The organism is Nocardioides panacisoli (assembly GCF_039537325.1).
Taxonomy (GTDB): Bacteria; Actinomycetota; Actinomycetes; order Propionibacteriales; family Nocardioidaceae; genus Nocardioides; species Nocardioides panacisoli.
Map to the genome: position 1 here is coordinate 1 of NZ_BAABAH010000010.1, position 111,073 is coordinate 111,073.

The 111,073-nt window shown below is 72.0% G+C and carries 114 protein-coding genes and 1 tRNA gene (1 of these 115 cut by a window edge); 47 read left to right on the top strand and 68 right to left on the bottom strand.

The window, feature by feature from the left end:
- The 4 genes from ABD709_RS13735 to rimP all read right to left on the bottom strand — a co-directional run.
- A partial coding sequence (locus ABD709_RS13735) for a translation initiation factor IF-2 N-terminal domain-containing protein (protein WP_344776323.1) occupies positions 1–364 on the bottom strand: 364 nt, incomplete at its 3' end.
- 94 nt (positions 365–458) lie between these two features.
- Positions 459–815: a YlxR family protein gene (locus ABD709_RS13740; protein ID WP_344776325.1), complete on the bottom strand. Its 357-nt coding sequence runs from the start codon at positions 813–815 to the stop codon at positions 459–461.
- A gap of 12 nt (positions 816–827) precedes the next feature.
- Positions 828–1,844 (bottom strand): transcription termination factor NusA, encoded by a 1,017-nt coding sequence (gene nusA / locus ABD709_RS13745; protein ID WP_344776327.1) that lies wholly within the window; start codon positions 1,842–1,844, stop codon positions 828–830.
- A gap of 1 nt (position 1,845) precedes the next feature.
- Positions 1,846–2,331, bottom strand: coding sequence for a ribosome maturation factor RimP (rimP, locus tag ABD709_RS13750; protein ID WP_344776329.1), 486 nt, complete (start codon positions 2,329–2,331; stop codon positions 1,846–1,848).
- Positions 2,332–2,436: 105 nt separating this feature from the next.
- Between rimP and ABD709_RS13755 the strand changes: the two genes are divergently transcribed.
- Both ABD709_RS13755 and ABD709_RS13760 read left to right on the top strand, forming a co-directional pair.
- Positions 2,437–2,880, top strand: coding sequence for a hypothetical protein (locus tag ABD709_RS13755; RefSeq protein ID WP_344776331.1), 444 nt, complete (start codon positions 2,437–2,439; stop codon positions 2,878–2,880).
- Positions 2,877–3,305 (top strand): ferritin-like domain-containing protein, encoded by a 429-nt coding sequence (locus ABD709_RS13760; RefSeq protein ID WP_344776333.1) that lies wholly within the window; start codon positions 2,877–2,879, stop codon positions 3,303–3,305. The genes ABD709_RS13755 and ABD709_RS13760 overlap by 4 nt, the downstream gene beginning before the upstream one ends.
- 261 nt (positions 3,306–3,566) lie before the next feature.
- Here ABD709_RS13760 and ABD709_RS13765 read toward each other — a convergent pair whose 3' ends face one another.
- From ABD709_RS13765 to ABD709_RS13775, 3 genes are all read right to left on the bottom strand, one after another.
- A complete protein-coding gene (locus ABD709_RS13765; protein ID WP_344776335.1) occupies positions 3,567–5,333 on the bottom strand; it encodes a proline--tRNA ligase in 1,767 nt (588 codons plus the stop codon).
- 67 nt (positions 5,334–5,400) lie between these two features.
- Positions 5,401–5,769: a DoxX family protein gene (locus tag ABD709_RS13770; protein WP_344776337.1), complete on the bottom strand. Its 369-nt coding sequence runs from the start codon at positions 5,767–5,769 to the stop codon at positions 5,401–5,403.
- Positions 5,770–5,779: 10 nt separating this feature from the next.
- Positions 5,780–6,622, bottom strand: a complete 843-nt coding sequence (locus ABD709_RS13775) for a GNAT family N-acetyltransferase (RefSeq protein ID WP_344776339.1) — start codon at positions 6,620–6,622, stop codon at positions 5,780–5,782.
- A 217-nt stretch (positions 6,623–6,839) separates the two neighbouring features.
- On the opposite strand from ABD709_RS13775, the gene ABD709_RS13780 reads away from it, so the two are divergent.
- Together ABD709_RS13780 and ABD709_RS13785 are read left to right on the top strand one after the other, a co-directional pair.
- Complete coding sequence (locus ABD709_RS13780) at positions 6,840–7,736, top strand: glycoside hydrolase family 16 protein (RefSeq protein WP_344776340.1); 897 nt, start codon at positions 6,840–6,842, stop codon at positions 7,734–7,736.
- A gap of 73 nt (positions 7,737–7,809) precedes the next feature.
- The gene (locus tag ABD709_RS13785; protein ID WP_344776342.1) at positions 7,810–8,697 is read left to right on the top strand and encodes a glycoside hydrolase family 16 protein; all 888 of its coding nucleotides are present in this window, start codon (positions 7,810–7,812) and stop codon (positions 8,695–8,697) included.
- Positions 8,698–8,712: 15 nt separating this feature from the next.
- Here the strand turns inward: ABD709_RS13785 and ispG are convergent, their stop codons facing one another.
- The 5 genes from ispG to ABD709_RS13810 form a co-directional block, all read right to left on the bottom strand.
- Positions 8,713–9,864, bottom strand: coding sequence for a flavodoxin-dependent (E)-4-hydroxy-3-methylbut-2-enyl-diphosphate synthase (gene ispG / locus ABD709_RS13790; RefSeq protein WP_344776344.1), 1,152 nt, complete (start codon positions 9,862–9,864; stop codon positions 8,713–8,715).
- Positions 9,865–9,907: 43 nt separating this feature from the next.
- Positions 9,908–11,269 (bottom strand): M50 family metallopeptidase, encoded by a 1,362-nt coding sequence (locus tag ABD709_RS13795; RefSeq protein ID WP_344776346.1) that lies wholly within the window; start codon positions 11,267–11,269, stop codon positions 9,908–9,910.
- Complete coding sequence (dxr, locus tag ABD709_RS13800) at positions 11,266–12,363, bottom strand: 1-deoxy-D-xylulose-5-phosphate reductoisomerase (RefSeq protein WP_344776348.1); 1,098 nt, start codon at positions 12,361–12,363, stop codon at positions 11,266–11,268. Before dxr ends, ABD709_RS13795 begins: the two co-directional genes overlap by 4 nt.
- Positions 12,364–12,491: 128 nt before the next feature.
- Positions 12,492–13,472, bottom strand: coding sequence for a methylmalonyl Co-A mutase-associated GTPase MeaB (gene meaB / locus ABD709_RS13805; RefSeq protein WP_344776350.1), 981 nt, complete (start codon positions 13,470–13,472; stop codon positions 12,492–12,494).
- 10 nt (positions 13,473–13,482) lie between these two features.
- Entirely contained in the window at positions 13,483–14,679 is a 1,197-nt protein-coding gene (locus ABD709_RS13810; protein ID WP_344776352.1) for an acetyl-CoA C-acetyltransferase, read from the bottom strand.
- A gap of 127 nt (positions 14,680–14,806) precedes the next feature.
- Here ABD709_RS13810 and mce point away from each other — a divergent pair, with 127 nt between their 5' ends.
- Positions 14,807–15,259 carry a methylmalonyl-CoA epimerase gene (mce, locus tag ABD709_RS13815; protein WP_344776354.1) on the top strand — a complete coding sequence of 151 codons (453 nt, stop codon included), beginning with the start codon at positions 14,807–14,809 and terminating at the stop codon, positions 15,257–15,259.
- A 233-nt stretch (positions 15,260–15,492) separates the two neighbouring features.
- On the opposite strand, the gene ABD709_RS13820 is transcribed toward mce, so the two are convergent.
- Genes ABD709_RS13820 through ABD709_RS13835 form a run of 4 tightly spaced genes read right to left on the bottom strand, consistent with a single transcriptional unit; the run spans position 15,493 to position 18,526 of the window.
- Positions 15,493–16,287, bottom strand: a complete 795-nt coding sequence (locus ABD709_RS13820; protein ID WP_344776356.1) for a hypothetical protein — start codon at positions 16,285–16,287, stop codon at positions 15,493–15,495.
- Between the two features lie 40 nt (positions 16,288–16,327).
- Entirely contained in the window at positions 16,328–17,176 is an 849-nt protein-coding gene (locus tag ABD709_RS13825) for a 5-oxoprolinase subunit C family protein (protein ID WP_344776358.1), read from the bottom strand.
- Positions 17,173–17,790, bottom strand: a complete 618-nt coding sequence (gene pxpB, locus ABD709_RS13830) for a 5-oxoprolinase subunit PxpB (protein WP_344776360.1) — start codon at positions 17,788–17,790, stop codon at positions 17,173–17,175. The genes ABD709_RS13825 and pxpB overlap by 4 nt, the downstream gene beginning before the upstream one ends.
- Positions 17,791–17,797: 7 nt before the next feature.
- Positions 17,798–18,526 carry a LamB/YcsF family protein gene (locus ABD709_RS13835; protein ID WP_344776362.1) on the bottom strand — a complete coding sequence of 243 codons (729 nt, stop codon included), beginning with the start codon at positions 18,524–18,526 and terminating at the stop codon, positions 17,798–17,800.
- A gap of 108 nt (positions 18,527–18,634) precedes the next feature.
- On the opposite strand from ABD709_RS13835, the gene ccrA reads away from it, so the two are divergent.
- From ccrA to ABD709_RS13850, 3 genes are all read left to right on the top strand, one after another.
- Positions 18,635–19,975 (top strand): crotonyl-CoA carboxylase/reductase, encoded by a 1,341-nt coding sequence (gene ccrA / locus ABD709_RS13840; protein WP_344776364.1) that lies wholly within the window; start codon positions 18,635–18,637, stop codon positions 19,973–19,975.
- A gap of 82 nt (positions 19,976–20,057) precedes the next feature.
- Positions 20,058–21,257 carry a coiled-coil domain-containing protein gene (locus ABD709_RS13845; RefSeq protein ID WP_344776366.1) on the top strand — a complete coding sequence of 400 codons (1,200 nt, stop codon included), beginning with the start codon at positions 20,058–20,060 and terminating at the stop codon, positions 21,255–21,257.
- On the top strand, positions 21,254–22,441 hold the full coding sequence (locus ABD709_RS13850) for an AI-2E family transporter (protein ID WP_344776368.1): 1,188 nt from the start codon (positions 21,254–21,256) through the stop codon (positions 22,439–22,441). Before ABD709_RS13845 ends, ABD709_RS13850 begins: the two co-directional genes overlap by 4 nt.
- A gap of 9 nt (positions 22,442–22,450) precedes the next feature.
- On the opposite strand, the gene ABD709_RS13855 is transcribed toward ABD709_RS13850, so the two are convergent.
- Both ABD709_RS13855 and ABD709_RS13860 read right to left on the bottom strand, forming a co-directional pair.
- Positions 22,451–23,362 carry a hypothetical protein gene (locus tag ABD709_RS13855; RefSeq protein WP_344776370.1) on the bottom strand — a complete coding sequence of 304 codons (912 nt, stop codon included), beginning with the start codon at positions 23,360–23,362 and terminating at the stop codon, positions 22,451–22,453.
- A gap of 35 nt (positions 23,363–23,397) precedes the next feature.
- On the bottom strand, positions 23,398–24,369 hold the full coding sequence (locus ABD709_RS13860) for an EamA family transporter (RefSeq protein ID WP_344776372.1): 972 nt from the start codon (positions 24,367–24,369) through the stop codon (positions 23,398–23,400).
- A 38-nt stretch (positions 24,370–24,407) separates the two neighbouring features.
- Between ABD709_RS13860 and ABD709_RS13865 the strand changes: the two genes are divergently transcribed.
- Positions 24,408–24,947 carry a CGNR zinc finger domain-containing protein gene (locus ABD709_RS13865; RefSeq protein WP_344776374.1) on the top strand — a complete coding sequence of 180 codons (540 nt, stop codon included), beginning with the start codon at positions 24,408–24,410 and terminating at the stop codon, positions 24,945–24,947.
- 58 nt (positions 24,948–25,005) lie between these two features.
- Here the strand turns inward: ABD709_RS13865 and ABD709_RS13870 are convergent, their stop codons facing one another.
- Positions 25,006–25,404: a hypothetical protein gene (locus tag ABD709_RS13870; RefSeq protein WP_344776376.1), complete on the bottom strand. Its 399-nt coding sequence runs from the start codon at positions 25,402–25,404 to the stop codon at positions 25,006–25,008.
- 97 nt (positions 25,405–25,501) lie between these two features.
- Entirely contained in the window at positions 25,502–26,281 is a 780-nt protein-coding gene (locus tag ABD709_RS13875; protein WP_344776378.1) for an alpha/beta fold hydrolase, read from the bottom strand.
- Between the two features lie 100 nt (positions 26,282–26,381).
- Between ABD709_RS13875 and ABD709_RS13880 the strand changes: the two genes are divergently transcribed.
- The 3 genes from ABD709_RS13880 to ABD709_RS13890 all read left to right on the top strand — a co-directional run bounded on the left by ABD709_RS13880 (position 26,382) and on the right by ABD709_RS13890 (position 27,599).
- Positions 26,382–26,864 carry a sigma factor-like helix-turn-helix DNA-binding protein gene (locus tag ABD709_RS13880; protein WP_344776380.1) on the top strand — a complete coding sequence of 161 codons (483 nt, stop codon included), beginning with the start codon at positions 26,382–26,384 and terminating at the stop codon, positions 26,862–26,864.
- Positions 26,861–27,043: a hypothetical protein gene (locus ABD709_RS13885; protein WP_344776382.1), complete on the top strand. Its 183-nt coding sequence runs from the start codon at positions 26,861–26,863 to the stop codon at positions 27,041–27,043. The genes ABD709_RS13880 and ABD709_RS13885 overlap by 4 nt, the downstream gene beginning before the upstream one ends.
- Before the next feature lie 61 nt (positions 27,044–27,104).
- On the top strand, positions 27,105–27,599 hold the full coding sequence (locus ABD709_RS13890; RefSeq protein ID WP_344776384.1) for a hypothetical protein: 495 nt from the start codon (positions 27,105–27,107) through the stop codon (positions 27,597–27,599).
- A 73-nt stretch (positions 27,600–27,672) separates the two neighbouring features.
- Here ABD709_RS13890 and ABD709_RS13895 read toward each other — a convergent pair whose 3' ends face one another.
- Entirely contained in the window at positions 27,673–28,836 is a 1,164-nt protein-coding gene (locus tag ABD709_RS13895) for a 3-hydroxyacyl-CoA dehydrogenase NAD-binding domain-containing protein (protein ID WP_344776386.1), read from the bottom strand.
- A gap of 48 nt (positions 28,837–28,884) precedes the next feature.
- On the opposite strand from ABD709_RS13895, the gene nucS reads away from it, so the two are divergent.
- Positions 28,885–29,634: an endonuclease NucS gene (gene nucS / locus ABD709_RS13900; RefSeq protein WP_425575138.1), complete on the top strand. Its 750-nt coding sequence runs from the start codon at positions 28,885–28,887 to the stop codon at positions 29,632–29,634.
- A gap of 7 nt (positions 29,635–29,641) precedes the next feature.
- On the opposite strand, the gene ABD709_RS13905 is transcribed toward nucS, so the two are convergent.
- Positions 29,642–30,499 (bottom strand): helix-turn-helix transcriptional regulator, encoded by an 858-nt coding sequence (locus ABD709_RS13905; protein ID WP_344776390.1) that lies wholly within the window; start codon positions 30,497–30,499, stop codon positions 29,642–29,644.
- A 102-nt stretch (positions 30,500–30,601) separates the two neighbouring features.
- Between ABD709_RS13905 and ABD709_RS13910 the strand changes: the two genes are divergently transcribed.
- Entirely contained in the window at positions 30,602–32,023 is a 1,422-nt protein-coding gene (locus ABD709_RS13910; RefSeq protein ID WP_344776392.1) for an MFS transporter, read from the top strand.
- Here ABD709_RS13910 and ABD709_RS13915 read toward each other — a convergent pair.
- Positions 31,992–32,924, bottom strand: a complete 933-nt coding sequence (locus ABD709_RS13915) for an FAD-dependent oxidoreductase (RefSeq protein WP_344776394.1) — start codon at positions 32,922–32,924, stop codon at positions 31,992–31,994. The two genes, ABD709_RS13910 and ABD709_RS13915, sit on opposite strands and share 32 nt — an antisense overlap.
- A gap of 19 nt (positions 32,925–32,943) precedes the next feature.
- Here ABD709_RS13915 and ABD709_RS13920 point away from each other — a divergent pair, with 19 nt between their 5' ends.
- On the top strand, positions 32,944–33,303 hold the full coding sequence (locus ABD709_RS13920; protein WP_344776396.1) for an ArsC/Spx/MgsR family protein: 360 nt from the start codon (positions 32,944–32,946) through the stop codon (positions 33,301–33,303).
- Here the strand turns inward: ABD709_RS13920 and ABD709_RS13925 are convergent, their stop codons facing one another.
- Positions 33,304–35,328: a protein meaA gene (locus ABD709_RS13925; protein WP_344776397.1), complete on the bottom strand. Its 2,025-nt coding sequence runs from the start codon at positions 35,326–35,328 to the stop codon at positions 33,304–33,306.
- Between the two features lie 68 nt (positions 35,329–35,396).
- The gene (locus tag ABD709_RS13930) at positions 35,397–35,723 is read right to left on the bottom strand and encodes an STAS domain-containing protein (protein ID WP_344776399.1); all 327 of its coding nucleotides are present in this window, start codon (positions 35,721–35,723) and stop codon (positions 35,397–35,399) included.
- A 132-nt stretch (positions 35,724–35,855) separates the two neighbouring features.
- Between ABD709_RS13930 and ABD709_RS13935 the strand changes: the two genes are divergently transcribed.
- Positions 35,856–36,431, top strand: a complete 576-nt coding sequence (locus ABD709_RS13935) for a cob(I)yrinic acid a,c-diamide adenosyltransferase (RefSeq protein WP_344776401.1) — start codon at positions 35,856–35,858, stop codon at positions 36,429–36,431.
- On the opposite strand, the gene ABD709_RS13940 is transcribed toward ABD709_RS13935, so the two are convergent.
- The gene (locus tag ABD709_RS13940) at positions 36,428–37,768 is read right to left on the bottom strand and encodes an ammonium transporter (protein WP_344776403.1); all 1,341 of its coding nucleotides are present in this window, start codon (positions 37,766–37,768) and stop codon (positions 36,428–36,430) included. The two genes, ABD709_RS13935 and ABD709_RS13940, sit on opposite strands and share 4 nt — an antisense overlap.
- Positions 37,769–37,822: 54 nt before the next feature.
- Entirely contained in the window at positions 37,823–41,182 is a 3,360-nt protein-coding gene (locus ABD709_RS13945; RefSeq protein ID WP_344776405.1) for an ATP-binding protein, read from the bottom strand.
- 103 nt (positions 41,183–41,285) lie between these two features.
- Between ABD709_RS13945 and ABD709_RS13950 the strand changes: the two genes are divergently transcribed.
- The 3 genes from ABD709_RS13950 (at position 41,286) to ABD709_RS13960 (ending at position 46,651) form a co-directional block, all read left to right on the top strand.
- A complete protein-coding gene (locus ABD709_RS13950) occupies positions 41,286–42,722 on the top strand; it encodes an FAD-binding oxidoreductase (RefSeq protein WP_344776407.1) in 1,437 nt (478 codons plus the stop codon).
- Between the two features lie 113 nt (positions 42,723–42,835).
- Positions 42,836–46,054: a DEAD/DEAH box helicase gene (locus ABD709_RS13955; protein ID WP_344776409.1), complete on the top strand. Its 3,219-nt coding sequence runs from the start codon at positions 42,836–42,838 to the stop codon at positions 46,052–46,054.
- A 213-nt stretch (positions 46,055–46,267) separates the two neighbouring features.
- Positions 46,268–46,651 carry a VOC family protein gene (locus ABD709_RS13960; protein ID WP_344776411.1) on the top strand — a complete coding sequence of 128 codons (384 nt, stop codon included), beginning with the start codon at positions 46,268–46,270 and terminating at the stop codon, positions 46,649–46,651.
- Here the strand turns inward: ABD709_RS13960 and ABD709_RS13965 are convergent.
- From ABD709_RS13965 to ABD709_RS14050, 18 genes are all read right to left on the bottom strand, one after another.
- A complete protein-coding gene (locus tag ABD709_RS13965; protein ID WP_344776413.1) occupies positions 46,648–47,841 on the bottom strand; it encodes an MFS transporter in 1,194 nt (397 codons plus the stop codon). The genes ABD709_RS13960 and ABD709_RS13965 overlap by 4 nt on opposite strands.
- Positions 47,838–48,278, bottom strand: a complete 441-nt coding sequence (locus ABD709_RS13970) for a DUF2550 domain-containing protein (protein WP_344776415.1) — start codon at positions 48,276–48,278, stop codon at positions 47,838–47,840. Before ABD709_RS13970 ends, ABD709_RS13965 begins: the two co-directional genes overlap by 4 nt.
- A 13-nt stretch (positions 48,279–48,291) precedes the next feature.
- Positions 48,292–48,687, bottom strand: coding sequence for a F0F1 ATP synthase subunit epsilon (locus ABD709_RS13975; RefSeq protein ID WP_344776417.1), 396 nt, complete (start codon positions 48,685–48,687; stop codon positions 48,292–48,294).
- Complete coding sequence (gene atpD / locus ABD709_RS13980; RefSeq protein ID WP_344776419.1) at positions 48,687–50,141, bottom strand: F0F1 ATP synthase subunit beta; 1,455 nt, start codon at positions 50,139–50,141, stop codon at positions 48,687–48,689. The genes ABD709_RS13975 and atpD overlap by 1 nt, the downstream gene beginning before the upstream one ends.
- A gap of 25 nt (positions 50,142–50,166) precedes the next feature.
- The gene (locus ABD709_RS13985) at positions 50,167–51,090 is read right to left on the bottom strand and encodes a F0F1 ATP synthase subunit gamma (protein WP_344776421.1); all 924 of its coding nucleotides are present in this window, start codon (positions 51,088–51,090) and stop codon (positions 50,167–50,169) included.
- A 3-nt stretch (positions 51,091–51,093) separates the two neighbouring features.
- Complete coding sequence (atpA, locus tag ABD709_RS13990) at positions 51,094–52,734, bottom strand: F0F1 ATP synthase subunit alpha (protein ID WP_344776423.1); 1,641 nt, start codon at positions 52,732–52,734, stop codon at positions 51,094–51,096.
- Positions 52,735–52,778: 44 nt separating this feature from the next.
- The gene (locus ABD709_RS13995) at positions 52,779–53,579 is read right to left on the bottom strand and encodes a F0F1 ATP synthase subunit delta (protein WP_344776425.1); all 801 of its coding nucleotides are present in this window, start codon (positions 53,577–53,579) and stop codon (positions 52,779–52,781) included.
- Positions 53,579–54,121: a F0F1 ATP synthase subunit B gene (locus ABD709_RS14000; RefSeq protein ID WP_344776427.1), complete on the bottom strand. Its 543-nt coding sequence runs from the start codon at positions 54,119–54,121 to the stop codon at positions 53,579–53,581. The genes ABD709_RS13995 and ABD709_RS14000 overlap by 1 nt, the downstream gene beginning before the upstream one ends.
- A 25-nt stretch (positions 54,122–54,146) precedes the next feature.
- Entirely contained in the window at positions 54,147–54,410 is a 264-nt protein-coding gene (locus ABD709_RS14005; RefSeq protein ID WP_344776429.1) for a F0F1 ATP synthase subunit C, read from the bottom strand.
- Between the two features lie 82 nt (positions 54,411–54,492).
- Entirely contained in the window at positions 54,493–55,269 is a 777-nt protein-coding gene (gene atpB, locus ABD709_RS14010) for a F0F1 ATP synthase subunit A (protein ID WP_344776431.1), read from the bottom strand.
- Between the two features lie 8 nt (positions 55,270–55,277).
- Complete coding sequence (locus tag ABD709_RS14015; RefSeq protein ID WP_344776433.1) at positions 55,278–55,703, bottom strand: hypothetical protein; 426 nt, start codon at positions 55,701–55,703, stop codon at positions 55,278–55,280.
- Positions 55,704–55,709: 6 nt separating this feature from the next.
- Complete coding sequence (locus ABD709_RS14020) at positions 55,710–55,910, bottom strand: hypothetical protein (protein WP_344776435.1); 201 nt, start codon at positions 55,908–55,910, stop codon at positions 55,710–55,712.
- A 167-nt stretch (positions 55,911–56,077) separates the two neighbouring features.
- Positions 56,078–57,244 (bottom strand): glycosyltransferase family 4 protein, encoded by a 1,167-nt coding sequence (locus ABD709_RS14025; protein ID WP_344776437.1) that lies wholly within the window; start codon positions 57,242–57,244, stop codon positions 56,078–56,080.
- On the bottom strand, positions 57,237–57,992 hold the full coding sequence (locus ABD709_RS14030; RefSeq protein ID WP_344776439.1) for an L-threonylcarbamoyladenylate synthase: 756 nt from the start codon (positions 57,990–57,992) through the stop codon (positions 57,237–57,239). Before ABD709_RS14030 ends, ABD709_RS14025 begins: the two co-directional genes overlap by 8 nt.
- A gap of 31 nt (positions 57,993–58,023) precedes the next feature.
- Positions 58,024–58,890: a peptide chain release factor N(5)-glutamine methyltransferase gene (gene prmC, locus ABD709_RS14035; RefSeq protein WP_344776440.1), complete on the bottom strand. Its 867-nt coding sequence runs from the start codon at positions 58,888–58,890 to the stop codon at positions 58,024–58,026.
- Entirely contained in the window at positions 58,890–59,969 is a 1,080-nt protein-coding gene (gene prfA / locus ABD709_RS14040; RefSeq protein ID WP_344776442.1) for a peptide chain release factor 1, read from the bottom strand. The genes prmC and prfA overlap by 1 nt, the downstream gene beginning before the upstream one ends.
- 8 nt (positions 59,970–59,977) lie before the next feature.
- Complete coding sequence (gene rpmE, locus ABD709_RS14045; protein WP_344776444.1) at positions 59,978–60,190, bottom strand: 50S ribosomal protein L31; 213 nt, start codon at positions 60,188–60,190, stop codon at positions 59,978–59,980.
- A 134-nt stretch (positions 60,191–60,324) separates the two neighbouring features.
- Positions 60,325–60,873, bottom strand: a complete 549-nt coding sequence (locus ABD709_RS14050) for a TetR/AcrR family transcriptional regulator (protein ID WP_344776446.1) — start codon at positions 60,871–60,873, stop codon at positions 60,325–60,327.
- Positions 60,874–61,048: 175 nt separating this feature from the next.
- On the opposite strand from ABD709_RS14050, the gene ABD709_RS14055 reads away from it, so the two are divergent.
- Positions 61,049–62,515, top strand: a complete 1,467-nt coding sequence (locus ABD709_RS14055; protein WP_344776448.1) for an MFS transporter — start codon at positions 61,049–61,051, stop codon at positions 62,513–62,515.
- A gap of 87 nt (positions 62,516–62,602) precedes the next feature.
- Here ABD709_RS14055 and rho read toward each other — a convergent pair whose 3' ends face one another.
- From rho to ABD709_RS14075, 4 genes are all read right to left on the bottom strand, one after another.
- Positions 62,603–64,246, bottom strand: a complete 1,644-nt coding sequence (gene rho / locus ABD709_RS14060) for a transcription termination factor Rho (protein ID WP_344776630.1) — start codon at positions 64,244–64,246, stop codon at positions 62,603–62,605.
- A gap of 287 nt (positions 64,247–64,533) precedes the next feature.
- Positions 64,534–65,448 (bottom strand): homoserine kinase, encoded by a 915-nt coding sequence (gene thrB, locus ABD709_RS14065; protein WP_344776450.1) that lies wholly within the window; start codon positions 65,446–65,448, stop codon positions 64,534–64,536.
- Complete coding sequence (thrC, locus tag ABD709_RS14070; protein ID WP_344776451.1) at positions 65,445–66,545, bottom strand: threonine synthase; 1,101 nt, start codon at positions 66,543–66,545, stop codon at positions 65,445–65,447. Before thrC ends, thrB begins: the two co-directional genes overlap by 4 nt.
- Complete coding sequence (locus tag ABD709_RS14075) at positions 66,542–67,858, bottom strand: homoserine dehydrogenase (protein ID WP_344776453.1); 1,317 nt, start codon at positions 67,856–67,858, stop codon at positions 66,542–66,544. The genes thrC and ABD709_RS14075 overlap by 4 nt, the downstream gene beginning before the upstream one ends.
- Before the next feature lie 69 nt (positions 67,859–67,927).
- On the opposite strand from ABD709_RS14075, the gene gad reads away from it, so the two are divergent.
- Together gad and ABD709_RS14085 are read left to right on the top strand one after the other, a co-directional pair.
- Positions 67,928–69,289, top strand: coding sequence for a glutamate decarboxylase (gene gad / locus ABD709_RS14080; RefSeq protein WP_344776455.1), 1,362 nt, complete (start codon positions 67,928–67,930; stop codon positions 69,287–69,289).
- Position 69,290: 1 nt separating this feature from the next.
- A complete protein-coding gene (locus ABD709_RS14085) occupies positions 69,291–70,034 on the top strand; it encodes an exonuclease/endonuclease/phosphatase family protein (protein ID WP_344776457.1) in 744 nt (247 codons plus the stop codon).
- Between the two features lie 6 nt (positions 70,035–70,040).
- Here ABD709_RS14085 and lysA read toward each other — a convergent pair whose 3' ends face one another.
- Together lysA and argS are read right to left on the bottom strand one after the other, a co-directional pair.
- A complete protein-coding gene (gene lysA, locus ABD709_RS14090; protein WP_344776459.1) occupies positions 70,041–71,441 on the bottom strand; it encodes a diaminopimelate decarboxylase in 1,401 nt (466 codons plus the stop codon).
- 13 nt (positions 71,442–71,454) lie between these two features.
- Positions 71,455–73,110, bottom strand: a complete 1,656-nt coding sequence (gene argS / locus ABD709_RS14095) for an arginine--tRNA ligase (RefSeq protein ID WP_344776461.1) — start codon at positions 73,108–73,110, stop codon at positions 71,455–71,457.
- A 95-nt stretch (positions 73,111–73,205) separates the two neighbouring features.
- Between argS and ABD709_RS14100 the strand changes: the two genes are divergently transcribed.
- Positions 73,206–73,278 (top strand) — tRNA-Arg (locus tag ABD709_RS14100).
- Between the two features lie 57 nt (positions 73,279–73,335).
- Entirely contained in the window at positions 73,336–73,836 is a 501-nt protein-coding gene (locus ABD709_RS14105; RefSeq protein WP_344776463.1) for a DUF2231 domain-containing protein, read from the top strand.
- 27 nt (positions 73,837–73,863) lie between these two features.
- On the opposite strand, the gene ABD709_RS14110 is transcribed toward ABD709_RS14105, so the two are convergent.
- Positions 73,864–74,778, bottom strand: a complete 915-nt coding sequence (locus ABD709_RS14110; protein WP_344776465.1) for an LCP family protein — start codon at positions 74,776–74,778, stop codon at positions 73,864–73,866.
- Positions 74,775–75,440, bottom strand: a complete 666-nt coding sequence (locus ABD709_RS14115) for a hypothetical protein (RefSeq protein WP_344776467.1) — start codon at positions 75,438–75,440, stop codon at positions 74,775–74,777. The genes ABD709_RS14110 and ABD709_RS14115 overlap by 4 nt, the downstream gene beginning before the upstream one ends.
- A 182-nt stretch (positions 75,441–75,622) precedes the next feature.
- On the opposite strand from ABD709_RS14115, the gene ABD709_RS14120 reads away from it, so the two are divergent.
- The 4 genes from ABD709_RS14120 to ABD709_RS14135 are packed head-to-tail and all read left to right on the top strand — an operon-like array spanning position 75,623 to position 80,779.
- Positions 75,623–79,375, top strand: coding sequence for a multifunctional oxoglutarate decarboxylase/oxoglutarate dehydrogenase thiamine pyrophosphate-binding subunit/dihydrolipoyllysine-residue succinyltransferase subunit (locus ABD709_RS14120; protein WP_344776469.1), 3,753 nt, complete (start codon positions 75,623–75,625; stop codon positions 79,373–79,375).
- A gap of 10 nt (positions 79,376–79,385) precedes the next feature.
- Positions 79,386–79,562 (top strand): DUF6104 family protein, encoded by a 177-nt coding sequence (locus tag ABD709_RS14125; protein WP_344776471.1) that lies wholly within the window; start codon positions 79,386–79,388, stop codon positions 79,560–79,562.
- Between the two features lie 21 nt (positions 79,563–79,583).
- Entirely contained in the window at positions 79,584–80,171 is a 588-nt protein-coding gene (locus ABD709_RS14130) for a hypothetical protein (protein WP_344776473.1), read from the top strand.
- Positions 80,168–80,779, top strand: a complete 612-nt coding sequence (locus tag ABD709_RS14135) for an acetoacetate decarboxylase family protein (RefSeq protein ID WP_344776475.1) — start codon at positions 80,168–80,170, stop codon at positions 80,777–80,779. Before ABD709_RS14130 ends, ABD709_RS14135 begins: the two co-directional genes overlap by 4 nt.
- Here ABD709_RS14135 and ABD709_RS14140 read toward each other — a convergent pair.
- Genes ABD709_RS14140 through ABD709_RS14150 form a run of 3 tightly spaced genes read right to left on the bottom strand, consistent with a single transcriptional unit; the run spans position 80,776 to position 83,345 of the window.
- Complete coding sequence (locus ABD709_RS14140) at positions 80,776–81,030, bottom strand: hypothetical protein (RefSeq protein WP_344776477.1); 255 nt, start codon at positions 81,028–81,030, stop codon at positions 80,776–80,778. The two genes, ABD709_RS14135 and ABD709_RS14140, sit on opposite strands and share 4 nt — an antisense overlap.
- Positions 81,031–81,053: 23 nt before the next feature.
- Positions 81,054–82,172, bottom strand: a complete 1,119-nt coding sequence (locus tag ABD709_RS14145) for a fatty acid desaturase family protein (RefSeq protein ID WP_344776479.1) — start codon at positions 82,170–82,172, stop codon at positions 81,054–81,056.
- Between the two features lie 27 nt (positions 82,173–82,199).
- The gene (locus ABD709_RS14150; protein WP_344776481.1) at positions 82,200–83,345 is read right to left on the bottom strand and encodes a ferredoxin reductase; all 1,146 of its coding nucleotides are present in this window, start codon (positions 83,343–83,345) and stop codon (positions 82,200–82,202) included.
- A gap of 130 nt (positions 83,346–83,475) precedes the next feature.
- Between ABD709_RS14150 and ABD709_RS14155 the strand changes: the two genes are divergently transcribed.
- Entirely contained in the window at positions 83,476–84,099 is a 624-nt protein-coding gene (locus tag ABD709_RS14155) for a TetR family transcriptional regulator (RefSeq protein ID WP_344776483.1), read from the top strand.
- Complete coding sequence (locus ABD709_RS14160; RefSeq protein ID WP_344776485.1) at positions 84,096–85,151, top strand: alpha/beta fold hydrolase; 1,056 nt, start codon at positions 84,096–84,098, stop codon at positions 85,149–85,151. Before ABD709_RS14155 ends, ABD709_RS14160 begins: the two co-directional genes overlap by 4 nt.
- 49 nt (positions 85,152–85,200) lie before the next feature.
- Here ABD709_RS14160 and ABD709_RS14165 read toward each other — a convergent pair whose 3' ends face one another.
- From ABD709_RS14165 to ABD709_RS14180, 4 genes are all read right to left on the bottom strand, one after another.
- Positions 85,201–86,706: an MDR family MFS transporter gene (locus ABD709_RS14165; RefSeq protein ID WP_344776487.1), complete on the bottom strand. Its 1,506-nt coding sequence runs from the start codon at positions 86,704–86,706 to the stop codon at positions 85,201–85,203.
- Positions 86,707–86,913: 207 nt separating this feature from the next.
- Positions 86,914–87,882: a zinc-binding dehydrogenase gene (locus tag ABD709_RS14170; RefSeq protein ID WP_344776489.1), complete on the bottom strand. Its 969-nt coding sequence runs from the start codon at positions 87,880–87,882 to the stop codon at positions 86,914–86,916.
- Positions 87,883–87,914: 32 nt separating this feature from the next.
- A complete protein-coding gene (locus ABD709_RS14175) occupies positions 87,915–89,030 on the bottom strand; it encodes an NAD(P)-dependent malic enzyme (RefSeq protein ID WP_344776632.1) in 1,116 nt (371 codons plus the stop codon).
- A gap of 129 nt (positions 89,031–89,159) precedes the next feature.
- Positions 89,160–89,456, bottom strand: coding sequence for a S24 family peptidase (locus ABD709_RS14180; RefSeq protein WP_344776491.1), 297 nt, complete (start codon positions 89,454–89,456; stop codon positions 89,160–89,162).
- Positions 89,457–89,508: 52 nt separating this feature from the next.
- Here ABD709_RS14180 and sodN point away from each other — a divergent pair, with 52 nt between their 5' ends.
- From sodN to ABD709_RS14215, 7 genes are all read left to right on the top strand, one after another.
- Complete coding sequence (sodN, locus tag ABD709_RS14185; RefSeq protein WP_344776493.1) at positions 89,509–89,907, top strand: superoxide dismutase, Ni; 399 nt, start codon at positions 89,509–89,511, stop codon at positions 89,905–89,907.
- Between the two features lie 224 nt (positions 89,908–90,131).
- Positions 90,132–91,028 carry a hypothetical protein gene (locus ABD709_RS14190; protein WP_344776495.1) on the top strand — a complete coding sequence of 299 codons (897 nt, stop codon included), beginning with the start codon at positions 90,132–90,134 and terminating at the stop codon, positions 91,026–91,028.
- A gap of 204 nt (positions 91,029–91,232) precedes the next feature.
- The gene (locus ABD709_RS14195; protein WP_344776497.1) at positions 91,233–92,471 is read left to right on the top strand and encodes a hypothetical protein; all 1,239 of its coding nucleotides are present in this window, start codon (positions 91,233–91,235) and stop codon (positions 92,469–92,471) included.
- A 115-nt stretch (positions 92,472–92,586) separates the two neighbouring features.
- Positions 92,587–93,000, top strand: a complete 414-nt coding sequence (locus ABD709_RS14200; protein ID WP_344776499.1) for an ATP-binding protein — start codon at positions 92,587–92,589, stop codon at positions 92,998–93,000.
- Positions 93,001–93,053: 53 nt separating this feature from the next.
- Positions 93,054–93,809, top strand: a complete 756-nt coding sequence (locus tag ABD709_RS14205) for an RNA polymerase sigma factor SigF (RefSeq protein WP_344776501.1) — start codon at positions 93,054–93,056, stop codon at positions 93,807–93,809.
- Positions 93,806–94,192: a hypothetical protein gene (locus ABD709_RS14210; protein ID WP_344776503.1), complete on the top strand. Its 387-nt coding sequence runs from the start codon at positions 93,806–93,808 to the stop codon at positions 94,190–94,192. Before ABD709_RS14205 ends, ABD709_RS14210 begins: the two co-directional genes overlap by 4 nt.
- Positions 94,193–94,429: 237 nt before the next feature.
- Entirely contained in the window at positions 94,430–94,684 is a 255-nt protein-coding gene (locus ABD709_RS14215) for a WhiB family transcriptional regulator (RefSeq protein WP_344776505.1), read from the top strand.
- On the opposite strand, the gene ABD709_RS14220 is transcribed toward ABD709_RS14215, so the two are convergent.
- Complete coding sequence (locus ABD709_RS14220) at positions 94,685–96,160, bottom strand: sensor histidine kinase (protein ID WP_344776507.1); 1,476 nt, start codon at positions 96,158–96,160, stop codon at positions 94,685–94,687.
- 67 nt (positions 96,161–96,227) lie between these two features.
- On the opposite strand from ABD709_RS14220, the gene ABD709_RS14225 reads away from it, so the two are divergent.
- The 4 genes from ABD709_RS14225 to ABD709_RS21455 are packed head-to-tail and all read left to right on the top strand — an operon-like array spanning position 96,228 to position 99,296.
- Positions 96,228–97,085: a DUF2785 domain-containing protein gene (locus ABD709_RS14225; protein WP_344776509.1), complete on the top strand. Its 858-nt coding sequence runs from the start codon at positions 96,228–96,230 to the stop codon at positions 97,083–97,085.
- A 27-nt stretch (positions 97,086–97,112) separates the two neighbouring features.
- A complete protein-coding gene (locus tag ABD709_RS14230) occupies positions 97,113–98,789 on the top strand; it encodes an acetolactate synthase (protein WP_344776511.1) in 1,677 nt (558 codons plus the stop codon).
- On the top strand, positions 98,789–99,175 hold the full coding sequence (locus ABD709_RS14235) for a thioesterase family protein (protein WP_344776512.1): 387 nt from the start codon (positions 98,789–98,791) through the stop codon (positions 99,173–99,175). Before ABD709_RS14230 ends, ABD709_RS14235 begins: the two co-directional genes overlap by 1 nt.
- Positions 99,176–99,221: 46 nt before the next feature.
- On the top strand, positions 99,222–99,296 hold the full coding sequence (locus ABD709_RS21455) for a 50S ribosomal protein bL37 (RefSeq protein ID WP_369797015.1): 75 nt from the start codon (positions 99,222–99,224) through the stop codon (positions 99,294–99,296).
- 56 nt (positions 99,297–99,352) lie between these two features.
- Here ABD709_RS21455 and ABD709_RS14240 read toward each other — a convergent pair whose 3' ends face one another.
- A complete protein-coding gene (locus ABD709_RS14240) occupies positions 99,353–100,561 on the bottom strand; it encodes a CynX/NimT family MFS transporter (protein WP_344776514.1) in 1,209 nt (402 codons plus the stop codon).
- Positions 100,562–100,607: 46 nt separating this feature from the next.
- Between ABD709_RS14240 and ABD709_RS14245 the strand changes: the two genes are divergently transcribed.
- Positions 100,608–101,267 (top strand): FadR/GntR family transcriptional regulator, encoded by a 660-nt coding sequence (locus tag ABD709_RS14245; RefSeq protein ID WP_344776516.1) that lies wholly within the window; start codon positions 100,608–100,610, stop codon positions 101,265–101,267.
- Positions 101,268–101,274: 7 nt separating this feature from the next.
- Here ABD709_RS14245 and rsrA read toward each other — a convergent pair whose 3' ends face one another.
- The 4 genes from rsrA to ABD709_RS14265 all read right to left on the bottom strand — a co-directional run bounded on the left by rsrA (position 101,275) and on the right by ABD709_RS14265 (position 103,722).
- On the bottom strand, positions 101,275–101,553 hold the full coding sequence (rsrA, locus tag ABD709_RS14250) for a mycothiol system anti-sigma-R factor (RefSeq protein ID WP_344776518.1): 279 nt from the start codon (positions 101,551–101,553) through the stop codon (positions 101,275–101,277).
- Positions 101,553–102,188, bottom strand: a complete 636-nt coding sequence (locus ABD709_RS14255; RefSeq protein WP_344776520.1) for a sigma-70 family RNA polymerase sigma factor — start codon at positions 102,186–102,188, stop codon at positions 101,553–101,555. The genes rsrA and ABD709_RS14255 overlap by 1 nt, the downstream gene beginning before the upstream one ends.
- Positions 102,189–102,257: 69 nt before the next feature.
- A complete protein-coding gene (locus ABD709_RS14260) occupies positions 102,258–102,953 on the bottom strand; it encodes an alpha/beta hydrolase family protein (protein ID WP_344776522.1) in 696 nt (231 codons plus the stop codon).
- Entirely contained in the window at positions 102,946–103,722 is a 777-nt protein-coding gene (locus ABD709_RS14265) for an SOS response-associated peptidase (RefSeq protein WP_344776524.1), read from the bottom strand. The genes ABD709_RS14260 and ABD709_RS14265 overlap by 8 nt, the downstream gene beginning before the upstream one ends.
- A gap of 61 nt (positions 103,723–103,783) precedes the next feature.
- Between ABD709_RS14265 and ABD709_RS14270 the strand changes: the two genes are divergently transcribed.
- A complete protein-coding gene (locus ABD709_RS14270) occupies positions 103,784–104,314 on the top strand; it encodes a DoxX family membrane protein (protein ID WP_344776526.1) in 531 nt (176 codons plus the stop codon).
- Between the two features lie 140 nt (positions 104,315–104,454).
- Positions 104,455–105,636 carry an Ig-like domain-containing protein gene (locus ABD709_RS14275; protein WP_344776528.1) on the top strand — a complete coding sequence of 394 codons (1,182 nt, stop codon included), beginning with the start codon at positions 104,455–104,457 and terminating at the stop codon, positions 105,634–105,636.
- A 52-nt stretch (positions 105,637–105,688) separates the two neighbouring features.
- On the opposite strand, the gene ABD709_RS14280 is transcribed toward ABD709_RS14275, so the two are convergent.
- Entirely contained in the window at positions 105,689–107,509 is a 1,821-nt protein-coding gene (locus ABD709_RS14280; protein ID WP_344776530.1) for a CocE/NonD family hydrolase, read from the bottom strand.
- Between the two features lie 91 nt (positions 107,510–107,600).
- On the opposite strand from ABD709_RS14280, the gene aroA reads away from it, so the two are divergent.
- Together aroA and rsgA are read left to right on the top strand one after the other, a co-directional pair.
- Positions 107,601–108,890, top strand: coding sequence for a 3-phosphoshikimate 1-carboxyvinyltransferase (gene aroA / locus ABD709_RS14285; RefSeq protein WP_344776532.1), 1,290 nt, complete (start codon positions 107,601–107,603; stop codon positions 108,888–108,890).
- Positions 108,890–109,906: a ribosome small subunit-dependent GTPase A gene (rsgA, locus tag ABD709_RS14290; RefSeq protein WP_344776534.1), complete on the top strand. Its 1,017-nt coding sequence runs from the start codon at positions 108,890–108,892 to the stop codon at positions 109,904–109,906. The genes aroA and rsgA overlap by 1 nt, the downstream gene beginning before the upstream one ends.
- A 25-nt stretch (positions 109,907–109,931) precedes the next feature.
- Here rsgA and ABD709_RS14295 read toward each other — a convergent pair whose 3' ends face one another.
- Entirely contained in the window at positions 109,932–110,387 is a 456-nt protein-coding gene (locus ABD709_RS14295) for a DUF2231 domain-containing protein (RefSeq protein WP_344776536.1), read from the bottom strand.
- Positions 110,388–110,451: 64 nt separating this feature from the next.
- On the opposite strand from ABD709_RS14295, the gene ABD709_RS14300 reads away from it, so the two are divergent.
- Positions 110,452–111,073 carry the 5' portion of an inositol monophosphatase family protein gene (locus ABD709_RS14300; protein WP_344776538.1) on the top strand. 251 nt of this gene lie beyond the right edge of the window, so 622 of the gene's 873 nt are visible here — the first part of the coding sequence; its start codon is at positions 110,452–110,454; its stop codon lies off the right edge, out of view.

A 111,073-nucleotide genomic window follows, 5' to 3' on the forward strand; every position in this document is an offset into this window, starting at 1 on the left:
CGGCGGGGGCCTCGGCCTTGGCGGCAGCGGCGGCGGGTCGCGGGCCCGGCCGGGGGCCGGCCGGCGCGGCGGGCGCCGCCTCGGTCTCGGCGGGCGCGGCAGCAGCCGGCTCCTCCGCAGGGGCGGCCGCCTTCTTGGCGGGCGCCTTCTTGGCGGGAGCCTTGTCGGCAGGCGCGTCCTCAGCGGGCGCCATCTTCGCCTTCAGCTCGGCGCCGTACTTGTCCTCGAACTTCTTGACCGCGGGCGGCTCGATGCTCGAGGACGCAGTCTTCGCGAACTCTCCGATGTCGCCCAGCATCTTCAGGACGTCAGCGCTCTTGACGCCGTACTGCTTGGCGAGCTCTGAAACTCGGGTCTTGGCCACGTTTCTCCTTTTGGCCAAGACCCGGAAAGCGGGTCTAGACCGTTGGTGGGTGGAACAGGTCGAACTGGCTCATCGCGAGGTACTCATCGAGTGCTCATGAGCGGGTGCTCCAGTTTCTGTCGGTCTGATCGGTGGTGCGCGCCGCCGCGACGTAGTCCCCCACCGGTGCGCTGGAAGGTCCTGCCCCGACCCTGAGGGCCCGGGCGAAGGCCTTCCGCCGCACCGCGAGGTCGTAACACTCGGACGTGGGGTGCAGGTGCGCCCCGCGACCGGGTGCGGTGCCGTCGGGATCGGGTCGCACCACCGGCAGGCCGGTCGTGGCGTCCGAGCCGGCGGTCACCCGCAACAACTCGCGCTTGGAGGCCTGCTTCCGGCAACCGATGCAGGTCCGGACGGGCCCCTGAGGAGGGGAAACGTCCGATCGCGCAGCGATGTTCCTTCGGCGAGCCACCGAGGGACAACCTTACCCGGTCGGACCCGCAGACTCCGAACCGGCAGGACTCGAGGGCTGCGCGCCCTCCTCGTCGGAGTGGATGTCGATTCTCCAGCCGGTCAGCCGCGCCGCGAGCCGGGCGTTCTGGCCCTCCTTGCCGATGGCCAGCGAGAGCTGGAAGTCAGGCACGACGACCCGCGCGGACCGCGCCGCCTCGTCGACGACCGTGACCGAGGTGACCTGCGCCGGCGAGAGTGCGTGGGCGACCAGCCGGACGGGGTCGTCGGACCAGTCGACGATGTCGATCTTCTCGCCGCCGAGCTCGGACATCACGTTGCGGACCCGCTGCCCCATGGGACCGATGCAGGCGCCCTTGGCGTTGACGCCCTGGACCGTCGAGCGGACCGCGATCTTGGTCCGGTGGCCGGCCTCGCGGGCCAGCGCCGAGATCTCGACGGTGCCGTCGGCGATCTCGGGCACCTCGAGCGCGAAGAGCTTCTTGACCAGGTTGGGGTGCGAGCGCGAGAGGGTCACCTGCGGGCCGCGCATCCCCTTGCGCACCGAGACCACCAGGCACTTGATCCGGGTGCCGTGGCTGTAGTCCTCGCCGGGGACCCGCTCGCTCACCGGCAGCGACCCCTCGATCCGGCCCAGGTCGACGAGCACGTCGTCGGGGTTGCGGCCCTGCTGGATGACGCCGGAGATGATGTCGCCCTCCTTGCCGGAGAACTCGCCGAACTTGATCTCGTCCTCGGCGTCGCGGAGCCGCTGCAGCATGATCTGCTTCGCCGTCGTGGCCGCGATCCGGCCGAAGCCCTCGGGCGTGTCGTCGTACTCCCCGACCTTGTTGCCCTCGTCGTCGAGCTCGTCGGCGAGCACCGTCACGTGACCGGACTTGCGGTCCAGCTCGACGCGCGCGTGCTCCTGGGCGCCGGGGGTCTTGTGGTAGGCCGTGAGCAGCGCCTGCTCGATCGCCTCGACGAGGACGTCGAACTTGATCTCCTTCTCCCGCTCCAGCATGCGCAGGATGTTGAGGTCGATGTCCATGTCAGTCCTCGTCCTTCCGGTTGAACTCGATCTGCACGAGGGCCTTCTCCACGTCGGCGAACGGGACCGCGCGCTCCTGGCCGTCGACGTCGAGCGTCGCCTGCTCGTCGTCCGACGCGGTGACCCGCCCCGTGACCACGTCACCGCCGGAGAGGGTGACCTTCACCAGCCGCGACCGGTTGCGCCGCCAGTGGCGCGGCAGCGTCAGCGGCCGGTCGACGCCCCGTGAGGTGACCTCGAGCGTGTAGGGCTGCTCGCCCATCACGTCGGACTCGTCCAGCACCCCGTTCGCGGCGCGCGTCGCGGCGGCAACGTCGTCGAGGGTGACGCCGCCGTCCTTGTCGACGGCGACCCGCAGCACCCGGCGCTTCCCGGCCGGCGTGATCTCGACGGCCTCGATGTCCAGGCCCAGGTCTCCCAGGGGGCCGGTCAGCTCGTCCTCGACCCTGGTCGCGGTCGCCGTGCTGCTCGGACGGCTCGCACTCATCGGTGGGCGCCCCCTTGTCCTGTTGTGGTGATCCTGTTGTGGGTGGTGCTCGTCGGTCCACGATACCGGCCCGGCGCCCATCCTCCGCCTCGGTAAGGTCTGCGCGTGCCGCACCGCTCCCCCCTCTCCCGTCGAACCGTCGTGGTGGGCGGCCTGGGCGGGCTCCTGGTCGGCGGCGCGGTGTCCGCCTGCGGCTCGCAGAGCAGTGGCACGACGCCCGCGGCCGGCTCCGACACGGATCTCGTCGACGAGGTGGGACAGGCGATCGCGGACACGCTCGGCAGGATCAGGGCGGCGCGCGGCGCGGGGCTGCGCCCCGTGGTGCGCCCGTTCGCCCGGCTGCACGACGCGCACCTGAAGAAGCTGGGTTGGAGCGGGTCGGCGCGGCGGTCGGGAGCGCCGGCCACCCGCGACGACGTGCTGGCCGACGAGCGGCGGCTGCAGGCGCACCTGGCCCGCGCGGCCGGCGAGGCCGACAGCGGTGCCCTCGCCCAGGTGCTGGCCTCGATGGCCGCGGCGATCGCCCAGCAGGTCGCGGTGACGCCATGACCCGGTCCGGCAGCCCCCTCGACGCGCTGCAGACGACGCTCGCGGCCGAGCACGCCGCCGTCTTCGTGTACGGCGCACTCGGCGCGCAGACCTCCCAGTCGGCGACGCCGCAGCTGTTCGCCGACGTCACCGACGCCTACACGACCCACCAGCAGCGCCGCGACGCGCTGATCGCGATCATCGAGGACGCCGGCGGCGACCCCGTCGCAGCGCAGGCGGGCTACGAACTGCCCGAGGACCTGTCGACCCCGGCGGCCGTCACCGGGCGGGCGCTCCGCCTCGAGCAGGGCGCCGCGTCGACGTACGCCTTCCTGGTGGCGAGCACGACGGGCCGGGAGCGGTCCTGGGGGGTCGACGCCCTGGTCGACACGGCCGTGCGCGAGCTCCGCTTCGGTGGCCGACCGGAGACGTTGCCCGGCCTCTGACCGCCGCTCCGGGAAAAATGGCCAGCGGCCCGCGACCTCGACCTCCGGGGAACTCCCGAGACGTCCCCCGAAGAACGGGGTCGCGGACCGCTGATGACCGGGGACAATCGGCCGTCACGAATCGGAGAGTGTGGGGCTCGCCGTTTCGCGGTATGCACGATTCTGCAACACAAGCCGTCCGCGGGTCATCCCAGCGCCATCCTCAGAAAATTGCAGTGCAGGAACCTGCAACGTGACCGCCGCCTCGCGACGGCCGTCGGGTCACTCCCGCACCAGGGCCACCAGGCGCTCCACGGCGCCCTCGACAGGCACGTCGGCCCGCTCGCCGCTGCGGCGGTCCTTCACCTCGACCTGGCCGTCCGCGAGCCCCCGGCCGACGGTCACGATCGTGGGTACGCCGATCAGCTCGGCGTCCTTGAACTTCACGCCGGGGCTGACCTTCGGGCGGTCGTCGTAGAGCACGTCCAGGCCGGCGGCGGTCAGGTCCTGAGCGAGCTTCTCGGCCGCGTCGAAGACCGAGGCATCCTTGCCGGTCGCGACCAGGTGCACGTCGTACGGCGCCACCTGGCGCGGCCAGCACAGCCCGATCTCGTCGAGCGTCCCCTCCGCGATCGCGGCGACCGCGCGGGTGACGCCGACGCCGTAGGAGCCCATCGTGACCGTGACCAGCTTCCCGTTCTCGTCGAGGACCTGGAGGCCCAGCGCGTCGGCGTACTTGCGCCCGAGCTGGAAGACGTGGCCCATCTCGATGCCGCGGGCGGACTCGAACGTGCCGTCCTCGCAGCGCGGGCAGGGGTCGCCGTCGCGGACCTCCGCCGCCTCGATGGTGCCGTCGGGCGTGAAGTCCCGCCCCACCACCAGGTCGATGACGTGCGAGCCGGCGACGTTGGCGCCGGTCACCCAGCGAGTGCCCTCGACCACGCGCGGGTCGACGAGGTAGCGGATCCCCGACTCGCTCTCGCTGCCGAGCGCCGCCGGCCCGATGTAGCCCTTCACCAGCGCGGGGTGCTTCCGCAGCTCCTCGTCGTCCATCGGCTCGATGCCGATCGGCTCCATCTGGCCCTCGAGCCGCTTGATGTCGACCTCGCGGTCGCCGGGCAGCCCGATCGCCAGCGGCTCGCGGGTGCCGTCCGGGTGGGCGAGCACCACGAGCACGTTCTTGAGGGTGTCGCCGGCGGTCCACGGCCGGTCGTCGCGGGGGAACTTCTCGTTGAGGTGGTCGACCAGGGTGGCGATGGTCGGCGTTTCGGGGGTCTGCTCGGCGTGCGCGGCCGGCGCGTCGTCGTAGGACCGGGGCGCGGGCGGGCGCACCTCGACGGCCTCGACGTTGGCCGCGTAGTCGCAGTTCGTGCAGCGGACGTAGGTGTCCTCGCCGACGTCGGCCTTGGCGAGGAACTCCTCGGACGCGGAGCCGCCCATCGCGCCGGAGGTGGCCTTCACGATGACGTAGTCGAACCCGAGCCGGTCGAAGATCCGGACGTACGCCTCGCGGTGCCGGCGGTAGCTCTCGTCGAGGCCCGCGTCGGTGACGTCGAAGGAGTAGGAGTCCTTCATCACGAACTCGCGTCCGCGGAGCAGGCCGGCGCGCGGTCGCGCCTCGTCGCGGTACTTGTTCTGGATCTGGTAGATCGACAGCGGCAGGTCCTTGTAGGAGCCGTAGAGGTCCTTGACGAGGAGGGTGAACATCTCCTCGTGGGTGGGACCGAGCAGGTAGTCGCCGTCCTTGCGGTCCTTGAGGCGGAAGATGCCGTCGCCGTACTCCGACCAGCGGCCGGTGGTCTCGTAGGGCTCACGGGGCAGCAGCGCCGGGAAGGTGACCTCCTGGGCGCCGATCGCGTCCATCTCCTCGCGGATGATGCTCTCGATCCTGCGCAGCACCCGCAGCCCGAGCGGCAGCCAGGTGTAGATCCCGGGTGCCGCGCGCCGGATGTAGCCCGCCCGGACGAGGAGCCGGTGGCTCGGGACCTCGGCGTCGGCGGGGTCCTCCCGGAGGGTGCGCACGAACAGGGTCGACATCCGGGAGATCATGCGCACAGGGTAGGCGGCAGCCTCGGGGTGCCTGAAGCCGGTTTGCCCGTACGCCGACCCGCGCGGCTCAGCCGCGGCCGGCGCGCAGGGCGCCGCGGATCAGCGGTAGCTGGAGCGGCAGCCGGGCCAGGCTCGCCGCCTGGAGCGGTCGGTTGTCGCCCCGCAGCGCGTCGACGGCCATGTGCACGTTGCCGGGGAAGACGCCGACCAGCAGCGCGGCGCTCGCGAGCCCGGCCGCACGCCGGGACCGCGGCAGCACCAGGCCGGCCGCGCAGAGCAGCTCGGCGACGCCCGACCACACGATCACCTTGCGGTGGGCCGGCACCCACGCCGGCATCAGCGGCTCGAAGACGTCCGGCTTGACCAGGTGGACCGCGCCACTGGCGAGGAACGCTCCGACGACCACCTTCGCGTCGGTGGTGAGCGGTGCGGGCATCGGGCTCCTCCTAGAACATCACGGTGGCGAACCGGGCGGTCTCCCGGAAGCCGACCCGCTCGTAGGCGTTGCGGGCGGCCAGGTTCCAGTCGTTGACGTAGAGCGAGACCACCGGTGCGATCCGGGCGCGCACCAGGTTGACGACGGCGGCCATCCCGGCCGTCGCGAGGCCCTCGCCGCGCCGCGCCGGCGGGACCCAGACGCCCTGGATCTGCGCGGCGTCCGGGGTCGCGCACGCGACCTCGGCCTTGAAGACGAGCCCGCCGTCGTCGTACCGCGCGAACGACCAGGCGCGGCTGATCAGCTGGCTGACCCGGGCGCGGTAGAGGTCCGCGCCCCCGATCTCCGGGGAGACGCCGACCTCCTCGGTGTACATCGCCACGCACGCCGGGTAGAGCACGTCGAGGTCGTCCCGGACGCTGATCCGCACCCGGCGGTCCGGCTCGACGGAGGCGTCGTGGTCGATGACCATGTGCCGCTGGTCCCAGCGCGCGTCGCGCGGCTCGCCCCACGCCCCGCCGATCCGGTCCCAGAACGGTCGTACGGCGGACTGCGGCCCGACGATCGTCGACACGCTGCGCCGTCGCGCGAGGGCCCGGTCGGCGAACGCGACCGCGTCGTGCTCCGAGGCCTGGACCGGGACCAGGTTGGCCGCCACGTGGCAGGCCGAGACCAGCCGGCCGTCGTCGAACCGGCCCCACATCTCGCCGCCGAGCCACCGTGGCTCGAGGTTGGTCGTGTGGGCGCGATGGATCGCGAAGACGTTGACCACGGGGTCCTGGCGGGCGAGGGCGAGGAAGGCGTCGAGGTCGGTCGCCCCGAGCACGCGCACGCCGTCGCGGGTGGTCAGCACGGGGCGAGCCTAGGCCAACCCGGGCGGACGCTCGGCGCGGAGCGGGATAGTCATTCGGGACCAGCGTCGGGCACCGATCGACCCGAACCCGGCCCAGAGGGGTTCCCGTCGGGCATCGCGGTCGCTACTGTCCGTCGCACTCGCTCGCGGACCCGGTATGGGGCCAGGCCCGCTGGAGCGACAGGCCCCGCGGCCGCCTCTATCCAGGAGATTCGTCATGTCCGCTCCCGTTCGCCGTCCACGCCTGCTCGCCGCTGGAGTGCTGCTGGCCCTCGGCCTGCTGGCGCCGGTCCAGGCGGCCACCGGTCCCGGAGCGGACGCGGCGACGAGCGACGCCTGCGGCGCCGTCCTGACCAAGCCGGACGGCACCCCGTGGACCTGCTCGTTCGTTGACGACTTCGACGGCAGCGGGCTCGACCCCACGAAGTGGATCACGCAGCAGACCTCGCTCACCGGGTTCCGCAGCGGCCTGACCTGCTTCACCACCTCGGACAAGAACATCAAGGTGTTCAAGGGCGAGCTGTCGCTCACCGCCCGCATGGAGCGCGGCAAGTTCCTCTGCAAGAGCCCGACCGGGGACTTCACCACCACCTACACCGGCGGCATGATCGGCACCCGCACCAGGTTCTCCCAGGCCTACGGCAGGTTCGAGGTCCGCGCGAAGTACCCGAACGTCGCCACCGCCGGCGTGCACGGCGGCTTCTGGCTCTACCCGCTGACCAACACCTACGGCGCCTGGCCGGCCTCCGGCGAGATCGACGTCGCCGAGTGGTTCTCCAACGATCCCACCCTCGTGCTGCCCTCGTTGCACTACGACGGTCGCGACGCTTCCCTCGACTCGGGCTGGGGCTGCCGCGTGGCCGATCCCTGGAACTACCACACCTACACGCTGGACTGGGAGCCCACCGGGATCAGCGTCGCGATCGACGGGACCACCTGCTTCTCGCGCGTCGCCGATCCCGACAGCCCCCTCGTGTGGCCGCAGCCGTTCGACAAGCCCTTCAGCATGATCCTGAACATGGGTGTCGGGCCCACGAGTGGCTCCAACGCGGTGTCCTCGGCGACGCCACTGCCCGCGACGTACGTCGTCGACTACGCGAAGGCCTGGCGCTGACCGCCTGATGACAACCAGGTCAATTGACCGCTAGGGTCCGCCACGGTTCGCCCGCCCCGAGGAGACACCACCGATGCCGCGCATCGTCCCCGTATTTCGTCGCGCCCTAGCCGGCATCGCCGTGCTCGCGGTCGCGAGCCTCGTCCCGCCCGCGATCACCGACGCGCCGGCCGCCGCCACCCCTCGCAAGGCCGACGCCTGCGGGGCCGCCGTGCCGAAGAAGGGCGGCGCGCAGTGGACCTGCACGTTCGTGGACGACTTCAAGGGGACCGCGCTCGACAAGTCGAAGTGGACCGTCCAGCACACCGCGGACACCGGGTTCCGGACCGAGCGCACCTGCTACCAGGACGACCCGTCGAACGTGGAGGTGCGCGACGGGACGCTGGTCCTGACCGCGCGCAAGGGCCGCTGGGTCAACTGCCGGTTCCGGTCGCGCTGGATGAGCACCCGGTTCACCGGCGGCATGGTCGGGACCAGGGACACGTTCACCCAGGCCTACGGCCGCTTCGAGGTGCGCGCCCGGTTCCCCGACACCGACCGGGCCGGCCTGCACGGCGGCTTCTGGATGTACCCGCCCGACGAGACCTACGGCGACTGGCCGTCCTCGGGCGAGATCGACGTCGCGGAGTGGTGGTCCTACGAGCCCACGCTGGCGCTGCCGTCGCTGCACTTCGACACCGACGACCCCGACGTCGACTCCGGCTGGGAGTGCAGGGTGGACGACGCCTCGGTGTTCCACACCTACACGCTGGTGTGGGAACCGACCTCGATCCGGTTCCTCATCGACGGCTCGACCTGCTTCAGCCGATTGCCGACCCCGGACGCGCCGCTGGTGGCACCGCAGCCCTTCGACCGGCCTTTCGGCATGATCCTCAATATGGGCGTGGCGATGAACGGCCTGTCGTGGCGGACCCAGTTCCCCGCGTCCCTGGTCGTCGACTACGCCAAGGCCTGGCGCTGACCCCGGAGGGGGTCCTCAGCCGACGGTGACCTCGGCGGACCCGCCCTCGACGGGCTCCATCGACTCGGCGATCCGCATCGCCTCCTCGATCAGGGTCTCGACGATCTCCGACTCGGGCACGGTCTTGATGACCTCGCCCCGGACGAAGATCTGGCCCTTGCCGTTGCCGGAAGCGACACCGAGGTCGGCCTCGCGCGCCTCGCCGGGGCCGTTGACGACGCAGCCCATCACGGCGACGCGGAGCGGGACCTCCATGCCCTCGAGACCGGCGGTGACCCGCTCGGCGAGGGTGTAGACGTCGACCTGGGCGCGGCCGCAGCTGGGGCAGGAGACGATCTCGAGCTTGCGGGGGCGGAGGTTCAGCGACTGCAGGATCTGGATGCCGACCTTGACCTCCTCGACCGGGGGCGCGGAGAGGGAGACCCGGATGGTGTCGCCGATGCCCTTGCTCAGCAGCGCTCCGAACGCCGTCGCCGACTTGATCGTGCCCTGGAAGGCCGGCCCGGCCTCGGTGACTCCGAGGTGCAGCGGCCAGTCGCCCTGCTCGGCGAGCAGCTCGTAGGCACGCACCATCACGACGGGGTCGTTGTGCTTGACCGAGATCTTGAAGTCGTGGAAGTCGTGCTCCTCGAAGAGGCTCGCCTCCCAGACCGCGCTCTCGACGAGCGCCTCGGGGGTGGCCTTGCCGTACTTCTCGAGCAGCCGCTTGTCGAGGGAGCCGGCGTTGACGCCGATCCGGATCGACGTGCCGTGGTCCTTCGCCGCCCTGGCGATCTCTTTGACCTGGTCGTCGAACTTCTTGATGTTGCCCGGGTTGACCCGGACGGCGGCGCACCCCGCCTCGATCGCCGCGAAGACGTACTTCGGCTGGAAGTGGATGTCGGCGATGACGGGGATCTGGCTGTGCGTCGCGATCTCCGGGAGCGCCTCGGCGTCGTCGGCCGAGGGGCACGCGACCCGCACGATGTCGCAGCCGGCGGCGGTCAGCTCGGCGATCTGCTGCAGGGTGCTGTTGACGTCGGCCGTCAGCGTGGTCGTCATCGACTGCACGGAGATGGGGTGGTCGCTGCCGACCCCGACCTTGCCGACCTGGATCTGCCGGGTCTTGCGGCGTGGCGCCAGCACCGGCGCGGGCGCGGACGGCATGCCCAGGGAGATCGCGGTCATGCCCCGATCGTAGTTCCCGGGCACGACTCCGGGCGATTCGCTGCTAGGTGGTGAGGTGCACCGGCACGACGATGTCGCCGATGATCAGCACGACGCCCATGACGAGGAGCACGGCGGCGAACCCGTAGGCGATGGGAAGGAGCTTGGCGGCGTCGACGTAGCCCGGGTCCGGCCGACCCCGCACGCGGGCCAGCGCTCGGCGTACGGCCTCCCAGAGGGCGCTGGCGATGTGACCGCCGTCGAGCGGCAGCAGCGGCACGAAGTTGAACATGCCGATGAAGAAGTTGAACGACGCGATCAGCATCAGCAGGAAGACGACCTTCTCGGTGAGCGGGAAGCCCCGGTGGCTGACCGTCTCACCCGCGATCCGGCCGCCGCCGACGATGCTGACCGGGCTGTCCGCCGCGCGGTCCTTGACCCCGACGATCGCCTCGGCCACGCCCCACACCTTGACCGGCAGCGTCCCGAGCGCCTGGACCACCTGCTTGGTCATCGTGCCCATCTGCTCGACGGTGTAGAACGGCCCGCCCGTGGTGGTCACGACGTGGGTCTTGGGCGAGATCCCGAGGAACCCGACCTGGTGCAGGGTCGCATCGGTTCCCGACGTGGGCCGCGCCTCGACCGTGGTGCTGGTCCGGCCGGTGAGCTCCTTGCCGTCGCGCTCGTAGACGAGCACGGCCGTGCCGTCGTCGTTCGCCCGGATCGCGGCGCGCAGCTGCTCCCAGTCCTCGATCGGGGTGCCGTTGAAGCTGACGATCCGGTCGCCCGGCTTGAGCCCGGCCTCCGCCGCCGGGGAGGCGGGGTCGTCCTTGGTGCAGGCGCGCCCGTCCTCGGTGTAGGGGATGACGCACTCGGAGACCGTGGCGACGATCGGCGCTCCGGCCACCGGCTCCTCGGTCTTGGTGCCGTAGGTCGCGAAGACGCCCCAGAAGATGAAGAACGCGATCAGGATGTTCACCGACGGGCCGCCGGCCATCACGACGACCTTCTTCCACCACGGCATCCGGTAGAAGAGCCGGCCGGTGTCCTCCGGGCGCACCAGCTCCCACTCGGCCGCCCGGGCGTCGCTGATCAGCTGCGTGAACAGCCCGGTGTTCGACTTGCGCACCTTGAGGACCGGCGAGCCCTGCTCGTCGTACTCCAGGTCGTCGGGGTCGTACTGGTCCCCCGGCGGCAGCATCCCGACGATCTTGACGTAGCCGCCGAGCGGGATCGCCTTGACGCCGTACTCGGTCTCGCCGACGTGCTTGGACCACACGGTCGGGCCGAAGCCGATGAAGTACTGGGTGACCTTCCCGCCGAACCGCTTGGCGGGGATCATGTGGCCGAGCTCGTGCAGCCCGATCGAGGCCAGGATGCCGAGAAAGAACAGCACGAAGCCCAGGGCGTAGAGCAGGGCGGTCATGGGCGGTCCTCGGCGTCGATGATGCGGGCGGCGGCCTCCCGGGCCCAGGCGTCCGCGGCGAGGACGTCGGCGAGGGTCAGCTGCTCCCCCGAGGGTACGTCGTGGTCCCGCACGACGGAGGCGATCACGTCGGTGATGGCGACGAACGGCAGCCGCCCGGCGCGGAAGGCATCGACGCAGACCTCGTTGGCGGCGTTGTAGACGGCGGGCGCGGTGCCCCCGCGCGCTCCCGCCGTGCGCGCCAGCGCCACAGCGGGGAACGCCTCGTCGTCGAGCGGGGCGAACTCCCACGTCTCGGCGCGCGTCCAGTCGACCGGCGGCGCGGTGTCGGGCACCCGGTCCGGCCAGGCGAGGCCGAGGGCGATGGGGATCAGCATCGTCGGCGGGCTCGCCTGGACCAGCGTGGAGCCGTCGACGAACTCGACCATCGAGTGCACGACGCTCGTCGGGTGCACCACGACCTCGATCCGGTCGAACGGAATGTCGAAGAGCAGGTGCGCCTCGATCACCTCCAGGCCCTTGTTGACCAGGGTCGCGGAGTTGATCGTCACCACCGGGCCCATGTCCCAGGTCGGGTGGGCGAGCGCCTGGTCGGGGGTGACGCCGGCGAGATCCTCGCGGGTGCGGCCGCGGAACGGGCCGCCGCTCGCCGTGAGCACGAGTCGGCGTACCTCCTCGGGCGTGCCTCCGCGCAGGCACTGCGCGAGCGCGCTGTGCTCGGAGTCGACCGGGACGATCTGCCCGGGCTTGGCGCGCTCCTTGACCAGTGGGCCGCCGATGACCAGGGACTCCTTGTTGGCCAGCGCGAGGGTGGTGCCGGCGTCGAGCGCCGCGAGGGTCGGCCGTAGCCCGACGGCGCCCGTGATCCCGTTGAGCACCACGTCCGCCGGCCAGCCGGCCGCCTCGACGCTGGCCTCCTCGCCCAGGCCGTGGAACACCGGCCCGAACTCCGCCACCTGCTGCTCGAACAGCTCGGGGTTGCCCCCGCGCGCCGTCAGCCCCACCACCCGGAACCGGTCCGGGTTGGCCCGGACGATGTCCAGCGCCTGCGTCCCGATGGACCCGGTCGAGCCGAGGATGACGACGTCTCTCACAGCGGGATTGTCTCAGGTGGTCGAACCCTCAGTTCGAGCACGTCGAACCTTCACTTCGAGCCGCTCGAACTGACGGTTCGACGTGCTCCAAGTGAGGGTTCGACGTGCTCCAAGTGAGGGTTCGCGGATCAGGCGAGGAGGGCGTCGGCGGCGGTGTAGGGGTCGGACTCGCCCGCGACGACGGCGGCGGCGAGCTCGTCGAGCCGGTCGCCGGACCCGACCGATGCCCAGCGGGTACGGAGCGCGGTGAGCGCGATCGCCTCGATCTCCTCGCGGCTGCGGCGCACCCGGCGCCGCTCGAGCTCGCCGCTCTCCAGCAGGAACGCGTGGTGCTCCTCGAGCGCGTCGACGACCTCGGCGACGCCCTCGCCGGTCGATGCGGCCGTCTTCAGCACCGGGGGCTTCCAGGCGCCCTCCGCGCGCTCCGCGAGCCGGAGCATCGAGCGGAGGTCGCGGCGCACCTTGTCGGCGCCCTCGCGGTCGGCCTTGTTGACGACGTAGACGTCGCCGATCTCGAGGATGCCCGCCTTGGCGGCCTGGATGCCGTCGCCCATGCCCGGCGCGAGCAGCACGACCGTGGAGTCGGCCAGTCCCGCGACCTCGACCTCGCTCTGGCCGACGCCGACCGTCTCGACGAGCACCACGTCGTAGCCGGCCGCGTCGAGCACCCGCAGCGCCTGGGGAGCGGCCCAGGACAGGCCGCCGAGGTGACCGCGGGCGGCCATCGAGCGGATGAAGACGCCGGGATCGAGGACGTGGTCGGACATCCGGATCCGGTCGCCCAGCAGGGCGCCGCCCGAGAACGGGGACGACGGGTCGACGGCGAGCACGGCGACGCGCAGGTCGCGACGGCGGAGCTCTCCCACCAGCGCGTTCGTCGATGTCGACTTGCCGACGCCCGGAGCGCCGGTGAGTCCGACGATTCGTGCGCGGCCCGCATACGGGGTCAGCGCCGCCATCACGTCGCGCAGCACCGGCGACTCGTCCTCGACGAGCGAGACCAGCCGGCCGACGGAGCGGGCGTCGCCGTCCCGGGCCCTCGCCACCAAGTCAGGAACGGCCGCCGCGGTGATCCCGCGGCGGCCGCCCTGGTGCGTCCTATCGGTCACTCAGCGCGATTCAGGACTTCGGCACGCGCACGACGAGCGCGTCGCCCTGGCCGCCGCCACCGCACAGCGCGGCGGCACCGGTGCCGCCACCGCGGCGCTTCAGCTCGAGCGCGAGGTGCAGGACCACGCGGGCGCCGGACATGCCGACCGGGTGGCCGAGCGCGATCGCGCCGCCGTTCACGTTGACCTTGGCGTTGTCGATGCCGAGCTCGCGGGCCGAGGAGATCCCGACCGCGGCGAACGCCTCGTTGAACTCGACCAGGTCGAGGTCGGACGGGGCGATGCCCTCCTTCTCGCAGGCCTTCGCGGTCGCGGCCGCCGGCTGCAGCTGGAGGGTCGAGTCGGGGCCGGCCACCATGCCGTGGGCGCCGATCTCGCAGAGGTAGTCGAGGCCGAGCTCCTCGGCCTTCGCCTTGCTCATCACCACGACGGCGCACGCGCCGTCGGAGATCTGGGAGGAGGAGCCGGCGGTGATGGTGCCCTCCTTGGAGAACGCCGGGCGCAGCTTGCCCAGCGACTCGGCGGTGGTGTCGCCGCGGACGCCCTCGTCCTCCTTGACCAGGATCGGGTCGCCCTTGCGCTGCGGGATCTCGACGGGCACGACCTCCTCGTCGAAGACACCGTTCTTCCAGGCCACGGCGGCCTTCTGGTGCGACTGGGCCGAGAACTCGTCCTGCTCGTCACGGGTCAGGTTCGCGGCGGCGGCGTTGCACTCCTCGGTGAGGAGGCCCATCGCCTGCTGGGTGAACTGGTCGAAGAGGGCGTCGTAGGCCATCGAGTCCACGAGGTTCACGTCGCCGTACTTGAAGCCCTCGCGGGACTTCGGCAGCAGGTGCGGGGCGTTGGTCATCGACTCCATGCCGCCGGCGACGACGATGTCGACCTCGCCCGCGCGGATCATCTGGTCGGCGGTCGCGATCGCGTTGAGGCCGGACAGGCAGACCTTGTTGACCGTGATCGACGGGACACTCATCGGGACGCCGGCCTTGTGCGCGGCCATGCGGGCCGGGTTCTGGCCGGCGCCGGCCTGGATGACCTGGCCCATGATCACGTAGTCGACCTGGTCGGCGCCCACGCCGGCCTTCTCCAGCGCGCCCTTGATGGCGACGCCGCCGAGGTCCGCCGCGGACAGGGTCTTGAGACCGCCCAGCAGGCGGCCGATGGGCGTGCGCGCCCCGGCGACGATGACGCTCGGGTTGTCCGACATGGTGCCTCCGCAGAAGTAATGAGGGTGAACTGCTCAGACGTTACTCGTGGGTCGCCTCCTCGCGCAGGGGGGTCCATGAGTCGCTCGTCACACGAAAGCACCGCTCCCGGGTCGGCACAATGGCCGCATGAGCATCAGCGACGTACAGCACCTCTTCACCGCCATCGACCACGTCGGGATCGCCGTCCCGGACCTGGACGAGGCCAAGGCCTTCTACACCGAGAAGTACGGCATGACGGTGGCGCACGAGGAGACCAACGAGGAGCAGGGCGTCCGCGAGGCGATGGTGCGGGTCGGTGACACCGACTCCTGCATCCAGCTGCTCGCGCCGCTCTCCCCCGACTCCACCATCGCGAAGTTCCTCGACCGGAGCGGCCCGGGCCTCCAGCAGCTGGCCTACCGGGTCGAGGACATCGACGCGGTGTGCGCGACGCTGCGCGAGCGCGGCCTGCGGCTGCTGTACGACGACCCGAAGCGCGGCACCGCGAACAGCCGGGTGAACTTCATCCACCCCAAGGACGCCGGCGGCGTCCTGGTCGAGCTCGTCGAGCCCGCTCAGGGCGAGCGAAGCGAGCACTGAGCGATCAGGCGAAGAGGTTGAGGAGGGTCGGCGCAGACCGGAGCGCAGCGACGGGCTGCGCGAGCCGTCTCGAAACCTAGAGCCCGCTCAGGGCGAGCGAAGCGAGCACTGAGCGATCAGGCGAAGAGGTTGAGGAGGGTCGGCGCAGACCGGAGCGCAGCGACGGGCTGCGCGAGCCGTCTCGAAACCTAGAGCCCGCTCAGGGCGAGCACAGCGAGCACCGACGCCGCGGGTCAGGCGCCCGCGAAGCCGAGGCCCCGCTCGGCGAGGGCGGCGGTGAGCCGGTCCAGCGCCACGGGCCCGACGCCGTGGAGCGCCGCGAGGTCGGCGCGGCGCCAGCCCGTCACCGCTTCCAACGTGTGCACGTCGACGGCGCGCAGGGCCCGCGTGGCCGGCGCCCCGATCGTCCGGGGCAGCGGGGTGCCCTCCCGCCGAGGCGCCCGGCGGCGGGGGCCGTCCTCGTGGTCGAGCACCTTCTCGCCGCGCGGTGAGAGCCGGTAGCCGATCGCCAGCGACTCGGTCAGCCCGCGCTCCTTGAGCTTGCGCACGTCGCGCTTGAACTCCGCCGTCGGCCGCCCCAGCTCGGCGGCCAGGTCGGGCGCACGGACCTCCGGGTTCGCGTCGATGATGCGCAGCGTCGTCCGGGTCCAGGGCCCGATCGGGGACGCGGCGTCGAGCCGGTCGAGGCGGGCGAGGATCTCGCCGATCTCCTGATCGGTGGGGACCGTCTCGCGCAGCTGCTCCCGGGGGTCGCGTCCGGCGTACCGCAGCCCGACCCGGAAGACCGGCCGGTCCGACCGCGCCGCGAGCGCCGCCCGCAGCTGCGCGAGCGAGGGGGCGCCGCAGCGCCGGGCGTCCTCCGCGCGCAGGCGGCCGACCGGTACTTGGTCGACGCTGGTGACCTCGAGCAGCCCGACTCCGGTCCGCAGCTGCGTCCCCACCTTGACCCGGGGCCGGTCCCAGCGGCGGAAGGCGAGGTCGACTTCTCCGCTGCGGATCGCCTCGAGCTCGGCCGGACGCTGCATCACGCGAGGAGTATGGATGCTCCGACGGATAGTGGTCGAGCCGTCACTCCCACCGGAACCGGACCGTCTCCCCCGGCCGCAGCTGGGCCAGCCGGTCCGTGTCCCGGTCGACCACGACGCCGACGACCGGGTAGCCCCCGGTCACCGGATGGTCCGGGCCGAGGACGACCGGCTCACCGGACGGCGGCACCTGGATCGCGCCGCGGACGGCCCCCTCGCTGGGCAGCTGGCGGTCCGGGTCGCGGAGGGCGAGGCGGGCTCCGGCGAGGCGCAGGCCGACCCGGTCGGAGTCCGGCGCGACCGTCCAGGTCTCCGCCACCAGCCGCTCGGCGTCGGCGATCCAGTCGTCGCGAGGTCCGCGCACGACCCGGAGCACCGGCGAGGGATCGTAGGTCGCCGCCGGCACCGCCTCGACGCGGATCGCCTCGGCACCGTCGTCTCCCAGGGGCAACCGGGCCCCGGCCTCCACCGGCCCCGGCCCGATGCCCGCGAGCGTGTCGTGGGCACGGGACCCGAGCACCGGCGGGACGTCGAGGCCGCCGCGGACCGACAGATAGGACCGCACGCCCGCGGCAGGGGTCCCGAGCCGGAGCCGTTGCCCGGCGCGCAGCGCGACGACGGTGCCGGCCGGCTCGGTGCGGCCGTCGACGCTCAGCGGCGCCGGTGCGCCGGTCACGCACAGCCAGGACGTGGCAGTCGCCTCGAGCTCCAGCTCACCCAGCAGCACCTCGAGCGACGCGGCGCCCGGCCGGTTGCCGACCAGCCGGTTCCCGAGCGCGTACGCCGACTGGTCGGCCGCCCCCGAGCGACCCACGCCGATCGCCGCCTGCCCCGCACGCCCGGCGTCCTGCACCAGGACCACACCGGCCCGGTGCACCACCAGCTCGGTCACGAGGACACGAACCTGACCGTCGCGCCCGCCGCCAGCAGCGCCGGCGGGTCGCGCTCGACGTCCCACATCGCGAGGTCGGTGCGCCCGATCAGCTGCCAGCCGCCCGGCGAGGACCGCGGGTAGACGCCGCTGAACTCCCCCGCCAGCCCCACCGAGCCCGCCGGCACGGACGTGCGGGGGCTGTCGCGGCGCGGCACCTGCAGCCGTGGGTCGCCTCCGACGAGGTAGGCGAACCCCGGCGCGAACCCCCCGAACGCGACCCGCCACGGCGTCCCCGTGTGCGCCGCCACCACCTCCGCCTCGCTCAGTCCCGTCAGCCGCGCCACCTCCTCCAGGTCCGGCCCGTCGTAGTCCACCGGCACCTCGACCTCGTCACGCACCCACCGTCCGGCACCCGGATCCGCCCGATCGAGGTGCCGGACGGTGGGTGCGACGAGGTCACGGAGGCCGGCGAGCGGCACGCCGGGTGCCGCGAGCACCAGGACGGTGCGGGCACCCGGGACGACGTCGGCGACGGAGGGGTCACCGCGGAGCCGGTCGGCGAGGTCGACCACCTGGTCGACCGTCTCCACCTCGACGAGGAGGGCCCGGTCGCCGTACGGGAGGAGAGTCATGAGGCGCTCATGCGAAGGCCTCGACCCGGACGCCGGCGTCGTCGAGCGCCCGCCGGACCGCCGCGGCGGTCGCGGCCGCGCCCGGGGAGTCGCCGTGGACGCAGAGCGACCGGACCTGGCCGGCGCCGACCAGCCGGACCGCCTGCTCGGCGGCCGCCGCGGCGTCGTCGAGCACCGCGCCCGGCTCGGACCGAGGGACGAGCGACCCGTCCGCGCGGTAGGCCCGGTCGGCGAAGCCCTCGGCCACGACCGGCAGCCCGGCAGCGGCGGCGAGGTCGAGCAGCACCGAGCCCGGGAAGCCCAGCACCGGCAGTCCGCCGTAGGCGACGACGGCCTCCACCACTGCCCGGGCCTGACCGTGGTCGCGGGTCACCGCGTGATAGAGCGCGCCGTGCGGCTTGAGGTAGGCGACGGCTCCACCCGCGGCCCGGGCCAGCCCGTCGAGAGCGCCCAGCTGGTAGAGGACGTCGGCTCGCAGGTCGTCCGGCGCGAGGTCGATGAAGCGGCGGCCGAAGCCCGCAAGGTCGCGGTAGCCGACCTGGGCCCCGATCGCGACACCGTGCTCGACGCAGCCGAGGACCGTGCGCCACAGCGTCAGCGGGTCGCCGGCGTGGAAGCCGCACGCGACGTTGGCGCTGGTGAGGTGGGGCAGGAGGGCGGCGTCGTCGCCCAGCGTCCACCGCCCGAAGGACTCCCCGACGTCGGCGTTGAGATCGATGGCTGGACCGGCGCTCACGTGCCTATCCTCGCTGAGACCCCTGCCACAGTCCCGTCACCACGACGTTACCAGCCGGTATCTTGCCCCCGGCCGCTTCTACGACCGACAACCACAGGAGACCATCCCGTGCAGCACATCCTCGACGCCATCCAGGCTGAAGGCACCTCCTCGGAGGACTTCGCCAACCTCGCGCTCCCCGAGTCCTACCGGGCGGTGACGGTCCACAAGGACGAGGTCGACATGTTCGAGGGCATGCCCTCCAGGGACAAGGACCCCCGCAAGTCCCTCCACGTCGACGAGGTGCCGCTGCCCGAGCTCGGTCCCGGCGAGGCGTTCGTGGCCGTGATGGCCTCGGCGATCAACTACAACACCGTGTGGACCTCGATCTTCGAGCCGGTCTCCACCTTCGGGTTCCTCGAGCGCTACGGCCGCGAGTCCGAGCTGGCCAAGCGCCACGACCTGCCCTACCACATCGTGGGCTCCGACCTCTCCGGCGTGGTCCTGGCCACCGGCCCGGGCGTCACCAAGTGGAAGCCGGGCGACCGCGTGGTCGCGCACTGCCTGTCCGTCGAGCTCGAGGCTCCCGACGGTCACAACGACACGATGCTCGACACCTCGCAGCGGATCTGGGGCTTCGAGACCAACTTCGGCGGCCTCGCCGACGTCGCGATGGTCAAGGCCAACCAGCTGATGCCCAAGCCCGAGCACCTCACCTGGGAGGAGGCCGCCTCGCCGGGGCTGGTCAACTGCACCGCCTACCGGCAGCTGGTCTCCGCCAACGGCGGCAACATGAAGCAGGGCGACAACGTGCTGATCTGGGGCGCCTCCGGCGGCCTCGGCGGCTTCGCGACGCAGTACGCGCTCAACGGCGGCGCCAACCCGATCTGCGTGGTCTCCAACGAGGAGAAGGCCCAGATCGTGCGCAACATGGGGGCGGACAAGATCATCAACCGCTCCGAGATGGACTTCAAGTTCTGGAACGAGGACGGCACCAAGCAGAACCCGAAGGAATGGCTGCGTCTCGGCAAGGCCATCCGCGAGCTCACCGGCGGTGAGGACATCGACATCGTCTTCGAGCACCCCGGCCGCGAGACCTTCGGCGCCAGCGTGTTCGTGACGCGCAAGGGCGGCACCATCACGACCTGCGCCTCGACCACGGGCTACATGCACGAGTACGACAACCGCTACCTGTGGATGAACCTCAAGCGGATCATCTCGAGCCACTTCGCCAACTACCGCGAGTCGTGGGAGGCCAACCGCCTCATCGCGCAGGGCAAGATCCACCCGACCCTGTCCAGGACCTACCGCCTCGAGGACACCGGACAGGCCGCCCTCGACGTCCACCACAACAAGCACCAGGGCAAGGTCGGCGTCCTCGCGCTCGCTCCGCAGGAGGGCCTTGGCGTCCTCGACAACGAGATGCGCGAGCAGCACCTGGACAAGATCAACCTTTTCCGCGGCGTCTGAGAGCCCGGGTGGGATCGAGGGGCCGGATCGGGGATGATGGTCCGGTCCCTCCGAATTCCCAGCCGACTTAAGGAACTCCCCCATGAGCGACCAGGGTCTGTCCATTTTTGACGAGGAGCCGGGCGCCGGCACCCCGCCGAAGGAGGCCAAGCAGAGCGAGGACGCCGAGCAGACCCAGGTGATCCCCGCCGTGCCCCAGACGCCGAAGCCCAGCGCGCCCTCCGCAAGCCGGCCGGTCATCCCGCCGGCGGCACCGCGGCCCGCTGGTCCCGCAACGGGCGGCGGCGCACCGGGTGCGCTGCCGGTCGTGAAGCGCGGCGGCTACGACCGCACCGCGGTGGACGCGCACATCCGGCAGCTGAGCAGCGAGAAGGCGGCGCTGGGAGCGAGCCTCACCGAGTCGGAGCAGAAGGTCATCGAGCTCAACGAGGAGCTCGAGAAGCTCCGCACCGAGCTCGCGGAGCAGGACACGCCGTCCTACGCCGGCCTGGGGGGCCGCGCCACCTCGATGCTGCGGCTGGCCGAGGAGGAGTCCGACGAGATCCGCTCGATCGCCGAGCGCGACGCCCAGGAGATCCTCGACCAAGCCAACCGCGACGCCAAGGCGATCCGCGCCGAGGCGTCCCGCGAGGCGCAGGACATGCGCGCCGTCCAGCTGCGCGAGCTCGAGGAGAACCGCACCCGGCTGCTGGCCGACGCCGAGCAGGAGCGGGCGCTGGCACAGAGCGAGGCCGACGACCTCCGCGCCTCCGCGCGCCGCGAGAGCGACCAGCTGCGGCTGGCCGCCCAGCAGGAGGCCAGCGAGCTGCGGGCCGGCGTGCAGCGCGAGGTCGAGCAGGCCCGCGCGGCGGCGGACCGCGAGGTCCAGGAGGCCCGCCGGATGCTGGCGGTCGAGAAGGAGCGACTCGCCCGCGAGGCGACCGACCACCACAACACTGCCGTCGCCGAGACGACCCGCCTGGTGCAGGAGGCCGAGGAGCGCGCGAACGCCGCCGAGCTCCGCGCCGCCGAGGCGACCAAGCGCGCGAACGAGAACCGGGCAGCGGCGCAGAGCGAGTCCGAGGCGCTGGTGGCCCGGGCCCGCCGCGAGGCCGAGCAGATCGTCGCCTCCGCCAAGACCCAGGCCGAGGCGATCACCGCCAACAGCGAGGCCGAGAGCCAGCGCGAGATCGCGGCGACGCGTGCCGAGCTGGAGCGGCTCACCAAGCGCCGGGCCGCGATCACCGCGCAGCTCTCCTCCCTCGCCGACCTCGTCTCGAACTTCGGCGAGGACGAGAGTTGAGGCTCGGCCTGCGGCGCACGTCGCCGGAGGGCCGGGGCCACGCGGACGAGGCGCCGGACGGGGTGACCGAGCACGGCGGCGTCGACGGCGCCGCCGCGGCCGGTCCCGACGCCGGAGAGGAGACGACGTCGCCGTACGGCGACCCCGGCGAGCCCTTCGACCGCCGCTCGCCGTTCTACGTCGGCTTCGTCGGCGCCCTCGGCGCGCTGCTGGCGTACTGGCTGTTCCAGGCGGTCGCGAGCATCGGCTCGGTGCTCATGCTGGTCGTGGTGGCGTTCTTCCTCGCCGCGGGCCTGAACCCATCGGTGGAGCTCCTCGAGCGGCGCGGTCTGCGCCGCTCGCTCGCCGTGACCCTGGTGATCGTCATCGCGATGGGCGCGGTCGCGCTGTTCCTCGTCGCGATCGTGCCGGTGATCACCGACCAGGTGACCGCGCTGACCGACAACGCGCCGATGTGGCTCGACGAGCTCCAGAAGAACAAGCAGATCCAGGAGCTCAACGACGAGTACGACATCATCGACAAGGCGAAGGCCTACGTCGCCAACGGCGACTTCATCTCCACGCTCTTCGGCGGGGTCCTCGGCTTCGGCCTGAAGATCATCTCGGCGGTCTTCAACGCCTTCATCATCATCGTGCTGACGCTCTACTTCCTCGCCTCGCTGCGCACGACCACGACCGCTCTCTACCGGCTCGCTCCCGCATCCCGTCGCAACCGCGTCGCCCTCCTCGGCGACAAGGTCATCCACAACGTCGGCGGCTACGTCTCCGGCGCCTTCGTGGTCGCTCTGTGCGCGGGCTTCTCGTCGCTGGTCTTCCTGGAGTTCACCGACGTCCGGCAGTACGCCGTCGCGCTCGCCTTCGTCGTCGCGGTGCTCGACATCATCCCGATGATCGGCGCCACGCTGGGCGCCGTCGTCGTCACGGCGATCGCGTTCGCCACCGACGTGCCGAGCGGCATCGCCTGCGTCATCTTCTTCGTGATCTACCAGCAGGTGGAGAACTACGTCATCTACCCGCGGGTGATGAGCCGCTCGGTCGACCTGCCGGGAGCCGTGATCGTCATCGCGGCGCTCGTCGGCGCCGGGCTGCTAGGCGTCGTCGGCGCACTGCTGGCCATCCCGACTGCGGCGGCGGTGCTGCTGATCATCCGCGAGGTCGTGGTCCGGGCGCAGGACCAGCGTTAGCCCGGCGGCTCAGCCCAGCGGACCGATCAGCAGGCGCGACACCGCCCCGGCGCCCCCGACGGAGAGTGCCCGGGTGACCGCGTCGGTCAGCGCGGACCGTCGGTGCACGACGGCCGGCGGCGCGGGGCCGACCTCGACGACGCCGCACGTGGGCCGCACGACGACCTCCTGCCGGAGCCGGGCGCCCGGGCGGCCGAAGCGGTCGGTGAAGACGCTCCGCACCACCAGCACCTCGTCGTCCTCCGGGCACGGGCGGCGCGAGGCCGCGTCAGCCCTCAGCACGGCATCGAGCAGCCGACGCACCTCGGATCGGGTCATCACCGAGGCGTACGCGAGGTCCAGGCCGCCCCGGCCCTCCCGACGGAACACGCACAGCTCGGCCGACACGAGGTCGCCGACACCTTCGGTCGTCCAGTCGAACCGGCCCGCGGGCGCCCGGTCGATGCTGCTCTCGCAGGGCCCGCCCGCGGGTCGAGCAGAGGAGAGGATCCGCTCGCGGAGGGCGACGTCGTCGGTCGCGACGGTGATCGTCTCCCCCGCGACCTCCGTGGTCTGCTGCACCCAACCCTCGCCGAGGTCGACCGTCCCCGGTCCGACCTCGGCGCCCAGCCAGACGTACGGCGCCGCGGGCGGCAGCTCGAGCGGCGTGCACAGGTCGCTGGTCGCGATCGGCCGGCCGACGTAGCCCGCTCCCCCGGGAGCCGGCCCGCAGACGACCCGGTCCGCGCCCACCGGGACGCTTCCCCAGCCCCAGCCGGCCGGGACGTCGACCGCGACGTCGCGCCAGTACTCGGTCCGCCAGTCGGCGGCCGCCCGCGGCGCCGCCGTGCGGCCCGGCGAGGGCCGGTCAGGATCGCTCGTGCACGAGCCAAGCAGGACGAGGGCGAGGAGAGCGACGAGACCGGGACGCAGGAGGCGCATGTCCTCCAGACGCGGCGCGCCGTCGTCCGGTTCCCTCAAAGCAGCTCGGGCTCACCCGCATCGGCGGGCATCGGCTCACCGGCGCGCACCGCGACCACGCCGGCGAGGATCAGCGCGCCGCCCAGGAGCTGCACGAGGCCGGGGAGCTGCGCGAGCAGCGCCCATGCCCAGAGCACGGCGGCGACGACCTCGCTCAGCGCGACGAACGACGCCAGGCGGGCGCCGAGCAGGCGGCTCGCCGCGATCCCGCTGACGTAGGACAGGGCTGCGGTCACCAGTCCGAGCAGCACGAGCGGCACCCACCACGCGACGTCGTGGTCGGCGTAGGTCACCGACACGGTGGACGCGCGCATCGGCAGCGCGCCGACCAGGGCGAGCAGCCCGAGCGCCGCACCCCCGACCACCAGCCCGCCGGAGGCGAGCGCGAGCGGCGGCACGCCCGTGGAGTCGTCGGCCGAGATCAGGAAGTAGGACGCCGCGCCCACCATCGCTCCGAGCGCCCAGAGCGCGCCCGTGAGGTCGACGTCGGCACCGGAGAACAGGTCGAGCACCAGCAGCAGCCCGACCGCGGCGACCGCGGCGCCGACGACCGTGAGCGCCGAGGGTCGGTGGCCGCGGCGCAGCCACAGCCAGCCGACGACCGCGACCGGCGCGGTGTACTCGATGAGCAGCGCCGGACCGACGTCCATCGTGCGCACCGCGGAGAAGTAGCAGTACTGCGCGCCCGCGACGGCCAGGACGCCGTACAGCAGCACGGTGGGCAGGTTCGCGCGGAGCAGCCGCCAGCGGCCCCGCAGGGAGGCGAGCCCGAACGGGACGACCGCCACGGCGCCGAGGCCGATCCGGACCAGGACGACGGCGCTCGCGCTCCAGCCGGCGTCGAGCAGCGGCCGCGCGAGCGCGCCGGACAGCCCGAACGCCACCGCCGACACCAGCGCCAGGCCGAGCCCGGAGGTGGTGTGCCGGGGCGCGCTGGCCACCGGTGCGTCATGAGTCACGGCCGTCATGACTGATGACGCTACTGGCGGGCCTGTAACCTGTCAACATGGTTTTCGCCCATGACACCGCGATGGCCCTGCAGGCGGCCGTCGCCCTGGTCAACTCGGCGCTGGAGCCGGTCACCCTGGCGACGCCGGCCGAGCTCGACGAGTTCTTCTCCGACTACGGCTACACGGGCCGGCACGACGGCGACCAGGCCGAGGTCGACGCGGTGCACGCCGTCCTCCCGCGCCTGCGCGAGCTGCTCACCGCGGACCGCGACGACGCCGTCGACCTCGTCAACGAGATGCTGCGCGAGTCGCGGGCGCTTCCCCAGCTCCGTCGTCACGACGGCTACGACTGGCACCTCCACGCCGTCGAGCCGGACCGTCCGCTTCCCGAGCGGATCATCGTCGAGACCGCGATGGCGATGATCGACGTGATCCGCACCGACGAGATGTCCCGGCTCGGCGTGTGCGCGGACGACGAGTGCGAGGGACTCGTCCTCGACCTCTCCCGCAACCGGTCCAAGCGGTTCTGCTCGCTCGCCTGCGGCAACCGCAACGCGGTCGCGGCCTACCGGGCCCGGCAGGCCGCCGGCGCCTGAACGCAGCGGCGCCCCCGCTCACGGGTGAGCGGGGGCGCCGAGATGCCGTCACGAGCGGTCAGGAGCACGACCAGACGCTGCCGTCCACCTTCGCAGAGGCACGGTTGGCCTTCTTGGCGCGGAGGATGAACCGCGCGCCGGTGCACGGGATGTCCGAGCGGGCCTGGAGCGCGACCGAGAACCGGCCTCCGCCGTCGGTGCGGTCCCTGGCCACGGTCACCCACCGGCCGCCGCTCTTCTTGCGGCGCTGGATCAGCACCGTCTTGCGGTGCCAGTTCGAGGCCTGGCCGTGTGCACGCAGCGTGTTGCGGTCGACGGCCTTCACGTTGAACGTGCCGAACGTGCCGGCCTTCGCGGTGGTCCCGTGCTGGGCGGCCACGGCCGGGTCCACGGTGAACACGAGCGCGAGGCTCACTACGGCGGCCAACACAGCCGCCAGGATCCGGGTCATACGCATGATTTCAGAAGCCTCTCGTTCCGAGTACGGGGACAGGACTCTAACTTCCCGGATATCCCGGCGTCACACATGATCGGGGGTTCCGACCTCAGGTCGGCTAGACCAGGAAGCGGCGGAGCGCCTCGACGACGATCTCGGGCTCCTCGGAGTGCACCCAGTGGCCGGCCTGCTTCACCGTCACCCGGCGGACCTTGGGGAACCAGCGCGACATCGCGGGTACGTAGTCGTCGGTGACGTAGTCGGACTTCCCACCCGCGAGCCACAGCACCGGACCGTCGTACGGCGCCGCGCCCGCGACGAGCTCGTCGGGCCAGTCGGCGATCACCGCCATGTCCCGCTCGAGCACCTCGAGGTTGGCCTGCCAGCGCCAGCCGTCGCCGTCGCGGCGCAGGTTCTGCAGCAGGAACGCCCGGACGCTCGGCTGGTCCACCTCGACCGCGAGCGCGCGGTCGGCGTCCTCCCGGCTGTCGATCGTGTCGAGGTCGAGCGCCAGCAGCGCCTGCGCGTAGCGTGCGAGACCGCCGGCCGGGCTCTTCTCGTAGTCGACCGGCGACATGTCGACCACGCACAGTCGCTCGACGAGCTCGGGGTGCAGCAGGGTCAGCAGCATCGCGATCTTGCCGCCGAGCGAGTGGCCGACCAGTGCGACCGGTTCCTCGGCGGAGAGCAGCTGCCCGACCTGGGCCACCACGTCGTCGTACTCGAAGCTCTCGCTCGACGGGGAGCGCCCGTGGTGCGGCAGGTCGACCAGGGTGACCCGGTGGTCGCCGGCGAGCGCCTTGCCGATCTGGGTCCAGTTGCGGCCCTGCCCGAACAGCCCGTGGAGGAAGACGACACGGTTGCCGTGGTCACCGAGCTCGAGGGTGTGCAGGGTCACCGGGCAAGGCTAGCCCCGGGAAGTTCTTGCCCCGCGCCGTACAACCTCCGGCCCGGAGGTGGCGTTGACGTAGTGAAGGCGCTCGGGAAAGGGGATTCGCGTGGTGGCTCGGGACGACGCGGAGTACGTCGAGTTCGTCGCGGCCGTGCAGGACGGCCTCCGGCGGACCGCCTACCTCCTGACCGGTGACTGGGGGCTTGCGGCCGACGCGACGCAGGAAGCGCTGATCAAGCTGTACGTCGCCTGGCCCCGCCTCGAGCGGGGCGTGGGCCTGGCGGCGTACACGCGACGCGCGGTGGTGACCCTCACGATCGGCCGGCAGCGCAGGCAGCCGCGGCCGCAGGTCGCGCCCGGCAAGCCGACGCTGACGGTCGCGTTGCGAACGCTGCCACCCCAGCAGCGTGGATGCGTGGTGCTCCGCTGCTTCGAGGAGCTGACGGTCGCCGAGACCGCCGACGCGCTGCGGTGCACCGAGGGCCAGGTCACCGGGCGGACCGCGCGCGGCATCGGCGCGCTCCGGCGCGAGCTCGCGCGCCTGGGCCTGCCGTCAATGGCCGCGGCCGCGATGGAGGGTGTGGCATGAACGACCTCACCGACCTGCTCGCCCAGGCGTCCGAGCCCGACGACCGGTGGTCGGTCGCGCCGGAGGCGCTGCTGCGGGAGGGGAGGAGCCGGGTGCGGCGACGGCGCATCGTCGCAACCGGGGCAGCGGTCGCCGTGGCACTGGCCGCCGCGGCGGCCGTCGCCCGTCCGCCCTGGTGACCCCGGCGCCGACCCGGCATGTTCCGTCGGCTCCGACCGAGCCACGTGGTTCAGTTGTCCCATGAGATCGACGGCCGCACTGGTCCGCATGCTCGCGGCCCTGACCGCCCTCCTGCTGGCAGCCGCGCTGATGTCGTCCTCCGCGGCGGACGCAGCGCCGCGCAGCTCCACCCCATCGGCCCGCACGACCTGCACGCCGCCCCACTGCTGGGTCGCCGGGGCGATCAACGTCAAGACGCTGCACGTGTACATCCAGTACATCGCGCCGAGCAGGACGGCCGCCCGCCGGCTGGCGATGAGGCTCTGCCGCGCCGACACCGGCCCGGCGAAGGACCCGTTCTGCAAGCAGGCCGGGATCCAGCGCTACGGCTGCCTCGCCGTCGCCTACCGGCTCGACGACGACGGTGTGTTCCGGCAGTGGAGCCACGGCGAGGCGGGCTATCGACCCGGGGTGCGGAAGGGCGTGACCATCCACACCGCCATCCGGCACGCGAAGGCGAACCTCGACGACGTCGGCACCAAGCACGTCGCGCTCCGCGACTGCACGCCGCGCTGACGACCTGCCTCCGGACGCGCAACGGCCCCGCACCGGACGGTGCGGGGCCGTTCGTCGTCCTGGCGGTGTCCGCTCAGTAGGTGTGGAAGCCCTCGCCGGTCTTGCGGCCGAGCTTGCCGTCGGCGACCAGCTTCTCGAGCAGCTCGGCGGGAGCGAAGCCGGGCTCCTTGAACTCGCCGTAGAGCTCCTTCTGGATGGCCAGGGAGACGTCGTTGCCGACAACGTCGAGCAGCTCGAACGGACCCATCGGGAAGCCGGCCTGCTCCTTGATCGCGGCATCGATCGTGTCGATCTCGATCCCCGACTCGTGCAGCTTGACGGCGTCGTTGAGGTAGGGGAACAGGAGGCAGTTCACGATGAACCCGGCCCGGTCCCCGCAGGAGACCGCAACCTTGCCGACGTTGGCGCACAGCGCCTTGACGGTCTCGTCGACGTCGGCCGCGGTGTCGTTGGTGGTGACGACCTCGACCAGCTTCATCACCGGCGCCGGGTTGAAGAAGTGCATGCCGATGACGGCCTCGGGCCGCGAGGTGGCCTCGCCCAGCTTGGTGATCGGCAGGCTCGAGGTGGTGGTCGCCAGGATCGCGCCCGGCTTGCAGATCCGGTCGAGGTCCCGGTAGAGCTCGGTCTTGAGGTCGAGGTCCTCGGCGATCGCCTCGACCACGATGTCGACGTCGCCGAGCGCCTCGCGCTCCACGGCTCCGGTCAGCCGGCCGAGGATCGCGTCCTTGCCGCCCTCGTCGAGCTTGCCCTTGGCGACCGAGCGGTCGAGGGTCTTCCCGATGTAGGCGAGCACGCCGTCGAGCTTCGCCTGGCTGCGGCCGACGAAGACCACGTCGTAGCCGCTCTGCGCGAAGACCAGCGCGATCCCCGAGGCCATGGTCCCGGTGCCGACCACTCCGACCCGGCTGATGTCCTGCTTGAACTCGGGGGCGACGGGCTCGCCGCCCGCGGCCTCCTCGGCGAAGGTCCGGCCCTCGGAGGCCAGCTTCTCGAGGAGGTCGGCCGGCTGGTGCAGGTGGTCGGTCGTCTCGGCGAACCGCTTGTCCAGCCCGTCCCGCACGGTGGCGGCACCCAGCTCGTCGATGGTGGCCAGCGGGCCCTTGGCATAGCCGCAACCGAACCGCATCGCCGCGTCGATGTCGGCTGCCGAGGCGTACGACGCCTCGTACATGCGCACCGCGTGGTTGAGGTACGGGAGCACCAGCGTGCTGAAGATCTGCTCGTTGGAGGTCATGGCGGCAGTGTGACATCGACGACGGGTCCTATCTACCGCCCGGTAACTATGCGAGACAGGTGGGCTGGGCCGAGGCGCCCCGCGGGGTCCCCGGTAGCCTCCGTGCTCGTGAGACTCGTCGTCGCGCGCTGCCAGATCGACTACGCGGGACGGCTGACCGCGCACCTGCCGATGGCGACCCGGGTGCTGATGATCAAGGCGGACGGGTCGGTGCTCGTCCACTCCGACGGCGGCTCCTACAAGCCGCTGAACTGGATGTCCCCGCCGTGCAGCCTCAAGGAGGCGACGGTCCTCGACGAGGGCGGCGTCGAGCGGATCGAGTGGACGGTGTGCGGGGCCAAGTCCGACGACACGCTCCGGATCCTGATCGAGGAGATCCACCACGACTCGAGGCACGAGCTCGGCATCGACCCGGGCTTGCAGAAGGACGGCGTCGAAAAACACCTGCAGGAGCTGCTCGCCGAGCACCCGGGCCACCTGATGCCGGGCCTGAGCCTGGTGCGGCGCGAGTACCCCACGGCGATCGGACCGGTCGACCTGATGTGCCGGGACCAGGACGGCGTGAGCGTCGCCGTGGAGGTCAAGCGCCGCGGCGAGATCGACGGCGTCGAGCAGCTCACCCGGTACCTCGAGCTGCTCAACCGCGACCCGCTGCTCGCACCGGTCCGCGGCATCTTCGCCGCGCAGGAGATCAGGCCGCAGGCGCGGGTGCTCGCCGGCGACCGCGGGATCACCTGCACGGTCGTCGACTACGACGCCCTGCGCGGACTCGACGACCCGACCGACCGCCTGTTCTGATCGGCTCCTAGACCGCGCGCAGCCGCTGCGCGGCGTCGTGCTCGACGAGCTGGCCGAGCCGGTCCCTCGTCGTCGAGTCGCGCGGCGAGTAGACCATCATCCGCGCGCCGCCGTTCTCGCCGACCTCGAAGCGGGTGACCTGCAGGTGCAGGTCACCGACCGGGCTGGTGAAGTCCTTGAGCGGCAGCGCCCGGTCGACGACGTCGTGCCGGCGCCAGATGGCGTCGAACTCCTCCGAGGCCTCGCACAGCCGCTGGACCAGGCCGGTCCAGAGCGGGTCGTCGACGTGCTGCGCCATCGCGGCGCGCATCGTGCCGACCAGGTGCGCCGCGGCGGTGTCGCGGTTCCCCAGGCAGAGGCCCTGCATGTAGGGGCTGGTGAAGAACAGCCAGAGCGTGTTCCGCTCTCCCGGCTCGACGGCGTCGAGGTCGCCCATCATCCGGTTGTAGGCACGGTTGTAGCCGAGGACGTCGTAGCGCGAGGACACGATCGCCGCGGGGAACGGATCGAGCTGGTCGAGCACGTCCTGGCCGCCGGCGGGCAGCCCGGGACACTGCGACGGCGGCGGCACGATGGTCACGCCGGCCAGCTGGAACAGGTGCCACCGCTCCTGGGAGTCCATCCGCAGCGTGCGGGCGATCGCCTCGAGCACCTGGACCGAGGCGTTGATGTCGCGGCCCTGCTCGAGCCAGGTGTACCAGGTCACCCCGACCCCCGCGAGGAGCGCGACCTCCTCCCGGCGCAGGCCGGGAGTACGGCGGCGCCCACCGGTCGGCAGCCCGACGTCGTCGGGGGTCAGCCGCTCGCGGCGGGTGCGCAGGAAGTCGGCGAGCTCGGTGCGCCGGCGGGACGTCGCGATGGACATGGCGTCGATCCTGCCACCGCTGGTGCCCGTTATCCAGGTGCTGGCGGTAACAGGATCACCAGGCACTCACCACCAGGATCACGATGGCCCCAGGATCTTCCCATGACCACCACGTCATCCAGTCTGCCGCGGGCCACCGACACCGCGGCCACCTCCGGCGAGCAACGGCTGCACCCGGTCGCGCTCACCGCGGCCCTCGGCGCCCTGATGGTGCCGATCATGTCGTTCTTCAGCGTCAACGTAGCCCTGGGCGAGATCGGCGTCGAGCTCGACGCCTCCCCCGGCATGCTCCAGCTCGTCGTCGGCGCGTACGGCGTCATGTACGCCTCCCTCGTCGTCATCGGCGGCCGCCTCGGCGACTCCTACGGCCGCAAGCGGATGCTGCTGGTCGGCCTCACCGTCTTCGCCGCCTGCAGCCTGGTCTGCGCCGCCGCGCAGTCCCCGCTCGAGCTGGTGGGTGCGCGCTTCCTCCAGGGCGTCAGCGCCGCCCTCGTCGCGCCCCAGGTGCTGGCCAGCATCCACGCGAACACCGAGGGTCAGGAGCGCACCCGCGCGCTCGCGTGGTTCGGCGCGACCGCCGGCATCGCGACGTCGCTGGCGTTCCTCGTCGGCGGCAGCCTGGCCGGCTCCGACCTCGGCTGGCGCTCGGTCTTCTGGATCAACGCGCCGCTGAGCGCGGTCGTGCTCGCCGCCGTGGCCCGGTGGCTGCCCGAGTCCAAGGCGCCCAGCCGCACGGCCCTCGACTGGCCCGGTGCGGGCCTGCTGTTCGCCACGATGACGCTGCTGATCCTGCCGCTCACCGAGGGCCGCGCCCTCGGCTGGCCGACCTGGACCTGGGTCTGCCTGGCGGGGGTCCCGGTGGCTGCGACGGCCCTGGTCGCCTGGCAGCGGCGGACCGAGCGGCGCGGCGCGCTCCCCCTCGTGCCGCCGAGCCTGTTCCGGTTCCGCAGCATCCGGGTCGGCCTGGCCGTGGCGACGCCGATGTTCGTGACCTTCGGCGGCTTCATGTTCATCTACTCCTACATGGCCGGGGCGCACGGCCTCACGCCGCTCGAGATCGGCGTCAGCCTGCTCCCGATGTCGGCGGCGTTCCTGGTCGCGTCGATCGCGGCCGGCCGGCTGGTCCCCCGGCTCGGCGCCTCGGTCCTCACCGTGGGGTCCCTCATCGGGGCGATCGGGTTCGCGTGGCTCCCGCAGACGATCCCCGGCCTCAGCACGATGGCCGCCTTCGACCCCGTCGACGTCGCGGTCCCCATGGCGCTGGCGGGCCTGGGCTTCGGCCTGGTGTGGTCACCGATCATGGGGATCGTGCTCAGCCAGGTGCCCGGCCACCTCGCCGGTCTCGGCGGCGGGCTGCTGATCACCGTCATGCAAGCCGGGCTGGGCTTCGGCTCCGCGGTCGTGGGCTCGATCTACCTCGGCTGGGGCGTCGCCGACGGGTTCGCGCGGACGGCGTACTTCCTCGCCGTGGCGATGGTCGCGGTCGCCGCCCTCACCCGGCTGCTGGTGGCCCGACGAGGCTGACCACCTCGTCGGCGCACCCCCAGCTCAGCGTGACGCCGGCACCCCCGTGGCCGTAGCAGTGCACCACGTCGCCGACCCGCTCGACCCGGACCTCGGGACGGGCGGGTCGCAGGCCCACCTTGTGCCGCAGCACCTTCGCTCCGGCCAGCTCCGGAACCAGCCGCGCTGCCCGGGCCAGGATGTCGTCGGCGGTCGCCGGGTCCGGCGTCCGGCTCCAGTCGCCGTGCTCCTCGGTCCCACCCAGCACGACGTCCGCCGCACGAGGGATGACGTACGTCGGCGTCGCGTCGCTCGTCGCCAGCCACCACCGGTCGAGGCCGACCTGCTCCACGACCACCACCTGGCCCCGCACGGGCACCACCGACAGATCACCGGCGAACAGCCGCGCGCCGAGCCCGGCGCAGTCGACCACCACGTCGACACCGTCGCCGGTCGCCGGCAGGCCCGACAGGTTGAGCCGGGTCAGCGTTCCGCCGAGCTGCTCGAGACGGGCGGCGAGCCACTCGAGGTGGACCGGCATGTCCACGACGGGTGCCGTCACGGTCCACCCGTCGACGTAGCCGGCCGGGAGCCGCGTCTCCCGGGCCAGGCCCGGCACCGCGTCGCGCCACCACGGGTCGGGTGCGGGCGCGGGGAAGACCTCCGTCCCCTCGCGCAGGACGACCCCGGTCGCTGCGTCCTCCGCGAGCGCGGTGAAGACGTCGAACGAGCGCGCCGCCCAGCCGGTCACCTTCTCCTGCGGACCGGCGAGATAGGGGTACCAGAGCCCGCCCGCGACCGCCGAGGTCGTCTCGCGCGGGAGGTCGCGGGCCACCACGTCCACGCGGTGCCCGGCCTCGGCCAGGCGCACGGCGCTGGTCAGGCCGATCACGCCCGCCCCGACGACGATCACCCGCGCCATGCGTGGAACCCTAGTTCCTGTGATCGAGATCTGGCTGAACCCCGCCTGCTCCAAGTGCCGGACCGCCCAGGCCGAGCTCGACGCCGCCGGGGTCGAGTACGCCGTGCGCCGCTACCTCGACGAGCCGCCGACCGTCGCGGAGCTCGAGGACGTGCTCGCCCGACTCGGCCTGGAGCCGTGGGACATCGCCCGTACGGCGGACGCGGCCGAGCTCGGCGTCGCGCTCCCCACCACGGACGAGACCGGTCGCCGGGCCTGGCTGGAGCTGATGGTCGACGAGCCCCGGCTCATCCAGCGCCCGATCCTGACCGCCACGGACGGCACGACCGTCGTCGGCCGCGACCCGGAGTCGCTGGCGAGGGTGATCTCCGCCGGCTGATCAGTCGAGGCCGTTGGCCCGGCGGATCACCCGGACGATGCCGCCCATGATCTCGGTCAGGCCGAAGTCCTTCGGGGTGTAGACCGCGGCGACGCCCATCTCGACGAGCTTCTTTCCGTCGGAGTCGGGGATGATGCCGCCGACGATGACCGGCACGTCGCCCATGCCCTGCGCCCTGAGGCCCTCGAGCACCGCCGGGACGAGCTCCATGTGCGAGCCGGACAGGATCGACAGCCCGACGCAGTGCACGTCCTCGGCCACCGCGGCCGCGACGATCTGCTCGGGGGTGAGCCGGATGCCCTGGTAGATGACCTCGAACCCGGCGTCCCGGGCACGCACGGCGACCTGCTCGGCGCCGTTGGAGTGTCCGTCGAGGCCGGGCTTGCCGACGAGGAGCCGCAGCCGGCCCCCTGGATTGCCGGAGAGCTCCTCACCGGTCTTGCGCACGGCCTCGCGCACGGTCGTCAGCTCGGCGCCCGCCTCGGCGACGCCGACCGCGCCGGACACACCGGTCGGGGCACGGAACTCGCCGAACACCTCGCGCAGCGTGCCGGCCCACTCCCCCGTCGTCGCGCCCGCACGGGCCGCGGCGAGCGTCGCCTCCATCAGGTTGACGCCGCTCTTGGCGTCCTCCGCGAGCCTGCGCAGCGCCTCGTCGACCCGGGCCTGGTCGCGCTCGGCCTTCCACGCCTCGAGCGAGGCGATCGCCGCCTCCTCCGCCTTCGGGTCGGCGGTCATGATCGCCTCGTCGAGGTTGGCGGTCAGCGGGCTGGGCTCGGTCGTCTCGTACTTGTTGACGCCGACGATGATCTCCTCGCCGGCCTCGATCCGTCCGCGGCGGGCAGCGTGGGAGGAGACCAGCTCCTGCTTCATGTAGCCGGAGTCGACGGCGGCGATCGCGCCGCCCATCGCCTGGACCCGGTCGATCTCGGCCTTGGCGCCGTCGACGAGCTCCTTGACCTTGGCCTCGATCACCGGCGAGCCGTCGAAGATGTCGTCGTACTCCAGCAGGTCGGACTCGAAGGCCAGCACCTGCTGCAGCCGGAGCGACCACTGCTGGTCCCAGGGCCGCGGGAGGCCGAGCGCCTCGTTCCAGGCGGGCAGCTGGACGGCCCGGGCACGCGCCTTCTTGGAGAGCGTGACGCCCAGCATCTCCAGCACGATCCGCTGGATGTTGTTCTCCGGCTGCGCCTCGGTCAGGCCCAGGCTGTTGACCTGCACGCCGTAGCGGAACCGGCGCATCTTGGGGTCCTGCACGCCGTACCGCTCGCGGGTGATCTCGTCCCAGAGCTCGACGAAGGCGCGCATCTTGCACGTCTCCTCGATGAAGCGCACGCCCGCGTTGACGAAGAACGAGATCCGGCCGACGACCTTCTCGAAGTCCTCCTCGCTGACCTGGCCCGAGTTCCGCACCTGGTCCAGGACCGCGATCGCGGTGCACATCGCGTAGGCGATCTCCTGCACCGGCGTCGCGCCGGCCTCCTGGAGGTGGTAGCTGCAGATGTTGATCGGGTTCCACTTGGGGATCTGGTGGACCGTGTAGGCGATCATGTCGCCGATCAGCCGCAGCGAGTGCTCCGGCGGGAACACGTAGGTCCCGCGCGAGAGGTACTCCTTGATGATGTCGTTCTGGGTGGTGCCGGCGAGCTTCGCCGCGACCTCCTCCGGCGTCGCCCTGCCCTCGGGCACGCCGCCCTGCTCCTCGGCGACGACCTGGTACATGGCCAGCAGCCACATCGCGGTGGCGTTGATCGTCATCGAGGTGTTCATCTCGTCCAGCGGGATCTGGTCGAAGAGCTTGCGCATCTCGCCCAGGTGCGGGACCGGCACGCCGACCTTGCCGACCTCGCCGCGCGCGAGCGGGCTGTCCGGGTCGTATCCGGTCTGCGTGGGCAGGTCGAACGCGACGGACAGGCCGGTCTGGCCCTTGGCGAGGTTGGTGCGGTAGAGCGCGTTGGACGCCTCGGCCGTGGAGTGGCCGGCGTAGGTGCGCATCACCCAGGGGCGGTCCTTCTGGACGGTCATAGGGCGAAGCGTAGGCGGATTGCTACCGGTAGGTAACGCCGTGGTCGTGTGGGGTTGTCCACACCCGGCTAGGCCGGCTGGGGCTCGTTCTCGAGCTCCACCGCACGGATCAGGTGGCTCAGGTGGAGCATCCGCCGGACCGAGGGGCACGCGCCGCGGAGCACCATGCGCCGGCCGGAGCGGGCCGCGGTGCGGCTGGCCACGGCGATGACCCGGAGGGCGACCAGGTCGACGTGGTCGACCTCGGTGAGGTCGATCGCCACGGCCTGCTCGGGGTGCTTCGAGACGTAGTCGCAGTGCAGATGGTCGTAGATCGCGCTGCGCACCTCACCCGACGTGCGCGCGTCGAAGTCACCGACCAGCACCAACGTGGGGCCTTCGTTCTTGATGTCCATCGCTGCTTCCCTCCCCTCCGCGCCAGTACTCGGGGGTTCTCTCATCCGTTACCCACGATGACGCGCCGCAGCCCCGAAAGGTTGCCTTGCCGGCCCGGCGAGTCTCCGCGGGGCACCTCTACGCTCTGCTGCATGGTCAACCTCACCCGCATCTACACCCGCACCGGCGACGCCGGCGAGACCCGGCTCGGCGACATGAGCGTGACGTCGAAGACCGACCCGCGGCTGGAGGCGTACGCCGTGGTGGACGAGGCCAACGCGCACATCGGCGTGGCGCTGGCGACGGGTGGGCTCGAGGAGGACGTCGTCCAGGTGCTGGTGCACGTGCAGAACGACCTCTTCGACGTCGGCGCCGACCTGTGCAACCCGGTGACCGAGAACCCCGAGTACCCGCCGCTCCGCGTCGAGCAGGAGTACGTCGACCGCCTCGAGAGGTGGTGCGACCACTACAACGAGGAGCTGCCCAAGCTGCGCTCGTTCATCCTCAACGGCGGCACACCTGCGGCCGCCCACCTGCACGTCGTGCGCACGGTGGTCCGGCGGGCCGAGCGCGCCGGCTGGGCCGCCTGGGCCGAGCACGGCGAGACGATGAACAAGGTCGCGATCACCTACCTCAACCGGCTCTCGGACCTGGTCTTCATCCTCGCCCGCTACGCGAACCGCGAGCGCGGCGACGTGCTCTGGGTGCCGGGAGGCGAGCGCTCCTAACCGTGGTGGCCGCCGCCGAAGTGCGGCCGGCCGCCGGAACCGCCGGCGATGTGCAGGTCGTAGGCGGTCTCGGCGTGCACCACCAGGTCCAGGCCGGAGGCCTCGTCGTCCTCGTGCACCCGGAACCCGAGGGTCCGCTCGAGCACCCACGCGATCGCCGCGGTCATCGTGAACGAGAAGACCAGGGTGACCCCGGCGGCGACCAGCTGCTTGCCGAGCTGGTCGAGCCCGCCGCCGAAGAACAGGCCGTCGACCGAGGTGACGCGGGTCGAGGCGAGCAGCCCGATGAGGATCGTGCCGACCAGGCCGCCGACCAGGTGCACGCCGACCACGTCGAGCGAGTCGTCGTACCCGAGGCGGTACTTGAGCCCGACCGCCAGCGCGCAGACGGCGCCCGCCACGGCGCCGATCAGGAGGGCCCCGAGCGGCTCGACGTGGCCGCAGGACGGGGTGATGGCGACCAGGCCGCTCACCGCGCCCGACGCCGCGCCGAAGGACGTCGCGTGGCCGTCGCGGATCCGCTCGACCGCGAGCCAGGCGAGCAGCCCGGTGCAGCCCGCGAGCAGCGTGTTGACGAACGCGACCGCGGCCAGCTGGTTCGCCGCGAGCGCCGATCCTGAGTTGAAGCCGAACCAGCCGAACCACAGCAGCCCGGCGCCCACCATGACCAGGGTCAGGTTGTGCGGCTTCATCGGGTCGCGCCCGAACCCGAGCCGCGGCCCGAGCACGAGCGCGGCGGCGAGACCGGCGGCGCCGGAGTTGATCTCCACGGCGGTCCCACCGGCGAAGTCGAGGGCACCCAGGTTGTTGGCCATCCAGCCGCCGACGTGGTCGCCGCTGGAGAAGTCGAAGATCCAGTGCGCGACCGGGGCGTAGACCACCAGCGTCCACACCACGCAGAAGACCAGCCAGGTGCCGAACCGGGTCCGGTCGGCGATCGCGCCCGCGATCAGCGCCACGGTGACCACGCCGAACAGGCCCTGGAAGACGGCGAACAGGATGGTCGGCACCGTCGCGGCCGGGTCGGCCCCCAGCATGTCGTCGAGGCCGAGGTGCTGCAGCGGGTCGCCCACCAGCCCGAGACCGACGTCGTCGCCGAACGCGATCGAGTACCCGACGACGACCCAGACCACCGCCACCACGGCGAGCGCGCCGAACACCATCATCATCATGTTCAGCACGCTGGTGGAGCGCACCATGCCGCCGTAGAAGAACGCCAGCCCGGGCACCATCACCAGCACCAGCGCGGCGGACGCCAGCAGCCACGCGGTGTCCCCGGCTGCGGCGCCGGTCGAGACGGTCGATGCGGTCGAGACGTCGGCGACAGCGAGGAGCATCGCACCAGGGTCGGGGCCCGGCGTTGCAGCCAGGTAACACCGATGCCCCACGTGTTACGGGCGCGTAAACACGTCCTCGAACCAGCCGGAGACCGCGGGCAGGTCCCACTCCTTGACCAGCCGGTCGGCGTCGTCGGCGTGCCGCTCGGCGAGGCGCGGCCGACCCGCGGCCGCCGCCGCGAGCGCGAGGTAGCAGTCGACCGGCGCCATCACCATCGCGGCGCCGACGGCGCAGGACCGGCCGGCGTACGGCGACAGCTGCGCCAGCGCCCGCTCGGCGAGGTCGGCATCACCGAGGTGGGTGGCGAGCTCGGCCGCCATCCCCCAGAGGTAGAGGGTCAGCTGGGTCTCCTGCTCCGGCGGTGCGCCGTGCTCGGCGTACAGCTCACGGGCGGCATCCCGCTCGCCGGCGCGCCAGCGGTGGACGGCGAGCGGAACCGCGAACGGGTAGCCGTCCGCGAGCAGCGCCTCGAGGACCGGAGCGCCGTCCGCGGTCCGGCCGTCCCAGAACGCCGTCACCGCCTCGGCCACCGCGATCGCCGGGCCGAGGGTGCCGTGGTCGATCCGGTCCTCCATCTCGCGCAGTCGCTGCAGGTTGGCCGCGCAGTCCTCGGCGCGCCCGGCCATCGCGAACCAGGAGGTCTCCAGACCGGTGAGCACCATGTCGCCGTAGGTGATCCGCGTGCGCTCCGCCTCGGCGCGGGTCAGCGCGAGCTGCTCCCTCATCTCCGCGGGACGGCCGAGCTCGCCGAGGACGGCCGCGCGGAGCGTGCCGCAGACGACACCGACCCGCTCCGCGCCGATCCGGTGCGCGAGGTCGACCGCCTCGGAGATGCCGACGAGCCGGTCCTCGGCCGTGGACGGCACCCAGCGGGTCATGAACGCGGTCTGCTGGGCGGAGATCAGCAGCTCCGGGTCGCCCAGCCGCCGGGCCATCGCGAGCGCCTCGAGGAGGGTCGGGTCGTCGGCCGCGACGGCCGACTCGTCGGCGGCCTCGATCGCCAGCGCGAGCAGCACCCGGCAGCGCAGCTCGCCGTCACCGGGGGGCAGCCGGTCGAGGCTGCCGCGCAGGGCCCCCACCACGACCTCGTTGGTCTCCCCCGGCGGCGCGGACCGCCACAGCACGTCGTAGGCGACCGACTGGGCCGCCCGCGCGACCGCCTCGGGGTCGCGCAGCCGCTTCCCGATCGCGATCGCGCGCTCGGCGGTCGCGATCAGGGCCTCGTGCTGGGCACACCAGCGGTAGGCGTCGACCAGGTTCATCAGCACGCCGTAGCGCTCGCGGTCGGTCGCCTCGGGATCGAGGTCCATGCTCCGCAGCGCACCCTCGAGGAGCTCGGCCTCCTCCTCGAACTCGTAGAGCAGCTGCGCGCGCTCGGAGGCGGCGATCGCAGCGCGCCAGGCCCGGCCGGCGTGCGCGGGCCCGGCCCGGCGCCAGTGCCGGGCCACCTCCGACTCGCTGCCGGGTGTGCGCTCGAGCACGGCGGCCACCTTGGCGTGCTCGCGGGCGATCCGGCTGGCGGGGACACCGTCGCAGAACCGGTCGCGGACCAGGGCGTGCGTGAACGCGTAGCGGTCGATCCCACGCTCCCGCAGCACCCCGGCCGCGATCGCCGGCTCGACCACGTCGAGCGCGTCGTCCTCGTCGAGGCCCGCCGCCCGGGCGAGGATCCCCAGCTCGAAGGAGCGACCGATCACCGCGGCCGTGCGCAGCGTCGCCCGGGTCGTGTCGGGCAGCCGGGCGAGCCGGCGGTCCAGGACGTCGTTGACGGCCGTCGGCGCCTCGCCGTGCAGGAGGTCGACGCCGCCGCCGCGCTCGCTGGCGAGGCGCGCGAGCTCGACGAGGAAGAAGGGATTGCCGTCGGTCCGCTCCAGCAGGAGCTGCGCGATCCCCGCCCCCGCCTCGGCGCGGGGCCCGGCGACCGCCTCGAACACGGTCTGCACGTCGCGACTGCCCAGCCCGTGCAGGTCGGCGCGCACCGCGTGCCTGCGCCCGAACGCCTCGGCGACGTCGGCGAGCGCACCCGTCGGCGCCGGGTGCGTGCGCCAGGTCCCGACGACGAGGAGCCGCTCCTCGTCGGCAGACTCCAGCAGCAGCCGCAGCACGCGCAACGTGCTGGGATCGGCCCAGTGCAGGTCGTCGAGGAGTACGGCGACCGCCTGCTCGCGCGCCGCGGAGCGCACCGTCTCCGCGATCCGCTCCCAGGCGCGGAACCGGCCGCCCTCGTCGTCGCCCGCCGCGGCCACCAGCTCGATCAGGTCGACGCCGAGCCCCTCGAGCACCGACTGCCAGGGCCACAGCGGTGGGGCGCCCTCGTCCTGGGAGCACCGGCCGATGAGCACCTGCACCCCGCGACGGCGCGCCTGGAGCAGCAGCTCCGCCGAGAGCCGGGACTTGCCGATGCCCGCCTCGCCGGTGAGCACCGCGAACGCCGCCGTGCCCGCCTCGGCCTCGGCCAGCGCGCCGAGGAGCGCCGCGAGCTCGGCGTCGCGTCCCACCATCGGCCACGGCGCGACGCGGTTGCGCTCGTCGACGACCGGGTCCGGCGGGGGCCGCTGCGGGACGGTCGGCGCGGCCGGCCCGGCCGCAGCCGGCGCCACCCACTCCAGCCGCTCGTCCTGCCGGAGGAGCGCGGTCTGCAGGTCGCGGACCTCGGCCGACGGCTCGATCCCGAGCTCCTCGTCGAGGACGTCGCGGAGCCGCCGAAGCACCTCCAGCGCGTCGGCCTGGCGGCCGGACCGGGCGAGGGCGAGGGCCCGCAGCGCCCAGAGCCGCTCCCGCAACGGGTGGGCGGCGGTGAGCGCCTCGAGCTCGGCGGCCACCGGGCCGTGCTCGCCGAGCGCGAGCGCGGCGACCGCGCGGTCCTCCAGCGCGACGAGCCGCAGCCCGTCGAGCCGGGTCCGCTCGGCCACGGCCGCGTCCGCGTCGCCGAGGTCGGCGTACGGGGTGCCCCGCCAGCGGCCGAGCGCCTCCTCGAGCAGCGCCCGCGCGTCCTCCAGCTGTCCCCGGTCCAGGTCGTGCGCGCCCAGTCCGGAGAGCGGCTGGAGCACCCTGTGCACCCGGCTCGCCTCCTGCTCGAACCGGTGCGCGTCGACGCGGTCCTCGGGCACCCGCAGGGCGTACCCCGGGGTGGCGGTGACCAGGACGGTCGCCGGCGTGCGCGGGGCCCGATCGGGCTCGATGACGCGCCGGAGGCCGGAGACGTAGGCCTGCAGGGTGCCGGTCACGCCCGGGGGCGCGTCGTCGCCCCAGAGCTGGTCGACAATGCCGTCCACCGAGACCGGCCAGCCACGCGCGAGCACCAGGCTCGCCACGAGAGCACGCTGCTTGGGCGTGCCCAGGTCGAGCGGCGCGCCGGCACGGCGAACCTCCAGCGACCCGAGCACGCAGACGTCGAGGTCCGCCGCTGACACAGGGCGACCTTAACCGTCCCAAGTCGGCTCCAAGTCCGTATCAAGCAGGTCGGTGGACGGTCTCCCCATCAACGACAAGCCCACCACCGGCCGAGGAGCCAGCATGACCATCGAGAGGGAACTTCTCCCCACCACCACCACCGACACCGTCGCCGCCGGCCACGCCCTGCGCGGCCTGCTGGGCGACCGGGTCGTCCTCCCGGGCGACGCCGCCTACGACCAGGCCCGCACCCCGTGGAACTTCGCCGTCGACCAGCGCCCCGCCGCGGTCGTCGTGCCCCGCTCGGCGGCCGAGGTCGCCACCGTCGTCCGGATGGCGGCCGAGACCGGTCTGCGGGTCGCGCCGCAGAGCACCGGCCACAACGCCGGCCCGCTGGCGGCCCAGGGCCTCGACGACGTCGTCGTCGTCCGGCTGCACGACATGACCATGGCCGTCGCCGACCCGGTCCGCGGCATCGTCCGCGTCGAGGGCGGCGCGACCTGGGAGCCGGCCGTCCTGGCCGCCGCGGCCCACGGCAAGGCCGTCCTGCACGGCTCGTCGCCCGACGTCGGCATCGCCGGCTACAGCCTCGGTGGCGGCATCGGCTGGTACGCCCGCAAGCTCGGCCTCGCCACCAACAGCCTGACCGCGGTCGAGCTCGTCATCGCCGACGGCACCCTGGTGCGCGCCGACGCCACGCACAACGCCGAGCTGTTCTGGGCGCTGCGCGGCGGTGGCGGCAGCTTCGGCGTGGTGACCGCGCTGGAGTTCAAGATGTACGACGTCCCGGACGCCTACGCGGGCTTCCTCATCTGGGACCTCGCCGACGTCGAGCCCGTGCTGCGCGAGTGGGCGGCCTGGGCGCCGCACGCGCCGGAGGACATCACCACCTCCTTCCGCGCCATGCGGCTGCCGGACATGCCGGACATCCCCGAGGGCATGCGCGGCCGCCGGATCGCGATCATCGACGGAGCCGTTCTCGGCTCCGACGAGCGCGGCGCGGAGCTGCTCGCCGGTCTGCGTGCGCTCGAGCCGGAGATCGACACGTTCGGCCGGATGCCGGCGCCTGCGCTGACCCGGATCCACATGGACCCGGAGGGCGGCGCGCCGTTCCAGTCCGACGCCGCCATGCTCGACGCGTTCCCGTCGGCCGCGATCGACGCGTTCCTCGGGCAGGTCGGCCCGGACGCCGAGAGCTCGCTGCTGCTCGCGGAGCTCCGCCAGCTCGGCGGCGCCCTGGGCCGCCCGCACCCCGGTGGCGGCGTCCTGGCGCAGCTCGACGCACAGTTCGTCGCGTTCGCGGGCGGCATGGCCGCGACGCCGGAGATGGGTGCCGCCGCGCACCGCGACGCGGTCCGCCTGACCGACGCCCTGGCGCCGTGGGCCAACGGCCGGCACTACCTCAACTTCAGCGAGAACCAGGTGGACACCCGGTCGGCGTACGCCCCCCGGGCCTGGCGGCAGCTCACGGGCATCCGCTCCGCGGTGGACCCGCACGGGCTGTTCGCCGCCAACCACCCGGTGCCGCGGCTGTTCGAGAACGGCGAGGCGACCTCGTGATCGGGAACCTGCGCCGCCCCGTCCGGGATTGACGGAGGGCTGACGGACGACGGGCCCGGGGCTGTGGAAGAGGCCCCGGGCCTGTCGTATGCCCGTGGAACGATGGCCGGACCATGACGATCCTGGCCGCGCTCACCGACGAGTTCCTGGAGGAGCACTTCTCCCCCGAGACGCTCGAGCGCGGCGAGACCTACCGCGACCGGCTCGACGGGCCGCCCGAGATCGGGCAGCTCACCGCGTCGGCCGTCACCGCGACGGCCTACGTCGTCGGCACCCGCCCGGCGCCCTACCACGTGCAGCTGCACGCCGAGGTCGGCCGGCCGACCGGCCGCAGCCGTACGGCGCCCCGCGGCTGGCTGTTCACGCTGTGCACCTGCCCCGTGCGGACCATGTGCAAGCACGGGGCCGCGGTGGCGCTCTCGCTGCGGGCCGGCCACGTCGACAGCGCCACCGGCAACGACTGGGAGCGACGCCTCGGCGCGCTGCTCGACGACCTGGCCGTCGAGGGCGGTCCGGCCGAGCCGATGTCGCTCGCCCTGCAGCTCAGCCTCGACGACCACACGGGGCGGCACCGCGGGGTGCCGACCCTCCGCGTCCGGCCGTTGCGCCGCGGCGCCCGCGACAACTGGATCAAGACCGGCGCCGAGTGGTCCGACGTGCCCGGCGGCATCGTCGGGCGGGCCTACGAGCCCGCGCAGGCCGACGCGATCGGGGCGCTGCACTCCGCGCTGCAGGCGCACCGCGGCTACTTCTCCGCCGGGCTGGCGCCGGCGCTCGACCAGTTCGGGCCGCGCGCCGTCGAGCTGCTCCGCGCGGCCGCGGCGGCAGGCATCCCGCTGCTGCCGCAGGAGCCATTGCGCGAGGTGCTGCTGCGTCCCGACCCGGTCGGGCTGGGCGCCGACCTCACCGCCACCGAGGGCGGCACCCGGCTCACGCTCGGGGTCGACGTGGACGGCCGGCTCCGCAGGGGTGACGACGTGCTGCTGATGGGGCTGCCGCCGCTGCTCGTCGGGCTGGTCGACCGCCTCGGCGCGGACGGTGCCGGCGCGGGCCTGACGGTGACGATCGCGCCGATCGCAGGCGCGGTGCCGCGGGCCGCGCGTGACCTGCTCGACGGGCCACCGATCGACGTGCCCTCCGACGACGTCCGGGCATTCCTCGACCGGCTCTCCCCGGTCCTGAAGCGCCTGTCGGTCCGCTCCTCCGACGGTTCGGTCGACGTGCCCACCCCGGTCGAGCCGGTCCTCCTGGTGACCGTCACCTGGCTCGGCCCGACCGACGCCGACGTGCACTGGGAGTGGCGCTACGGGCAGACCCAACGGTGCGACCTGCGCAGCCACGACCGCCTCGGGGGCCTGCGCGACCGCGCAGCCGAGCGGAAGATCCGCGAGCAGGTGCCGGCCGAGCTGCTGGGCCGCGACGAGGTGACCGGCGGCGACGCGCTGGCGTTCGCGCTGCACGACGTCCCGTTCCTGGAGGGGCTCGACGGCGTCGAGGTCGTGCAGGAGGAGCGGCCCGACTTCCGCGAGGCGGAGGAGGACGTCGAGATCAGCTTCGGCCTGGTCGAGCCCGACCCCGACGGCGCAGACGTCGAGGACAGGCACACCGACTGGCTCGACCTCGAGGTGACGATCACGGTCGAGGGCGAGCGGGTCCCGCTGCCCGCCGTGCTCGCGGCCCTGACGCTGGGTCACGACTACCTGGTGCTCTCGAGCGGCCTCTACATCTCGACGGACCGGCCGGAGTTCGACCGGTTGCGCGAGGTCGTCGAGGCCGCCGGCGAGCTGCGTGAGGTCGACGGCGACCGGATCGGCGTCGGCCACCACGACCTCGGCGTGTGGGCGCAACTGGCCGAGACCGGGATCGTCGACGCCCAGGCCGCGGAGTGGGTACGCCGTGCCGAGGCCCTCCGCTCGCTCGAGACGCTCCCCCGCCCCGAGCCGCTCGGGATCACGACCGAGCTGCGCTCCTACCAGCGGGAGGGCTTCTGGTGGCTCGCCTTCCTCTACGAGAACGGCCTCGGCGGGATCCTCGCCGACGACATGGGACTCGGGAAGACGCTGCAGGTGCTCGCGCTCGTGCAGCACGCCGTCGCACGCGGGGACGGCCCGTTCCTCGTGGTCGCGCCGACGTCGGTCGTCTCGGCGTGGGCGCAGGAGGCCGAGCGGCACGGGCCGTCGCTGCGGATCGGCGTCGTGCAGCGCAGCAGCGACGACCTCGCCGCGATCGCCGCCGGCTCCGACGTGGTGCTGACGACCTACGCCCTGCTCCGGCTGGGCGGCGCTCGCTACGCCGGCGTGCGGTGGGCCGGCCTGGTTCTCGACGAGGCACAGCAGGTGAAGAACCACCAGAGCAAGACCTACGCGGCGGCCAGGGCGGTCGCCGCACCGTTCCGGCTCGTGGTCACCGGCACCCCGTTCGAGAACCGCCTGATGGAGCTGTGGTCGCTGCTCTCGATCGCCGTCCCCGGCCTCTACCCGTGGCCGCGGCAGTTCAACGAGCGGGTGGTGCGCCCGATCGAGAAGGGCGCCGACCCGCTGGCGCTCGAGCGGTTCCGCCGCCGGATCCGGCCTTTCCTGCTGCGCCGCACCAAGGAGCTCGTCGCCGACGACCTGCCGCCCAAGCAGGAGCAGGTCCTCGACGTCGTCCTGGGGCCGAGGCACCGGAAGCTCTACGACACCCACCTGGCCAAGGAGCGGCAGCGGATCCTCGGCCTGGTCGAGGACTTCGACCGCAACCGGGTCGCGATCTTCAGCGCGCTGACCAAGCTCCGCCAGCTCGCGCTCGACCCGGCGCTCGTCGACGACGCGCACGAGGGGGTCGGCTCGGCGAAGCTCGACCTGCTCGTCGACCATCTCGCCGAGATCACCGACGAGGGTCACCGTGCGCTGGTCTTCAGCCAGTTCACGTCCTTCCTCGGCCGGGTCCGCACCCGCCTCGAGGCCGAGGGCATCGAGACGGCGTACCTCGACGGCTCGACCCGCGACCGGCCCACCGTGATCCAGCGGTTCCGCGAAGGCTCGGCGCCGGTGTTCCTGATCTCCCTCAAGGCCGGGGGCGTCGGCCTCACCCTGACCGAGGCCGACTACGTCTTCGTCCTCGACCCGTGGTGGAACCCCGCCGCCGAGGCCCAGGCCGTCGACCGGGCGCACCGGATCGGCCAGACCGAGCACGTGCACGTCTACCGGATGGTCGCCACCGACACCATCGAGGACAAGGTCATGGAGCTCAAGGCCCGCAAGGCCGAGCTGTTCGGCCGGGTCATCGACGGCGACGGTGCCCTCAGCACCGCCATCGACGCCGAGGACATCCGCGGCCTGTTCGACGAGTGACCCCCGCCCGGAACCCCTCCGGTGCCCCCGCTGCCGCGCTGCCGCGGTGCCGCCGCCGACGAATCATCACGGTATGCAGGCGAGTCGCCGCTTCCCGGGCGGAGCTCCGCGGGGGAAGCGGCGACTCAGCTGCATACCGTGGTGATTCGGCCGCCGGCAGGCCCGCCGGACCGGGGCTTTACGCGCCATGACGACCGGTGGCACGCTCGCCGCATGACCACAGTCACCACCATCGGGACGGCCATGTTCTCGGTCGCCGACCAGGACGCCGCGATCGCGTTCTACACCGACAAGCTCGGGTGGGAGCTCCGCTCCGAGACCGCGTTCGGCGACGGGGCCGAGGCAGGTCGCTGGGTGGAGGTCGCGCCGCCGGGCTCGACGACCGTGCTCGCCTTGAACCCGCCGATGGAGGGCGAGCCCGGGGGCGGCAGCATCGGCGTGGAGAGCACGGACGTCGCCGCCGAGCGGGAGCGGCTGGACGGTGTGGACGGCGTGCAGGTCGGCGAGATGATGGGCGGTGAGGGCCCGGTGCCGCAGATGTTCTCCGTGACGGATCCGGACGGCAACTGGATCTGGGTGGTCCAGGCGGCCGGCTAGGCCGGCTTCCTCGCGGCACCGACGGTCAGCACCGCGACGCCCATCAGGGCGGCGACCGCGAGCAGCGAGTCGAGCGTGCCGACCGCGTCGCCGAGCGCGCCCAGCAGCGGCGGCCCGGTGAGGAACGCGCCGTAGCCGATCGTGGCGACGACACTCACCCGCCGCGCGGAGCCGGCCGCGTCGTCGGCGGCGGCGCTCATGCCGACCGGGAAGCCGAGCGCGACACCGCTTCCCCACAGCACGATGCCGAGCCCGGCCGCCGGTCCGGAGACCCCGGCGACGACGAGCAGAACACCGGCCCCCGACACAACCGCCAGGACGGCGAGGACCGGCACCCGGCCCCACCGGTCCAGGGCGACCGGGCCGGTCAGCCGCCCGAGGGTCATCGCCGAGACGAACAGCGCGAAGCCGGCGACGCCGACCCAGTGCGGCGCGTCGTAGCCGTCGATCAGGGCCAGGGTCAGCCAGTCGTTGGCCGCCCCCTCCCCGGCCGCGAAGCAGAGCACCATCACGCCGATCGCCAGCGTCCGCGGCTCGGTCCACGGGCTCCGCGACCTCCCCGGCCCGGCCACGTCCTCACCGGCCCGGGCGACGTCGGCCGACCGCGGCAGGAACAGCCCTGCGGCGCCGGCGGTGGCACCGCAGGCGATCACGCCGCCGACCGCGAGATGGAGGAGCACCGGCACGTCCGCACGGGTCAGGAGTACGCCGATCCCGGCCCCTCCGAACGTGCCCAGGCTCCAGGCCGCGTGGAACCGCGGCATGATCGTGCGGTCCAGCGCGCGCTCGACCTCGGCCGCCTCCACGTTCATGGCCACGTCCCAGCTCGAGATGCCGATGCCGTAGATCGCGAAGCCGGCCGCCGTGAGCACCACGGAGGACGCCGCGCCGACACCGACGCCGGCGAGCACCAGGCCGGTCAGCGCGAACCCGCTGCCGACCCGGACCACCGCGGTGGGCCCGTACCGGCCGACGAACACGCCGCTCGCCGAGAGGGCCGCCAGCGATCCGAGCGAGATGGTGAGCAGCAGCAGCCCGAGGTCGCCGTTGGAGAGGTCCAGGTTGCCCCGGACGTCGGGCAGCCGCGCGACCAGGCAGGAGAAGGAGAGCCCGTTGAGCGCGAAGACCCACGCGACGGCGGGTCTCGAGACGGCCGCTGCGCGACCGCCCCGACCATCGGAACCGTTCACTGGTTCCAGTCGGTACCGGGGGGCCGGGCCTCGAGCCAGGCCTGGAAGCCGGTGAGGGACGACTCGCTCATCGCGAGCTCGACCAGGCCGGTGGACGAGGTGCACCGGATGACCACGTGGTCGGGGTAGAGCGACATCTGCTCGGCGCCGAGCGGCTCCCGGCGGCCGTCGTAGCTCAGCTCGTCACGGTTCCAGGCGGCGTTCGGTCGGGGCCAGAGGGTGAAGATGCGGAACCACTCCAGGCGCTCGCCGGAGTAGCGGCCGAGGCCGAGCACCCAGCCCCGGCCCGGGACGTCGTCCCGGAGCCGGTGGCTGAGCTCGAACGTTCCACCGTGCCGTGCGATCACGCGGCGGCGGAGGATCAGCGCGGCCCCGTAGGCCAGCAGCAGGAGCAGCACCACGCCCGACAGGTCGAGCAGCCACCCCCACCACGCCATCGAGGCCGCGGACCTAACGGACCTTCTCGGCGGCGCGGATCCGCGCCTCGGCGTACCGGATCCGCTTCTCGGCATCGTCCATGACGCTGATCTGCGCCCGCGCGTGCTCGAGGTCGGCCTCCGCCTTGTCGACGTGGATCTCCTCGCCGAGGTCGACGTGCTCGGAGAGGACCGACACCCGGTCGGCCGCGACGGAGAGGAACCCTCCGTCGACCGCGGCGATGATGACGTCGGAGGTGTCGGCGACCTGGATCTCGACCACCGCCTCGCTGAGCAGGGACAGCACCGGAGTGTGGCCCCGCAGCACGCCGAGGTCACCCTCGACGGTGCGCGCGATCACCATCGCCGCCTCGCCGGACCACACGGTCCGGTCGGCTGAGACGAGCTCCACGTGCAGGGCGTCGGCCATCAGAGGCTCTTCTGGATCTCGGCCCACTTCTTCTCGACGTCGTCCAGACCGCCGCACATGAAGAAGGCCTGCTCGGCCACGTGGTCGTACTCGCCGTCGCAGATCTTGTTGAACGCCTCGACCGTGTCCGAGATCGGTACGGTCGAGCCCTCGATGCCGGTGAACTGCTTGGCGACGTAGGTGTTCTGGGAGAGGAACCGCTGCAGCCGGCGGGCGCGGGACACGATGATCTTGTCCTCCTCCGACAGCTCGTCGACGCCGAGGATCGCGATGATGTCCTGCAGCTCCTTGTTGCGCTGGAGGATCTGCTTCACCCGGATGGCGCAGTCGTAGTGCTCCTGGCCGATGTACTGCGGGTCGAGGATCCGCGACGTGGAGGTCAGCGGGTCCACGGCCGGGTAGATGCCGAGCGACGCGATCTCACGGGAGAGCTCGGTCGTGGCGTCCAGGTGCGCGAAGGTGGTCGCCGGAGCCGGGTCGGTGTAGTCGTCCGCCGGCACGTAGATCGCCTGCATCGAGGTGATCGAGTGGCCACGGGTCGAGGTGATCCGCTCCTGCAGCGTGCCCATCTCGTCGGCGAGGTTGGGCTGGTAGCCCACCGCGGACGGCATCCGGCCGAGGAGCGTGGACACCTCGGACCCGGCCTGGGTGAACCGGAAGATGTTGTCGATGAACAGCAGCACGTCCTGGCCCTGCACGTCGCGGAAGTACTCCGCCATCGTGAGCGCCGACAGGGCCACGCGCAGCCGGGTGCCCGGCGGCTCGTCCATCTGACCGAACACGAGGGCGGTCTGGCCGATGACGCCGGCCTCCTCCATCTCGACGATCAGGTCGTTGCCCTCGCGGGTGCGCTCACCGACGCCCGCGAACACCGACACACCACCGTGGTCCTTGGCGACCCGGGCGATCATCTCCTGGATGAGCACGGTCTTGCCCACCCCGGCGCCGCCGAACAGGCCGATCTTGCCGCCCTGCACATAGGGCGTCAGCAGGTCGATGACCTTGATGCCGGTCTCGAACATCTGGGTCTTCGACTCGAGCTGGTCGAAGGCGGGCGCCTTGCGGTGGATGCCCCAGCGCTCCTCGACCTCGAACGTCTCGCCCTCCTCGAGGTTGAGGACGTCGCCGGTCGCGTTGAACACCTTGCCGAGCGTCTTGTCGCCGACGGGGACCGAGATCGGGCCGCCGGTGTCGGAGACCTGGGCACCGCGGACCAGGCCGTCGGTCGGCTTGAGCGAGATGGCTCGCACCATGCCGTCACCGATGTGCTGGGCGACCTCGAGCGGAAGGGTGGTGGTCTCGTCGCCCAGGGTCACGTCGACCTCGAGCTTGTTGTAGATCTCCGGCATCGCGTCGACGGGGAACTCCACGTCGACCACCGGGCCGATCACCCGGGCGATCCGGCCCGTCGTGCCCTCGGACTGGGCCGCAGTCTCGTCAACCGTTGCAGTCATGTGAATAGTCCTTCTTCGTGGGTTCTCAGTCGTTCGCGGCCTGAGCGTCGGCGAGCGCGTTGACGCCTCCGACGATCTCGCTGATTTCCTGGGTGATGCCGGCTTGCCGGGCCTGGTTCGCGACCCGGGTGAACTTCTTGATCAGTTCCTCGGCGTTGTCCGTGGCGGACTTCATCGCCTTCTGCCGGGCCGCGAGCTCCGAGGCAGCGGCCTGGAGCAGCGCGTAGAAGACCCGGCTCTGGACGTACTGCGGCAGCAGCCCGTCGAGGACCTCCTCGGCGGAGGGCTCGAACTCGTAGAGCGGCAGCACCTCGTCCGCCTCGGGCTTCTCCTCACCCTCGACGACCTCCAGCGGCAACAGCCGCACGGCGGTCGGCTCCTGCACCAACATCGAGCGGAACCGGGTGTAGACGATGTGCACCTCGTCGGTGGCGTCGTCGGCGCCGCCCTCCTCCGCCCCTGCCATGAAGGCGTCGATCAGCGTCGCGCCGATCTCCTTCGCGACGTCGTAGTTCGGCTGGTCGGAGTGACCCGTCCAGGACGCGACGATCGGCCGGCCGCGGAACTTGAAGTACGCCTCGCCCTTGCGTCCGGAGACGAAGAGCTCGACCTCCTTGCCCTCGGAGCGGAGCTTCTCGGCAAGCCGCTCCGCCTCCTTGAGCACGCTCGAGGAGTAGGCGCCCGCCAGACCACGGTCGCTGGTCACCACCAGGATGGCGGCCCGGGTCGGGTCCTCCGGCTCGGTGGTCAGCGGGTGGTCGACGTTGGAGTACGTCGCCAGCGCCGAGACAGCACGGGTGAGCTCACGGGCGTACGGCGCCGCGGCGTTGGCCCGCTGCTGCGCCTTGATGATCCGGGACGCAGCAATGAGCTCCATGGCACGCGTGATCTTCTTCATCGACTCCGTCGACTTGATCCGCGCGCGGTACTCACGCAGCGATACGGCCATGCCTCAGCCTCGCTTCTGCTTGACGATCTGCTCCTGCTCGACGTCCTCGTCCTCGAGCGGCTCCGCCTCCTCGTGGCCGGCCTTGATCGAGCCGCCCTCGGAGGTCTGGAACTCGCCGAGGAACTCGTCGTAGGCAGCCGCGAGCTCCTCCTCGGTGGAGTCCTCGAACTTCTGGGACTCGCGGATGCCGTCGAGCAGCCCCGACTTCGACGCCTTGAGGCTCTCGAGGAACTCCCGCTCGAACTTGATCACGTCCTGGGTCGGGATGGGGTCGAGGCGACCCGAGGTGCCGAGCCACAGGGAGACGACCATCTCCTCCAGCGGGTACGGCGAGTAGGCCGGCTGCTTGAGCAGCGCCATCAGCCGCTGGCCACGGTCGAGCTGCTGGCGGGAGGCCGCGTCGAGGTCGGAGGCGAACATCGCGAACGCCTCCATCGCGCGGTACTGCGCCAGGTCGACCTTCAGCGAACCGGTGACGGCCTTCATCGCCTTGGTCATCGCCGAGCCACCCACGCGCGACACCGAGATGCCGACGTCGATGGCCGGGCGCTGGTTGGCCGCGAACAGGTCGGACTGCAGGAAGATCTGTCCGTCGGTGATCGAGATGACGTTGGTCGGGATGAACGCCGACACGTCGTTGGCCTTGGTCTCGATGATCGGGAGACCGGTCATGGAGCCCGCGCCCAGGTCGTCGGACAGCTTCGCGCAGCGCTCGAGGAGCCGGCTGTGCAGGTAGAAGACGTCACCCGGGTAGGCCTCGCGGCCCGGCGGGCGGCGCAGCAGCAGCGACACGGCGCGGTAGGCCTCCGCCTGCTTGGTCAGGTCGTCGAAGATGATCAGGACGTGCTTGCCGTCGTACATCCAGTGCTGGCCGATGGCGGACCCGGTGTAGGGCGCGAGGTACTTGAAGCCCGCGCTGTCCGAGGCCGGGGCGGCGACGATGGTCGTGTACTCCAGTGCGCCGGCCTCGTCGAGCGCGCCGCGCACCGAGGCGATCGTGGAGCCCTTCTGGCCGATCGCGACGTAGATGCAGCGGACCTGCTTCTCCGGGTCGCCGGACTCCCAGTTCTGCTTCTGGTTGATGATCGTGTCGATCGCGATCGTCGTCTTGCCCGTGGAGCGGTCGCCGATGATCAGCTGGCGCTGGCCGCGGCCGATCGGCGTCATCGCGTCGATCGCCTTGATGCCGGTCGCGAGCGGCTCGTGCACCGACTTGCGCTGCATCACACCCGGCGCCTGCAGCTCGAGCGCACGCCGCTCGTCGGACTCGATGTCGCCGAGGCCGTCGATCGGGGTGCCGAGCGGGTCCACGACGCGGCCGAGGTAGTTGTCGCCGACGGGGACCGAGAGGATGTCGCCGGTGCGACGGACCGTCTGGCCCTCCTCGATCTTGTCGAAGTCACCGAGGACGACGACGCCGATCTCGCGGGTGTCGAGGTTCAGCGCGATGCCGAGGGTGCCGTCCTCGAACTCGAGCAGCTCGTTGGCCATGGCCGAGGGGAGTCCGGAGACCCGGGCGATGCCGTCGGCGGTCTGCGCGACGACGCCGACCTCTTCCGTCTTGGCTGCCTCGGGCTGGTAGTCGGCGACGTACTTCTGGAGCGCGTCGCGGATCTCCTCCGGACGGATGGTGAGCTCCGTCATCTTCTGATGCCTTCTCTCTCGTGTCGTGCAGTAAGTCTGGGAGTTCAGCCGGCGAGCCGGCGTCGGGTCTCGTCGAGGCGGCTGGCGATGGTGCCGTCGATGACGTCGTTGCCGATCTCGACCCGGAGACCGCCGATGACGGAGGGGTCGACGACCACGTTCGCGTGGATCTCGCGCCCGTACTGCTGGCCCAGCCCGTCGGTGAGCTGGCGGAACTGCTCGTCCGACAGCGGCGAGGCGACGTGCACGGTTGCGACGCTCTTGCCGTGCACCTCGCCCGCCAGGGTGCGGTAGGCGCCCAACGCCGCCGAGACGGTGCCGTAGCTGCCGAGCAGAGCCTGCCGGGTGAGGGCAACCGTCGCCGGCTGCACCTTGTCACCCAGCACCTGCTCGACCAGCGCGGACTTGTCCTCGGTCGACCGGGCGGGGTCCGAGAGCGCGTCGCGGAGCGCCGGGTTGTGGTCGATCAGCCGGCGGACCTCGAACAGCTCGTCGGAGAGCCGGCCGGGGTCGTCGCTGGACAGCACGGCCGCGACCTCGGAGAGCCGCTCGAGAGCGTCGGTGAGGTCGGTCCCGTGCCGCCAGCGGCGCGACACCGCGGAGACGATGACGTCGAGGGCCTGCTCGTCGACCCGCGAGCCGAAGACCTCGCGGATCATGCCGACCTTCGGCTCCTTGGGGATCGAGCCGTCGGTGAGGAACCGGCGCGCCGCGACTTCCTGCCGCAGGGTCTCCGCCGCGCTCAGCAGTGCCTCACCGATGGCGGCCGCCTTCTTCGACGGCGACTCCTTGAGCTCGTCGGTCAGCTCGGCGACGGCCTCGGCTGAGGCCCCACGGAAGTCCATCAGTGGGAGCCTCCCGCCGGAGCCTTGTCGTTCAGGTCCTCCAGGAACCGGTCGACGACCCGGCTCTGCCGGGCCTCGTCCTCGAGGCTCTCGCCCACGATCCGGCCGGCGAGCTCGGTCGCCAGGCCACCGACCTCCGCGCGGAGCGAGGCGACGGCCTGCTGCCGCTCGGCGTCGATCTGGGTCTTGCCGTGCTCGACGATCCGCGCCGCCTCGGCCTGCGCCTGCTCGCGCATCTCGGCGATGATCGCCGCACCCTGCTCGCGGGCCTGCTCACGGATGCGAGCGGCCTCCTGCCGGGCCTCGGCGATCTGCGACTGGAACTCGTCCTTGGCGGAGTTGGCCTCCTCCTTGGCCTGGTCCAGCTCGGCGAACTGCTGCCGGATGGCCTCCTGGCGAGCCGTCATCGCGCGGTTGATCGGGGGCACGATGTACTTCGCGAGGATGAAGAACATGATCGCGAACGCGATCAACTCCACGAAGAACGTGCCGTTGGGCACGAGGAAGTTGCTCTCCAGCGGGATCATTTGCGGCTTGGTCATCTAGGTCTCCCTGCCCGGGACGGACTCACTTACCGCCGAGGACGAACACGAACAGAGCCATGAAGGCGAGGTTGATGAAGAACATCGCCTCGACCAGACCCACGGTCAGGAAGAAGATCGTCTGCAGGCGGCCCTGGGCCTCCGGCTGACGCGCGACACCCTGGATGTACGACGAACCGGCGAGACCGTCACCGATACCAGCGCCGACAGCACCGCCACCGAGCGCGAGGCCACCGCCGACGAAGGCACCGGCGAGGGTGACGGCCTGGTTGATGTTCTCGACTGCCATGATTCTCCTTGGTTTCCGCGCCGACCTGGTTCATCAGGCCCGGCGCTGATTGGTTTACCTCTTGGGCGAGCTGAGCCGGGGCTCAGGCCGCGAGTTCGGGGGTCTTCTCTTCGTGCTCGGCGTGCTCCTCGTGGTCGTCGTGACCGGCGCCCGCCATCGCGAAGTAGAGCACGGTCAGCAACGCGAAGATGAATGCCTGGAGGCCGCCGATGACCATGTCGAACATCTTCCAGAGCACGTTGGCGATCGGCATGCCGGCGTACCACGGGATGGCGGCGATCAGGGCGAGCATGATGCCGCCGGCGAAGATGTTGCCGAAGAGTCGCAGTGCCAGCGTGACCGGCTTGACGAGCTCCTCGAGGACGTTGAGCGGGAGCAGCACCGGGTAGGGCTGCACGAAGTGCTTGAAGTAGGCGAGTCCGTTCTTGCGGATGCCGTAGATCCAGACGCTGACGACGGCGAAGATCGCCATCGCGTAGGTCAGGTTGGTGTCCGACGTCGGCGCCGGGAGCAGGTGGGCCCGCTCGTTCAGCTCGGTCGGCACCAGCTCGAGCCAGTTGGCGACCAGGATGAAGAAGAACAGCGAGATCGCCAGCGGCGCGACGAACGGGTGCACCTTGCCGAGGTTGTCCTCGACCTGGGCGTTCACCTCGCCGACGACCGACTCCCAGATGATCTGGAGCTTGGTCGGCACGTGGTCCTCGGTGTTGCGCGTGAGCGCTCGCCGCACGAGGAACCCCAGCAGGATCACGATCGCGCCCGCGACGAGCGTGCTGATGATCGTGTCGATGTTGAAGGTGAGGCCGAACAGGTGGCGCTCAGGGTGCTCACCGGGGGTGATGTGGATCTCGAGGGGCATCAGGCCGCTCATTGGTTCTTCAGCTCCTTCAACAACGGAATCGTCGTCATGACCAGCGCGACGAGGCGGAAGATGGCGAGGCCGAGGAGGAGGCCCACTCCTTCGGGCCAGAAGGCTACAGAAGCGCCGACGGCCACGACAGCGAGGATGCAGAGGCGGACCACGGTGAACCGCGTGAGCCTGCCCCGGGTCGGCTCCTCACCCGAGGAGATGACGCGCAGCAGCCAGTACTCGGTGATCAGGTGGTTGACCAGGCCCAGCAGCACGCCGGCAGCGATGCACGCGGTCAGCAGCCAGCCGGCGCTGAAGCCGAACCAGATGCTGAAGATCATCATGCCGAGGGCGAGCAGCTCGACCTTGCGCTGGTCCGCGATCACGCGGGAGACGCTGGCGCCGGCAGACAGGGCGGGGACCTCGGGACCGATCGTCACCATGTCACCTCACTCGTCTTGATCACGGAGTGCGCTGAGCGCGCGCAGCACGAAAACAGTGGCGCCGAGCCCGATCCCGATGCCGACGCCCGCCACGGCGCCGATCGGCGACGACCCCGCAAGGTCATCGACCACGAGGCCGAGGACCGTGAAGCCCACGACGCAGGCGACAAGCATGCCGCCCAGGCCGAGGAGGTCGCGCCCACCCATCGGGATCCCTTCGGATCGACGTTCGGCCGGAACGTATCACAGCGCGAGAGGCCGTTCGGACGCGCCCCGGATGCTCGGACCGGGGTCCTCGAGGCGGTCGTTGCCATGGCCGTCCTTGGATCGTCACGAGCGGTTCCTGAGGGGAACCTGAGTGCTCGTGAAAGTTATCACAAAGTCGGCTCTGCCTCCGAATCGGAAGGCTGTGCGGCCGCGACCTCGGGCCGGTGGAACAGCGGCAGCACGAACGTGAGCCCGACCGTCGCCGCCAGCGCGACCGCGATCCCGATCCAGACCAGCGGACCGGTGAACAGGCTGGCGAAGACGGTGCCGAACGCGATCAGCCCTGCCCAGAGCCACATGATGAGGACCGCGCGCCCCTGCGAGTGACCGATCTCGAGGAGCCGGTGGTGCAGGTGCTGCTTGTCGGGGGCGAACGGGGACCGGCCGGCGCGCGTGCGGCGCACGACGGCGAGCACCAGGTCGGCGAGCGGGACGATGAGGATCAGGATCGGCAGGACCACCGGCAGCAGCACGGGGAGCAGGCTCGCGCGCGCCCCGTCCACCGCGCGGCTGAGGTCGCCGGGCCCGAACTGGGTGGTCAGCGTGATCGCCGTCGAGGACAGCACGAGGCCGAGCAGCATCGAGCCGCTGTCGCCCATGAACAGCCGCGCCGGATGCAGGTTGTGGGCCAGGAAGCCCAGGCAGACGCCGGCGAGCGCCGCGGAGAGCAGCGCCCCGGTCGTCGCGCGCGTGATGTCGTTGGCGACCGAGAGGGAGTAGCAGAACACGAAGAACGCGATCGCGCTGATGCCGATCACGCCGGCAGCCAGTCCGTCGAGCCCGTCGATGAAGTTGACCGCGTTCACGGTCGTGACGACGACGAAGAGGGTCAGCAGCGCGCCCTGCGCGGGGTCGAGGGAGAACTGGGACTTCCCGTCTCCCTGGAAGAAGTAGCGGAACTGGATCCCGGAGTAGACGAGCACGCCGACCGCGAGCACCTGCCCCCCGAACTTGGTGAGCGCGTCGAGGTCGAAGATGTCGTCGATCACGCCGACGGCACAGACCAGCGCTCCGGCGACCAGGACCGAGAGCGCGTCCTCGAACACGAAGGGCTGGCTGGTGGACAGGAACGGCAGCTCCCGGGCCACGAGGTAGGCCGCGAACAGGCCGCCGAGCATCGCCAGGCCCCCGAGGTAGGGGATCGGCTCGGCGTGCACGTCGCGGTCGCGCACCTTGGCGACCGCGCCGGTGCGGATCGCGATCTCCCGGGCGACGACGGTGAGGAGATAGGTCACCGCCGCGGCGACGAGGAAGACGACGAAGTACTCACGCATCGGTCGACGGCGCCTCCGCCTCGTCGGTACCGCCCTTCTCCGGCTTCTCTTCCTTCTCGCCGTTCTCGCCGTTCTCGTCGGTCTCGATCGTCACCTCGTGCTCGGCCAGTGCCTCGTCGAGCTCTGCGACCGAGATCGCGCCGAGGCGGAGCAGCCGCGGCCTCTCCCCCGTCGCGTCGACGATCGTCGAGGGCACGTTGCCCGGGGTCGGCCCCCCGTCGACGACGACCGCCACCCGGTCGCCGAGCATGTCCATCGCCTCGTCCGCATCCGTCGCGGCGGGCCGGCCGGTGAGGTTGGCCGAGCTGACCGCGAGCGGGCCGGTGCGGTCGAGCAGCTGCCGCACGGCCTCGTGGTCGGGCATCCGCACCGCGACGGTGCCCCGGGTGTCGCCGAGGTCCCACTGCAGCGAGCTCTGCTCGGTGCAGACCACGGTCAGCGGACCCGGCCAGAACGCGTCGCAGAGCGCGCGGACGTAGGGCCGGACGTCGGCCGCGAGCGCGTCGAGCGTCCCGGGGCTGCCGACGAGGACCGGCGGCGGCATGTCGCGACCGCGGCCCTTGGCCTCGAGCAGGCGGACCACCGCCTCCGGGTCGAACGCGTCGGCCGCGACGCCGTACACCGTGTCGGTCGGGATGACGACCAGCCGGCCCCGCTGGATCGCCAGCGCCGCCGCGTCGATCGCGGCGTCGAGCTCCTCGGGGTCGGCCCCGTCATTGCCCAGGTCGAAGCGCTGCGCCGTGCTCACGTCGCCCATCCTTGCACCGGACGTGCGCGGCTCAGCCGCGGGCACGCCGCGCAGTGAGGTACCGCGGGCGGCCGGCCAGGTCGCGATGGTCGCGGACCTCCTCCCAGCGCCCGGTGGCGGCGAAGACCGCGGGCGCGGCCTCCCCCTGGACGTCGGCGTGCTCGACGCCGATCACCCCGCCCTCGGCCACGAGCACGGCACCGCGTGCCTCGAGGGCCCGGATCGCGTCGAGGCCGTCGTCCCCCGAGAACAGGGCGAGGTGCGGGTCGTGCTCACGGGCCTCGACGGCCACCGACTCCCAGGCCTCCAGCGGGACGTAGGGCGGGTTGCTGACGACGACGTCCACCCGGCCGGCCAGCTCGTCGAAGGCCGTCGCGAAGTCACCCAGCCGGAGGTCGACGCCGGTCCCCGCGAGGTTGCGCTCGGCCCACGCGTGCGCCGCCTCGTCCAGCTCGACCGCGTGCACCTCCGCGCCCGGCACCTCGTCCACGATCGCCTTCGCGATCGCGCCCGACCCCGTGCACAGGTCCACCACCACCGCCGGCCCGTCGCGAAGCTCGAGCCGGGTCGGCGCGGTCAGCTGGTCGATCGCCCAGCCGGCGAGCAGCTCGGTCTCGGGGCGGGGCACGAACACCCCGGGGCCGACGGCCAGCTCGACGTGGCGGAAGTACGCGACGCCGGTGAGGTGCTGCAGCGGCTCCCGGGCGGCCCGCCGGTCGACGAGCCCGCCGAAGCTCTCCGCCGGCTCTGCGTCGACCGCCTCGATGAGGGCGAGCCGGGAGCGCGGGACGTCGAGAACGTGGGCCAGGAGGATTGCGGCGTCGTGCTCGGGGCTCTCGACGCCGGCCTCGCGCAGCCGCGCCTCGGCGTCGTGCAGCAGCGCGCGACGGGCGACCATCAGCCCTCGAGGGCCGCGAGCCGCTCGGCGAGGTCGGCCTCGACGCAGGAGTCGAGGACCGGCTGGAGGTCGCCGTCGAGGACCTGGTCGAGGTTGTAGGCCTTGTAGCCGGTGCGGTGGTCGGAGATCCGGTTCTCCGGGTAGTTGTAGGTCCGGATCCGCTCGGACCGGTCCACGGTGCGGACCTGGCTGCGCCGGGCCGCGCCGGCCGCGGCGTCCGCCTCCTCCTGGGCAGCGGCCAGCAGCCGGGCGCGCAGGATGCGCAGCGCCTGTTCCTTGTTCTGCAGCTGGCTCTTCTCGTTCTGGCAGCTGACGACGATGCCGGTGGGCAGGTGCGTGATCCGCACGGCCGAGTCGGTCGTGTTGACGCTCTGGCCGCCCGGGCCGCTGCTGCGGAAGACGTCGATGCGCAGGTCGCTGTCGTTGACCTCCACGTCGACCTGCTCGGCCTCGGGCAGCACCAGGACGCCGGCCGCGCTGGTGTGGATCCGGCCCTGCGACTCGGTCACCGGCACCCGCTGCACCCGGTGCACACCGGCCTCGAACTTGAGCAGGCCGAACGGTGCGGGGTTGTCGGGGCCGGGCTGACCCGAGCCGCCCTTCACGGCGACCGTGACCGACTTGTAGCCGCCGAGGTCGGACTCGGTGGCGTCGAGCACCTCGGTCTTCCAGCCGCGGCGCTCGGCGAAGCGGGTGTACATGCGGAGCAGGTCGCCGGCGAACAGCGCGCTCTCCTCGCCGCCCTCCCCCGACTTCACCTCGAGGATCGCGTCCTTGTCGTCGGTCGGGTCGCGCGGGACGAGCAGACGCTGCAGCCGCTCGGCGGCCGCCTCCTGGTGCTCCAGGAGGCCGGCCACCTCGTCGGCGAACGCGGGGTCGTCGGCTCCGAGCTCACGGGCCGCGGCGGCGTCGTCGCCGTACCGCTGCCACTCGCGCCAGGCCCCGATGATGTGGCCGAGCTCGGCGTACCGCCGGTTGAGGGTGCGCGCGAGCCGGGCGTCGGCGTGCGTCTCGGGCAGCCCGAGCTTCTGCTCGAGCTCGGCGTGCTCCGCCAGCAGGCCCTCGACCGCTTCGAACACCTGGTGGGTCAGGAGTTCTTCTTGCCGTACTTGGCCTCGAACTTGGCGACCCGACCGCCGGTGTCGAGGATCTTCTGCTTGCCCGTGTAGAACGGGTGGCACTGCGAGCAGACGTCGGCGTGGATCGTGCCGGAGGTCGCGGTGCTGCGCGTCGTGAACGTGTTGCCGCACGTGCAGGTCACGTTGGTCACGACGTAGTCGGGGTGGATGTCCTTCTTCATGGACTGGGGTCCTTTCCTAGAGCCCCGGGTCGTCGCACGGGATGTGGGACGTGAACCGGGACCGACCGATGGATTCTACGGACTGCGCGTGTCCAACACCCAATCGCGTGGGGTTGTTCCGCCGGGCGGAGGGCTCAGGCGAGCACGCCGTCGGCGACGACCTCGAGCATCGGCCGCACCACGTCGGGCGCCAGCTCGGACTGGTCAGCCACGGTGGCGACACCTCCAACCAGGCGCGCGACCTGCACCGCGTCGACGTCGGGCTTGAGGGCGCCCTGCTCGGCGAGCTGGGCGAGCACGCGCTCGTTGGCGCTGACCAGGACCGCGCACTTGGAGCGGATCGGCGAGTCCTGCACGCCGATCGCCGTGGTGAGCTTGGCCGGCCCGCCCTTGTGGGCGGAGATCACGCCGACATAGGTCTCGAACCAGTTGAGCAGCAGGTCCCGGGCGGAGCCCTCGTGGGCGAGCGCCTTGTCGGTGGCCGTCTCGACGGAGTCGACCCACGCCTGCATGACGGCGTCGATGAGCGCGTCCTTGGTCGGGAAGTGGCGGTAGAGCGTGCCGGGGCCGACACCCGCCTCGCGCGCGATCTCGTCGAGCGGGGCGTCGTAGCCCTTCTGGCGGAAGACCGCGCGTGCGACCTCGACGATGCGGTCCCGGTTGCGCTGCGCATCTGCGCGCATCGACCCTCATCCTCCTCGCGGTACGGCGGCCCGTGGCGGCTTCGCCCTTGCCAAACGGAGATTCTCTCCGTATGTTGGAATAACCGGAGACATCCTCCGCTTGTTCCCTTCAAGCGTCCAACCGGAGCACCTCTCCACATCATACCTCGGCCGCCCCGGCCAGAACAGGATTCTCATGTCAACCCTCACCACCGCGAGCGCCGAGACCCGGCGCACCCGGCTGCCGACCGACCTCCCGCCCGACGCCGGGCGGCTCGCGATCGGCATCTTCCTCGTCCTCCTCGCCCAGCTGATGCTCGTGCTGGACGCCACCGTCGTGAACGTCGCCCTCCCCCGGATCGGCTCCGACCTCGACTTCGGCGCCGCCGGTCTCTCCTGGGTGCTCAACGGCTACAGCCTCGCCTTCGGCGGGCTCCTGCTCCTCGGCGGTCGCCTCGGCGACGTCTTCGGCCGCCGCCGCGTGTTCCTGATCGGGCTCGCGGTGTTCGCCACCTTCTCCCTGGTGGGTGGCATCGCCTGGTCGGCTCCGGTGCTCGTGGGGTCGCGCGCCCTGCAGGGCGCCGGTGCCGCGCTCGCCGCGCCGTCGGTCCTCGCGCTGCTGACCACGAGCGCTCCCGACGACGCCGCTCGCAACCGCGCGCTCGCGTTGTTCTCGGCGGTCGCCTCCGGCGGCGGCGCGATCGGCCTGATCCTCGGCGGCGTGCTCACCGACCTCGTCTCGTGGCGATGGACGCTCTTCATCAACGTCCCGATCGCCGCGGTCGTGCTTCTCACCGTGAGCAGGTACGTCGACGAGACGCCGCGCCGCCCCGGCCGCTTCGACGTCGTCGGCGCGATCGCCGCCACCGGCGGCGCCGTGGCCATCGTCTGGGCCTTGATCGGCGTGCCCGACCACGGGTGGGCCTCGGTCCACACGATCGGTGGGCTGGCCGTCGGCCTGGGGCTGGTCGTCGTACTCGCGATCACGGAGCGGCGGGTCGCGCACCCGCTGCTCCGCCCGGCTCTGCTCCGCAGCCGACCGCGGGTGACGGCGCTGGTCGTGATGGCCGCGCTGTACGGCGGCATGCTCGCGATGTTCTTCGTGATGGTGCAGCTGCTCGAGGGCCGGCTCGGCTACGGACCGCTGGCCGCGGGCTTCGCGTTCCTGCCGCTGCCGCTGAGCGTGTTCACGATGTCGCGCATCAGCCCGCGACTGGTGGCGCGGTTCGGCCAGCCGCCGCTGATGGTGGTCGGGACGGCCGGGCTGGTGTTCGCCTTCTCCCGGCTGATCACGCTGGACGCCGGCTCCGGCTACTGGGACGGCCCGTTCCTGTCGCTCCTGGTGATGGGCCTCTCGGCGGGGATCAGCTTCATGCCGATCACCTCGCTGGTGCTCACCGGCGTCGAGCCGGAGCACGCGGGCTCGGCCTCCGGCCTGCTGCAGACCGTGCAGCAGCTCGGCGGCGCCGTCGGTCTCGCGATCGTCGCGACGACGTACGCCGAGCACTCCGCCGGCGGCTTCATCGACGGGGCGCACGCCGCCTTCACCGCTGCCGCGGTCCTCGCGGCCGTCGGGCTGGTCGCCGCGACCAGCCTCGTCGTACGCCGCTCGCCGGCACTGGCACCCGCCGGCGCTCCCGTCGGCGCTCCCGCCGTCGACTGACCCGGACGTACAGAAACAGCGCCGAGTCGGCTCAAGCTTGAGCCGACTCGGCGTGCTTTTTGAGTCAGAAGGTGCGCGGGGTCGGCATCAGCCCAGGACGCGCTCGGGGGCGGCCTTCTGCACCTGGGTGAGGAACTCGACGTTGGTGTGCGCGTTGCGGAGCCGCTCGAGGAGCAGCTCGAGGGCGCGCTCGCCGTCGAGGTCGGACAGCACGCGGCGGAGCTTCCAGATGATCTGCAGCTCCTCCTTGCCGAGCAGCAGCTCCTCGCGGCGGGTGCCGGAGGCGACCGGGTCGATCGCGGGGAAGATCCGCTTCTCGGCGAAGTCGTGCCGCAGCCGGATCTCCGTGTTCCCGGTGCCCTTGAACTCCTCGAAGATCACCTCGTCCATCTTCGAGCCGCTGTCGACGAGGGCGGTGGCGAGGATGGTGAGCGAGCCGCCGTTCTCGATGTTGCGCGCGGCGCCGAAGAACTTCTTCGGCGGGTAGAGCGCGGCCGCGTCGAAGCCGCCGGACAGGATCCGGCCGGATGCGGGCGTGGCCAGGTTGTAGGCGCGGCCGAGCCGGGTGAGGCCGTCGAGCAGCACCACCACGTCGTGCCCCAGCTCCACGAGCCGCTTGGCCCGCTCGATCGCGAGCTCCGCGACCGTGGTGTGGTCGACGGCCGGGCGGTCGAACGTCGAGGCGATCACCTCGCCCTTGACCGAGCGCTCGAAGTCGGTGACCTCCTCGGGGCGCTCGTCGACGAGCACGACCATCAGGTGGCACTCGGGGTTGTTGGTGGTGATCGAGCTGGCGATCGACTGCAGCATCACGGTCTTGCCCGCCTTGGCCGGCGAGACGATCAGGCCCCGCTGGCCCTTGCCGATCGGCGCGAGGATGTCGATGACCCGCCCGGTCAGGTTGTCCGGGGCGGTCTCCATCCGCAGCCGCTCGGTGGGGTACAGCGGCGTCAGGTCGCTGAACTCGACCCGGTTCTTCGCCTGCTCCGGCTCGACGCCGTTGACGCTGTCGATGCGGACCATCGGGTTGAACTTCTCGCGACGCTCCCCCTCGCGCGGCTGGCGCACCTGGCCGACGATCGCGTCACCACGGCGCAGGCCGTACTTCCGCACCATCGAGAGCGAGAGGTAGACGTCGTCGGCGCCGGCGAGGTAGCCGCTGGTCCGCACGAACGCGTAGTTGTCGAGCACGTCGAGGATGCCCGCGGCGGGTACGACGACATCGTCCTCGAGGATCGTGGTGTCGGGCTCGCGACCCGGACGAGCGGTGCGCTCGCGGTCCCGACCCCGCCGGCGGCGGTTGCGGCGGCTGCCGCCGTCCTCACCGTCGCCCTGGCCGGACCGCTCGGCGTCCTGATCGCCCTTCGGCTGGTCGCCCTTCGGCTGGTCGCCCTTCGGCTGGTCGCCCTTCGGCTGGTCCTTCGCGGGCTGGCCCTTGGCCTGGTCCCGCGCCGGGCGGTCCCGGCGCGGCGCCTGGTCCTCGGACCTCCTCGCCTCGCCCTGGTCGGGCTGGTCCGCGTTGTCCGCCTTGCCGTTCCGGTCGGCCCTGGCGGGCTTGTCGGGCTTGTCGGAGCTGTCGGGCTTGGGCTCGTCCTTCTTCGGTTCCTGGGCCCGGCCGGTCTGTCCCGACTGGGCGGCCTTGATCGCGTCGACGAGCTGGGCCTTCTTCATCCCGCCCGCGCCTGCGATGCCCATCCCGCTCGCCATCGCCTTGAGGTCGGCGAGCAGCATGGAGTTGAGTCCACCGGAGCGCTTCTTGGGAGCGGTCGCCTGGTCGGGCGCGGTGGAATCGATGCTTTCCGTCACGTGAGGTCCTTCCCACGTATTCACGGCCCGCCCGGGAGCCTTCACGGAGTGTCCGGGTGGCCGGCTTCTGGTGGTTCCCGCAGCCGAACGGCGCCCGTGCAGACGGGCGGAGGGCTGAGAGAGGTGCGCGTCTCGGGATCGGCCCGGTGTCGCGCGCGCCGGATTCGGCGCGCCGTCAATGTACCACCGGGCGGCCGCCGACGTGGCCCGGCTCACCAGCCGGCGGCGCCCCGGGTGTCGATCGGCAGCTCGAGCACGGTCCAGGCGTCGGGGCAGTGCGTGCCGAGCCGCTCCGCGCCGTCGCCGTCGGCCGCCGCGGTGAACGCCAGCACCGTCGGGCCCGCACCGGAGATGATCGCGGGCGTGCCCTGGGAGCGCAGCTCCTCGACGAGGTCGAGGCTCGCCGGCATCGCCGCGCGGCGATAGGACTGGTGCAGCCGGTCGGCCGTGGCTCGCAGCAGCTGGTCCGGGCGTCCGGCGAGCGCGGCCACGAGCAGCGCGGCGCGTCCGGCGTTGGCGGCGGCGTCGGCGTGCGGCACCAGGTCGGGCAGCAGGCCGCGGGCCGCCTCGGTGGAGACCCCGTCCGGCGGGACGAAGACGACTGCTCCGATCCGCGGGTCGACCGACCCCGGTACGGCGAAGAACGTCCCGTCGACATCGTCGCGCCCGGCGATGGTGAACCCGCCCAGCAGCGCGGGAGCGACGTTGTCCGGGTGCCCCTCGATCTGCGCGGCGAGGTCGAGCAGCGCGTCGTCGTCGAGCAGCAGCCGGCCGCCCGCCACGAGCTCGCGCGCGAGCCACACCCCGGCGACGATGGCGGCCGAGGAGGACCCCAGCCCGCGCGCGTGCGGGATGACGTTGTGGCAGGTCAGCCGGAGCCCGGCGGGCCGGGCGTCCAGGCGGTCGAAGGCCGCCCGCATCGAGCGGACCACGAGGTGGCTCGCGTCGCGAGGCACGTCGTCACGGCCGATGCCCTCGACCCGGACCTCCAGGCCCCCGTCGGTCACCTCCGCCTCGAGCCGGTCGCGCAGCCCGAGCGCGAGACCGAGGGCGTCGAAGCCCGGCCCGAGGTTGGCCGACGTCGCCGGCACCGACACCCGGACCGGGCCCGCGGCGAAGCCGTTCACCTCAGGGCGGCCGTCTCGACCAGACCGGCGGCCGAGGCGACGGCGGAAAGGTCTGCGTCGACGACCTCGTCGACGACGGTGCCACCGGCCTCGGCGAAGCCCTCGAGAGCGGTGGCGGTGTCCTTGAGCCCGTGCCCGGTGACCGTGACGACCACGGTCTTCCCGGTGTAGCTCTCCCCCGCCTTCAGCTCCTGCAGCAGCCCGGCGACGCCGGCCGCGCTGGCGGGCTCGACGAAGACGCCGTCGGCACGGGCCAGCTCTCGCTGCGCGGAGAGGATGTCGTCGTCCTCGACGGCCGCGAACCGGCCGCCCGACTGCTCGGCGGCACCGACCGCGAGGTCCCACGAGGCGGGGTTGCCGATCCGGATCGCGGTGGCGCGGGTCTCCGGGTCGGCGACCGGTGCGCCGGTCACCAGCGGACTGGCGCCCGCGGCCTGGAAGCCGCGCATGACCGGGCGCCTCGACGAGCGGCCGAGGTCGGCGTACTGCGTGTAGCCGAGCCAGTACGCCGAGATGTTGCCGGCGTTGCCGACCGGCAGCAGGTGGTAGTCCGGGGCGTCGCCGAGGAAGTCGACGATCTCGAACGCGGCGGTCTTCTGACCCTCGAGCCGCACCGGGTTCACCGAGTTGACCAGCGCGACCGGGTAGGCGTCCGCGAGCTCGCGCGCGAGCCGCAGGCAGTCGTCGAAGTTGCCCCGCACCATGATCACGTGCGCGCCGTGGATGATCGCCTGCGCCATCTTGCCCGCGGCGATCTTGCCCTCGGGGACGAGCACGAGCGGGGTCAGTCCGGCCTTGGCGGCGTAGGCGGCCATCGACGCCGAGGTGTTGCCCGTCGACGCGCAGACGCAGGCCTGCGCACCCTCGTGCTTGGCGACCGAGATCGCGGCCGTCATACCACGGTCCTTGAACGAACCGGTCGGGTTGTCGCCCTCGACCTTGAGGTGCACCTCGGCGCCGGTCAGGCCGGAGAGCCACTCGGAGTGCACGAGCGGGGTGCCGCCCTCCCGGAGCGTGACGGCCGGAGTGTCCGCCGGGATGTCCAGGAGGTCGCGGTACTCCTCGACCACCCCTCGCCACTGGGCACGCGCGGTCATTCCTCGGTCCCTTCCACCCGCATCACCGAGGTGACGTCGCGGACGATGTCCATGCCCCGCAGCTCCTCCACGGTCGCGGCGAGCTGGGCGTCGGTGGCCTCGTGCGAGACGACGACGAGCTGCGCGTCGTCGTCGCGGCCCTCCTGGCGGACGGTCTGGATCGAGACGCCGTGGCCCGCGAACGCGGTCGCGACGGCGGCGAGCACGCCCGCGCGGTCGTCGACGTCGATCGCGACGTGGTAGCGGGTGCGCGCCTCCCCCATCGGCACCACGGTGCGGTCGGCGTACGCCGACTCGCCCACGCCGCGGGTGCCCTGGCGGTGGTTGCGCGCGACCGTGACCAGGTCGCCGAGCACGGCGCTCGCGGTCGGGGCGCCGCCCGCGCCGGGGCCGTAGAACATCAGCTGGCCGGCGGCCTCGGACTCGACGAAGACCGCGTTGTAGGCCTCGCGCACGCTGGCGAGCGGGTGCGACCTCGGGATCATCGCCGGGTGCACGCGGACGCAGACCGCCTCGTCCCTGTGCCCGCCCTCGCCCTCGGTCGTGCGGAGCTCGGCGATCGCGAGCAGCTTGATCACGCTGCCCATGTCGCGGGCGGACCGCGCGTCGCCGGCGGTGACCTCGCTGATCCCCTCGCGGTGCACGTCGGCCGCCGTCACCCGGGAGTGGAAGGCCAGGCTCGCGAGGATCGCGGCCTTGGCCGCGGCGTCGAAGCCCTCGACGTCCGCAGTGGGGTCGGCCTCGGCGTAGCCCAGCGCCTGCGCCTCCTCCAGCGCCTCGTCGAAGCCGCTGCCCGCGGTGTCCATCCGGTCGAGGATGAAGTTGGTGGTGCCGTTGACGATGCCGAGCACCCGGGTGACCTTGTCACCGGCGAGCGACTCGCGCAGCGGTCGCAGGATCGGGATGGCACCCGCGACGGCGGCCTCGTAGTAGAGGTCGCGCCCGGCCTTGTCGGCCGCCTCGTAGAGCGTCGGGCCGTCCTCGGCGAGCAGCGCCTTGTTGGCGGTGACCACGGAGGCGCCGTTCTCGAGCGCGGCGAGGATCAGGCTGCGGGCGGGCTCGATGCCGCCGATCACCTCGACCACGACGTCGATGTCGCCCCGGCAGACCAGGCCCATCGCGTCGGTGGTGAGCAGCTCCGCCGGTACGTCGACCTCCCGCGGCGCGTCGAGGCGGCGTACGGCGACACCGGCGAGCTCGACGGGGGCGCCGATCCGCGCCGCCAGGTCGTCGGCCTGCGCGCGGAGCAGGCGGACCACCTGGGACCCGACCGATCCGCAGCCGAGCACGGCGACCTTGAGGGGATTGCTCACGGCGCAAGGTTATCGGCGCCCGCTTCCGGGGCGCCCCCGCCGTCCACCTGGCGGGGCTATCGTCGCGCCGTGACCGACGACGCGGCGGACATCACCCCCGCCTACACCGGCCGGCTCGGCATGGAGCCGCTCCCCGCTCTCCGGCTCCCCGACGACGCGATGTCGCCGCGGGCGGCCTACCAGTTCATCCACGACGAGCTGATGCTCGACGGCAGCTCGCGGCTGAACCTGGCGACCTTCGTGACCACCTGGATGGACCCGGAGGCCGGTCAGCTGATGACCGAGGCGCTGGACAAGAACATGATCGACAAGGACGAGTACCCGGCGACCGCGGCGATCGAGCAGCGCTGCGTGGCGATGGTCGCCGACCTCTTCCACGCGCCCGGGCTCAGCGCGAGCGACCCGTCGTCGGCGACCGGCGTCTCGACGATCGGCTCCTCGGAGGCCGTGATGCTCGCCGGCCTGGCGCTGAAGTGGCGCTGGCGCGCGCGGCGCGGCGACGCGGCGGCCCGGCCGAACCTCGTGCTGGGCAGCAACGTCCAGGTCGTGTGGGAGAAGTTCTGCCGCTACTTCGAGGTGGAGCCGCGGTACCTGCCCGTCGAGCGCGGCCGCTACGTGATCACCCCCGAGCAGGTCCTCGCCCACGTCGACGAGGACACGATCGGCGTGGTCGGCATCCTCGGGACCACCTTCACCGGTGAGCTCGAGCCGATCGCGGAGATCTGCGCGGCGCTCGACGAGCTCGTCGCGAAGGGCGGCCCGGACGTCCCGGTCCACGTCGACGCGGCGAGCGGCGGGTTCGTCGTGCCGTTCCTGCGCCCCGAGCTCGCGTGGGACTTCCGGCTCCCGCGGGTGGCGTCGATCAACGTCAGCGGTCACAAGTACGGCCTGACCTACCCCGGCATCGGCTTCGTCGTCTGGCGCGAGGCCGCGGCGCTGCCGGAGGAGCTGGTCTTCCGGGTGAGCTACCTCGGCGGCGACATGCCGACCTTCACGCTGAACTTCTCCAGGCCGGGCAACCAGGTCATCGGGCAGTACTACAACTTCATCCGGCTGGGCCGGGCGGGCTACACCTCGATCATGACCAGCCTGCGCGACACCGCGACGTGGATCGCGGAGCGGCTCGCCGAGACCGCGGGGATCGAGGTGATCACCGACGGGTCGGCGATCCCGGTCGTGTCGTTCACGCTGGAGGGTGACCCCGGGTTCACCGTCTACGACCTGTCGCACGAGCTGCGCAACGGCGGCTGGCAGGTGCCTGCCTACCCGATGCCGGCGGACGCCACGGACGTCTCGGTGCTCCGCATCGTGGTGCGCGAGGGGTTCAGCCACGACCTCGCCGGTCGGCTCTTCGAGGCGTTCCAGACCGCGTACGCCCGGCTGCAGGCGGGGGTGCGGCCGCAGTCCGACGCCAGCGGATTCGCCCACTGACGTGGTCGTCGTCGCCTCCGCGAACATCCTCTACACGCTCGGTCGCGAGGACGCCCGGACCGCCCTGGGGCAGGTGCTCGGCGCCGGCCCGGACCTGGTCGGGCTGCAGGAGTGGTACGTCTCGCGGCTCGGCCTGCTGCGTGAGCACGGCGACGTGCGGGTCGTCCCCGGTGGCCGGCTCGGCGCGAGCCGGCGGTCGGCGTACCACTTCGTCTCGGCGGTGGGTGGCGGCAACGTCGTCGGGGCCCGCGCGGACCGCTTCGACCTGGTCTCCGCGAGTGCACCGTGGCTCAGCCGGATCGGCCGCTCCGACCGGCCCGACCGGCTCCTGCGCACCGAGCCGCCCCGCGAGGCCACGGTCGGGGTGTACCGGGACCGCCGCACCGGCGGCACGGTGGCGGTCGTGAGCTACCACCTGGTCTCGGGAGGCACCACGGCCGACGGCTACCGCGCCGACCGGCCGGTGCTCGCCCGCCGGCACCGCGACGAGGTACGCCGGCTCGAGCGCCTGGTCGCCGGGCTGCAGCGCGCCGGCCACGTCGTCCACGCCGTCGGCGACGCCAACTACGACCTGCTCCGCCTCACCGGGCTCACCTCGGCCTGGCAGGGCCGCGAGGACCACGCGGGCACCATCGGCACCGGCACCCGCAAGATCGACGACGTGCACGGCCCCGGCCCCGCGACCGACGTCCGGCTGCTGACCACGCCGTCGGACCACCGCGCGGTGATCGCGACGCGGGACTGAGCCGGCTCAGCCGACGTCGGTGGCGAGCAGGTCGTCCTCGGTCTCCCGGCGTACGACGACCCGCGCCTCACCGTCGCGGACCGCGATGACCGGTGGCCGGAGCGCGTGGTTGTAGTTGGAGGCCATCGACCGGCAGTAGGCGCCGGTGCCGGGCACGGCGAGCAGGTCGCCGGGAGCGACGTCGCCCGGGAGGAATTCGTCGCGGACGACGATGTCGCCGGCCTCGCAGTGCTTGCCGACGACCCGCGCCAGGACCGGCGGGGCGGTGGAGGACCGGCCGGCCAGCGTGCAGGAGTAGTCGGCGTCGTAGAGCGCCGTGCGGATGTTGTCGCTCATCCCGCCGTCGACGCTGACGTAGGTGCGGACCGCTCCGGCGTCCAGGGTGACCGGCTTGACGGTGCCGACGGTGTAGACGGTGCACATCGCCGGGCCGACGATCGCGCGACCCGGCTCGATGGAGAGCCGCGGTGCGTCGACGCCGAGCGCCCGGCACTCGTGCTCGACGATCTTGCCCATCTCGGTCGCGAGCTGCGCCGGGTCGGACGGGTCGTCCTGGGTCGTGTAGGCGATGCCGAAACCGCCGCCGAGGTCCATCTCGGGCATCGTGACGCCCAGCTCCTCGGAGACCTGCGCATGCAGCGCGAGCACCCGGCGGGCGGCGACCTCGAACCCGGAGGCATCGAAGATCTGGCTGCCGATGTGCGAGTGGAGACCGAGCAGCTCGATCCCCTCGGCCTCCTGGAGCCGGCGCAGCGCGTCGAACGCGTCGCCGGAGGTGATGGAGAGGCCGAACTTCTGGTCCTCGTGCGCGGTGGCGATGTACTCGTGGGTGTGCGCCTCGACGCCGGCCGTGACGCGGAGCATCACCCGCGCGGTGCAGCCGGTGTCGCGGGTGATCATCTCGAGCCGCTCGATCTCCTGGACCGAGTCGACGATGATCCGGCCGACGCCCTCGGAGACCGCGCGGCGCAGCTCGGCGATCGACTTGTTGTTCCCGTGGTAGCCGATCCGGGCCGCGTCGAAGCCGGCTCGTAGCGCGACGGTCAGCTCCCCCGCCGAGCAGACGTCGAGGCACAGCCCTTCCTCGGCGATCCACCGCGCGACCGCCGTGCAGAGGAAGGCCTTGCCGGCGTAGTAGACGTCCCAGCCCGCGAACGCGTCCCGGAAGGCGCGGGCGCGGGTGCGGAAGTCCTCCTCGTCGAGCACGTAGGCGGGCGTGTTGTGGTCGGCCACCAGGTCGGCGACCGGCACTCCCCCGACGACCAGGTCGCCGGCGTCGTCCTTGTAGGCCGTCGACGACCACAGCTGCGGGACCAGGTCGTTGACGTCACGCGGCGGCTGCAGCCAGGCCGGTCCGCGGAGTGCTCCAGGCGCGTGCGCCCAGCCGGCCTCGTGGGTCGTGCTCATCAGCGTCTCCCGGTCACATGCGCTCGGGCGCGGTGACGCCGAGCAGGCGCAGGCCGTTCGCCAGCACGACGCGGGTCGCCTCCACGAGCATCAGGCGGGCGCGGTGCAGGTCGCCGGTCTCCTCGTCGCCCATCGGCAGCACGCGGCAGTTGTCGTAGAACCGGTGGTAGGTGCCGGCGAGCTCCTCGAGGTAGCGCGCGATCCGGTGCGGCTCGCGCAGCTCGGCGGCGGCCTTGACCACCCGCGGGAACTCGGCGAGCGACCGCAGCAGCTCGCCCTCCTTCTCGTGCGTGAGCAGCTCGGGGTGCGAGACCGGCTCGACACCGAGCTGGGCCGCGTTGCGCATCAGGCTCGCGATCCGGGCGTGGGCGTACTGCACGGTGAAGACCGGGTTGTCGTTGGTCTGGCGCGCCCACAGGTCCAGGTCGATGTCGATCTGGCTGTCCACGTGGTAGCGGGCGAGTGCGTAGCGCGCGGCGTCCACCCCGATCGCGTCGACCAGGTCGTCGATCGTGACGACGGTGCCTGCGCGCTTGGACATCCGCAGCGGCTCCCCGTCCCGGACCAGGTTGACCATCTGGCCGATCAGGATCTCCAGGTTCACGTGCGGGGTGTCACCGAACGCCGCGCACATCGCCATCATCCGGCCGACGTAGCCGTGGTGGTCGGCGCCGAGCATGATGAAGCAGCGGTCGAAGCCGCGCTCGCGCTTGTCGAGGTAGTAGGCGAGGTCACCGGACAGGTACGCGCCGTTGCCGTCGGACTTGATGACCACGCGGTCCTTGTCGTCACCGAACTTCTCGGTGGCCAGCCAGACCGCGCCGTCCTTCTCGTAGATGTTGCCGAGCTCGCGCAGCCGCGCGACGGCGCGGTCGACCGCGCCACTCTTGTGCAGCTCGTCCTCGTGGAAGTAGACGTCGAAGTCGACACCGAAGTCGTGCAGGGACTTCTTGATCTCGCCGAACATCATGTCGACCCCGAGGGCGCGGAACGTCTCCTGAGCCTCCTCCTCCGGCTGCTGGAGGACGTCGGGCCGCTCCTTGACGACGGCCGCCGCGATGTCGTGGATGTACTGACCGCCGTAGCCGTCCTCGGGCGCCGGCTCGCCCTTCGCGCTGGCGAGCAACGACCGGGAGAAACGGTCGATCTGCGAGCCGTGGTCGTTGAAGTAGTACTCGCGGGTGACCTCCGCGCCGGTCATCTCGAAGATCCGGCCGAGGGCGTCGCCGACGGCGGCCCACCGGACCCCGCCGATGTGGATCGGGCCGGTCGGGTTGGCCGAGACGAACTCGAGGTTGATCTTCTCGCCGGCGAACGCGTCCGAGGACCCGTACGTCGTGCCGGCGGCCACGATGTCGGCGGCGACCTGGCCCTGCGCACCCGCCTCGACGGTGATGTTGAGGAATCCCGGACCGGCGACCTCGACGTCGCCGATGCCGTCGGCGGCGCGCAGCCGCTCCGCGAGCAGCTCGCCGAGGGCCCGCGGGTTCGTGCCCGCCTTCTTCGCCAGCTGCAGCGCGATGTTCGTGGCGTAGTCGCCGTGCCCCTTCTGCCGCGGACGCTCCACCGTCACCTCGGCCGGCACTCCGTCGGGCAGGGTGAGCGCACCCGCGTCGACCAGGGCCGTCAGGCCGTCGACGATGGTGGTGGAGAGCTGCGCAGGAGTCACCGGGCAAGGGTATCGGCGGGTACCGTTTTCTCTTCCACCGATATCGACCGGTAGGGTTCGTCAGCGCGCAGGACGTGGCAGCACGGCTTGCGGTTGCCTCCGTAGCTCAGGGGATAGAGCACTGGTTTCCGGTACCAGGTGTCGCAGGTTCGAATCCTGCCGGAGGCGCCCCTGCGGCCGCACGCAGTCAGGTGCTTTGCAGGTCCGTCGCCGCACCCTGGCGGGGTGTTCGATCTGATCAACGGTCTCCCCGTCCACCCGCTCGTCGTCCACGCGGTGGTGGTGCTGCTGCCCCTGGCCGCCCTCGGCACCCTGGCGATCGCGGTGCGCCCGGCCTGGCGAACCCGCTACGGCTACCTGGTGACCGCGGCGGCCCTCGTCTCGGTGGCGCTCATCCCCGTGGCCACCTCGAGCGGCGAGGCGCTGGAGGAGCACGTCGGCAACCCCGGCGAGCACGCCGAGCTCGGCGACCAGCTGATCTGGTTCGCGATCCCCCTGCTCCTCCTCGCGGCGGCGCTGACGTGGTTGGGCCGGAGAGCCGAGCGGGCCGCCGCCGAGGACGCCCCGGCGGCTGCGCCCGGTCCCGGCCTGACCCGGACCGTCGCGACGCTCGCGGTCGTCGCCGCGCTGGCCGCGAGCGTCCAGATCTACCGCGTCGGCGACTCCGGAGCCCGCGCGGCCTGGGGCGACAAGGTCAGCTCGACGGCCTCGTCCGACGACCACTGACGGCACTGGACAGGGCTCGACAAGGGCTCAGCAGCTCTCCAGGGTCGCGTCGTCGCGAGCCTCGTCGCCGTAGCGCTGGGCAGCGGCGACGTCCGGTGTGACCACGCTGGCGCCGTTGATGTCGGCGAAGCCGCCGTGCACCACGCAGTTGGTGACCTTCGCCGGGTCGATGTCGGCCAGCACGTGCGCGAACCGGAACAGCTCCGACGGCGACAGGTCGGTCGCCAGGTTCTGCATCACCGACAGCACCCCGCGGGCGATGAAGCCCGGGTCGCCCTGGTGGGCGCGGACCTGCTCCTGGATGCCACGGATCACCCGGTCCTGGTTGGCGGACCGGTCGAAGTCGCCCCCGGCGAGCGGGTGCCGGATCCGCGAGAACTTCAAGGCGTTCAGGCCGTTGAGGTGGAGGGTGCCCGCGTCGAAGCTGCCGATGGCCGAGTCGGTGAACGAGATCGGGTTGTGCACGGTGATGCCGCCGATCGCGTTCACCATGTGCTGGAAGTAGAGGAACCGGGTGACGAAGACGTAGTCCGGCTGCACGCCGACCAGGTTGCCCACGGTCTGCCCGAGGAGGTCCGGGCCGCCGTAGTAGAGGGAGGCGTTGATCCGGTCGGAGCCCACTCCCGGGATCGAGACGTAGGAGTCGCGCGGGATCCCGATGTCGGCGGCGGCGTGGGTCTTGAGGTCGAGGAAGATCAGGTGCAGGGCGTCGCCGCGGGTGTGCAGCATGTCCTCACCGGGCCGCGCGTCGGAGCCGACGGCGAGGACGGTGACGATGTCCTTGCCGTGCGCGAGCTTGCCGAGGTCGGTCCCCTCGGCCACCTGCACCTTCATCAGCGCGACGTCGGTGGGGTGCACGGCGCTGTCGGGCACCACCAGAGCGACTCCGGCGAGCGCGATCGCCAGCGGGACGGTGCGCAGGATGCGGCGCAGGACGGTCACGAGCGCCCCTTCTTCTTGTCGGAGTCCTTCTTCTGGGGCCGGGCGTTCTGGGGCGAGGCGCCGACCACCCGGGGCGTCGCGGTGACGTCGTAGCCGAAGACCCGCCACGCTCCGCTGTCGTGGGAGAGCTGGAGCAGGCCGCGCACGGCCAGGATCCGGTCGGTGTCGCCGGAGGTGTGCACGCCGAGCGCGACCGTCGCGATGACGCCGGCGGCCCGCCCGTGCACGGCCAGGATGTCCAGCGCCACGGAACGGCGTACGGCGACCGGGTCGGTGGCTCCGTCCGGGAGCGCCGCGGCGGTCATGATCTGCCGGTCGCCCTCGGCCAGCTTCGCCGCGCCGGTGGTGAACCCGGGGAAGTCCTGGTCGTCGCCGCCCGAGGAGAGGTAAGCGGCGTCCCACCAGCCGTCCACGACGGAGGTGACCTGGGTCAGCACGGCGTGCCGGCGGTGCTTCGACAGCCGGCCGCCTGTGACGTTGCGCACCTTCGCGGTGGTCTGCACCGAGGAGCCTCCCCCGCTCGGCGTACCGCCGCCCGAGCCGTCGCCGGAGCCCGAGGAGTCGTCGCCGGAGCAGCCGGCGACGGCCAGGGCGAGCGCCAGGAGCGGCGCCGCCAGGCGCGTCGCGCGGCCCGCCGCGGACGCGTGTGAAGCTGTGAGCAAGGCGCTCGGATCCTCCCTGGTCGGCGGCGTCGGGACCGGTGTGCCCGGGGCCGTGGATGTGTAGCCGGTTACACAGTGCCCCAAAGGGTGGCCCAGGCCCGGTATTTGCTTCGCGTTGGGTCTAGCCTTTGGGGAGGTAAGTGGCGCCCCCATTCTTGAACCCGGAAGAGGCGAAGCAAGTCGTGCCGCAGTCGTCAGGCCAGCAGTCCACCACCCCCTCCACCAACGGCGGGCCACCGGCCGACAGCTTCGGCGCCAACGAGTGGCTCGTCGAGGAGATGAGGGAGCGGTTCCAGGCCGATCCCGGCAGCGTCGACGAGGCCTGGGCGACGTACTTCCGCGGCAGCTCCGGCAACGGTACGGCGACCGCCGCTCCCGCGGCTGCGAAGACCACCGCCGAGCCGAAGCGCGAGGCCCAGCCGAAGCCTGCCGCCGAGACCGAGCAGAAGGCCGCCAGCCGCCCGGTGCCCAAGGCCACGCCCGCCCCGCAGGTGAGCCCCGCGTCGCAGACCACGCCGAAGCCCGCCGCCGGCACCGACAAGCCCACCCCCAAGGACGCGCCGCGCCCGGTGCAGACCGAGGCGAAGGACGAGCCGACCTACACCGTGCTCCGCGGCATCCCGGCCGCGACCGCGAAGAACATGGACGTGTCGCTGACCGTCCCGACCGCGACGTCGGTGCGCGACATCCCGGTCAAGCTCCTGTGGGACAACCGGATCGTCATCAACTCCCACCTCCGCCGGGCGCGCGGCGGCAAGGTCTCCTTCACCCACATCATCGGCTACGCGATCATCCAGGCGCTCAAGGCGCTGCCGGCGATGAACAACTCCTTCACCGAGACCGACGGCAAGCCGACCATGGTCACGCCGGCGCACATCAACCTCGGCCTGGCGATCGACCAGCAGAAGCCGGACGGCAGCCGCCAGCTCGTGGCGCCGTCGATCAAGGCCTGCGAGACGATGGACTTCGCGGCGTTCTGGACGGCCTACGAGGAGATGATCCGCAAGGCCAAGGACAACAAGCTGTCCATGGACGACTACTCCGGCACGACGGTCAGCCTGACCAACGTCGGCGGTCTCGGGACGGTCCACTCCGTGCCGCGACTGATGGCCGGCCAGGCCGCGATCATCGGCGTGGGCGCCATGGAGTACCCCGCCGAGTGGCAGGGCGCCTCCGAGGTCGCGATCGCCCGCAACGGCGTCGGCAAGGTCATGACGATGACGTCGACCTACGACCACCGGGTGATCCAGGGTGCGCAGTCCGGCGAGTTCCTCCGCCGGGTGCACCAGCTGCTGCTCGGCGAGGACGGCTTCTACGACGACATCTTCCGGTCGCTGCGGATCCCCTACGAGCCGATCCGCTGGAACGCCGACGTCGCGACGTCCCACGACGACGAGATCGACAAGCAGGCCCGGATCCTCGAGCTGATCCACGCCTACCGCGTGCGCGGCCACCTGATGGCCGACACCGACCCGCTGGAGTACAAGCAGCGCTTCCACCCCGACCTGCGGGTGGAGACGCACGGCCTGACCCTGTGGGACCTCGACCGCGAGTTCCCCACCGGCGAGTTCGGCGGCGAGGGCCGGCGGTTCATGAAGCTGCGCCACATCCTCGGCATCCTGCGCGACTCCTACTGCCGCACCATCGGCATCGAGTACATGCACATCATGGATCCCGAGCAGCGCCGCTGGATCCAGGAGCGGGTCGAGCGCCCGCACACCAAGCCGCCCCGCGAGGAGCAGCTGCGGATCCTGCAGAAGCTGAACCAGGCCGAGGCCTTCGAGACCTTCCTGCAGACCAAGTTCGTCGGGCAGAAGCGGTTCTCGCTCGAGGGCGGCGAGACCACGATCCCGGTCGTCGACGAGATCTGCGAGGCCGCGGCCGAGGTCGGGCTCGACGAGGTGGCCATCGGCATGGCGCACCGCGGCCGGCTGAACGTGCTGGCCAACATCGTCGGCAAGAAGTACTCCCAGATCTTCCGGGAGTTCGAGGGCAACATCGACCCGCGCACCGTCCAGGGCTCGGGCGACGTGAAGTACCACCTGGGCGCCGAGGGCGAGTTCGTCGCGGGCAGCGGCGACAAGATCAAGGTGTCGGTCGCGGCGAACCCGTCGCACCTGGAGACCGTCGACCCGGTCCTCGAGGGCATCGCCCGGGCCAAGCAGGACGTGCTCGACCGCGGCACCGAGTTCCCGGTGCTCCCGCTGCTCCTGCACGGGGACGCGGCCTTCGCGGGCCAGGGCGTGGTCGCGGAGACCCTCAACCTCTCGCAGCTGCGCGGTTACCGCACCGGCGGCACCATCCACCTGGTCATCAACAACCAGGTCGGTTTCACGACCTCGCCGGGCGCGTCCCGCTCCACGCTCTACTGCACCGACGTCGCCCGGATGGTGCAGGCGCCGATCTTCCACGTCAACGGCGACGACCCCGAGGCGTGCATCCGGGTGGCGCGGCTCGCCTTCGAGTGGCGGCAGGCGTTCAACACCGACGTCGTGATCGACCTGGTCTGCTACCGCCGGCGCGGCCACAACGAGGGCGACGACCCGTCCTACACCCAGCCGCTGATGTACGACCTGATCGAGCAGAAGCGCTCGGTGCGCAAGCTCTACACCGAGTCCCTCATCGGTCGTGGCGACATCACGATCGAGGAGGCCGAGCAGGTCCTGCGCGACTACCAGGCGCAGCTGGAGCGGGTCTTCACCGAGGTCCGCGAGGCAGCCGACGAGACGCCGACCAGCTGGACCACCGTTCCGGACTACCCCGACAAGCCCGAGGGCGAGACCGTCACCGCCGTCCCCTTCGAGACCCTCAAGACGATCGCGGACGCCTACGTGTCGCCGCCGGACGGCTTCACGGTGCACCCGAAGGTGATGCCGCAGCTGCAGCGCCGGGCCGCTGCGATCACCGACGGCCCGATCGACTGGGGCACCGGCGAGATCCTCGCGTTCGGCGCGCTGCTGATGGACGGCCGTCCGGTCCGGCTCGCCGGCCAGGACTCGCGCCGCGGCACGTTCGTCCAGCGCTTCGCGACGATCATCGACCGGGTCAACGCCGACGAGTGGACTCCGCTGTCGAACCTCAGCGAGAACCAGGCCAAGTTCTTCATCTACGACAGCCTGCTCTCGGAGTACGCCGCGCTCGGCTTCGAGTACGGCTACTCGGTCGCGCGGCCCGAGGCGCTCGTCGCCTGGGAGGCGCAGTTCGGCGACTTCGTCAACGGCGCCCAGACCGTCATCGACGAGTACATCTCCGCCGGCAAGACCAAGTGGGGCCAGGACAGCGGGGTCGTGCTGCTCCTCCCCCACGGCTACGAGGGCCAGGGCCCCGACCACTCCTCCGCCCGGATCGAGCGGTTCATGGCGATGTGCGCCGACGAGGCCTGGGTCGTGGCCCAGCCGTCCACCCCGGCGTCGCACTTCCACCTGCTCCGACGGCACTCGCTCGGCGGCGAGCACAAGCCGCTGGTCGTGTTCACGCCGAAGTCGATGCTCAAGCGCAAGGAGGCGGCCTCGCAGCCGTCCGACTTCACCGAGGGCACCTTCCAGCCGCTCATCGCCGACTCGGCCGCGGACCCGGACTCGGTCGAGACGCTGCTGCTGTGCTCGGGCCGGATCACGTGGGACCTGATGGTCGAGCGCGGCAAGCGCGACAACGGCGCGTCGGTCGCGATCGCGCGGGTCGAGCAGCTCTACCCGCAGCCGGCCGAGGAGATCGCCGCGGAGATCGCGAAGTACCCGAACCTCAAGCGGGTCCGCTGGGTGCAGGACGAGCCGGCGAACATGGGCCCCTGGCCGTTCTACGGGCTCACCGTCTTCCCGGCGCTCGACAAGCCGGTCGAGCTGGTCTCGCGCGCGGCGTCCTCCTCTCCCTCGGTCGGCGTCGCCAAGCGCCACCTCGAGGAGCAGAAGGACCTCGTCGCGCGAGCCTTCGCCTGATCGGGGCCGCATGTACTTCACCGACCGCGGCATCGAGGAGCTCGAGCAGCGCCGGGGCGACGAGGAGGTCACCCTGGCGTGGGTCGGGGAGCGGCTCCAGGAGTTCGTCGACACCCACCCGGAGTTCGAGACCGCCGTCGAGCGGTTCGCGACCTGGCTGGCGCGGCTCGACGACCCCGAGGACTGATGCTGCCCTAGTGTCAGCCGCGTGAGCGATGCGGATGTCATCGAGTACGCCGCGTGGGGCGAGCTCTTCTTCGAGCGCGCGGTCACGGTCGAGCGGGTGCTCGCAGGGGTGAACGTGATGGCGGACCGGCCGATCGAGGTCGGGCCGCTCGGGGTCGGTCCTGGGCGGCTGGCGAAGGTGCACGCGAAGGGCCGGATCGGCATGGCGACCGGAGAGCGGGTCGGCACCCTTCCCCTGCGGTTCGCCGTCCTCGTCCCGGTGACCTTCCAGCTCGTCCTCGACCTCGGCATGGACAAGCAACGCTTCGACGCCGACGTCACCGTCCCGCTCCTGCTGACCGTGCACGGCCGCGCCGACCTCGCGATCGAGGTGGAGGTGGCCCCGCCGCGCACCGAGGACGTCGAGGTGCGCCTCAAGGCCCAGGGGCTGCGCGCCTCCCTGACCCAGGTCGCGGCAGGCGTCGACGGGGAGCTGCGCCGGTTCGTGGCGCGCTACGTCGCCAAGGAGGTCCAGAAACCGCACATCACGGCCGCACGGGTGATCGACGTGGCGGGCGCGATCGAGAAGGCGGCCGACAGCCTCGGCCCGAAGAGGGAGCAGCAGCCGTGACCGGACCGTCCTACCCGCCGGCGCCGTGGTGCATGGAGGGCTCGTTGTGGCTCTCGCTGTTCCGGCTGAGCGCCGACGCGGACGAGCGGCACCCGGCCGGGACCTACGGCGTCTGCCTGGTGTCGTACGTCGACCCGAGCCCGCTCACCTACTCCGAGCTGCTCGTGGCGCGCTACCTGCCGGAGGGTGAGCACAAGGGCGCCGTGAGCGTGGTCGACATCTGGGTCGACTCCCCCGCCTCGAAGGCCGGCGGCCGCGAGCTCTGGGCCATCCCGAAGGAGCTGTGCGACTTCGACCTCGAGTCGTCGTTCCGCGGCCCGCTCACCTCGACGCACTGGACCGCCACCGTCGATCGGCACCCGATCGTCGAGGCGAGCTTCAGCGACGTCTCACGAGCCGCGCCGCGGGTGCCGTTCAAGGGGAACGTGCACCAGCCCGGGATCGAGGACCACCCGGAGCCGGCCGACGTGGTCATGTCGGGCACCGCGAAGGCGCTCCCCTGCCGGGCGCGCTGGACCTTCGCCGCCGACGGGCCGCTCGCGTACCTGCGACCGGCCCGCCGGCTCGGCTCGTTCCGGATGGCGTCGTTCCGGCTGACGTTCGACTAGTCCGACTCGGCGCCGTCGGCGTCGGCGTCGACCGCCGACAGGTGCTCCTGCGAGGCGCGCCGCGAGGCGTCGCGGATCTCGAACACCTCGGTCGCGAACCCGCCGACGGCTCCGGCGATGTCCCCGATGGCCCGGGTGATGATCGTCGCCACCTCGCCGACGGCGGTCGCTGCCGCCTGCGCCGTCGCCTCGACGGCGTCCTTGGCGATCTCACCCTTGGTCAGGTGGTCGGGACCCTCGCGGTCGCTCATGTGGCCAGTGTCCCGCACCGGCCTCAGGCCGCCAACTGCGCGTCGGCCCGGACGTCGGCGGCCGGCTGCTTCGCCGTACGGCTGGGCAGCGCGAGGCGGCAGATCTTCGCGAAGACGCTGCCGAGCTGCTTGCGCAGCGGGCCGGTGTTGTACTGCAGCCCGTAGCGCTCGCAGATCTCGCGGACCTCGCCGGCGATCTCCGGGTAGCGGCGCGCCGGGATGTCCGGGAACAGGTGGTGCTCGATCTGGTGCGACAGGTTGCCGCTCATGATGTGGAACAGCTTGCTGCCGGTGATGTTGGCCGAGCCGAGCAGCTGCCGCAGGTACCACTGGCCGCGGCTCTCGTCCTCGGTCTCCTCGAGCGAGAACGTCGCGACGCCCGCCGGGAAGTGGCCGCAGAAGATGATGTTGAACGCCCAGATGTTGCGGACGATGTTGGCGGTGAAGTTCCCGGCGAACGTGAGCGGGAACAGCGGCCCGGTCAGCGCGGGGAACAGGACGTAGTCCTTGAGCACCTGCTTCTTCATCTTCTTCCACATCCGGGCCGCGATCTCCCGGTTCTCCGACCAGGTCCGCCGGCCGGCGACCAGCTCGTCGACCTCGAGGTCGTGCAGCGAGACGCCCCACTCGAAGAACGTCATCAGCAGGAAGGCGTAGACCGGGTTGCCGAGGTAGTACGGCCGCCACTCCTGGTCCTCGTCCATCCGCAGGATGCCGTAGCCGATGTCCCGGTCCTTCCCGACGATGTTGGTGTAGGTGTGGTGCATGTAGTTGTGGCCGTACTTCCAGTTCTCGCCCGGCGCCATCGTGTCCCAGTCGAACATCCGGGAGTTCAGGTGCGGGTCGCCCATCCAGTCGTACTGGCCGTGCATCACGTTGTGGCCGATCTCCATGTTGTCGAGGATCTTCGACAGGGAGAGGGCCGCGACCGCGAGCGGCCAGGCCGGGGGCAGGTAGAACAGCGCGCGGCCGGTCACCTCGAGGCTGCGTTGCCACTTGAGCACGCGCAGCAGGTAGTCGCGGTCGACGTCGCCGAGGTCGGCGAGGATCCGCTGGCGGATCGCGTCCATCTCGTTGCCGAACGACTCCAGCTGGTCGTCGGTGAGGCCGTGGTACGTCGTCGGTGCGTCGGTGACAGTCATGTCAGGCTCCTCGTTGTCGGGTGTCGGTCACAGGTCCACGGCGCAGTCGCCGACGGCCTGGTTGACGCAGATGCGGGTGTCCTCGTCGGTGGCGGTGGTCGTCTCGCCGGTGAGGACGTTGCGGACGGTGCCGTTGACCTTGCGCGTGCAGGAGAAGCAGATGCCCATCCGGCACCCGTACTCCGGCGTGAGACCGAGCTCCTCGGCCTGCTCCAGCAGGCTGGCGGCGGTGGTCGCGGTCGTCCTGCCGGACCGGGTGAAGCTGATCTCGCCCTCGACCAGCTCGCCGGCGGCCGCGGTGCGGGCGACGACGGGCTTGAAGAACTCCATCCGCAGCCGGGGCGAGATCTCCCCGTTCCCCAGCTCGTACGCCGAACGGACGAGCTCGACCAGCCCGGCCGGACCGCACAGCCAGGTGTCGGTGTCGCGGTGGTCGGGGACCAGGCGGCGCAGCTCGAACTCCGAGAAGAGCTGGTCGCCGTACCGAAGGTGCACCTCGGCGCCGTTGTCGGCGGCCGCGATCTCCGCGAGCTCCTCGGCGAAGATCTGGTCCTCGGGGCTGCGCGCGTAGTGGAGGAAGACCACCTTGCGGCCGACCTTCCCGTCGTAGCCGTCGCGCAGCAGGGTGCGCAGCATCGACATGGCCGGGGTGATCCCGGACCCGCCGGTGATGAACAGCAGCCGGTTGTTGGTCGGCGTCGCAGGGCTCTCGTTGAGGGTGAACTCGCCCTGCGCCTGGCTCAGGTGCAGCATCTGGCCGGGCTGCGCCTCGCGGACGAGGTACTTCGACAGCACCCCCTCCTCGTGCGCCCGGATGGTCAGGGTGATCTGCTCGCCCGGCAGCGATGCCGCCGAGGAGATGGAGAACGCGCGGGTGACCCGCTTGCCGCCGGGCATGTCGACGCCCACGAGGACGTGCTGGCCGGCGCGGTGGCCGCGCCAGGTGCTGGTGGGCTGGAGGGTCAGGGTCGCGACCGGCGCGGCGTCGGAGCCGGGGTTCTCCGGGCGGACGTCGACGACCCGGGCGCGCACCTCGTGGGCGGCCCACATCGGGTTGACCTGCTCCAGGTAGCGGTCCACGCCGTGCGGCGACGCCAGCGCCGCGGCGAGCCGCGAGCGCAGCAGCCGCTGGGCGAGACCGGCGCGCGGTGCGGCGGCATCGGTGATGGTCATGGGTGTCTCCTCGGTGCGAGGGAAGTTTGAGTGCACATTCGTACACTCATAGGTTTCCCACTCCCGGTGCCCGAGTCAACGGCTACCACGCGTGAGGGTGCACACATGTACTCCTGACTAGACTGGGTAGGTGACCGAGTCCCGCGTGGAGCGCAAGGAGCGCACCCGGCGCGCGATCCTCGACGCCGCGCTGGACCTCTGCGAGGACAGCACGCTGATGGCGCTGTCGCTGCGCCAGGTGGCCAAGGAGGTCGGCGTGGTGCCGACCGCCTTCTACCGCCACTTCGACTCCATCGAGCAGCTCGGCCTCGCGCTCGTCGAGGAGTCCTTCGTCAGCCTGCGCGCGATGATGCGCGACGTCCGCCGCCGCAACGACCCGGGGTTCCGCGAGGTGATCGACGGCTCGGTCGACGTGCTCGTCCGGCACGTCCGCCTCCAGGAGCGACAGTTCGCGTTCATCGCCCGCGAGCGGTTCGCCGGTCCCCCGGCCGTCCGCGAGGCGATCGCCCGGGAGATCGCGCTGTTCGAGCGCGAGCTCGCCACGGACCTGGCCCGGCTGCCCGGGACCGACACCTGGTCCGGGGACGACCTGCGCGTGGTGTCGAACCTGATCGTCAACGCGATGGTCGCCACCGTCGAGAACGTCCTGACCGCCCGACCCGGGTCCGACGCCGAGCGCCGGTTCGCCGACACGGCGCGCACGCAGCTGCGGATGCTGATGATCGGCGCGCTGAACTGGGACTCCACCCGATGAGCCGACGCGCCCGGCTGGCGACCGCCGCGCGGAACGCGTGGGCCATCTCGCCGCTCGGCTCCGGGATCGAGGGCTACGACGGCCTGCCGGCCGAGATCGTGTACGACGAGCCGCACCGCCAGCTGCGGCACCTCCTCCGCGACGCGCCGGCCACCAGGCCGCGCCCGGTCCTGCTGGTCCCCCCGCTGGCCGTGTCCACGCGCTGCTACGACCTGCGGCCCGGCCAGAGCCTCGCCGGCCACCTGCTCGACGCCGGCCGGGAGACCTACGTCGTCGACTACGGCGAGATCACGTTCGCCGACCGGGCGATGGGCTTCGAGGACTGGATCGACGACATCATCCCGACAGCGGTCCGCACCGTCTCCGCGGCGCACGAGGACGAGCCGGTCGACGTCGTCGCCTGGTCGCTCGGCGGCACCATGAGCCTGCTCACCGCCGCCACCCATCCCGACCTGCCGCTCGGGTCCCTGACCGCCTTCGGGACCCCGATCGACTACAGCCTGGTCCCGGCCGTGCAGCCGATCGCCGCCGCCGACCGGATGCTCGGCACCCGCGCCGCCACGGCGCCGACCGCCGCACTGGGCGGCGTGCCGAGCCGCCTGGTCCGCACCAGCTACCGCGCCATGGCGCTGCGACGCGAGGTGACCAAGGCCGCGCACCTCGCGCGCAACATCCTCGACGCGGAGGCGCTCGCCCGGACCGAGGCCGTCGACCGGTTCATCGACTCGATGCCCGGCTACCCCGGGCGGGCCTACCACCAGATCCACGCCCGCCTGATCGCGCGCAACGAGCTGGCGTCGGGCACCGTGCACCTGTCCTCCGAGCGCGCCGTCCGGCTCGCCGACGTCAGTGCCCCGGTGCTCTTCATCGGCAGCCGCACCGACAACATCGCCAACGGTCCCGCCGTCGCCGCCGGCACCACGGTGGTCCCCGGCGCCCGCTACTGGTCCGCCGACGGCCTGAGCCACCTGGGCCTGGTCGCCGGAGTCCGCGCCCCCGACCTCAGCTGGCCGCTCCTCGACGAGTTCCTCGACGGCCTCGACGAGGCCTGAGAGCGCCGAGTCGGCTCATCGAGAGATGAGCCGACTCGGCGCGCGTTCCTCAGTGGCCGACGTGCGGGTCCGCGGGCTCGACCCGTGCGGGCAGCAGCAGGGCCATCGCCACGACGATCAGGCCGATGCCGGCCGAGGCCAGCAGTGCCCACTGCATGCCGCCGACGAACGCCTCGTCGATCGACGACCCGGACTCGAGCAGACCGGCGGACCGGTTGGTCTCGATCACGACCAGCAGCGCGGTGCCGACGGCGCCGGCCACCTGCTGCAGGGTGCCGAGCAGCGAGCTTCCGTGGGAGTAGAGCTCGGGCGGGAGGTCACCGAGGCCCAGCGAGAACACCGGGGTGAAGATCGCGGCGAGGCTCGTCATCAGGAGGACGTGCATGAGGACGATCAGCGCGTAGGGGGTGGTCGTGGTGACCTGGCTGAGGCCGACGAGCATCGCGACCATCCCGATCGAGCCGGGGATCACCAGCGGCCGCGACCCGAACCGGTCGTAGAGCTTGCCGACCTGCGGGCCGAGCAGCCCCATCGCCAGGCCGCCGGGCATGACCACCAGGCCGCACTCGAGGGGCGACAGGCCGCGGACGCCCTGCAGGTAGAGCGGCAGCAGCAGCATCGAGCCGAAGAACCCCATGAACGCGGCCGCCATCAGGACCAGCGACGTGCGGTAGGTGCTGTGCGTCAGCGTCCGCAGGTCGAGCAGCGGCGTGCCGGAGCGCTGGAGCCGGATCTGGTTGGCAGCGAAGACCGCGACCAGCAGCACGCCGGCTCCGATGATCAGGGTCGGCTCCTGCCAGGCGGCGTGGCCGATCTTGCTCAGGCCGTAGACGAGGCCGCCGAAGCCGCTGGCCGCCAGCACCACGCTGACCCAGCTCACCGACGTCACCTTGGTCTCGCCGACGTTCTCGACGAGGCGGAAGCCGAAGTAGCCCACCAGCATCGCGATCGGCAGCACCACCGCGAAGATCAGCCGCCACGAGCCGAGCTGCAGCACCAGTCCGGAGACGGCCGGGCCGAGCGCCGGCGCGACCGACATCGCGAGCGTCACGTTGCCCATGACCCGACCGCGGTCGTGGGGCGGCACGACGGTCATCAGGGTGGTCATGAGCAGCGGCATCATCACCGCGGTGCCGGAGGCCTGGATCATCCGCCCGACCAGGAGCACGCCGAAGGCCGGCGCCACGGCGGCGACCAGGGTGCCCGTGCAGAACGTGATCATCGCGGCGGCGTACGCCGTCCGCGTGCTGACCCGCTGCAGGAACCAGCCGGTCAGCGGGATGACCGCCGCCATCGTCAGCATGAAGATCGTGGTGACCCACTGGGCGGAGGAGTCGGTGATGCCGAAGTGCTCCTTGAGCCGCGGGATCGCGTTGATCGTGATCGTCTCGTTGAGGATCACGACGAAGGTCGCGGCAACCAGCAGCTTGACGACGAGCGGCGTGCGGCCCGTGGCCTCCGCCTCCGGGGCGAACTCCTCCTCGAACGCGGCGAGCTCGCCCGGCACGACCGGGTCGAGCTCCTCGACCGGTCCGGTCTCGTGGGGCGCAGTCATCTCAGGTCCTAACGGTGGTCGGGTGCAGGAGCCGGCCGGGGCGGCGGTTCCGCTTCTCGTCTGTACGACGAAGCGGGTTCGCCTGTTACGACACTGCGCCGCGATGTTTTTCATCGGACGCGTCGTCGCAACCTCACGACGTACCGAATCCTTCCCGAAGCCACCGACAACGGCGACCGAGTTTCGGGCAGGAGAGCCTCCCTGCGCTCAGCGGGTGAAGACGATCTTGCCGAACACGTCGCCCTCAGCCAGGGCGGCGAAGCCGTCGCGCGCCTGGTCCATGGGGAGGGTGCGGTCGAGCAGCGGCCGGACGCCGGTGGCGTCGAGCATGGTGACCAGGGACGCGAGCTCGTCGCGGGTGCCCATCGTCGAGCCGATCACGCTCAGCTGCAGGAAGAAGATGTGCGAGAGCATCGCGTCGTCGAGCTTCGGACCCGAGGTCGTCCCGGAGATGACGAGCTTGCCGCCGGGGCGCAGGGACCGGATCGAGTGCGCCCAGGTCGCGCGGCCGACGGTCTCCATGACCGCGTCGACCTTGGCGGGCAGCCGCTCGCCGGACTCGTAGACCTCGTGTGCGCCGAGCTCGAGCGCCTTGGCGCGCTTGGCCTCGTCGCGGCTGGTGGCGAGCACCCGCAGCCCCCCGGCACGGCCCAGCGCGATCAGCGCCGTCGCCACGCCGCCGCCCGCGCCCTGCACGAGCACGGTGTCGCCGGCCTTGAGCCCGCCCTGGGTGAAGAGCATCCGGTAGGCCGTGAGCCAGGCGGTCGGCAGGCACGCTGCCTCCTCGAACGACAGCGAGGCGGGCTTGGGGACGATGTTGCTGCGGGGTACGGCGACCCGCTCGGCGAAGGTCCCCGGGTGGCGCTCGGAGAGCAGCGACCGGCGCGGGTCGAAGGTCTCGTCGCCGCGCCAGTCCGGGCTCGAGACCACCGCGTGGACGACCACCTCGTTGCCGTCCTCGTCGTGACCCGCGGCGTCGCAGCCGAGGATCATCGGGAGGGCCTCCTCCTTGAGCCCGACACCGCGCAGCGACCAGAGGTCGTGGTGGTTGAGCGAGGCGGCCTTGACGGTGACCGTCGTCCAGCCGTCCGGCACCTCCGGCTCGGGCTGCTCCCCGAGCACCAGGCCGCTCAGGGGGTCGTCGGAGCTGAAGGACTCGGCGAAGACGGCGAACATACGGCCAACCTACCGAGACCGCAGGGCGGTCCTCAGACCCGGGCCACGCCGTCCCGGCGGGCGGCCTCGGCGACGGCCGCGGCGACCGCCGGGCCGACCCGGGGGTCGAACGGGGAGGGGATCACCAGCTCCTCGGTCAGGTCGTCGCCGACCAGGGCCGCGAGCGCGTTCGCGGCGGCGAGCTTCATGCCCTCGGTGATCGCGGTGGCGTGCACGTCGAACGCGCCGCGGAAGATGCCCGGGAACGCCAGCACGTTGTTGATCTGGTTCGGGAAGTCCGACCGCCCCGTCGCGACCACCCGGGCGTGCCGGTGCGCAACCTCGGGGTGCACCTCGGGGTTGGGGTTCGCCATCGCGAAGATCAGTGCGTCGTCGGCCATCGTGGCGACGATCTCCTCGGGGATCGTGCCGCCGGACACGCCGATGTAGACGTCCGAGCCGGCGAACGCGTCGGCGAGCGTCCCCGAGCGGCCGGTCCGGTCCGCTGTCAGCTCGGCGAGCGCCTTCTTGACCGGCGTCAGGTCGGAGCGGTCGGAGCTCACGACGCCCTTGCGGTCGGTCACGACCAGGTCCTTGACGCCCGCCTCGAGCAGGATCTTCGCGATCGCGACACCCGCGGCGCCGGCGCCGGAGATGACGACCCGCGTCGACTCCGGGTTGCGGCCGGTCAGGCGCAGCGCGTTCTGCAGCGCAGCCAGGGTGACGACCGCGGTGCCGTGCTGGTCGTCGTGGAAGACGGGGATGTCGAGCCGCTCCTTGAGACGGTCCTCGATCTCGAAGCACCGCGGAGCCGAGATGTCCTCGAGGTTGATGCCGCCGAAGCTCGGCGCCAGCCGCACGACGGTCTCGATGATCTCGTCGACGTCGGTGGTCGCCAGACAGATAGGCACCCCGTCGACGCCGCCGAACTGCTTGAACAGGACGGCCTTGCCCTCCATCACGGGCATCGCCGCCGCCGGGCCGATGTCGCCGAGGCCGAGCACCGCGGTCCCGTCGGTGACGATCGCGACCGTGTTCGGGACCCACGTGTAGTGGCGGGTGTAGGACGGGTCCTCGGCGATCGCCTCGCACACCTGGGCGACGCCCGGGGTGTAGGCGAGCGAGAGGTCCTCCTTGTTGGAGAGTCCTACGGTCGCGACGGTCTCCATCTTGCCGCCGAGGTGCAGGTCGAAGACCGGCTCACCAGCGCGTGGATGGGGGGAAGGATCTGCGGCCACAACTGCGGATCCTCCCACACAGCGCTTCCGAGGGTCTCCCGGTGAGACGGATGAGCCGGGTCACAGACGGCGTCGCGGCCGCGGCCACACCCGCCCGACGACCACACCGAGCACGTCGTCCGGAGCGACCGGCCCGCGGTGCCGCGAGTCCGTCCCCACGGGGGCGGCGTCCCCGAGCAGCCACCATCCCGTCGTACGCCGCTCGACCGCACGCTTCACGACGACTGCGCCGTCGGCGAACCGGGCCACGACCACCCGGCCGGGTGCGACCGCCGCGCCGTACCGCACCAGCAGCCGGTCCCCCGGCTCCAGGGTCGGCCGCATCGAGTCGCCCCGCACGACCGCGAACCCCAGCACGCCGAGTAGTGTCGCAGTGAAACCCGAACCGACCCCACCAGAGAGGACCCGCATGTTCTCGCGACTCTTCGCTCCCACCATCGAGGTCTCCGCTCACTGCGACCTGCCGTGCGGCGTCTACGACCCGGCCCAGGCCCGGATCGAGGCCGAGTCGGTCAAGGCGATCATCGCCAAGGCGCTCGACAGCGACGACCCGGACTTCCGCACGCGTGCCGTCCTGATCAAGGAGCAGCGCTCGGAGCTCGTCAAGCACCACCTGTGGGTGCTGTGGACCGACTACTTCAAGCCGCCGCACTTCGAGAAGTACCCACAGCTGCACACCCTCGTGAACGAGGCCACCAAGCTCGCCGGCGCGTCCGGCACCAAGGGCTCCCTCGACGCGGACGTCGCGGACCAGCTGCTCGCGAAGATCGACGAGATCGCCGAGATCTTCTGGGAGACCAAGAAGTGAGCCAGCAGGGCTGAGCGACGGAGTTGGGACCAAGGTCCCGACTTTCAAGATTTTGCGGAACGCCGCGTCACCCGCCGGGTGGCGCGGCGTTCTCCATTCCGAGGACACCGACCGAGCCCGTGGGTACCGTGCCGGGGGGCGTCAACGGCGTCCGATTCATCACACACCGGGCCGCAGTGCTGGGGGGAACCCGCGGTGCGCCGGATCTATGGAGGGAGATCGCGATGCATCGCGCTCTGATCAGGATGTTCGTCGCCCTGGCGCTCGCCGCCGGGCTGTCGTTCGCGGTGGTCGGCACGACCGCCGGAAACGCCTCGGCCGCGCAGCCCGCTGCGCGTGCGGCAGGCAGCTGCACCACCGAGCAGTCGAACTACAACGCGGCGCTGGCCCACAAGCACGCCGTCAAGCACAAGCTCAAGAAGGCCAAGCACGCCCTCAAGCAGGCGAAGCGCCACCACAACAAGGCGAAGGTCCGCCACCTGCGCAAGAAGGTCCACCGGCTCTACCACCGGCTGCAGTCCGCCGAGACCAAGGCCGAGAAGGCCCGCGCGGCGCTCAACACCTGCAAGGCCGGCGGTGGCACCTCCAGCCCGATCCAGACCCTGTGCGACTCCGGTGTCCCGCAGCCCGTCTGCGACGCCCTCGCCGGTCTCGCCGGTGGCGGCCTGCCGAGCGACGTCTCGCTCGACACCCTCTGCACCCAGGTGCCGCAGGCCCAGCCGCTCTGCGACGCTGCTGCCGGCAGCGGCCTGCCGACCGACCCGTCGGCGCTGACCGGCCTGCTCGGCCAGATCCCCGGCCTGCCCGGCGGCGGCCTGCCGTCGGACTTCACGTCGATCCAGACGTTGTGCGACTCGGGCGTCCCGCAGGCGGTGTGCGACGGTCTCGCCGGTGCCGCCGGCGGCGGCCTCCCGAGCGACCTGTCGCTGCAGCAGCTGTGCGACGCGGTCTCGCAGGCCCAGCCCCTGTGCGACGCGGCCAACGGCGGCACCCTGCCGACCGACCCGAGCGCCCTCACCGACCTGCTCGGTCCGATCCTGGACCTGCTCGGCCTGGGTGACATCCTCGGCGGCGGCCTGCCGCTGCCGGCCCCGAGCGGACGTCACGCGGCAGCAGCCTGACCTGCTCTCCAGCACCACCGGTGGCCGCGTCCCGCAAGGGGCGCGGCCACCGTGCTTGTGTGGCTGGGGCTGTTGTTGCCCACGGTGCGTGTTCCTGCAGAAGCACCCCACGGGCGCCATCCCTCATGCACACTCCCCCCAAGCACCGGCGCGCGCTCAGGGAGGGCACGCGACCACCCGGTGCTCCAAGGGGGAGGGAGACCCATGATCCGCCATGCCTGTCGACTCGTGATCGGCTTCGCCGTCGCGTTGGCGATGACGTTCACCACAGCCGCCGTGGCCGGGACGGCCAACGCCGCGCCCGCGGCCGCGCCGGCGCCGGCCGCAGCCGCCGTCAACTGCTCCAGCCAGCAGGCGGCGTACAACGCCGCGCTCGCGCACCAGCGCGAGCTCGGCACCAAGCTGCACAGGGCCAAGGCGAGGCTCAAGGTCGCCAAGCACCAGCTCCACAAGGCCCAGCGCCACCACCAGGCGGCGAAGGTCCACCGCCTGAAGGCGAAGGTCAAGAAGCTCAAGAAGCGGGTCCACCGGCTCTACAACCAGCGCCAGACCGCCCGCACCGCGACCCAGGCCGCACACACCGCGCTCACCACCTGCCAGGCGGGTGGTGGCGGTGGCGGCGGGACCGGTGACCCGATCCAGTCGCTCTGCGACGCCGGCATCCCGCAGGCCGTCTGCGACGCCCTGGCCGGGCTGGTCGGCGGCGGGTTGCCGAGCGACCTGTCCCTGCAGGCGCTGTGCGACGCGGTTCCGCAGCTCCAGCCGATCTGCGACGCCGCCGGCGGCGGTGGCCTGCCGACCGACCCGTCCGCGCTGACCGACCTGCTGAAGCCGCTGCTGGACGCCATCGGGCTCGGTGACCTGCTCGGCGGCGGACTGCCGAGCGACCTCACGTCGATCCAGGCCCTCTGCGACGCCGGAGCGCCGCAGCCCGTCTGCGACGCGCTGGCCGGGCTGGCCGGCGGCGGGCTGCCGAGCGACGTGTCGCTTCAAGCGCTGTGCGACGCCGTGCCGCAGGCGCAGGCCCTCTGTGACGCGGTCAACGGGGGCGGGCTGCCGAGCGACCCGACCGACCTGACGGCCCTGCTGTCGCCGGTCCTCGACGCCCTCGGCCTCGGTGGCCTGCTGGGCGGGCTGCCGTTGAGCGAGCTGACGTCGATCCAGGCGATCTGCGACGCAGGCGCACCGCAGCAGATCTGCGACGCGCTCGCCGGAGAGGTCCCTGGTGGCGCGGGTCTACCCAGCGCCGTGACGCTGCAGCAGCTGTGCGACGCGGCCCCGGAGGCCCAGTCGCTCTGCGACGCGGTCAACGGGGGCGGGCTGCCGAGCGACCCGACCGCGCTGACGGGCCTGCTGACGCCGGTTCTGCAGGGCCTCGGTCTCGGCAACCTGCTCGACCTGCTCGGCGGCATCCTGCCGCCGCCGGGCCGGGCTGCGGCCTGACCACGGCGACGTCGAAGTGACGGTGGCCGCGTCCCCATCTGCGGGGGCGCGGCCACTGTCGTAGTCTCCTGTCCGTACCCGGCGGACGGCACGGGCGTGCGGAGAGGGAGAGCTGATGTCCGAGACGAACATCGTGCGGGGCATCGCCGCGCACGCCGACGTCGAGCTGCGACTTCCCGCGGACAGCGCCTACGCCTCGGTGCTGCGGACCCTCACGGCGGGCCTCGCGGCCCGCCTCGACTTCACGATGGACGACATCGAGGACCTCCGCATCGCGGTCAGCGAGGCCGCCGCGATGGTGCTCGACGAGGCCGACCCCGGCGCCGACCTCGACTGCCGGTTCCGGCTGGGGGACGGCCGCCTGACGGTGGTCGTGAGCACCACGGCCGCCGACCCGGCCGAGCCCGACTACGAGAGCTTCGGGTGGCAGGTCCTCGCGACGCTTGCCGAGGAGGCGTCGATCGACGCCGCACCCGGCACCTACTCCGTCTGTCTCGTCATGCGCTCGGCCCTCGCGCCGGCCACCTGAGCACGATGGCCCCCTCCGAGCCTCGGGACGAGCGGCAGCCTGCCCCGGGGGACGTGACCCGGCAGCGCAGCGCGCAGCTGTTCGTCGAGTTCCGCGACCCCGACGCGACCGACGGCGCCCGCGACGCCGCGCGCGAGGCCCTCGTCCACCTGCACCTGCCGCTGGTCGAGCACTGCGCGCGCCGTTTCCGCAACCGCGGGGAGCCGTTCGAGGACCTCGTCCAGGTCGGCACCATCGGGCTGATCAAGTCCGTCGACCGCTTCGACACCGAGCGCGGCGTGGAGTTCTCGACCTACGCCACCCCGACCATCATCGGCGAGATCAAGCGCTACTTCCGCGACAAGGGGTGGGCGATCCGGGTCCCGCGGCGGCTGCAGGAGCTGCGCATGCAGATCACCGCCGCCACCGCCGAGCTGACCCAGGGCCTGGGCCGCTCCCCCACGCCGCGCGAGATCGCGGAGTCGATCGGCTGCTCGGTGGAGGAGATCGTCGAGGGCCTGGAGTCGAGCAACGCCTACGCGACCCTCTCCCTGGACGCCGGGGACGACTCCGACGACGGGGCGCCCAGCATGCTCGACGCCATCGGCATCGATGACGCAGCGCTGGCGCAGGTGGAGATCCGCGAGTCGGTCAAGCCGCTCCTCGAGGGGCTGCCGGAGCGGGAGAAGCGGATCCTGCTGCTCCGGTTCTTCAAGAACATGACCCAGTCCCAGATCGCCGCCGAGATCGGTGTCTCCCAGATGCACGTCTCGCGGCTCCTGACGCGAACGCTCGAGCAGCTGCGGGCATCGCTCGAGGCCGACGCGTGACCGAGGAACCGACCCAGACCCCGCCGCCGCTGACGGTCGCCGCCTCGGTGGTGGCGGTCCAGGGCCTCGCGCTGGTGCTGTTCGGGATCCTCGAGCTCGCCGACCTGTCCCCCGACCGGCGGTCGATGGGGATCTCGACGGCCGCGTTCCTCATGGGGTACGGCGTCGTGCTGCTCGCGGCCGGGTTCGCGCTGTGGCGCCGCGCCGGCTGGGCCCGCGGGCCGGTCCTCCTGACCCAGCTCATCTCGCTCGGGCTGGCCTGGAACGTGCGGGACACGGTGCTGATCGCCCTCGCGCTGGCGGTCTCCGCCCTGGTGGCGCTGGCAGGGATGCTGCACCCCGACAGCATCCGGGCGCTGACCGGCGACCGGTTCGACGCCTGATTTTGACGCCCGGCGTACCGTCGCCGGGACACCCGATGGCGGCCGCCGGCCGCGCTGTGACCCAGGAGACCATCGGTAACCCTTGATTCGCGAGCGTTTCCTTGGAACATTGGGGGAGCGCGATCGTGAACTCGTTCACTATTGTGCCGATCGGCGTGCCCACGGATGGAAATCCTGGACGCCACCGGTCGTGCCCCCTGAGCACCCGTGGCCCTAGGAAAGAGGGAATTCCCACCCATGGATTGGCGACACCGTTCCGCATGCCTCGATGAGGATCCGGAGCTGTTCTTCCCGATCGGCAACACCGGCCCGGCGATCCTCCAGATCGAGGAGGCCAAGCAGGTGTGCCGGCGCTGTGAGGTGCGCGAGCAGTGCCTCCAGTGGGCCCTCGAGGCCGGGCAGGACCACGGTGTCTGGGGTGGTCTCAGCGAGGATGAGCGCCGCGCGCTGAAGCGCCGCAGCGCCCGCGCCCGCGTCCGCACGCCCGTCTGATCAGTCCAGCGGAAGGCTGATCCGCGCGCTGGCGCCGCCCTCGGGCGAGGTGCCGAGGGTCAGGTGACCGCCGAGCTCGGACTCCACGAGCGTGCGCACGATCGACAGGCCGAGGCTCGTCGTCGCGTCCAGGTCGAAGCCCTCGGGCAGTCCGCGGCCGTCGTCGTCGACGGTCACCTCGAGGACGTCGCCGCGCCGCCGGACCCGGACCGTCACCAGGCCGTTCCCACCGTCCTCGGCCGACGAGCCGAACCCGTGCTCGACGGCGTTCTGGAGCAGCTCGGTCAGCACCATCGCGAGCGTGGTCGCCTGCTCCGACGGCAGGACGCCGAACTCCCCCACCCGGACGACCCGCACGGCGCCGGGCTCGGCGCCGACCTCCGTGACCAGCTTCGCCAGCCGGTCCGCGATGTCGTCGAACTCGACCGTCTCGCCGACCGACTGGCTGAGGATGTCGTGGACGATCGCGATCGAGCCGACCCGGCGCACGGCCTCCTCGAGCGCGGAGGTCGCCTCCTCCGAGTCGATCCGCCGGGCCTGGAGGCGCAGCAGGGCGGCGACCGTCTGCAGGTTGTTCTTCACCCGGTGGTGGATCTCCCGGATCGTCGCGTCCTTGGTGACCAGCTCGCGGTCCCGATGCCGCAGGTCGCTGACGTCGCGCAGCAGGATCAGCGCGCCGATGTGCTCGCCGACCGGGCGCAGCGGGATCGCCCGCATGATCAACGCGATGCCGCCCGAGGCGATCTCGGTGTCCCGGTGCGCGCGGCCCCCGAGGACGGCGCTGAGGGTCTCCTCGTCCGGGCGCTTCCGGGGCGGCACCAGCTCGCGGGTCAGCTCCGCGAGCGCGTGCCCCGCCAGGTCGTCGGCGAGCCCGAGCTTGCGGTAGACCGACAGCGCGTTGGGGCTCGCGTAGACCACCCGTCCCGAGGCGTCGACCCGGATGAAGCCGTCCCCGACCCGGGGCGAGTCGGCGTGGTCGCTGCGCTGGCCCTCGGCGGGGAAGTAGCCCGCCGCGATCATCTGGGTCAGGTCGGCGGCCGTCTGCAGGTAGGAGATCTCGAGCCGGCTGGGCGTGCGGACGCCCAGCAGGTTGGTGTTGCGGGCGATCACCGCGATCACCCGACCGTCACGTCGCACCGGGATCGCCTCGACCCGCACCGGCACGTCGTCGCGCCACTCGGGGTCGCCCTCGCGCACGATCCGGCCCTGCTCGTAGGCCGCGTCCACCAGCGGCCTGCGACCGTGCGCCGCGAAGGTCCCGACGATGTCGTCGACGTACGACGTCGGGCCCGTGGTGGGCCGCATCTGGCCGCCGGCCCAGAACCCGTGCCCCTGCCGGTCCGGCAGCCACATCACCAGGTCGGCGAAGGACAGGTCGGCCACGATCTGCCAGTCGGCCTGCAGCAGCTGGAGCCACGCGACGTCGGCGTCACCGAGGTCGGTGTGACGCCGGGCGATGGCGGGCAGGGACGGCACGCCGGTTACGCTAGCCCCGGGGGTCAGCGGTACGGATCGAGACCCTCGAGCGGCAGGTGGCTTTTTGATGACGAAGGTGGACTGGGACTTCCTTCATCGCAGGCTCCGCCAGGGACACGTCCGCCCGCCCGTCGAGCACCAGATCGCCGACCTCACGGCCGAGCTGACCGAGATGCTGGGCAGCGCCGAGCCGTACGTCCGCGACGAGCTCGCCGTCGAGATGCTCACGACCTGGATCGCGCAGGGCGTCTACGACGACCTGCTGCCGGGCCTCGGCGACGGCATCGCCACCGGCCTGATGGCCGGCCTGGGCGAGCGCGGCACCGACTCCGTCTTCCGCCGCAGCACGTCGGCGCTGATCCTCTCCGACGTGATCGAGCGGGACACCGAGCGCTCGCTCGTGCCGCCCGCGAAGGTGCTGGAGTGGGGCGACCGGCTGGCCACCTGGTTCCCGGCCGAGCGCGACCTGCGCGGCTTCGTCGAGGGCAAGGGCTGGGCGCACGCCGTTCCCAACGGCGCCGACGCGATCGGGGTGCTGGCGAGGTCGCCGCACGTCCGCGAGGCGGAGCTGGTGGTGCTGCTCGAGGTCATCGGCGAGCGGTCCACCCGGCCGGCCGACGAGGTGTGGGTCTCCGGAGAGCCGGACCGGCTGGCCCGCGCGACGATCTCCGTCCTGCACCGCGGGCTGGTGCCGTTGGACCGCGTCGAGAGCTGGCTGGCCGAGCTGGTCTCGACGGCGCTGCGCCAGCGGCCGCCGTCGCTGGACGACGCGGGCTCGGTGCCGCGCCGCAACACCGTCGCCTACCTGCGCGCCCTCTACCTGCACCTGTCGCTGGGCCGGCACCAGCCGCCCGGTCGCACCGATCTGCTGCTGACGGTGATCGAGCAGCTCCGAGCCGTGCAGCCGGGGTTCTTCGGCCGCTGAGACCGGGCAGTCGCTAACCTGCGCGACATGACCTCGATCACCCAGGGGGCCGCCGCCGAGGGTCACGCCGGCGAGCTCGCCGTCGCCGTGGCCCGGGCACACGGCGTCGAGACGATGTTCACGCTGTCGGGGGCGCACGTCTTCCCGATGTACGACGGCGCCGTCAAGGCCTCCGAGCAGGACCGGCCGATGCGGCTGCTCGACGTACGGCACGAGCAGACGGCCGCCTTCGCCGCCGAGGCGACCGGGAAGCTCACCCGGGTCCCCGGCCTCGCGGTGCTCACCGCCGGGCCCGGCGTGACGAACGGCGTCAGCGCCCTGGCCCAGGCCCGGTTCGCGGGCTCCCCCATGGTCGTCGTCGGCGGCCGGGCTCCGGCCAACCGCTGGGGCAGCGGCTCGCTGCAGGAAATCGACCATGTCCCGCTGGTGGCGCCCGTGACCAAGCTCGCGCGCACCCTGCCGACCGCCGGCGACGTGCTCGGCGGGATGCACGAGGCGTTCACCGCCGCGCGCAGCTCGCACCGCGGGCCGGCCTTCGTCGACGTGCCGATGGACGAGTTCTTCGGCTCGGCGTCGGGCGAGGTGCCGGCCGCCGGGGAGGGCCGCGGGGCCGAGCCGGACAGCGACGCGATCGAGCGCATCGCCGGACTGCTGGCGCGCGCGTCGCGGCCGGTGCTCATCCTCGGGACCGACGTCTGGGCCGACCGTGCCGAGGAGGCCGCCCACCGCTTCGTCGTCACCCTCCGGGTCCCCGCGATCACCAACGGGATGGGCCGCGGCGTCGTCCCCGGAGGCGACCCGCTGCTGGTCACCAAGGCGCGCGGTGCGGCCCTCAACGGCGCCGACCTCGTCGTCGTGGTCGGCACGCCGCTGGACTTCCGGCTCGGCTACGGCATCTTCGGCGGCAAGGACGGAGGATCCACCGCGCAGGTCGTGCACATCGCCGATGCCGAGGACCAGGTCTCCCGCCACGCGCAGCTGGCGGACTCGGTCGCCGGCGACCTGACCGCCGTCTTCGACGGCCTGCTGGCCGCGGTCGAGCGCGGCCCCAAGCCGGACTGGAGCGGCTGGCTCTCCTCGCTGCAGGACACGGTCGCCGCCGCGTCGGCCCGCGACGCGGAGCTGCTGGGCGCCGAGGCGGACCCGGTGCACCCGGCGCGGATCTACGGGGAGCTGGTCCCCCGGCTGGCCTCGGACGCGGTGGTGATCGGCGACGGCGGGGACTTCGTCTCCTTCGCCGGGAAGTACGTCGAGCCGCGGCAGCCCGGTTGCTGGCTGGACCCCGGCCCCTACGGCTGCCTGGGAGCCGGTCTCGGGGCGGCCATCGCCGCCCGGATCGCCCGGCCGTCGTCCCAGGTCGTGCTGCTCCTCGGAGACGGCGCCGCCGGCTTCTCGCTGATGGACGTGGACACGCTCGTGCGCCACAACCTGCCGGTCGTGATGGTGATGGGCAACAACTCCGCGTGGGGCCTGGAGAAGGGCCCGATGCAGATGCTCTACGGCTACGACGTCGTCGCCGACCTGGCACCGCGCACGGCGTACGACCAGGTCGTGAAGGCGCTGGGGGGCGCCGGTGAGACGGTGACCGACCCGCGGCAGATCGGGGCGGCGCTGGACCGCGCGTTCGCGAGCGGCGTGCCCTACCTGGTCAACGTGATCACCGACGTCGACGCCGCCTACCCGCGCAACACCTTCGGCATCTGATGGAGGCGGCCCCGACGGTGCTGACGTTCACGGTGTCCGACGACGACACCGCCGCAGCACTCGGCTCCGGCAGCCTGCCGGTGCTCGCCACGCCGCGGCTGCTGGCGTGGTGCGAGGCGGCGACCTGCGCCGCGGTGGAGGGCCAGCTCCGCGACGGCGAGACCAGCGTCGGCACCCGGGTGCAGCTCGAGCACCTCGCGCCGAGCCCGGTCGGCCAGGAGGTCGAGGTGAGTGCGCGGGTCGTGCACACCGACGGGCGGCTGCGCCGGTTCAGCGTGGCGGCCCGCAACCTCGGACCGACCGGGCCGGGCAAGCTCGTCGGCAGCGGCGAGGTCACCCGGGTGGTCGTCGACGGTGACCGGTTTCTGGAGCGGATTTCCGGCTGACCGCCGTCCCTGAGACACTGGGACGATCCCGAACGCAGGAGGAACCATGGGCAAGACCGGCCGCAAGCGCCGCGCTCGCCGCAAGAAGGGCGCGAACCACGGCAAGCGCCCCAACGCCTGAGCGCATCCATGATTGAAGAGCCCCCACGACCACCGAGGTCGCGGGGGCTCGTCAATTCAGCGGTCGTTGCGCGGACCCGTGCCGACGACGACCGGCCGGCCGGCGACGAGCCCGGCAGTCGCCTGGACGACGGCGACCCCGAGCAGCAGCACGCAGGACGTGGTCCACGAGCCGGTCGTGTCGCGCAGCAGCCCGACGAGCAGTGGACCCGCCGCCGCGATCAGGTAGCCGATGCTCTGCGCCATCGAGGACAGCGCCGCGGTGTCGTCGGAGTTGCAGGTGCGCAGCGCGAACATGGTCAGCACGACCGGGAACACCGCGCCGCCCACCCCGAGGAGCACCGCCCACAGCCAGCCGCCGGCGTGCGGGGCGACGGCCATGCCCGCGAAGCCCGCCGCCGTGATCGCGGTCAGCAGCAGCACCAGCGGCCCCTGCGAGCGCATCCGAGCGGCGACGGTCGGCGCCACGACGAAGATCGGTACGCCGATCAGGATGCTCACGGCGAGCAGCAGGCCGGCCTCGCCGTGGCTGTAGCCCGCGTCGGCGTACATCGTCGGCAGCCAGCTCATGATCACGTAGGCGAACACCGACTGGGTGCCGAAGGTGATCGTGACCGCCCACGCCACCGGACTGCGCCACAGCGACGCTCCGCGCGACCGGGAGCGGGCGTGCTCGCGTCCGCGGCCGCTCACGGTCCACGCCACCAGCGCGAGGACCGCCGGGACCACCCAGGCCACCAGCCCGATCCGCCAGCCGCCGGCAGCAGACGCGATCGGGACCGTGAGCGCGGCCCCCAGAGCCGCGCCCGTCGACATGACCGCGGTGTAGGTGCCGGTGACCTGCCCGACCTTGGTCGGGAAGTGCTCCTTGACGACCACCGGCAGCAGCACGTTGGCGAGGGCGATGCCCGCGCACGCGAGGAACGTCCCGACCAGCAGGGTCGTCGACCCGGCCACGACCCGGACCAGCAGGCCCGCCACGATCAGCGCGAGCCCGAGGGCCACGCCGCGGTGGGCTCCCACCCGTCGCGCCAGGGTCATCCCCGTCGCACCCACCGCAGCGAAGCACAGGACCGGCAGCGACGTCAGGAACGACGCGGTGCCCGTCGACAGCCCGATCGAGTGCAGGCTGTCGAGCAGGGCGCCGAGGCTGGTGACCGGCGTCCGGAGGTTCGCGGCGACCAGGAGCACGGCGGCCAGCAGCCAGGCGGCCCGGGTCAGGACACGGCGCGGCGCCGACGCGGAACGGTGCTCGAGGACGGTCACCGCGTTAGTATGCCAGACATCGGATGATTGGACGAAAGGGACGGCGATGCCGCTCAGCGCGACGACAGCGAGGTCGCTGGTGGACCAGGCGATCGACGGCATGCGGGCCCTGCTCGCCGACGGCGAGTGGTCGGTCGGCACCCGGATCCCACCGGAGCCGGTGCTCGCTGCCGAGCTCGGCGTCAGCCGCAACACGGTGCGCGAGGCGGTCAAGGCGCTCGCTCACGGCGGCGTGCTGGAGGTACGGCGGGGCGACGGCACCTACGTCGCCGCACCCAACGAGGTGTCCGCGCTGATCCGGCGCGAGGTCGGGCGGGTCGAGCTCGACCACGTCCTGGAGGTGCGCCACGCCATCGAGACCCGCGCCGCCTGCCTGGCTGCGAGCCGGCGTACCGACGAGGACCTCGCCGTCCTCGCCGACGCGCTCGAGCGGCGCCGCGCCGGCGCTGCCGACCGGGACGCCGAGCGGTTCGTCACGGCCGACTGCGACTTCCACCTCGCGGTCGTCGCGGCCGCCCACAACCCGCTGCTCAGCGAGCTCTACGAGGGCTTCCTGGAGACGCTGGTCGCGAGCGTGGCGCTGCCGCCGGACGGTGCCGATGACCTGGCGCCCGCGCACGACGGCGTGCTCGCTGCGATCGCTGCAGGCGACCCGGAAGCCGCCTCAGCCGCGAGCACCGAGCTGCTGGAGCAGGTCGGTCACTGACGAGGGTTCAGCCCTCGGTGATCTGCACCTGGATCGACTGGATCGTGATCCGGACCTTCTCGCGGAGGTCGGCGGGCGCCTTCTCCGAGCAGGAGCGCGCGACCAGCGTCTTGACGGTGCGCTGCAGGTCGTAGCGTTCGAGACACGGGCTGCAGCCGTCGATGTGGGCGCGCACGATCGCGCAGTCGCCCTCCTCGAGCTCGTTGTCGATCAGCCGGACGATGCGCTCGAGGAAGTCGGCACACTCGGCGTTGCTCGGGTCGTGGTCGTGGCTGTGCTCACCCATCACTGGTCTCCCTCGACCGGTGCGTCGCCGCCCGAGCGGACGTAGTCGGACAGCAGGTCGCGCAGCTGACGCCTGCCGCGGTGCAGACGGGACATGACCGTCCCGATCGGAGTGCCCATGATCTCGGCGATCTCCTTGTAGGCGAATCCCTCGACATCGGCGAGGTAGACGGCGAGACGGAACTCCTCGGGCAGCCGCTGGAGGGCGTCCTTGACCTGGGAGTCGGGAAGGTGCTCGAGCGCCTCCATCTCCGCGGACTTCAGCCCGGTGGAGGTGTGCGCCTCGGCGCGGGCCAGCTGCCAGTCCTCGACGTCGCCGGAGTCACCGGAGATCGACTGCTGCGGCTGCCGCTGCTTCTTGCGGTAGGTGTTGATGAAGGTGTTGGTCAGGATCCGGTAGAGCCAGGCCTTCAGGTTGGTGCCGGGCTTGAACTGGTGGAAGGCGGAGTAGGCCTTCGCGAACGTCTCCTGGACGAGGTCCTCGGCGTCCGAGGGGTTGCGCGTCATCCGCATCGCGGCGGAGTAGAGCTGGTCGAGGTAGGGCAGCGCGTCGCGCTCGAAGCGCGCCGAGCGCTCCGCTTGGGTCTCCGTCTCGAGATCGATCGTCTCGATCGGGTCGGTGGTGGTCTCAGACATCGCCCCCCAGCCTACGGGGAGCGTGGCCGTTGGCCTCTCGAGCACCGCGATCATGAACGGCTCAACCGATCAGCGGACCGTCGCATTCCCTCCGCGGGCGACTCGGTGGCTGCCGCCGTCGTTGCCGACGACGTCGCGGACGATCCACTCCAGGACGCTCTCGAGCAGGATGTCGAGGGCCACCTCCTGGGTGACCGCACCCCTCTTCGGCACCGCGAGCGAGTGGTCGGCGTCGGGCAGGACGCAGAGGTCGACGCCGGGCGGCATCGGGTCGGGGAACTCCTCGGGCCGGCCCATGGTGTCCCGCTCCCCCTGCACCACGAGCGTCGGTACGCCGACCCGCACCAGCTCGTCGAGGCGCGACTTCTCCGGCCGGCCCGGCGGGTGCAGCGGGAACGCGAGCGCGAGGCACCCGGCGGCGGCCAGCGACCGGGCCGAGCGGGCCGCGGACCGGGCCCCGGCGGAACGGCCTCCGACGATGAGCGGGGTGCGCACCCGGATGGAGTCCGCCGCCGCCCGCAGACCGTCGTCGAGCGTGGCCGGCGGGGTCGCGACCTTGCGCCCGGCCCGCCGCCACGGCTGCTCGAAGCGCATCACCGACACGCCCTGCTTGGGCAGGCACCTCGCCAGCACCTCGAGGTCGCGGGTGTCGATGCCGACACCGGCGCCGTGGCTGAGCAGCAGCGTCGCCACGGGGCGCCGCGCCCGGTCGGTCACCAGGCGGCCCTCCCCGTGCGGCGTGGGGATCAGCCGCTCCTCACTCACCGGTGCCCTCCAACAGGCTCTCCTCGACGGGGAGCGGCTCCACCAGCTCCGGGCCGTTGTTGCGCACGTTGCCGACCTTGGTCGAGACCGGGTAGGCCTCCAAGCCGGTCTGCTGGGCGGGCACGAGCAGGTCGAGCACGTCGTCCTTCGGCGTCGACGGGTCCAGCCACGCGGACCGCCGGTCGCGGGGCACCAGGAGCGGCATCCGGTCGTGGATCCTGCCGAGCTCGTCGGGTGCGTCCGTCGTCAGCACGGTGCAGGTCCACCGGAACTGCTCGGGATCGTCGGCGTCGCGCGTGGGGTCCTTCCAGATCTCGTAGAGACCCGCCATCGCCAGCACCGAGCCGTCCTTGGGGTGGATGAAGAACGGCTGCTTCGCCGGACGCCCAGACTTGCCGGACTTCCCTTCGAGCGGATACCACTCGTAGTAGCCGTCGGCCGGCAGCAGGCAGCGCCTGCTCGCGAACGCCCGCCGGAACGCGGGCTTCTCCGCCACCGTCTCCATCCGCGCGTTGATCATCTTGTTCCCGATCGCCGGGTCCTTCGCCCAGGAGGGCACCAGGCCCCAGCGCAGCGCCCGCAGCTGCCGGTGCGCGGCGGCCGACGCCTCCGGCTCGTCCTTGGGCGGGCGGTCGAGGACGGCGTACACCTCCTTGGTGGGGGCGACGTTGTAGTCGGCCGGGAGCTCCTTGTCGAGGCGCGGGTCGACGACCTCGAACTCCTCGGCGAGGTCGTCGGGCGTCCGGGAGGACGCGTAGCGGCCGCACATGCCGCCGACTCTATCCACGCCCGGCATGGATGCCCGCCCACCGATGGGGTACGAAGGAGGCATGGCCGTGACCAGACTGCTCGCCCGACCCCTCCTCGCGTCGTTCTTCGTGATCAACGGCGTCAACTCGGTGCGCCACGCGCGCGAGATCGCTCCGCAGGCCGCTCCGGTGACCGACGCGATCGCGCCGCTCGCCCACCGCGCCGCCCCGCAGGCGCCGCTGCCGCAGGACCCGGCCGCCTGGGTGCGGACCAACGGGATCCTGCAGGTGCTTGCCGGCCTCGCGCTCGCCATCGGCAAGTTCCCCCGGATGGCGGCCGCCGTCCTGCTCGCGACGCTGGTGCCGTCCACCGCGGCGCGCTACCGGTTCTGGGAGGCCGCCGACACCCACGAGCGCTCCGAGCTCCAGAACCACTTCCTCAAGAACGCCGCGCTCGCCGGCGGGCTGATGATCGCCGCGGGCGACACCGAGGGCAATCCCGGCCTCGCCTGGCGCGCCCGGCGCGCCGCCAAGGACGCCCGCCGCGAGGCCGGGCACCTCGCCCGCTCCGCCAAGCGCGAGGCCAAGCTGGTCAAGGCCGAGCTGACCTGAGGCCTGCCGCTGCGGCTGTTCGAGCGGTCCCTCCGGATTGCAAAATCTGGGAGGAGACCAGCCTTCCGTGGTTCCGTGAGTCGACCACAAGGACTCTTGTGGTCCGGCCTCGGGCGCTCCCTCCCACGGAAGGCATCATCATGGCTCCACCTCGTGCATCACTGAGACGTCGACTTCCCGCGCTTGCCTCAGCCGGCGCCCTGGTCGTCGCCGCGCTCGCTCTCGCGGCACCCGCCGATGCCGCGACGATCAGCTACATCACCCCGGCCCAGCTCGACACGAGCGAGACGCGCGCCACCGGCCACAACGACTTCGTCCCCGACGGCGTGCACGTCTGGACCGAGGGCAGCACGTCGACCGACAAGGCCGCCGGCTACTTCGCCGTCGACACCGACCTTGCCGACGTCGGTGAGCCGACCATGGACACGGTGCGCAACGACCCCACGACGACGCTGCGCCCGGGCATGCAGCTCGTGATCGACTTCGACGGCAACGGATCGCCCGACGGGATCCTGGTCGGCGAGCCGACGTACGCCGACGGCAGCCCCCTGTACGGCGACGTCTGGTGGCTGGCCAACAGCGCCAAGCAGTTCGTGAAGGACGCGGCGCCCGCGCACGGCGGCGGCTACGGGTCGGACAACAACGGCACGCTGGACCAGTGGCGCACGGTCTTCTCCGACGCCCACGTCGACGCGTTCGGCTGGTCCCTGGGATCCGGCGTCCACGGCGACGACACGATCCGTTCGATGACTCTCGGCAGCACGACCTACAAGTTCATCGCCACCGGAGCGCCGGTCGTTCTCGACGTGAGCGGATCGGGCGAGTTCAACAAGACGGTCACCGTGCCGTTCGAGGCCTACGACCCCGAGGGTGGCCCGCTCACCTACAAGGTCGGCAAGCCCAGCTCCGGCTTCGCCCGGGTCCAGGGCGACGCGGCGGTGTTCCGTCCGAAGGGCGGCTTCACGGGTGTCGCGACGTTCACCTACACGGCCATCGACGCGGACGGCCTCAGCAGCACCGGCACCGTGTCGGTCACCATCGAGAAGGCGCCCAGCACGCTGCGGCTCAACCCGCAGAACACCTACCAGAAGCAGACGGCGTACGTGTCCGGCCAGGTGGTCTCGAAGGGCAGGGCCAAGGGCGGCACGCTCACGGTGAGTGAGGGTGGGAGCACGGTGGCCACCGTGACGGCCACGGGCAACTACTTCCGGATCAAGGTCCCCGGTCCGGTCACGACCGGTCAGCACACCTACGACGTGACGTTCGGCGGGTCGGCCCAGGCCGAGCCGGCGTCCGGCTCGGTCACCTTGACCGTGCGGTAGCTGCTCCGAGCGAACGGCCCCGCGCGCCTCGCGTGCGGGGCCGTTCGTCTGCTCAGGGAACCACCGGCAGCGTCAGCGTCTGCGTGCTGCCGGAAGCGATCGTCACCGGCACCGGCGTGAGCCCGCCGCGGTAGTTCAGCGAGCCACCCGCGACGATCAGGCGCAGCTGGTGACCCGGCGCGAACTGGTGCACGATGCCCGGCAGCGTGACCGTGAACGGCTTGGTGACGTCGGGGATCCGCACGGGCGCCTCGAGACCGTGGATCAGCGAGGCCTTCCCGTCCGGGCCGACGTCGGCGACCTTGACGAACAGCACCAGCTCGCCGGCCTCGCCCACACCCTGCGTCAGGGCCGCGGTCGGCGCGGTCACCTTGAGCTTGACCGTCGGTGACCCCACCACGTTCACGTTGCTCGTCAGCGTCGGCGTCGTCCAGGAGGCGTAGGTGCCCGGCAGGTCGCCGAGCGGCGGGATCTGGCCGACGTAGCCGCCCAGGACGTCGGCGGTGTCGAAGGTGGTCGGAGCCCCGGCCGGCGGGGTCAGGAAGGACTGGCTGCCGGCCGCTGCCGGCGTCGCCCCGGTGACGAGCTGGTCGCTGCCCGAGAGCCGGTAGGTCCGGGCGACACCGACCGGGAAGCTGTTGGCGACGCCGTACGCCGGGCTCGCGTTGCCGCTGTAGTCCACCCAGTCCCGGAAGTAGCTGAACAGCGGTCCCGTGCTGCCGGCGGTCCCCTTCAGGTAGTGGTCGAGCCAGGTGACGATCCGGCCGGTCTCGTACTGCGACGCGGGGTCCGGCGCCGCGAGGTCGAGCTCTCCGGGCGCGGGGGTGCTGCCGGAGTGGCCCCACGACTGCCAGATCATCTTCACCGGGGTGCCCTTGGCGCGCAGCGCCTTGAACGTCGCGACCGCCTCGTTGAGGTTGAAGAGGGTGTCGTTCTCGCCCTGGATCAGCAGCACCGGGACCCGGATCTTCGACATGAAGGTCGCGACCGACGCGTGGCGCAGGTGGGTGACGTCGCCGGGCTGGAGGTAGCCGGTGGTGCCGGCCGTGGCCAGCGCCGGGCACACCCAGTCCGCGAAGTTCGGGCAGGGGATCGCGTCCGGCGGCACCTGCTGGTTCTGCAGGTCGCTGGCCATGCCCAGGGCGGAGAACCCCGCGGCCCAGAGCAGCTTCGCCGAGCCGGAGTGCTTCGTGGAGACACCCGTCGTCTGGTCGGTGTTGTTGGGCGCGAGGCTGTAGCTCAGGTCGTTCCAGGTGATCAGCGGGACGAGGGTGTCGACCCGCGGGTCGACAGCCGCGGTCGCGAACTGCGACCCGCCGCCGTAGGAGCCGCCGATCGTGCCCACCCGGGGGTCGAAGGTGCTGGCGTGCCCGAGATGGTCGGTGGTGTCCTGCTCGACGACGTCGAGCACCGGCGCAGGCTGGGTGTGCGCGGCGTCGAGGTAGGCGATCCCGTCCTTGCCGCCCAGGTAGCTGACCAGCTGGCTTCCCGCCTTGCCGTCGTAGTCGGGGTCGTCCAGCGTGATCTTGCAGGAGGAGCCGCCGAAGCCGAGCCCGGAGTAGGACAGCACGGCATAGCCGCGCTCGGCGAAGGCCTTGCCGAGGCCGGCCTGGTCGTCCTTCGAGCCGCCGAAGCCGTTGGTCGTGAGGATCGCCGGGACCCGAGCCGTCGAGGAGGCGCCGGCCGGCACGTAGACGTCGCCCACCACGTCGCAGACCTGGCCGTTGTTGGGGGCGACGGTGACCTTGAAGTGCAGGGTCGTGACCGTGTAGGCCGGGGCCGGGTCGGCGTGGGCGGCGAGCTGCGTGAGCGGGGCGAGGGCTGCAGGGAGCAGCAGGGCCGCGGCCGTCGCGACGAGACGGGGAGTGCGCATGCGGGAGTCCGTTCCGGGTCGGGGTGACCGGTCAACGAGCGCGCTGTGACGTCCGTTACGTGGTGCGGTCTCCCTTAGACTTCGGCGGGACATGACCGCTCAACCCGCCGACCTCTGGCCCGCACCCGTGGCGACGGCTCCCGTGGACGCCGTGGTCTCCCTCCCGGGTAGCAAGTCGCTGACCAACCGGGCGCTGGTGCTGGCGGCGCTGGCCGACGGTCCTTCGGTCGTACGGCGGGCGCTGCGCTCGCGCGACACGGAGCTGATGGCCCGTGCGCTCACGTCGCTCGGGGCGAGCATCGACACGAGCGGGGACGACTGGGCGGTCACACCCCTCGCCGGCGGCGCGGTGACGGCGGCCGTCGACTGCGGCCTCGCGGGCACCGTGATGCGGTTCGTCCCGCCCGTGGCCGGCCTGGTCGACGGCGACGTCGCCTTCGACGGCGACCCGCACATGCGCAACCGGCCGGTCGGCGAGGTGCTCGCCGCGCTGGCCGCGCTCGGCGTACGGATCGACGACGAGGGGCGCGGTTCGCTGCCGTTCACGGTGCACGGCGCGGGCGCGGTCCCCGGCGGGACCGTCGTCATCGACGCCTCCGCGTCCTCGCAGTTCGTCTCCGCGCTGCTGCTCGCGGGCGCCCGGTTCGACAACGGGGTCGACGTCCGCCACGACGGCAAGCCGATCCCGTCCCTCCCCCACGTGGAGATGACGGTCGCGATGCTGCGCGAGCGCGGCGTCGCGGTCGACGACGGCGACGCGAACCGCTGGTCGGTTGCGCCCGGCCCGATCGCTGCGCGCGACGAGCTGGTCGAGCCCGACCTCTCCAACGCCGCGCCGTTCCTGGCCCTGGCCGCGGTCTCCGGGGGCTCGGTGACGGTGCGGGACTGGCCCGCGTCGACGACCCAGGCGGGCGACGCGCTGCGCGACCTGCTCGCCCGGATGGGCTGCGCGGTCGAGCGGGTGCCCGACGGGCTCCGGGTCACCGGTCCCGCGGGCGGGCGCGCCGGGCTCCAGGGCATCGACGCCGACCTGCACGACGTCGGCGAGCTGGCCCCCGCCGTGGCCGCGCTGTGCGCCCTGGCCGCCACACCGTCGCACCTGCGCGGCATCGCGCACATCCGCGGCCACGAGACCGACCGGCTCGCCGCGCTGGCGAAGGAGCTCGGGTCGCTCGGAGCAGACGTCGTGGAACGACCCGACGGGCTCTCCCTGACGCCGGCACCGCTGACCGGCGGGCCGTTCCACACCTACGCCGACCACCGGATGGCGCACGCGGCCGTGATCGTCGGCGCCGCGGTCCCCGGCGTGCTCGTCGAGGACGTGGCGACGACCAGCAAGACCTTCCCCGACTTCCCCGGGTTCTGGAGCGGGCTCTTCTGATGCCTCGTGGGCGGTACGACGAGAACGACGTCGAGCACTACGACCGGCCCCGTCGCCATACCCGCCCCCGGACCAAGGAGCGTCCGAGCTACGACGACGCGGTCGACGCGGTCGTCACCACCGTCGACCGCGGCCGGTTCACGCTGCTGCTCGACGGCCGCACCGTGACGGCGATGAAGGCGCGGCCGCTGGGTCGCAAGGGCGTCGTCGTCGGAGACCGGGTTCGCGTCGTCGGCGACGTGTCCGGCGCCGAGGGGTCGCTGGCCCGCATCGTGGAGGTCACCGCCCGCACGACGGTGCTGCGCCGTACCGCCGACGACGACGACCCCGTGGAGCGGGTGATCGTCGCGAACGCCGACCAGCTCGTCGTCGTGACCGCGCTGGCCGACCCCGAGCCGCGCTCGCGGTGGATCGACCGGGCCCTGGTGGCGGCCTACGACGCCGGGCTCGACCCCCTGCTGTGCCTGACCAAGGCAGACCTCGAGGACCCCGAGACGCTGCTGTCGACCTACCGCTCCCTCGGGGTGCCGTGGGTCGTCACCCACCGCGACGCCGACGGTCGCATCGTCGGCCTCGACGACCTCGCGGAGCGGCTGGCCGGGCGGGCCAGCGTCATGATCGGCACCAGCGGGGTCGGGAAGTCCACGCTCGTGAACGCGCTGGTCCCCCACGCCCGGCGGGAGACCGGCCACGTCAACGCGGTCACCGGGCAGGGCCGGCACACCTCGACGTCCGCGGTGATGCTCCCGCTGCCGGGCAGCGACGGCCCGGCGGGGTCGATCGTCGACACACCCGGCATCCGGTCCTTCGGCCTCGCGCACGTGCAGCCCGAGCACCTGATCGAGGCGTTCCCGGACCTCGACGAGATGACCGAGGACTGCCCCCGCGGTTGCACCCACGCCGCGGACGAGCCCGAGTGCGGGCTGGACGAGGCGGTCGCGTCGGGCCAGGCAGACCCCGAGCGGGTCGCGTCGTTCCGCCGGCTGCTGGACGCCCGGAGCGTCACCGACTACTGAGCCAGGCCCTGGAAGACGCCCGGCCCTAACCAGCCGTGTGGTCCCAGACCGAGCGGGCGCCGGCCTCGCCGGTGAGGAACACCAGCACCAGCACGGCGACCGCATCGGCGACGAGCAGCACGGCGAGCAGGGTCCGCAGCCACCGCGCGGCGCGCGCGTGCATCGCGACGTTCAGCACGACGATCACGCCGAAGCCCGACATCGCCCACAGCAGCTGCTGGGCGTAGGACTGGTGCTTGTCGATCTGCTCCGCGAGCGGCGGCTGGTTCATGAAGTCGTTGACGGACCGGAAGTGGGTGCCGGTGAGGTAGGCAGCAACCACCGCCCCGACCGCGAGCACGGTCGCGACGAGCAGCGGCCAGCGGCAGCGGTCGCGCCACGCAGGCACGACGTACGCGATCGCGACCAGCGCGGCGATCGGCGTCAGGACGACGGCCGCGTGCACGACGAGCGGGTGCAGCGGCAACCCGTTGATCTCCATGGTCGACAAGAGTGCACCCCCGACCTGTGCGTCCGCACGGAGCCGGGGCCATAGGGTAGCGGACGTGGCGACTGACTACACCGACGACCTGCGGCTGGCGCACCTGCTCGCCGACGACGCGGACTCGCTCACCGAGGCGCGCTTCAAGGCCCTCGACCTGCACGTGATGACCAAGCCCGACCTCACCCCCGTGACGGACGCGGACAACGCGGTCGAGGAGGGCATCCGGCGCACCCTGTCCCGGGTCCGGAGCCGCGACGCGGTGACCGGCGAGGAGCAGGGCACCTCGGGACACTCGCAGCGCCGGTGGATCGTCGACCCGATCGACGGGACCAAGAACTTCGTCCGCGGCGTGCCCGTCTGGGCGACCCTGATCGCCCTCGCGGTCGACGAGGAGGTCGTCCTGAGCGTGGTGTCGGCGCCGCAGCTCCAGCGGCGCTGGTGGGCGTCCTCGGGCAACGGTGCCTGGACCGGCAGGTCGCTGATGAAGGCGACCAAGTGCGCGGTCTCCGACGTACGCCGCCTCGAGGACGCGTCGCTGTCCTACTCCTCGCTCTCCGGCTGGGACGACCGCGGACTCGGCGAGGACTTCCTCGCGCTGATGCGGCGCTGCTGGCGCACGCGGGCGTACGGCGACTTCTGGTCCTACATGCTGGTCGCGGAAGGGGCCGTCGACCTGGCGGCCG

What these genes read in the sequence shown, in the direction of transcription:
- nusA (WP_344776327.1), bottom strand. Translation starts at nt 1,844, where the DNA reads ATGGACATCGACCTCAACATCCTGCGCATGCTGGAGCGGGAGAAGGAG.
- rimP (WP_344776329.1), bottom strand. Translation starts at nt 2,331, where the DNA reads ATGAGTGCGAGCCGTCCGAGCAGCACGGCGACCGCGACCAGGGTCGAG.
- ABD709_RS13760 (WP_344776333.1), top strand. Translation starts at nt 2,877, where the DNA reads ATGACCCGGTCCGGCAGCCCCCTCGACGCGCTGCAGACGACGCTCGCG.
- ABD709_RS13765 (WP_344776335.1), bottom strand. Translation starts at nt 5,333, where the DNA reads ATGATCTCCCGGATGTCGACCCTGTTCGTGCGCACCCTCCGGGAGGAC.
- ABD709_RS13770 (WP_344776337.1), bottom strand. Translation starts at nt 5,769, where the DNA reads ATGCCCGCACCGCTCACCACCGACGCGAAGGTGGTCGTCGGAGCGTTC.
- ABD709_RS13780 (WP_344776340.1), top strand. Translation starts at nt 6,840, where the DNA reads ATGTCCGCTCCCGTTCGCCGTCCACGCCTGCTCGCCGCTGGAGTGCTG.
- ABD709_RS13785 (WP_344776342.1), top strand. Translation starts at nt 7,810, where the DNA reads ATGCCGCGCATCGTCCCCGTATTTCGTCGCGCCCTAGCCGGCATCGCC.
- ispG (WP_344776344.1), bottom strand. Translation starts at nt 9,864, where the DNA reads ATGACCGCGATCTCCCTGGGCATGCCGTCCGCGCCCGCGCCGGTGCTG.
- ABD709_RS13795 (WP_344776346.1), bottom strand. Translation starts at nt 11,269, where the DNA reads ATGACCGCCCTGCTCTACGCCCTGGGCTTCGTGCTGTTCTTTCTCGGC.
- ABD709_RS13810 (WP_344776352.1), bottom strand. Translation starts at nt 14,679, where the DNA reads ATGTCGGACAACCCGAGCGTCATCGTCGCCGGGGCGCGCACGCCCATC.
- mce (WP_344776354.1), top strand. Translation starts at nt 14,807, where the DNA reads ATGAGCATCAGCGACGTACAGCACCTCTTCACCGCCATCGACCACGTC.
- pxpB (WP_344776360.1), bottom strand. Translation starts at nt 17,790, where the DNA reads ATGACTCTCCTCCCGTACGGCGACCGGGCCCTCCTCGTCGAGGTGGAG.
- ABD709_RS13845 (WP_344776366.1), top strand. Translation starts at nt 20,058, where the DNA reads ATGAGCGACCAGGGTCTGTCCATTTTTGACGAGGAGCCGGGCGCCGGC.
- ABD709_RS13855 (WP_344776370.1), bottom strand. Translation starts at nt 23,362, where the DNA reads ATGCGCCTCCTGCGTCCCGGTCTCGTCGCTCTCCTCGCCCTCGTCCTG.
- ABD709_RS13860 (WP_344776372.1), bottom strand. Translation starts at nt 24,369, where the DNA reads ATGACGGCCGTGACTCATGACGCACCGGTGGCCAGCGCGCCCCGGCAC.
- ABD709_RS13865 (WP_344776374.1), top strand. Translation starts at nt 24,408, where the DNA reads ATGGTTTTCGCCCATGACACCGCGATGGCCCTGCAGGCGGCCGTCGCC.
- ABD709_RS13870 (WP_344776376.1), bottom strand. Translation starts at nt 25,404, where the DNA reads ATGCGTATGACCCGGATCCTGGCGGCTGTGTTGGCCGCCGTAGTGAGC.
- ABD709_RS13885 (WP_344776382.1), top strand. Translation starts at nt 26,861, where the DNA reads ATGAACGACCTCACCGACCTGCTCGCCCAGGCGTCCGAGCCCGACGAC.
- ABD709_RS13890 (WP_344776384.1), top strand. Translation starts at nt 27,105, where the DNA reads ATGAGATCGACGGCCGCACTGGTCCGCATGCTCGCGGCCCTGACCGCC.
- ABD709_RS13895 (WP_344776386.1), bottom strand. Translation starts at nt 28,836, where the DNA reads ATGACCTCCAACGAGCAGATCTTCAGCACGCTGGTGCTCCCGTACCTC.
- nucS (WP_425575138.1), top strand. Translation starts at nt 28,885, where the DNA reads ATGCGAGACAGGTGGGCTGGGCCGAGGCGCCCCGCGGGGTCCCCGGTA.
- ABD709_RS13905 (WP_344776390.1), bottom strand. Translation starts at nt 30,499, where the DNA reads ATGTCCATCGCGACGTCCCGCCGGCGCACCGAGCTCGCCGACTTCCTG.
- ABD709_RS13910 (WP_344776392.1), top strand. Translation starts at nt 30,602, where the DNA reads ATGACCACCACGTCATCCAGTCTGCCGCGGGCCACCGACACCGCGGCC.
- ABD709_RS13915 (WP_344776394.1), bottom strand. Translation starts at nt 32,924, where the DNA reads ATGGCGCGGGTGATCGTCGTCGGGGCGGGCGTGATCGGCCTGACCAGC.
- ABD709_RS13925 (WP_344776397.1), bottom strand. Translation starts at nt 35,328, where the DNA reads ATGACCGTCCAGAAGGACCGCCCCTGGGTGATGCGCACCTACGCCGGC.
- ABD709_RS13930 (WP_344776399.1), bottom strand. Translation starts at nt 35,723, where the DNA reads ATGGACATCAAGAACGAAGGCCCCACGTTGGTGCTGGTCGGTGACTTC.
- ABD709_RS13935 (WP_344776401.1), top strand. Translation starts at nt 35,856, where the DNA reads ATGGTCAACCTCACCCGCATCTACACCCGCACCGGCGACGCCGGCGAG.
- ABD709_RS13940 (WP_344776403.1), bottom strand. Translation starts at nt 37,768, where the DNA reads ATGCTCCTCGCTGTCGCCGACGTCTCGACCGCATCGACCGTCTCGACC.
- ABD709_RS13950 (WP_344776407.1), top strand. Translation starts at nt 41,286, where the DNA reads ATGACCATCGAGAGGGAACTTCTCCCCACCACCACCACCGACACCGTC.
- ABD709_RS13955 (WP_344776409.1), top strand. Translation starts at nt 42,836, where the DNA reads ATGACGATCCTGGCCGCGCTCACCGACGAGTTCCTGGAGGAGCACTTC.
- ABD709_RS13960 (WP_344776411.1), top strand. Translation starts at nt 46,268, where the DNA reads ATGACCACAGTCACCACCATCGGGACGGCCATGTTCTCGGTCGCCGAC.
- ABD709_RS13970 (WP_344776415.1), bottom strand. Translation starts at nt 48,278, where the DNA reads ATGGCGTGGTGGGGGTGGCTGCTCGACCTGTCGGGCGTGGTGCTGCTC.
- ABD709_RS13975 (WP_344776417.1), bottom strand. Translation starts at nt 48,687, where the DNA reads ATGGCCGACGCCCTGCACGTGGAGCTCGTCTCAGCCGACCGGACCGTG.
- atpD (WP_344776419.1), bottom strand. Translation starts at nt 50,141, where the DNA reads ATGACTGCAACGGTTGACGAGACTGCGGCCCAGTCCGAGGGCACGACG.
- ABD709_RS13985 (WP_344776421.1), bottom strand. Translation starts at nt 51,090, where the DNA reads ATGGCCGTATCGCTGCGTGAGTACCGCGCGCGGATCAAGTCGACGGAG.
- atpA (WP_344776423.1), bottom strand. Translation starts at nt 52,734, where the DNA reads ATGACGGAGCTCACCATCCGTCCGGAGGAGATCCGCGACGCGCTCCAG.
- ABD709_RS13995 (WP_344776425.1), bottom strand. Translation starts at nt 53,579, where the DNA reads ATGGACTTCCGTGGGGCCTCAGCCGAGGCCGTCGCCGAGCTGACCGAC.
- ABD709_RS14000 (WP_344776427.1), bottom strand. Translation starts at nt 54,121, where the DNA reads ATGACCAAGCCGCAAATGATCCCGCTGGAGAGCAACTTCCTCGTGCCC.
- ABD709_RS14005 (WP_344776429.1), bottom strand. Translation starts at nt 54,410, where the DNA reads ATGGCAGTCGAGAACATCAACCAGGCCGTCACCCTCGCCGGTGCCTTC.
- atpB (WP_344776431.1), bottom strand. Translation starts at nt 55,269, where the DNA reads ATGCCCCTCGAGATCCACATCACCCCCGGTGAGCACCCTGAGCGCCAC.
- ABD709_RS14015 (WP_344776433.1), bottom strand. Translation starts at nt 55,703, where the DNA reads ATGGTGACGATCGGTCCCGAGGTCCCCGCCCTGTCTGCCGGCGCCAGC.
- ABD709_RS14020 (WP_344776435.1), bottom strand. Translation starts at nt 55,910, where the DNA reads ATGGGTGGGCGCGACCTCCTCGGCCTGGGCGGCATGCTTGTCGCCTGC.
- ABD709_RS14025 (WP_344776437.1), bottom strand. Translation starts at nt 57,244, where the DNA reads ATGCGTGAGTACTTCGTCGTCTTCCTCGTCGCCGCGGCGGTGACCTAT.
- prmC (WP_344776440.1), bottom strand. Translation starts at nt 58,890, where the DNA reads ATGGTCGCCCGTCGCGCGCTGCTGCACGACGCCGAGGCGCGGCTGCGC.
- rpmE (WP_344776444.1), bottom strand. Translation starts at nt 60,190, where the DNA reads ATGAAGAAGGACATCCACCCCGACTACGTCGTGACCAACGTGACCTGC.
- ABD709_RS14050 (WP_344776446.1), bottom strand. Translation starts at nt 60,873, where the DNA reads ATGCGCGCAGATGCGCAGCGCAACCGGGACCGCATCGTCGAGGTCGCA.
- ABD709_RS14055 (WP_344776448.1), top strand. Translation starts at nt 61,049, where the DNA reads ATGTCAACCCTCACCACCGCGAGCGCCGAGACCCGGCGCACCCGGCTG.
- rho (WP_344776630.1), bottom strand. Translation starts at nt 64,246, where the DNA reads ATGCTGCTCGCCGACCTCAAGGCGATGGCGAGCGGGATGGGCATCGCA.
- thrC (WP_344776451.1), bottom strand. Translation starts at nt 66,545, where the DNA reads ATGACCGCGCGTGCCCAGTGGCGAGGGGTGGTCGAGGAGTACCGCGAC.
- lysA (WP_344776459.1), bottom strand. Translation starts at nt 71,441, where the DNA reads ATGAGCACGACCCACGAGGCCGGCTGGGCGCACGCGCCTGGAGCACTC.
- ABD709_RS14125 (WP_344776471.1), top strand. Translation starts at nt 79,386, where the DNA reads ATGTACTTCACCGACCGCGGCATCGAGGAGCTCGAGCAGCGCCGGGGC.
- ABD709_RS14140 (WP_344776477.1), bottom strand. Translation starts at nt 81,030, where the DNA reads ATGAGCGACCGCGAGGGTCCCGACCACCTGACCAAGGGTGAGATCGCC.
- ABD709_RS14145 (WP_344776479.1), bottom strand. Translation starts at nt 82,172, where the DNA reads ATGACTGTCACCGACGCACCGACGACGTACCACGGCCTCACCGACGAC.
- ABD709_RS14150 (WP_344776481.1), bottom strand. Translation starts at nt 83,345, where the DNA reads ATGACCATCACCGATGCCGCCGCACCGCGCGCCGGTCTCGCCCAGCGG.
- ABD709_RS14160 (WP_344776485.1), top strand. Translation starts at nt 84,096, where the DNA reads ATGAGCCGACGCGCCCGGCTGGCGACCGCCGCGCGGAACGCGTGGGCC.
- ABD709_RS14165 (WP_344776487.1), bottom strand. Translation starts at nt 86,706, where the DNA reads ATGACTGCGCCCCACGAGACCGGACCGGTCGAGGAGCTCGACCCGGTC.
- ABD709_RS14170 (WP_344776489.1), bottom strand. Translation starts at nt 87,882, where the DNA reads ATGTTCGCCGTCTTCGCCGAGTCCTTCAGCTCCGACGACCCCCTGAGC.
- ABD709_RS14175 (WP_344776632.1), bottom strand. Translation starts at nt 89,030, where the DNA reads ATGGAGACCGTCGCGACCGTAGGACTCTCCAACAAGGAGGACCTCTCG.
- sodN (WP_344776493.1), top strand. Translation starts at nt 89,509, where the DNA reads ATGTTCTCGCGACTCTTCGCTCCCACCATCGAGGTCTCCGCTCACTGC.
- ABD709_RS14190 (WP_344776495.1), top strand. Translation starts at nt 90,132, where the DNA reads ATGCATCGCGCTCTGATCAGGATGTTCGTCGCCCTGGCGCTCGCCGCC.
- ABD709_RS14195 (WP_344776497.1), top strand. Translation starts at nt 91,233, where the DNA reads ATGATCCGCCATGCCTGTCGACTCGTGATCGGCTTCGCCGTCGCGTTG.
- ABD709_RS14200 (WP_344776499.1), top strand. Translation starts at nt 92,587, where the DNA reads ATGTCCGAGACGAACATCGTGCGGGGCATCGCCGCGCACGCCGACGTC.
- ABD709_RS14215 (WP_344776505.1), top strand. Translation starts at nt 94,430, where the DNA reads ATGGATTGGCGACACCGTTCCGCATGCCTCGATGAGGATCCGGAGCTG.
- ABD709_RS14225 (WP_344776509.1), top strand. Translation starts at nt 96,228, where the DNA reads ATGACGAAGGTGGACTGGGACTTCCTTCATCGCAGGCTCCGCCAGGGA.
- ABD709_RS14230 (WP_344776511.1), top strand. Translation starts at nt 97,113, where the DNA reads ATGACCTCGATCACCCAGGGGGCCGCCGCCGAGGGTCACGCCGGCGAG.
- ABD709_RS14235 (WP_344776512.1), top strand. Translation starts at nt 98,789, where the DNA reads ATGGAGGCGGCCCCGACGGTGCTGACGTTCACGGTGTCCGACGACGAC.
- ABD709_RS14245 (WP_344776516.1), top strand. Translation starts at nt 100,608, where the DNA reads ATGCCGCTCAGCGCGACGACAGCGAGGTCGCTGGTGGACCAGGCGATC.
- rsrA (WP_344776518.1), bottom strand. Translation starts at nt 101,553, where the DNA reads ATGGGTGAGCACAGCCACGACCACGACCCGAGCAACGCCGAGTGTGCC.
- ABD709_RS14255 (WP_344776520.1), bottom strand. Translation starts at nt 102,188, where the DNA reads ATGTCTGAGACCACCACCGACCCGATCGAGACGATCGATCTCGAGACG.
- ABD709_RS14265 (WP_344776524.1), bottom strand. Translation starts at nt 103,722, where the DNA reads ATGTGCGGCCGCTACGCGTCCTCCCGGACGCCCGACGACCTCGCCGAG.
- ABD709_RS14270 (WP_344776526.1), top strand. Translation starts at nt 103,784, where the DNA reads ATGGCCGTGACCAGACTGCTCGCCCGACCCCTCCTCGCGTCGTTCTTC.
- ABD709_RS14275 (WP_344776528.1), top strand. Translation starts at nt 104,455, where the DNA reads ATGGCTCCACCTCGTGCATCACTGAGACGTCGACTTCCCGCGCTTGCC.
- ABD709_RS14280 (WP_344776530.1), bottom strand. Translation starts at nt 107,509, where the DNA reads ATGCGCACTCCCCGTCTCGTCGCGACGGCCGCGGCCCTGCTGCTCCCT.
- aroA (WP_344776532.1), top strand. Translation starts at nt 107,601, where the DNA reads ATGACCGCTCAACCCGCCGACCTCTGGCCCGCACCCGTGGCGACGGCT.
- rsgA (WP_344776534.1), top strand. Translation starts at nt 108,890, where the DNA reads ATGCCTCGTGGGCGGTACGACGAGAACGACGTCGAGCACTACGACCGG.
- ABD709_RS14295 (WP_344776536.1), bottom strand. Translation starts at nt 110,387, where the DNA reads ATGGAGATCAACGGGTTGCCGCTGCACCCGCTCGTCGTGCACGCGGCC.